This is a genomic window from Chromobacterium sp. W521, from assembly GCF_052805975.1.
Genome location: NZ_JBRBAF010000003.1, coordinates 56,860 through 169,631 on the forward strand (window position 1 = coordinate 56,860; position 112,772 = coordinate 169,631).

Sequence of the window (112,772 nt, forward strand, 5' to 3'; positions counted from 1 at the left end):
CGGCAAGGGACGCCGCGCTTGCGGCCGCTGAGCCGGAACCCGTTGGTATAGAGATTCCGGGTGCGGTGGCGCCAACCGCCGAGCCGCCCGCGCCGACGCCTTTCACTTCCATTTCCTTGGATAGCTTGCCCACCGGCGTGCTGGGCGGCGGAGTCGGACCGGAAACCCAGGTGGACAGCTTGCTGCCGAGTTGGCCGGAGAGCGCGGCGCAAGAACCCGTGCCTGTCTGGCCGGAATCCGCCGAGGCCCCATCCGTCGGCGCGCCGGAAGCGGCGGCGGAAGGCCCAGAGCCATTTGCGCCGCCTATGGGCGATAACGCCGCCGACCCCTTCCTGGCGCCGCCCGAGGCGGATGAACTGGCCGCGTTGGCGCTGGAACCCGCGCCGGCGTTTGATGATGCGCCGGCCGTAGCGCCCGAGGCGGTGTTTGAATCGGCGATGGCGTTTCCCGATGTGATGATTTCGCCGGAGTCCTCCGCCGTCCCTGAGCTTGACGTGCCGGGAGAGGAGCCCTTGCTGGCCGAGATCGACCAGGCACTGGCGGGGGGGCGGACGGAGCCCGTCATGGCGATGCCGGAAGCCGTTGAGGCGGATGCGCCGATGATGGATTCCGCGTTTTCCGCACCGGTGGCCGAACCTGTGTTGGACGAGACGCTGGAGCTACAAGCCGCAGATCTGGACGTCCCGCAGATGGATACAGCGTTTGCCGAGCCGGCGAAAGCCGAAGCGGTGCCTGAGCCTGTGTTGAACGAGGCGTTGGAACCACAAGTTGCTGAACTGGACGTTCCGCAACTGGATGCCGCATTTGCGGAACCAGCGAAAGAAGCGGTGCCTGAGCCTGTGCTGGACGAGCCGCTGGGGCCGCAAGCTGCAGATCTGGAGGTTCCGCATCTGGACGCTGCGTTTGCGGAACCGGCGGAAGCCGATGCGGTGGCAGAGTCTGTGCTGAACGAGTCGTTGGAACCACAAGTTACTGAACTGGACGTTCCGCAGCTGGACGATGCGTTTGCCGAGCAGACGGCGGCCGAAGCGGCGGCAGAGTCTGTGCCGGAAGAAGTGCTGGAACCGAAAGTCGTCGAATCAGTGGTTCCGCATCTGGACGCTGCGTTTGCGGAACCGGCGGAAGCCGATGCGGTGGCAGAGTCTGTGCTGAACGAGTCGTTGGAACCACAAGTTACTGAACTGGACGTTCCGCAGCTGGACGATGCGTTTGCCGAGCAGACGGAGGCCGAAGTGGCGGCAGAGTCTGTGCGGGACGAGGCGTTGGAGCCACAAGTTGCTGAACTGGATGTTCCGCAGCTGGACGCTGTGTTTGCCGAGCCGCCGGTAGCCGAAGCGGCTGCCGAGCCTTTGCTAGAGGACGTGCTGGGGCAGCAAACCACCGAAACGGCGGCCATGCTGGAGCCGGTAGCGGCCGAGCCGGAAATGTTCTTGGAGGATGTCGAGCCCGAGTCGCTGGCTCCGGCTATGGCCGAGGGCGAGATACCCGAACTGACGGTGTTTGAGTCCGAGTCCGAGATGGGTGGAATGGGGGCCGCGGAGTTGGCGGCGGGAGCCGGGGCGCTGGCAGCCGCAGGCTTGGCGCTTGCCGTCGGCGCGGAGTCGTCGGCGGGCGAGGCGGAACAGGGGCCGGCCTCCGAGGGGCCGACGGCGCGCGGCGTAGAGGTCTTGAAGGTGTCCGAGGTGGCTTCGGCCGCCGCGGCCGCCGCGATGATGGCGCCTCAGGCGGTGAATGCGCCGCCGGGCACGGTGGCGGTGATAGACGAACAGGCCTTGCTGCAGTCCATGTATGAAAAAATGCTGCCGCGGATGAAGGTGGAACTGTCGCTGTGGTTGCAGGACGCTTTGGAGCTGCAGGCCAAGCAGATGCTGTCGGGCGTAATGCATCAGCTCAAGGAGGATTACGAGATGCTGTTTGGCGAAGCCTTGAAGGAGAGCCTGCGTCAGACAATCAACTCTTTGGGCAAGATTGAAAAGGATGGGAAACGCGATGAGTGATCGATTGTCGCATATCGTCACCAGAACCGGCGACGACGGCAGCACGGGTCTGGGGGACGGCAGCCGGGTGGGTAAGGACAGCTTGCGCATCCGCGCGTTGGGCGAGGTGGATGAATTGAACTCGGTGCTGGGAGTGTTGCTGGCGGAAACGCTGCCGGACGAGGCCAGAGCCTGGCTGTCCGAGACCCAGCACGATTTGTTCGATCTGGGCTCGGAGCTGGCGGTGCCCGGCTACAGCGCTTTGGGCGCCGAGCACGTGCAGGCGCTGGAGGCTGTCGTGGCCTTCCTCAACGAGGATTTGCCGCCGCTGAAAGAGTTCATCCTGCCCGGGGGCTGCAGGGTGGCCGCACTGTCGCACCAAGCCCGATCGGTGTGTCGTCGCGCCGAGCGCGCAGTGGTGGCGTTGGCGCAGCAGGAGACGGTGTCAGACGCGGCGCGCCGCTATCTGAACCGCCTGTCCGACCTGCTGTTTGTGCTGTCGCGTTATCTGAACCGGCAGGCAGGGGAACCGGACGTGTTGTGGCGGCCGGGGCGCAAAACCGGCGAAGTCTAAAAACCTGTTCACGATCTGCCGCGCGTTGCGGAGCGTTACACGCTGAGTACGCGTTCGGCAAAAAAAACGGCAATCCTTTGGGATTGCCGTTTTTTGTGAGGGTGGCGTCAGGCCACTTCCGAGACCCGCGGCCGGTAAGGGCTATTCTGCAGCAGGGACTGGGTGGTCTGGTACTGAGTGACCGCTAATTGGCCGCTGGCGTTCTGTTGCTGGGAACGGGCCACCGCATTGCTGTTGGTCTGGTTGATCTGCTGTTCCGCTTGATTGTTGGCGGCTTGCTGCTCATTGGCCGCCGGCACCGTGGTCGGACGCGGAGGCGTCGCCGGCGGCGCGCTGGCGGCGCGATTGGCGCTTGCCGTTTCCGCGGTGCGCTGTTGAGCCCGCGGGGTGTCGTTGGCCGCGGCGGCCGGAACGGCTGAGCTGGCCAGGGCGGCGGTTTGGGCCTGTTCCTGGCTAACCCGTTGCTGGTCGCCGTTGCGGGTTTGCGCGGCATTGGCCTGCGCGGTGTTCAACTGACGTTGCAGTTGCTGCTCGACGCGGGCTGTGTCGGGGTTTTGCCGGACCGCGGTCTGGCTGACGTTTTGCTGTGAAACCGCAGGGGTGGCGGACCGCGGTTCTTCCAGCGTCTTTTGCTCAGGCCGCGTGTTCTGCAGCGATTGCAATTGCTGCAGAGAGTTGAGGCTGCCTATGCTGCCGGTGCTTGCCATATCGCTCTCTCCAAACCGTGGTTGCCGTTGCCGTCGCCCAGGACGGTATAGAGCCCAGTTGCCCTATATCGCTGATTCTAGAATCTTTTTCGGTGGATTGCCGAATTTTTTCTGGTCCAATGGTCAGGTTTGTGGCAGTAATACCAAATCCAACATGCGTTCGGCCAGCTGATCCACGCTCAGCGGGCCTTCGGAGCGGTACCACTGCACCGACCAATGCAGGCTGCCCAGCAAGGTGCGGCGCAGCAGCGCGGTGTCGGGTTTGACCAGTCCGGCGGCTGCGGCCTCGTCCAGCGCTTGTTGCCAAAGCGCTTCGTAGCGGTCACGCAGCACGATCAGGCCGGGCCTGGCGGCAGCGGACACGCTGCGCCATTCGTACAGCATCACTTCCAGCGCCGCCTGATTGTCCCCCAGCAGAGAATTGAGATGGACGCGGAACAGCGCGGCCAGCTTGGCTCGCGGCGATCCGGCTTCGTCCAGGGCGCGCTTTAATTGCTCGGTGGTGCTGGTGATGCCCAGGGCCATCACCGCGACCAGGATTTCTTCCTTGGTGCGGAAGTGGTAGAACAGGCTGCCGGATTGCATGCCGACCGCGTTGCCCAGGTCGCGCACTGTGGTGCGTTCGTAGCCCTGGTCGCGGAACAGTATCGCCGCGGCGCGGATCAGTTCCATGCGGCGGCTGTTTTCTTCGACGGGTGCGGTGTTGTCTGTGCTCATTATTGTGTTTTTTCTTGGGGGTGGACGGGCAGCAGCGGAAGCGCGGCTTGCCAGACCCGATCCGGCTCCATTTTTTCCAGGCAATCGGTATGACCGTAAGGACAGGTCCGCTCGAAACAGGGGCTGCAGTCCAGGTTGAGGGAGACGATGGCGGCCCGCGTCGACAACGGCGGCGTGAAATCGGGGCTGGAGGAGCCGTACAGCGCCACCAGCGGTTTGTCCAGCGCCGCAGCAACATGCATCAGGCCGGAATCGTTGCAGACGGCGAGCCGGGTCAGGCCGATCAGGTCTATCGCTTCTTCCAGGCCGGTGGCGCCGCAGAGGTTGACGGCCAGCCCGCCGGAAAGGCGGCTGATGTCGTCGCCCACTTCGCGGTCCTTGCCGGAGCCGAACAACCATACCGCGTAGCCGGCGGCGTCGAAGCGGCGCGCCAGCTGGGCGAAGTGTCGGGCCGGCCAGCGTTTGGCCGGGCCGTATTCGGCGCCGGGGCAGAAGGCGACCGCAGGGCGGCTGGCGTCGAGCTTCAGTTTGTCCAGCGCCGCTTGCTGGCTGGCATTGGTCAGCGCCAGCCGAGGATGGCTGAGCGGTCGCGGCAGCGCCGCGCCCTTGTCTTCGGCCAGCGCGCAAAAGCGTTCCACCATCATCGGCAGCGCTTGTTCGTCCAGTTCGCGCGCGTCGTTGAGAATCCAGTAGCGCGATTCGCCTAGGAAGCCGGTGCGCAAGGGGATGCCGGCGAACAGAGGGATCAAGGCGGATTTCAGCGAGTTGGGCAGCACGATGGCTTGGTCGAAGCGTTCGGCCGCCAGCTGGCGGGCCACCTTCCAGCGTTCGCCCAGGCGCAGGGCGCCGTGGCCGAAGGGGTTGAGGTGGGCCTTGGCCACTTCCGGCATCCGCGCCAGCAGCGGCAGGGTCCAGGCCGGCGCGAATACGTGCAACTCTAGATTGGGGTGGCGTTGGTGCAGCCTTTGGTACAGCGGTTGCGCCATGACGCTGTCGCCGACCCAAGAGGGGCCGATGACGAGGATTTTCTTCTTCATTGCAGATGTTCCGATTGCAAACCGAAACCGGGTCGCGGCGGCCCGGCTTGGGTTTGCGGACGGAGGCGGCCGGGCAAGCAAAAAAGGTGCGGCTCGCGCCACACCTTAGCTGCGTTGCCGGCGCGGGGCCAGGCTCAGTGGTGGCCGCCTGCCGGACCGTTCAGTTTGTAGCGGGTGCCGCAATAGGGGCACAGCGCTTCGCCGGTCTTGTGCACGGGCAGGAACACGCGCGGGTGGGAGTTCCAGGACACCATGTCCGGCATCGGGCAATGCAGCGGCAGGTCGTGCTGGGTGACTTCGATCACGCGTTGAGTGTTTTCTTTCTGTTCAGCCATTCTGTATTCCTTGCGGAGCCGCCGCGCGGGCGGCTCGTCTTGCTTAGTTGACGTAGGTCAGCCAGTGCTGGTGTTCGGCATCCAGTCCTTTGACGATGTCGAAGTAGCGCTTCTGGATTTCGGCGGTGATGGTACCACGATTGCCGTCGCCGATCGCGCGTCTGTCGAGCTCGCGGATCGGGGTGACTTCGGCGGCGGTGCCGGTGAAGAAGGCTTCGTCCGCGCTGTAGACTTCATCGCGGGTGATGCGCTTTTCTATCAGTTCCAGTCCCATTTCCTTGGAGATCTGCACCACGGTGTCGCGGGTGATGCCTTCCAACGCGCTGGTCAGGTCAGGAGTGTACAGTTTGCCCTTGCGGATGATGAAGATGTTTTCGCCGGAACCTTCCGCCACGAAACCGTCCACATCCAGCAACAAGGCCTCGTCGTAGCCGTCGGCGGTGGCTTCGTTGTTGGCCAGGATGGAGTTCATGTAGTTGCCGTTGGCCTTGGCCTTGCACATGGTGATGTTGACGTGGTGGCGGGTGAAGGAGGAGGTCTTCACGCGGATGCCTTTTTCCAGGCCTTCGTCGCCCAGGTAGGCGCCCCAGGGCCAGGCGGCCACGATTACGCGGACATCGTTCTTTAGCGGCGCCACGCCCAGTTTTCCGGAACCGTAGAAGGCCATGGGGCGGAAATAGCAGGACTTGAGGCCGTTGGCTTTGACCACGTCCAGGTGAGCCTGGCTGATCTGTTCCGGCGTGAACGGCAGCGCCATGCCCAGGATCTTGGCGGAGCGGAACAGTCGCGCGGTGTGGTCTTCCAAACGGAAGATGGCCGGACCCCTGGGGGTTTCGTAAGCGCGCACGCCTTCGAACACGCCCATGCCGTAATGCAGGGTGTGGGTCAGAACGTGGGTGGTGGCGTCGCGCCAGTCCACCAGTTCGCCGTCATACCAGATTTTTCCGTCACGATCAGCCATCGACATCTTGGTGTTCTCCAATATTGTGTTTTCGCTTTGCGGATAGGGTCGGATCTTGTCCGACCGTATCCAATGAGTTTATCTCGCCCTTATGACGCTGTGAACCGTTTGTCAGGAAAAATTGAGCGCTTGCTCGAATACGAGCCGCCACAGCGATCGGCATAGGCTGTAGTCCTGCTGCAAAGCCGCGTCCGGCGTGACCGTCTGTTTTTCGTTGAGCCGGGCGGCGTGCTGGAGCCGGCGATAGTGACGATAGGCGTTGCGCGCCGCTTCGGCGTCGGCGGCGGGGATCAGTCCGGCCTCGGCTGCTGTGGCCAGCAAGGCGATATTGCCGGCGTTGGCGGTCAGCGCCGGGAGCGCGTGGGCATGGGCCAGGATCAGGTATTGGACGATGAATTCGATGTCTATGATGCCGCCGCGCGCGTTTTTCGGGTCTTCGTCGCGGGCGGGGTGGCTGTCCAGCATGCGTTGGCGCATCGCCAGCACTTCGTCGCGTAGCACGCTAAGCTCGCGTCGGCGGGTGAGGATGGCATGGCGTTCCTGTTCGAATTGGGCGCCGACGTCTGCGTCGCCTGCCACGTAGCGGGCGCGGGTCAGCGCCTGGTGTTCCCAGACCCATGCCTGCTGTTCCTGGTATTGGCGGAAGGCGTTGACCGAGCTGACCAGCAGGCCGCTGGCGCCGTTGGGGCGTAGCCGCAGGTCGATGTCGTAGAGCACGCCGGCGGCGGTGGCGCTGGTCAGCCAGGTGGACATTTTGCGCGCCAGCCGCGAGTACAGTTCGGCGGCGTCCGGGTGCTCGTCGTCGTAGAGGAAGATCAGGTCCAGGTCCGAAGCGTAGCCCAGCTCTTTGCCGCCCAGCTTGCCGTAGCCGATGATGGCGAAACGCGGCGTGTCGCAGTGGCGGCTGGGGATGTCCAGCCAGGCGTGGCGCAGCGTGGCGGCCAGCACGATGTCGGCCAGCAGCGAAAGCTGGTCGGACAGCGCCTCCACCGTCCACATGCCGGCCAAATCCTGCGCCACCAGGCGGAAGGATTGCGCGTGCTGGAAGTGGCGCAGCGCATCCATCTTGGCTTCCACATCGCCGTCGGCCTGGCGCAGCTGTTGTTCCAACTGTTCCGCCAGTTGTGGCCAGTCCGGCGTGGCGTAGAGCACGCGCGCGTCCAGCAGTTCGTCCAGCAGGATGGGATGGCGGGTCAGGTAGCCGGAGACCCAGGCGCTGGACGAATAAAGCGAGGCGAGCCGTTGCAGGGTTTGCGGGTATTCGGTCAGCAGCGCCAGGTAGGATGCGCGGCGGCTGATCGCCTCCATCAAGGCGATGATGCGCGTCAGCGTGGCATCGGCGTTGTCGAAGCGGGAGGCGACCTCGATCAAGGCGGGCATCAGCTGGTCGAACTGCTTGCGGCCGTTTAACGGCATCTGCTGGTAGCGCTGTCCTTGGGCCAGGCTTTGCAACTGGCGCGCCACTTGTTCCGGTTCGGCGAAGCTCATCCGCCGCAGCCGCTCCACCGGCAACTCGTCTGCGATGTCGCGCCACAGATCGGCCAGGGGGTGGTCGGTAGCGCCCTCGGTGGGCAGGATGAACACTTGCTCGAAGTGGCGGGTGACTTTGCGGCGCTGCTGGTTAAGCTGGTTCATGAACTGGTCCCAGTCGGCGCAGCCCATGCTTGCGGCGATGCGGGCGCGGTTGTCGGCGCCGGCGGGCAGGGTTTGGGTTTGCTGGTCGTCCAGGTATTGCAGCCGATGTTCCAGATTGCGCAGGAAGGCGTAAGCCTGCAGGAGTTCGTCGACGGCGGCGGGCTCCAACAGCCGCAGCTCGCCCAGCCGGCGCAAGGTTTCGCGGGTGCCGCGCAGTTGCAGGCTGCGGTCGCGGCCGCCGCGTATCAGCTGGAATACTTGTGCGATGAATTCGACTTCGCGGATGCCGCCCGGTCCCAGTTTGATGTTTTCGGCCCTATCGCGGCGGGCCACTTCGCGGCGGATTTGCGCGTGCAGGTCGCGCATCGCGCCGTAGGCGCTGTAATCCAGGTATTTGCGGTAAACGAAGGGGCGCGCCGTATCGGCCAGCGCCGCCGCGTCGCCGCTGAGCGGCCTGGCCTTGATCCAGGCGTAGCGTTCCCATTCCCGGCCCTGGCTCAGCAGATAGTTTTCCAGGGCGGCGAAGCTCATCGCCAGCGGGCCGGAATCGCCGTAGGGCCGCAGCCGCATGTCGACGCGGAATACCTGGCCATCGGCGGTGACGTCGTTGAGCAGGGCGATCAGTCGCTTGCCCACCTGGGTGAAGTATTCGTGGTTGCTGATGGAGCGGCCGCCGCGGGAGGCGCCGTCGGTGTCGCCGCTTTCCGGATAGATGAAGATCAGATCGATGTCGGAACTGACGTTGAGCTCGCCTCCGCCCAGTTTGCCCATGCCGATGACGATCAGTTGCTGAACCTCGCCGCTGTCCTCGCCTATTGGCTCCCCGTAGTGGGCGAGGCCGGCGCGCGCGGAGGCCAGGGCCCGTTGGACGGCGAAATCGGCCAGCGCGCTAATGGTGGATACCACCTCGTCCAGATCCGCCAGACCGTTGAGGTCGCGGCAGATCAGCCGCGCCACTACGGCCTGCCGCAGCCGCCGCAGCGCCGGGGCCAGTCTTTCGGCATCGGTCAGCGCTTCCCAATCGGCGAAGGCTTTCATCTCCGCGGCGTAGAAGCGGTGGCTCAGCCGGCTTTCCAGCCTGGCCAGCTCGGCGGGCTGGGCGGTCAGCAAACGTTGCAGATAGTGAGAGAACTCGCGGCTGCGGGCAATGGCAGCGGCCGTGTTTGCTGGCATAATAGGCCCCTACGGCATGTCAATTCTTGATGGCCACATTGTAACGGTTTGCCGCATTTGGAAAAGCTATTCTCCGTTCTGTCCCATATCCATGTGGTCAAGGTCCTGAAACGGACCTGTGCGCTGTTGGGAATGGCCGTCGCCACCGCCTTGACGCTGCTGCTGGCGGCTTTTTGCGCGTTCACTTTCTGGGTATTGCCCAATCTGAACCAGTTTCGCCAGCCGCTGGAGCGTTATCTGAGTCAGTCGCTGGGACGGCCGGTGCAGGTGGCGGCCCTGTCCGGCGAGTGGCTGACCGTTGGTCCGCGCTTTGAACTGGGCGGTGTCACCATCGCCAATCCGCAGGACGGCAAGGCGCTGACCTTGCGCCAGGTATCGCTGGAACCGTCGTGGCGTTCACTGCTGGCGCTGGAGCCGCGCTTGTCCAGCGTGGTGGTCAAGGGGCCGGCGGTAGAACTGCTGCGTTCGCGCCAGGGCGTGATCTATCTCAACGGCTTCGACCTGAGTTCCGGCCCCGCGGGCAGCGGCCTTGGCAATTGGCTGCTGCGCCAGTCCAGCCTGGAGATCATCGATGCGCTGCTGAGCTGGCAGGATGAACTGCTGGGGCTGCCGAGGCTGGACCTGAGTCAGGGCCAGCTCAAACTGAGCGCGGGTCTGTTCGGCCACGGACTGAAGCTCTCCGGCCAGCCGGCGGCGTCACTGGGCAAGGGTTTCGATCTGACCGCTTCCTGGCGCGGCGACGACATCGCCGCCTGGCAGCAGTGGTCGGGCTCGATCAAAGTGGCGCTGGACGGCGCCCGGGCGGGTTCGTGGACGCGCTATTTGCAGCAGCTGGGCATGCTGCGCAGCGGAGAGGGCAGCGGCACGGTGGAAATGTCCTTCTCCGACGGCGCCATCGACGCCTTGAAAGCCAGCGTCAACGTCCACGACGCCGCCTACACGCCCCCGGATTCGCACGAACTGGTGTTGCCGCGTCTGCAAGGCGAGTTGCAACTGACGCGTCAGCTCAGCGGCAGCTATAAGGTCAAGGCCAGCCGGCTGAGCCTGGCCAGCGCCAGCGGGCTGGCTTTCGACAACTCCAATATCGACGGCGAGTGGCGCTACGGCGAGCAGGGCTTCGGACAACTGACGCTGGACAACGTCGACCTCAGCCATCTAACGCCCTTCATCCATGCGCTGGGCGCCGATCGCAACCCGCTGTTCGCGCGCTTTTCGCCCAGCGGCGCCTTGCGCGACCTGACCGTCAGCTGGAAAGGCGCGCTGGAAGCGCCCAGGGCCTTCAAACTCAAGTCCCGTTTTGAAAAGCTGGCTTGGCAGCCGTTTGATGAACTTCCTGGCGTGGCCGGGGTCAGCGGCGCGATCAGCTTTGATGAAAAGGGCGGCCGCTTGCAGTTGGATACCGGGAAGTCCCAGGTCAGCTATCCGTCGGTGTTCGTCTCGCCGCTGGCTTTCGACAAACTGACCGCCGATGTGGGCTGGCAGCGGCAGGGGCAAGCGGTGGCTTTGGACTTCCGTCAGGTCGCCTTTTCCAACGCGGATCTATCCGGCAGCCTGCAAGGCAGCTATCGGCATCAGGGCGGAGGCGCAGGCATCGCGGATCTGCGCGCCAGCATCGCCGGGGTGCCGGCGGCCAGGGTGGCGGAATACCTGCCGCATGAAGTGGGCGAGCACACTTTGCGCTGGCTGCGCCAGGCCTTGCAAGGCGGGCAGCTGCGTCAGGCTACGATGAAGCTGCGCGGCGATCTGGACCAGTTCCCTTTTGCTGGCGGCAAGGGCGGCGAGTTTCTGGTGGAGGCCGAGGTGGAACGGGCGCGTCTCAGTTACCAGCCCGGCTGGCCTCGTATCGACGACATCGACGCCCAACTGCTGTTCCGCAACGAGCGGATGGAAGTGAACGCGCGCCGCGCCACGACGGTGGGCGTGCCGCTGAGCGGCGTCAAGGCGGTGATAAACAATCTGGGCGCCGACGTGCCGATGCTGGCGGTGGAGGGCCGCGCGGCCGACCGCCTGCAGCGCATGCTGGCCTTCACCACGCAAAGCCCGGTAGACGGCTGGCTGGACGGTTTTACCGGCCAGATCGAAGCCGGCGGGAATGCCAGCCTGGACCTGAAGCTGGCGATACCGCTGGCGGGCGAGCAGGGCGTGGGGGTGCGTGGCGATCTTCATTTTGCCGACAACGCCCTGCAATTCAAATCCTTGCCGATTCCTCCGCTGAGCAAGGCCCGCGGCCGGTTGACCTTCACCGAGCGCGGCGTGGACAGCCCCGGCCTGCAGTTCAGCGGCTTCGGCGGCGCGTTCCAGTTGAAGGCCAGCACCGGAGCCGACAAGCGCATGCGTTTTGAACTGGCAGGCCAGGCTGATTCTCGCCAAGTATTGAAGCAATATCTGCCAGCCCTGGCGGAGCAAGCGGCGGGCAAGTCCGGCTATCGCGCGCAGTTCGTCGTCAAGCAAGGTCTTGAGAGCCTGACGGTGGCCTCGGACCTGCAGGGCACCGCCTTCGACTTGCCGCCGCCCTTGGCCAAGGCCTCGGCGACGGCTTTGCCGCTGCAACTACAGTTGCGGCCGCAGCAGATGCGCGGCGCGCAGACCCTGCGGCTGGATTTCAGCCTGGACGGCATGCTAGGCGGACGCTTGCGTTTGAACGAGCACGGCGACTTGCAGGCCGGCGCCTTGGGCGTGGGACGCGCGCCGGGCGAGCCGGCGGCGTCCGGGCTGACGGTGCGGGTGGCGCAGCCCAGGGTGGTGTTGGATGATTGGTTGAAACTGGCGGACGGCGCAGCGCAATCCAGCGGAGGCGGCGGGCCGGGAGCCTTGTCGGCTTTGCCTGCCTTGCAGCTGGAGTTGGAAACGCCGGAGTTGGCATTGCCGGGCCTGAGCCTGCACAAGGTCAATGCCCGGCTGGGCAACCGTGAATTGTCCAAGGCTTGGACCATACAGCTACGCTCCAACGAGATGAGCGGCGACGCCAGCTATCGGCCGGAAGGCAACGGTTTGTTGCAAGCCAATCTGAGCCGACTGGCCTTGACGTTGCCGGCGGACAAGAAGGAGGGCGCGACCGAGGCCAAGTCCGGCGGCGAGACCTCAATGCTGAACCGCAAGCTGCCAGAGATGAAGGTGCGCGTTGGCGAACTGGTGTTGCAGGGACGCTCGGTGGGGCGGCTGGAACTGGAAGCGCGTCGCGACGGCAGCGTCTGGCAGATGGCGCCGTTGCGGCTAACGACTAACGACGGCACGCTGAAAGCCACGGTGCGTTCGGATGCGCGCGGCGCCGGCAATGTCGACGCCCGTTTTGAATTGAATGTCAGCGACGCCGGCAAGCTGCTGGCGCGGCTGGGCCAGGGCGAGATTTTCCGCAACGGCCAAGGCTCGCTCAGCGGCCGCTTGAATTGGCCCGGGGGCTTGGGCGATCTGGATTTGGCCAAGGTGTCCGGCGAATTGGCGCTAGACTTCAAGGATGGGCGCTTCGCCAAAGTGGACCCGGGTGTGGTCAAGCTGTTGGGCGCGCTCAGTTTGCAATCGCTGCCGCGTCGCATCCGTTTGGACTTCACCGATGTGTTCAGCGACGGTTTCGCCTTTGATAGCCTGAAAGGCGAGGCGCAGGCGCGGAACGGCCTGTTCACGTCTCCCAAGGTGGAAATGAAGGGGCCGGGCGCCGACGTGGCGATTTCCGGAGAGCTGGATCTGGGCAAGGAAACCCAGACGTTGAAAGTTCATGTGATGCCGCGCTTGGCGGAAAGCGTGGCGTTGGCGGCGGGCGCGGCCTTGCTCAATCCGGTGGTGGGCATCGCCACGCTGGCGGCGCAGAAAGTGCTGCGCGATCCGGTGGGACGCATCTTGTCGGTGGATTACGAAGTGAGTGGTTCGCTGCGGGATCCTAAAGTGGTGCGCACGGCGATCGGTCCGATACATCAGAACAAAGGGGGAAAACCATGAAGCAAAAATTCCTGGCGGCGGCGGTGCAGATGGTGTCCGGCTCCGACGTGACGGCCAATTTGCAGCGCGCCGCGCATTGGGTGGCGGAAGCCGCCGCCAAAGGCGCGCGGCTGGTGGTCTTGCCCGAGTACTTTTGCCTGATGGGAAAACAGGAAACCGACAAGGTGGCTGTGTGCGAGGCCTACGGCGACGGCCCCATCCAGCGGGCGCTGGCGCGGATGGCGAGCGAGAACGGCGTGTGGCTGGCGGCCGGCACCGTGCCCTTGCGCAGCCCGGAGCCGCAGAGGGTGCTGAACACCACCTTGCTGTTCGACCCGAATGGCGAGGTACGGGCCCGCTACGACAAGATCCATCTGTTCGGCTTTTCCGGCCTGGGAGAGACGTATTGCGAATCCAATACCATCCGGCCGGGCGAGCAGCCGGTGAAGGCGGACCTCGGCTTTGCCGAGATGGCCTTCGGTATCTGCTACGATCTGCGTTTCCCCGAGCTGTTCCGCCAGCTGTCGCCCTATGATCTGATGATTCTGCCGGCAGCCTTCACCGCCACCACCGGCGAGGCGCATTGGGAGCCGCTGCTGCGCGCGCGCGCGATCGAGAACCAGAGCTATGTGCTGGCCTCCGCGCAGGGCGGAGAACACGACAACGGCCGCAAGACCCACGGCCATTCGATGATTATCGATCCGTGGGGGCGCGTGCTGGCGGAAATAGACAAGGGCGAGGGCGTGATCCTCGCCGAAATAGACCCGACATTGATCCAGTCGGTGCGCACCCGCCTGCCGGCGCTGGCGCACCGCGTACTCGCGTGAAAGAACCCGACATTATGCAAGATGCTTTCTCCGCGGCAGACAGCCTGCTGCTCAAGCCTTACGGCCTGGACGAGGCGGCTTTGGAGGCCACGCTGGCGCGCATGCGCCACCACGCCATCGATTACGCCGACCTCTATTTTCAATACACCCGCAGCGAGGCCTGGAGCCTGGAAGAGGGTATCGTCAAGTCCGGCAGTTTCAGCATTGATCAAGGCGTGGGCGTGCGCGCCGTGGCTGGCGACAAGACCGCCTTCGCGTATTCCGACGCCATCAGCCTGGAAGCGCTGAGCCGTTCCGCCGACGCGGTGCGCGCCATCGGCCAGGCGGGCGGCGACGGTTCCGCCGGACGGCAAACGCCGCGAGCGCCTAAACCGCTGTATCCGGCGCTGGACCCTTGTCACAGTCTGGAGGCGGCGGCCAAGGTGGCCTTGCTGGAAAAGGTGGAACGGATGGCCCGGGCGCTGGACCCGCGGGTGATCCAGGTGATGGCCGGCATGGCCAGCGAATACGATGTGGTTTACGTGGCGCGCCACGACGGCGTGCGCGCGGCTGATGTGCGGCCGCTGGTGCGGGTGTCGGTGATGGTGATCGCCGAGCAAAACGGCCGCCGCGAGCAGGGCTCCAGCGGCGGCGGCGGTCGCTTCGACCTGGCCTACTTCGACGACGAGGTGTTGGAGCGCTACGCGCGCCAGGCGGTGCATCAGGCCTTGACCAACATGGACTCGCGTCCGGCGCCGGCGGGGCAGATGACCGTGGTGTTGGGCCCGGGCTGGCCCGGCGTGCTGTTGCACGAGGCGATAGGCCATGGTCTGGAAGGCGACTTCAACCGCAAGGGCACTTCCGCCTTCTCCGGCAAGATCGGCCAGCGTGTGGCGGCGCCGGGCGTCACGGTGGTTGATGACGGGGTCATGGAGGAGCGCCGCGGCTCGCTGGCGATAGACGACGAGGGCAACCCCACCCAGCGCACCGTGCTGATAGAGGACGGCGTGCTTAAGGGCTATATGCAGGACGCGATGAATTCGCGGCTGATGCAGGTGGGCGCCACCGGCAATGGCCGCCGCGAGTCCTACGCCCATATTCCGATGCCGCGGATGACCAACACCTATATGTTGGCCGGCCAGCACGATCCGCAGGAAATCATCGCCTCGGTCAAGGATGGCCTGTACGCGGTCAACTTTGGCGGCGGTCAGGTGGACATCACCAGCGGCAAGTTCGTGTTCTCGGCGTCGGAAGCCTGGCGCATCGAAAACGGCAAGCTTAGCTACCCGGTCAAGGGCGCTACCCTGATAGGCAACGGTCCCGACGTGCTCAACTACGTCAGCATGATAGGCAGCGATCTGCAGCTGGATCAGGGCGTGGGCGTTTGCGGCAAGGAAGGGCAGAGCGTGCCGGTGGGCGTGGGCCAGCCCACGCTGCGCATAGACGGCGGGCTGACCGTGGGCGGCACCGGCGGCTAAGAACCTGCGTAAACAGCTTCTTTGAGAAAGGCGAAGCGCTGGAGCTTCGCCTTTTTTTACGCCTATTTTCAAATTTAACAAGCAGATCATACAAATATAGAGCCAATTATCAAATCCCATGGCCGGCGACACAATGTGCTGGTCCGGTGTCGCTGTGTTGGCGACGCCGCAATCGGGAGACGATGATGAAAGCTTTGACCTTGGCGCTGGGCTTCGGCCTGGCCTTGTCCGCGGCCTTCGCCGGCGCGGCGGAAAACCTGCCGCAGCCCGCGAGAGTGTGGGCTGACCGCCCGGCCGGCAGCGCGGCGGCGATGAAACTGGCCGCGCTGCGCTACGCGGCGTTCTGGAACAGCGGCGATCCGCGCTACGCCGAGCTGGCGTTGGACCCCGACTTTGTCGACCGCACCTTGCCCGCTGGCCGCCAGCAGGGCGTGGCCGGCCCCTTGCAGGCTTCGCGCCAGTTCCGCGCCGCGGTGCCGGATTTGAAGGTGGACGTTACCGATATGGTGCTGGCCGGCGACCGCGTCGCGTTGCGCCTGCATTTCCAGGGCCATTTCAGCGGCCGCTTCGGCGACGTGCAAGGCCAGGGCCAGCCGGTGGAATTCCAGGCTTTTGACCTCTACCGGGTCAAGAACGGCCGCATCGCCGAGAACTGGCACCTGGAAGACAATCTGACCCTGATGCAGCAATTGGGCGTGGTGAAGCCATGAACGCGGCGGCCTTTTCTTTCCACGGGCAGACCGTGGCGGTGCTGGGCGGCGGCTCCGGCATCGGCCGGGCGGTGGCGGACGCGGCCGTGGCGGCCGGCGCTCGGGTCTATGTGCTGGGGCGTACCGTCCAATCCGAGGAGGACCGCGAGGGGATTCAGGCGGACATGACCGACAGTCTGACATTGGCCCGGGCCTTCGCAGACATCGGCCGCATCGATCACTTGGTGCTGACCGCCGGCGCGCGGGTTGGCGCGCCGGCGCTGGCCGAGCTGAGCGAGGAAGCGTTGCGGCAGACTTTCGACGTCAAGCTGTTCGGCAGCCTGCTGGCGGTACGGGAAGCCTTGCCTTATCTGACGGAGCGGGCGTCGGTGACCTTCACCTCCGGCTTGTTGGCGCGCAAGTATTCCAGCGGCGGCTTGCTGAAGAGCACGGTCAACGCCGCGCTGGAGGCGGCGGCCAAGAATCTGGCCAAGGAACTGGCGCCGCGCCGCGTCAACGTGGTCAGCCCCGGCGTGGTGGACACCGAGTTATGGGGCGAAGCCGGCTCCGCCGCGCGCCAGGCGACGCTGGCGCGCATCGGGCAGGGCCTGCCCGTCGGCCGCGTCGGCCAGCCGCCGGAACTGGCGCAAGCCTATCTGTTGGCGATGGCCAATGGTTTCATCTCCGGCTCGGTGCTGGACGTGGAGGGCGGGGCCTTGTTGTAGGCCGCGCCGAAGAGAACAAGAGGACTTGAGATGTCCGATACCCTACCCATCAATCGTCGCCAGTTCCTGGCCGGCGCGGCCGCGGGCGGCACCGCGCTGATGCTGGCGCACGGCGCGGCGCTGGCGGCGACTGGAGCAAGCAAGATGACGGCAAACACAGCAAGCGGCGGCGCCTTCTGGCCGAACGGCGCGCGCCTGGCGATTTCGATTTCCATGCAGTTCGAGGCCGGCGCTCAGCCGGAGCGCGGCGCCAGCGGGCCGTTTCCACCGCTGGACCCCAAGTACGCGGACTTGCCGATGCAAAGTTGGTACGACTACGGCGTCAAGGAGGGCATTCCGCGGTTGTTGGACCTGTGGGATCGCACCGGCGTGAAGGTGACTTCGCACATGGTGGGGCAGGCGGTGGATCGCAGCCCGCAGCTGGCGCGCGAGATCGTGGCGCGAGGCCATGAAGCGGCGGCGCACGGCCAGACCTGGGAACCGCAGTACTCGATGACGCCGGAGCAGGAAGAGGCGGCCTATCGCGCCAATATCGCCAGCATAGAGCGCGCCACCGGCGCGCGTCCGGTGGGCTTCAACGCCTTCTGGCTGCGCGGCACGCGCAATACCCTGGGCATTCTGCAGCAACTGGGCTTTCTCTATCACATCGACAACGTCAGCCGAGACGAGCCGTTCACGGTGCCGGTCAAGGGCAAGCCCTTCGTGGTGGTGCCTTATACCTTGCGCAACAACGACATCGTGCGTTTTGATTCGCCGGCTTTGAGCAACGAGGCTTACCTGTCCGATTTGAAGGCTGAGTTTGACGTGCTGTATGCAGAGGCCGGTTCGCGGCGGCGGATGATGTCGATCAGCACCCACGACCGCATTTCCGGCTCGCCGGCGCGGGTCAAGGCCTTGGAGCAATTCATCCGCTACGCGCAGAGCCATGCCGGCGTCGCCTTCATGCGCAAGGACGAGATCGCGCGCTTCGCGCTGCAGGCGGACAAGGTGCCGGCGGACTGAGCCGCCGAACCATGAGACGCACCCTAAAACCGCGGAACGGCCATTGGCCGCGCCGCGGTTTTTTTACAATTGGGCGCCGGCCTCCGGCAGCAGGGCGGTAGCCGGCAGCGCCGACAGCCGCTCGCGCAGGAAGTCGATCAGCCGGCGGATGCGCAGCGGTTGGCCGCGCTGGACGGGGTAAAGCAGGTGCAGCGGCGCGCTGTCGGTGAAGTACTCGTCCAGCACCGTGAGCAGGCGGCCTTGGCGCAGATCGTCGGCGATGTCCAGCAGCGATTTGTAGGCGAAGCCCTGGCCTTGCAGCGCCCAGCGGCGGATCACCTCGCCGTCGTTGCTCTGCTGCGCGCGTTCCAGCCGCAGCGCGCGGCGCTGTCCGTGCTCGCGGTAAGGCCATTCATGCATCGGCCCGTCGCCGGTGACCAGGGTCAGCGTCGGCAGTTCGGCCAGCTGCCGCGGATGGCGGGGCGTGCCGGTGCGCGCGAGCAGCGCCGGCGCGGCGCAGACCACGCGGCGGCTGGCGGCCAGTTCGCGCGCGATCAGGCTGCTGTCCGCCGGTTGGCCGTAGCGGATGGCGATGTCGATGTCTTCGCCGATCAAATCGGCCGGGGTGTCGTCCAGTTGCAAGGCGAAATGCACCGCCGGATGCAGGCGGCGGAATTCGTCCAGGCAGTCCAGCAAGGCGTGTCGGCCCAGATCCGACGGCGCTGACAGCCGGATCAGGCCGCTGAGTTCGCTTTGTTCCCGCTGCAGCCTGTCCTGGCCTTGCTGCAGGGTGTCCAGCGCGCGCTGGCAGTGGTCGCGGAAGATTTCTCCTGCCTCGGTCAGCCGCAGTTGGCGAGTGGTGCGTTGGAACAAGCGGCTGCCCAGCGCCGCTTCCAGCCGCTGGATGCAGGCGCTGGCGGCGGCGGGGGATAGGCCCTGCTTGCGGCCGGCGGCGGAGAAACTGCCCAGTTGGGCGGCGTCAAGGAAGAGGCGTAGGTCGTTGAGTCGATCAAGCATGTGAATGGCCCAGGCGCGGGAGCGCCCGGGCAGCGAGGGGTCTAGATGGTTTCAGTATTGGCCAGCAGCCATTCGCGCGCCGCGCCGTCCACCAGCGGCAGCAAGCGCGCGCGCACCTCGGCATGGTACTGGTTCAGCCAGTCCACCTCGGCGCGGGACAGCAGGTTGAAGTCCAGGCAGCGGGTGTCGATAGGGCATAGGGTCAGGGTTTCGAAGCGCAGGAAGTCGCCGAATTCATTTTGCGACGAGGCCACGTTCAGCACCAGGTTCTCTATGCGCACGCCCCAGCGGCCGGGCCGGTAGACGCCGGGTTCGATCGAGGTGACCATGCCTTCCTGCATCGCCATATTGGCGTCCGGCACCGCGCGGGAAATGCTCTGCGGGCCTTCGTGAACATTGAGGAAGTAGCCGACTCCGTGGCCGGTGCCGTGGCCGAAGTCGATGTCGTGCTGCCATAGCGGCGCGCGCGCCAGAGCGTCCAGCATCGGCGATAGGGTGCCGCGCGGGAAATGCGCCATGGACAGGCCTATGGTGCCTTTCAGAACCAGGGTGAAGTCGCGCTTTTGCTCGGCGGACGGCGTGCCGACCGCCAGCACCCGGGTGATGTCGGTGGTGCCGCCCAGGTATTGACCGCCGGAGTCGATCAGCAGCAGGCCGTCGCCCTTGATTTCGCTGTGGGCGGCCTCGGTGGCGTGGTAGTGCGGCAGCGCGCCGTTGGCGTTGAAGCCGGCGATGGTGCCGAAACTGGGCGACACGAAGCCGGGGCGACGCGCGCGCGCGGCGGTGATTTCCGCGTCTATGGTCAGCTCGGTGACGCGGCTGCGGTTAACTTCGCTTTCGAACCAGGCGAAGAACTCGCACAGCGCCGCGCCGTCCTGCTCCATCGCACCGCGGATGTGAGCGGCTTCTTCCGGCGTTTTGCAGGATTTGAACAAGGTGCTGGGATTGATAGCCTCGATCACGCGGGCTGCCGGATTAACCGCCTGGCGCAAGCCCAGGGTGACGCGGCGCGGGTCCAGCAGCAGGCTGGCGCCGGCCGGCAGCGCGCCGAGCGCCGGCTTGGCCTGGGCGTAGGGCTGGACTTCGACGCCGTCGGCCGCCAGTTGGGCGCGCAGTTCGGCGGAAACCTTGCCTTCGCCGACGAAGAGGATGGCCTGTTGCCGGCCCAGCAGCGCATGGCTGATGAACACCGGGTTGTAGTTGACGTCGCTGCCGCGCAGATTGAAGCTCCAGGCGATGTCGTCCAGCGTGGACAGGAAGTGCCAATCGGCGCCGGCTTCGGCCATGGCGGCGCGCAAGCGCGCCAGCTTGTCCGCGCGGCTTTGCGGCGCGAACGCCGCCTCATGTTGATACACCGGCGCGTCCGGCAGCGGCGGGCGCTGCGGGTTGATGACGTCTATCAGATCCAGGTCGGTGCGCAAGCGAGCGCCAGCCTGTTCCAGCGCGGCTTGCAGCGCTTTGGCAGCGGCCAGGCCCAGCGAATCGCCATCCACCGCCAGCGTCTGGCCGGCGCTCAGCGTCTTGGAGATCCAGCCAAGGTGGTCGGCGCTGGCCGCGCTGACGATCTTGACCAGCTGAATGCCGCTGCCGGCCAGTTCGGCCTCGGCTTGCACCCAGTACCGGCTGTCGGCCCAGACGCCTGCGAAGTTGTGGGTGACGATTAGCGTGCCCATGGAGCCGGTGAAGCCGGACAGCCATTGGCGGGCTTGCCAGCGCGCCGGCAGATACTCCGACAGGTGGGGATCGGACGAGGGCACCAGACAGGCGTCGACTCCGGCGTTCTTCATGGCGGCGCGCAGGGAGGCGATGCGTTGCGGAATGGTGTCCAGTTGAGGGGTTGCGAGGGTGTTCATGCCGGCTCCGGGGGATGTATGCCATGCATTCTGTGGCTAATGAAACCGAGGCGCAAGAGTATGAGCATAGCTGATGATTGCCATGTCATTTTAGGCGGGGCGGGCGTGGGGCGCCCGCCTTCGCTCAAGACTCGCTGTTGTCGAATTGAACCGTGGGCACGGCTTTGCGCAGGCCGCGCGTCAGGCACAGCAAATACGCCATGCCCGCGGCGAGCCAGCCCAGGCCGATTTGCAAGGTGAGCGCGGACAGGCTGGTCCACAGCCAGAGCGTCAAGGCAAATCCAATCGCCGCGGGCGAGCCATAACGCATCCAGGCGCTAAACGGATGCGGCTTGCCATCCAGCAGATAGGTTTTGATCACCGCCAGGTTGACCACCGAGAACGCCACCAGAGCCCCGAAACTGATCAGGGAGGCCAGGGTGGCCAAATCGATCACCAGCGCCAGCGTGGAACAGAGGGATACCACGAGTATCGACCAGATCGGGGTGTTGAAGCGTTGTGACAGGCCGGCAAAAACCCGGTGCGGCAAGACACGATCCCTGCCCATGCTGTACAAAATGCGCGAGACCGAGGCCTGGGAGGCCAGTGCCGATCCAAAGGCGCCGGCCACATAGCTGGCGGTGAAAAAACTGACGAAATAGGGGCCGGCGATGCGCTGCATCACCTCATTGGCGGCTGAGTCCACATGCTGGAACCTGCTGCCGGGGAAAGCCAGCTGGCTGATGGCCGCCAGCAGGATGAACAGCAGTCCAGCTCCTATTGTCGTCATGATGATGGCCCGCGGGATGTCGCGGCGAGGTTCCCGCGCTTCTTCCGCCAAAGTGGACACCGCGTCGAAGCCTAGAAAGGACAAACACAGAATGGCCGCGCCGGCCAGCACCGGCGCCATCCCGATGGCGCTGCCGTCCCCCTGCCAGGGCGCCAGCAGATCTACGCTGGTCTGAGTCATGATCTGCCGGGCCGCCAGCCCGACAAACACCAGAACAAAGACTAGCTGCGCGACTATCAGCACATTGCCGAAACGCGACACTGATTGAATGCCCAGCACATTCAACAGCGTGACCAGCGCGATCATCGTCACGATAAAGCCCCAGGCCGGCACTTGAGGAAAGCTTTGATGCAGGTAGATGCCGATCATCAGGTAATTGATCATGGGTAAAAACAGGTAATCGAGCAATAAAGACCAGCCGGCCAGAAAGCCCGCCATCGGACCAAAGCTTTTACGGGCATAAGAATAGGCCGAGCCCGCAACCGGGTAGCGGTCGACCATGCGGCTATAAGACAGCGCGGTGAAAAAAATGGACAGCAAGGTGAGCAGATAAGCCAAGGCGGTGCGGCCGCCGGTGACTTGAGTGACCACGCCATAGGTGGTGAATACGGTCAAGGGCACCATATAGACCAGGCCAAACAAAGTCAGCGCCGGCAGCGATAACACTCGGCGTAGCGATCCGGCGTAGGGAAGGGGCTGCGCGGGCTCCGTTACGGGGAACGGGGGATATCCTGCCATCATGATTCTCCTTTAGCGCCGCAAACAAAACCGCGCAGCGTACCTGGGCCAAGGCGCGCCGACGCCGGCAGTACCAGGCGTACGACAAGTCGGCGCAACTCAGGATCAGGGGTTTTGTCAGCGGGTCTTATTGCCGGCAAGTTCTTTGAGCCTGCAGGGAGTCTGCTGCGCGTCGTTAACAGGCTCTTGGGGCCGGCTATTGTTGTCTATGCAAGCCGCTTGATCTCCATGCGGGTTACCGTAGCAAGGCTTTCTCCGCGGCTTCGATGGCTTGCTCGAAGGTATTCGCGATGAGCTCGGCCTGCTCCATGCTCAGCGTCAAGGGCGGAGAAATGATGAAAGTGTCCGCCAGATTGCGTATCAACACCCCGTGTCGACGGCAGTAATCGGAGATATACGCGCCGAAGCCCAGGTCCAGATCAAAAGGCTGTTTGCCGACGGGGTCGGCCACCAGTTCCACGCCTATCATCAGGCCCAAGCCGCGGACATCGCCCATATAGGGATGCTTGCCCTTTATGCTTTTCAGGCGCTCCAATAAATGACCGCCTACCTTGGCCGCGTTTTCCGTCAGGTTTTCCCTTTCGATGATCTCCAGATTGGCCAGCGCCGCCGCGCAGGCCAGCGGATGGCCGGCATAAGTGTTGCCGTGATAGAAGGCCGCTGGGCTGAACTGGCGGGCGTCGCTGGAGTGAAATGCCGACTCCACTCTTTGATTCATCAAGGTGGCCCCCAGCGGGATGTAGCCGCTGTTGATTCCCTTGGCGAATACCATGATGTCCGGCTTCACCCCCCAATGCCGGCTGCCGAACAGGTTTCCAATGCGGCCGAAACCGGTGACCACTTCGTCCGCGATCAGGAGCACGCGATAGCGGTCGCACACCTCGCGCACCAAGGGCCAATAATTGGGGGGCGGGACAATGACGCCGCCGGCGCCTTGCACCGGCTCGGCAATGAAGGCCGCCACGGTGCCGGGGCCCTGATGGAGGATTTCCCGCTCCAGCAATTGCGCGCATAAGCGGCCTAGGGTTTCTGAATCGTCGGTGTAGGGGTTGCGGTATAGATGGGGGGTGTCCACTTGGCTGAAGCCCGCCAGCAAGGGTTCGTAAGCCTGGCGATAAGCGGTGCTGCCGTTCGCCGACAAGGCTCCCAGGGTGACGCCGTGGTAAGCCTGCTTCAGCGAGATGATTTTATGGCGCTCAGGCTCGCCGCATTGCCGCCAGTACTGGCGGGTCAGTTTAAACGCCGCTTCATTGGCTTCCGAGCCGCCGGAAGAGAAAAAGGCGGCGCTCATGCCTTCGGGCTCGGTCATCCGGCATAAACGCTCAGCCAGCGCCATGGCTGGCTGCGTGGTGGTGCCGCCAAAAATCGAATAAAAACCCAGCTGGTTTAATTGTTGGGTGATGGCCTCCTTGATTTCTGGATGGTCGTGCCCGACGTTGACATTCCACAAGCCGCCTTGCCCATCTAGATAGCGTTTCCCGGCTTGATCGAAGACATGGCAACCCGAAGCGCGATCGATCCGCAGCGGCGGATGCGCGGCAATATGGCTGGCATTGGCGAAGGGATACAAAAGATGGCCGGTAGGATGGCGATTTGCCGTGCTGGTCATGATGGTTTCTCCTCGGTTTTACGTTGCGGCGCCGGCTTGTTCCGATGGTCGGCGTTCTGTTGTCCTATTGCTCCTGGTTCAGCGTCATCCACACCCCCTTGGTCTGGGTGTAGGCCAGCAAGGCGTCAAAGCATTTGTCGCGGCCATTGCCGGACTCTTTCCAGCCGCCGAACGGCAGTTGCATATCGCCGTCCATATAGCTGTTGACGTAGACCATGCCGGCTTCTACCTCGCGCGCGAAGCGATGCGCATGGTTGAGGTTTTGGGTCCAGATGCCCGCCGCCAGGCCAAAGGGGCTGTCATTGGCGATGGCGATGGCCTGGTCCAAGCCGGATACCGGCATCACGCAGGCCACTGGGCCGAAAATCTCTTCTCGCGCTATGCGCATGCCGTTGTTCACGCCGGCGAACACGGTGGGGTTGACGTAGGCGCCGTGGTCCAGATGGCGCGGGGTGTCGCCGCCCAGCAGGCATTGCGCACCGGCCTGCCGGCCCAGCTCAATGTAATCCAGCACGCGCCGCTGCTGGCCGCGGCTCACCAGCGGGCCCATGCTGGTGGCGGGGTCCAGCGGGTCTCCCGGGATGTGATGCGCGCGCGCGGCGTTTAGGAAGGCTTCGAGAAAATCGGGAAGAATGCTTTGTTCCACCAGCAGGCGGGAGCCGGCGCAGCAGATCTGGCCTTGATTGCCGAATACGCCCATGGCCGCCCAACGCGCGGCGGCCTCCAGGTCCTGGACATCGGCCAAAATCACATGGGGGGATTTGCCGCCGCACTCCAAGGACAGTTGCTTCATATTGGACTGGCCCGCGTAGCACAGCATCAGCTTGCCCACTTCCGCCGAACCGGTGAAGGCGATCTTGTCGACATCCTGATGCAAGGCCAACGGCCGGCCGCAGCCAGGTCCATCGCCAGTCAGCACATTGAGTACCCCGGGCGGGGCGCCCGCCTCAATGAAGAGCTTGGCCAGCCATAAAGCGCTGAGCGGAGACTCTTCCGCCGGCTTGAGCACCACGGAGTTGCCGGCCGCCAGCGCGGGCGCGATCTTCCAGCAGCTCATCAGCAAGGGGTAATTCCAGGGCACCACGCAAGCCACCACGCCCAAGGGTTGGCGCAGCACAAAGCTATGGATGTGGCTGGCGGTTGCTCCCACCGTGCCCTGGACCTTGTCGATGGATTCCGCGGTAAAGCGCAGGCATTGCACGCTCAGGGGCAAGTCCACCGTCAGCATCTCGCTAATTGGCTTGCCCATGTCCAGGCAGTCCAGCAAAGCGAAAGTGCGTTGATGTTGTTCGATCAAATCGGCAAGCCGATTGAGGACGGCCATACGCTCCCGCGGCGGTCGTCTGGACCAGACGCCGGACTGAAAAGCGCGCCGCGCGGAATTGACGGCGATATCCACGTCCTGGCCATCGGCGCTGGGCAGCTCGGCCAGGGTCTCGCCATTGCTTGGATTGACGCTGGCGAAGCGCCGGCCGGAACGCGCCTGACGAAAGTCCCCGTCAATGAACAGCCCCTGTTCCAAGGGCAGTGCCTTGGCCAGGGCGCGCCAGTCGTCGGCTAGGAGAGGTTCAGCGGACATATTCGGCTCCTGAGTCTAATAAGTGGGGAAAGGCGCCCAGCGATTCAAACTGACCGGCCAGCGACAGCAATTGCCGGTCCGCCCCGCGCGCGCCGATGAATTGCAGCCCAACCGGCTTGCCTTCCGAGCTCAGGCCGCAGGGGACGACGCAGGCGGGATGCTGGCTTAGATTGAGCGGGAAGCTGAAACCCGCCCACTCTGTCCAGGCAGCGCCATCGCCGGCCGGCTGTCGCGAGGCGATGGGGAAGGCCGTCAAGGGGGTGGCCGGCGCTAGCAGCAGATCGAACCGGCTCATCGTCTGGTCCATGAAGGCGCCAAATTCGGCGCGCCGGGTTTGAGCCGCAACCAAGTCCGCCGCGCTCAGGGCCAGGCCGCGCTCGGCTATTGCGACAAAGCCAGGGTCCAGTTGCCCGCGCAGAGCCGGCTCCACCATGGACAGCCGGTTGGCCGCGCCGCTGAACCAGTGCTTTTGGAAAACATCGAGCAGATCGATATCGGGAAGTTCGAATGGCTGGATCTCCACTCCCAATGAGCGCACCAGATCCAAGGCCCGTTCTATGACCGCGGCCACTTCCGCTTGCAGCTGGCCGCAGGCCGGGGTGGACCAGTAAGCCACTTTGGCCCGGCTTAGCGCCAAGGGAGGGAAAGAGGGCTCGCCGCCGATGGGCTGATGCCAGTCACGCAAGTCGCGGCCGCTCATCGCGTCCAGCATGGCGCTGACATCGCCGACGCAGCGCGCAATCGGCCCGATATGCGCCAAGGTGCCGAAGGCGCTGCCGGGATAGGCCGGCACCCGGCCAAAGCTGGGTTTGTGTCCAACCAGACCGCAGAAGGCCGCCGGGATGCGAATGGACCCGCCGCCATCCGTCCCTAGGTGCAATACGCCCGCTCCGGCCGCGGCGGCCACGGCCGCGCCGCCGGAAGAGCCCCCCGGCGTCAGTTCAGGACCCCACGGATTGCGCGTAATCCCGTGAAGCGGATTATCGGTGACGGCTTTCCAGCCGAATTCCGGCATGGTCGTCATGCCCAGCAAGATGGCGCCGGCGGCGCGCAAGCGAGCAACCGACGGAGCGTCGCTGCCGCAAACCGCCGCGCTGCTGCTGCGGCTGCCATAGCGCACGCTCCAGCCTTGCACTTGAACGATGTCCTTGATCGTGGCGGGCACGCCATCGATGGGAGACAAGGGACGCCCCCGCCGCCAACGCTCATCGGCCGCGGCGGCGGCGTCGAGCGCGCCGGCGCTGTCGATAAAAGCGAAGGCGTTGTAACGGTCTTGGACCGCCGACGCCCTGGCCAGCGCCGCTTCCGCGACTTCAAGCGGAGAAAGGCTTGCCGCGGCGTAGCGGCTGGTCATGTTTTGCACGTTCAGCCGGCAGAGCGGCGACGCGTCCGACAGCGGGAGTGTGTGGATGGATGACATACTAAGCCCCCAAGGTAAGGTGCGGCGTGGCCGCTATGGCATGACTGGGCGGTGGTGTTGTTTTGTGATGATGGTAAGCAAACGAGGTGGCGCGGAAAAACGCATTTTTCGCGGCAAGTTGCGCTGTTTTTATGTGTAAGAGCCTGTTACGCCGCTGAAGCACGGCAGACTTTCAACAGGCTCCCAAATGCCAGCTTAGGGGAGGGGACATGAATATTTCGATTAGACAAATACGTTATGTCTATGAAGTGGCATTGACGGGAAGCATCGCGGCGGCGGCGGAGGCGATACCGATTTCCAAATCCGCCTTGCTGAGCGCCATCATTCATGTGGAAAACCAAATAGGGTTTCGGATTTTTGAACGCCGCCCGGCGCGTGGCGTAAAAATCACTCCGGCGGGCAAGCAGTTCATGCTGGCGGCGCAGGATATGTTGGAAGCGAAGTCGGCGTTTAATCGTTGCATCGCCAATCTGACGCGGCCGGGGACTGTTCAATTGCGGATTGGCTGTTTTGAGCCGTTTGGCGCCTTGTTCATGCCGGATGTGCTGAAGCGTTATATACAGGGTCAAGGCGAAGTCGATATCCAGCTGCGGGAAGGAGACCAGTCGCAACTGCGCAGCTGGCTGACGGCCGACGAGGTGGATTTGATCGTAACCTACGATATCGGCTTTCATTTGGACGAGGAGGTCAGCCGTATCTGCAAGGTGCCCTGTCATGCCTTGCTGTCGATACAAGACCCGCTGGCGGAGCAAGAAGCGGTCTCGTTGGCGGATTTGGCGCTTCGGCCGCTGGTGTTGCTGGATTTGCCGCAGACGGCGGCGTATTTGTTGGCCTTGTTCGAAATATCGCCTTGTCAGCCTCATGTGCGCTTCAGGACGCGTTCGTATGAAACCGTGCGCGCGGCGGTTTCCGCGGGATTTGGCTGTTCCATCCTGAATATGTGCCCGTCCGGCAGCGCCACTCGGGACGGGCCGGAGTTGATACGACGGCCGTTTGCCGATTTCAGCTCCGCGCCCACGCTGATTGTGCAAGATAAACATGGCCGGGAAAAACCCGCTTTCATCCAGGACTTTATTACCGCGACGCAGCAGCATTTTCGCCAATTGGGGCCGGAGGGTTTCGCCGTGGCGACCCCGGCTTTGGCGGCGACTCTTTTTCAGGTTTGAAGTATTCATTCAACCATTTAGAGCCGCTGACAAAACCTTGCGGAGAACCTGAGCCAAGGCGTGCCGACGCTGGCATTACTTGGGTACGGCAAACCGGCGCACCGCGGCATCAGAGGTTTGTTAGCCGCTCTAAAAAGCGATTGGAAACCGTCGCCCATGCGCAGAGCTTGACGCCCGGATGGGTATTTTATCTCCATGGCAAGCTCGGATGAGGGCTATACTGGAGCCGGCATCGGCACCGCCGATGCATGCCAAGGAGCTGATCATGAGTAAATCAAGACACAGCAGCAAGGAAGCCAAGAAGCAGCCATTGATGACCCCCAAGGAAAAGCGGGCGGCCAAACATCAGAAGAAACACGGGCCCGACGGGGCGCCCATTATTGTCCCCCACTAAGACGAGCGCTGCGGCGATGCGGCTGGCTTGATGTGCTGAGCGCCTCGCTGGTTTTGATCCATGCGCTGTTTTCCTTCACGGTGGTCCATCCGACCGTCTACGCCGGCCAGCGGGCCGGCCAATCGTCCAGACCTCCTGCCATCGCGGCCAGGAGGTTTTTGTTTGGCGGGGACGGTTTCAGGGCGTGGACATGTGTCCGGGTCGGAATATGCCGTCTTGATTTTTTGCGGCGGGAACGATAGCTTTACAGGCTTTGTTCGGGTCCAGTCGCCGTGAGCGCGGACTTAGCACCTGTTTACGATCTCGCGAGCAATGGCGAGGCAAGGCGAAAACGGCTGAAAAAGCGGAGTGTACACACGGCACATGAGCATTTTGAAGCCGCTTTCAACGCCGTATCACCGATGCGTAGCAGATCGTAAACAGGTTCTTAGAGCACGGGAGCAAACGATGCAGCAGGCATTCGAGGTGACGGGCTATCACGCCCATGTCTATTACGACGCAAAGCAGCAGCCGGCGGCGCGGCGGCTGCGCGAGGCAGTGGCGCAGCGCTTCGAGGTGGAGTTGGGGCGCTGGCGCGAGCAGGCTTACGGGCCGCACCCGGTGGGCGCTTACCAGATCGCTTTTGCGCCGGCTTTGTTTGGCCAAATCGTGCCGTGGCTGATGTTGAACCGGGAGGGGCTGAGCGTGCTGCTGCACCCGCTGACTGGCGACGATGTAGAGGATCACAGCGATTTCGCCATGTGGCTGGGCGCGCCGCTGGAACTGAATATGGCATTCCTGCTCCAGCATGGCGACAATGCGCGCTCAGGCTGAACCTGCCCGCGAGTACAAAAAAACCCACCGGCTCCGGTGGGTTTTTTGTTTGCGCGAAACGGCTTAGCGACGTTCCACCGCCAGCGCCACGCCCATGCCGCCGCCGATGCACAGCGTGGCCAGGCCCTTCTTGGCGTCGCGGCGCTGCATTTCATGCAGCAGGGTGACCAGCACGCGGCAGCCGGAAGCGCCGATCGGATGGCCCAGCGCGATGGCGCCGCCGTTGACGTTGACCTTGTCCGGGCCCCAGCCCAGTTCGCGCGCCACGCCCAGCGCCTGAGCGGCGAAGGCTTCGTTGGCTTCCACCAGGTCCAGTTCCTCCACCTTCCAGCCGGCTTTGTCCAGCGCCTTGCGGGTGGCGGCCACCGGGCCTATGCCCATGATTTCCGGCGCGCAGCCGGTCAGCGCGTAAGCCTTGATCGCGGCCAGCGGCTTCAGGCCCAGCTGGTCGGCCTTCTGCGCCGACATCAGCAGCACCGCGGCGGCGCCGTCATTGATGCCGGAAGCGTTGCCGGCGGTGACGGTGCCTTCTTTCTTGAAGGCGGCGCGCAGTTTGGCCAAGCCTTCGGCGCTGGCGTCGTGCTTGATGAACTCGTCGTTGTCGAAAGCGACCGGATCGCCTTTGCGCTGCGGCACCAGTACCGGGGTGATCTCGTCCTTGAACTTGCCGGCTTTCTGCGCGGCGGCGGCGCGTTGCTGCGAGGCCAGCGCCAGCGCGTCCTGCTCTTCGCGGCCGATGCCGTACTTCTCCGCCACGTTTTCGGCGGTGATGCCCATGTGATAGGCGTTGTAGGCGTCGGTCAGGCCGTCGTTGACCATGGTGTCGATCAGTTGAGCGTTGCCCATGCGGAAACCATCGCGCGAGCCGGGCAGGATGTGCGGCGACAAGGACATGTTTTCCTGACCGCCGGCGATGACGATGTCGGCGTCGCCGTTGGCGATGGCTTGAGCGCCCAAGTGAACGGCGCGCAGACCGGAGCCGCAGACTACGTTGAGAGTGGTGGCCGGAGTGGTGACGGGCAGGCCGGCCTTGATCAAGGCCTGGCGAGCCGGGTTCTGGCCGCTGCCGGCGGTCAGCACTTGTCCGAGAATGACTTCGCTGACGTCTTCCGGTTTCAGGCCGGTTTGAGCCAGCAGCGATTTGATGACGGTGGCGCCCAGTTCCGGGGCCGGGATCTTGGCCAGCGCGCCGCCAAAGCTGCCGATGGCGGTGCGGGTTGCTGCGACAATCACGACTTCCATGTTTTTCTCCGTCTCTCTTCAATGTGACCGCGAAGGTCGGTGTGTCGGCCAACGCGCCGCCGGCGTTGGAAGCGGTCGGCGGCGCGTCTTTGGAATGACTGACAAAACTCGGTTTTACGGCTGTGGCAAGGCGCGTCGGCTTGGGCGGTGTTCTAGTTTCTTGACCCTATCCCGCCGACGCGTTGCCGATCGTAAACAAGCGTTTACTGCAGGCTGGCCACCACGCTGGGCATGGCCTTGGCCAGCACATAGCTGCCCGGCGCCGCTTGCAGCGGCGGGAAGTCTTTGCTGCCCAGGCTCTTGGGCGCGGCGACTTTCTTGCCGGATTGCGGAGCCAGCCAGGCGTCCCAGTCCTTCCACCAGCTGCCGGGGCGGCTTTCCGCGGTTTCCAGCCAGGCGTCCGAGTGTTCCGGCAGCTTGTCGTTGACCCAGTAATTGCGCTTGTCCTTGGTCACCGGGTTGATCGAGCCGGCGATATGGCCGGAGGCGCCCAGCACGAAGCGCCGGGACGGCGCGCCGGTCAAGTAGTGAATGCCGGAGTAGGCGGAACTCCACAGCACGATGTGGTCTTCGCGCGCGGCGAAAATGTAGACCGGGATGTCGATCTTGGAAACGTCGATGGGCACGCCGCACAAGGTGATGGAGCCTGGTTTGGTCAGCGCGTTGTTCATGTAGAACTGGCGCAGCATGAAGGTGTGCATCGGCAGCGGCAGGTCCACCGCGTCGTTGTTCCAGTATAGGAGGTCGAACGGCGCCGGCGTTTTGCCCAGCAGGTAGTTGTTGACCACGTAGTTCCACACCAGGTCGTTGGCGCGCAGGCTGGCGAAGGTGCGGCCAATCTCCTTGCCGCTGATGATGCCGCCGGCGGCGATTTTGGCTTCGCGGCTGGCAACCAGGTTCTCGTCGATGAAGTAGGAGATCTCGCCCGGCTCGGCGTGGTCTATCAGCGAAGTCATAAAGGTGGTGGAGTCGAAATACTTGAGCCCGCGGGCCTGCAGCACGCACTGGGTGGTGGTCAGGATGACGCCGCCGACACAGAAGCCCAGCGCGTTCATGCTGTCCTGCTTGCTGATCTTGCGCACGGTTTCCGCCGCGGCGATCACGCCTTTCTCGATATAGCTTTCCCAGGTGAAATGCTTCATCTCCGGTTCCGCCGAGCGCCAGCTGATCAGGAACACGCGGTAACCCTGGGCCACGAAGTGGCGCACCATGGAGTTGTCCGGCTGCAGGTCCATCAGGTAGTACTTGTTGATGCAGGGCGGCACGATCAGCAGCGGCTTTTCGTAGACTTGGCCGGTGGTGGGGGTGTACTGGATCAGTTCGATCAATTCATTGCGGAACACCACTTGGCCCGGGGTGACCACGATGTTCTTGCCGATCTCGAACTGACTTTCGTCCGACATCGAGATGTGCCCCTTCTGGAAGTCCTCCAGCATGTTCTTCATGCCGTCGACCAGGCTTTCACCCTTGGTCTCTATCGCCCGTTTCATTACGTCCGGGTTGGTCAGCATGAAGTTGCTGGGGGAGACCGCGTCCAGGTATTGGCGGGTGGCGAAGGCCAGCTTGTCCTTGGCCTCTTCCTCCAGCTGGGCGTTGTCCACCAGCTCGGTCATCCACTTGCTGGTGAGCAGATAGCCCTGCTTGAGGAAGTGATAGAACGGGTGTTCGTCCCATTCCGGAGAGGCGAAGCGGCGGTCGCCCTTTTTCGCCGAGGCGTCGCCGTTGGCGGCGGGCGCCTGGCCCAGGAACTGAGACCACAGATTCATCTGCTGCTGATACAGGCTGCTTTGCCAGGCGAACAACTGACCGGCGTTGCTGAGCATGGCGCCCCAGGCGTTGGCCAGCGGCAATTCAGCATTTCCAGGTTGCGGGGGCAGCGGCATGTTGTTGACGAACTGCTGCATCCATTGTTGGTTGGCCTCGGATAGGCTGGCGAAGAAACTATCCAGCGGGTTTGTACTTTCTTGGGTCAAAGCTGTCTCCTGAAACGTGCCGAAGCGTTATCGAAGCTTTCCTGCATTGGACCGTGTAACAAAGTGTGCGGTCGCAAGGTACGCCATGACTGTAACAGGGTTGCATGACATTTTCACCGGGAGGAGGACGATAAGGCGCGTCGAAAGTCGCATCTTGTTGCCGCAGTGCACAATCTGCCTAGCTGTCCTTTCGGCCTGGCATGCCGGGAGGATGGAAATTATGGGATAATCGCGAAGATTAAATTGACGTTGGACTGAACGGGAAAGGATGGTCATGTCGGCATTCAAGGCGCGCTTGGGCGAAGAGGACGTCGCGGTGGGCAACATCTTCTGCATTGGGCGCAATTACGCCGCGCACGCGGCGGAGTTGAACAACCCGCTGGAAGACGAGCCGCTGGTGTTCTTGAAACCCACTTCGGCGCTGGCCGGCGAGGGCGAGCCGTTGCGTCTGCCCGACTATTCCAGCGATGTGCACCACGAGTGCGAACTGGTGTTGCTGATAGGCAAGGGCGGCCGCGATATTGCGGAATCGGAAGCGCTGGATCATGTGGCCGGCTACGGCATCGGTCTGGACATGACGGCGCGCGATGTGCAATCGGCGGCCAAGAGCAAGGGCCATCCCTGGACCAAGGCCAAGGGCTTTCCCACCGCCGCCTGCCTGTCCCGGCTGACACCGGCGGCTCAGGTGGCCAACCCGCAGCGGCTGAGCTTCGAGTTGCGCGTTAACGGGGCGCTGCGTCAGCAAGGCGATACCGGGCTGATGTTGTTCCCGGTGGCGGCCATCATCGCCTATCTGTCGCGGATCTACGGCCTGCAAGCCGGCGATCTGATCTATACCGGCACGCCGGAGGGCGTGGCGGCGGTGCGTTCCGGCGACAAGCTTAGTTTGAAGCTGGATGGATTGGCCTCCGCCGAATGGAGCGTGCTCTAGATGGCGGCCTCGGGCGAGGACGCTGGCAAGGTCCGTCTCGACAAATGGTTGTGGGCGGCTCGTTTCTTCAAGACGCGGCAACTCGCGCACGAAGCGCTGGAATTGGGGCGGGTGCAGGTCAACGGCGACAGAGTCAAGGCGTCGCGGGTGGTCAAGGAGGGCGACCAACTGGTGATGCGCATCAATCAGCTGGAGTACCGAGTCGAGGTGCTGGCGCTGAGCACCCAGCGCCGCCCGGCGCAGGAGGCGCGGCTGCTCTACCGCGAGGACGAGGCTTCGCAACGCGCGCGCGAGGAGCAGCAGTTGCTGTTGAAAGCGGAGCGCGCCAGTTTCCCGCACGGCGATGGGCGTCCCACCAAGAAGGCGCGGCGGGAGATCGGCAAGTTCAAAGGGCAGTTCTGAGAGCCTGTTCAAAGTCCGCTGCGCTATTCCGCGCGCCGTTTTACGTTTTCAACCAGGAGTCCGCTTAAGGGCCGAGCTTCACATCATGCCGTCTTCCGCGTCACCCGTTGTATCCCTGTTGCCGTTCAGCCTGTTCTATTTCAGCTATTTCGCCTTTCAGGGCCTGTTCAGCCCGTTCTGGGGGCTGTATCTGGAGTCGCTGTCCTTCTCTGCCTGGCAGATCTCGGTGTTGATGGCCTTGTCCACGTTGGCGCGTATTGTCGCGCCGGGCTTTTGGGGCTGGTTGGCGGATCGGCGCGGACGCCGGCGCGCCATCATCTTGACGACTTCTCTGTTGTCGGCGGCGGCCTTTCTGCTGGTAGGGCTGGACCGCGCCTTCTGGTGGGTGTTCGTCAGCCTGGCCGTGTCGCATTTTTTCTGGGCGGCGGCGCTGCCCCTGGTGGAGGCCAGTACAGCCCACCTGACGCGCGCGCAGCCGGGGCGTTACAGCCGGGTGCGGGTCTGGGGCTCGATAGGTTTTGTTTGTTTGGCGATGAGCGGCGGCTTGCTGCTGGACCTCATCGGCATCGGCAATCTGCCGTGGGCGCTCTGCGCGTTGTTGGGGCTGGTGGCGGCGGCGGCCTGGCGGGTGCCGGAGGTGGCCGCTGAACGCAAGAACGGGCAGTCGACATCAATGGCCGCTACGCTGCGGCGGCCTGAGGTAATGGCCCTGTTTGGCTGTTGTTTCCTGATGGCCTTCGCTCACGGGCCTTACTACACCTTTTTTTCCATCGGCTTGAAACAGGCGGGCTACGAGCAAGGCGCGATCGGCATGCTGTGGGGCCTGGGCGTGGTCAGCGAGGTGGCGGTATTCCTGCTGATGCCCAAGATCATGGGGCGCGCCCGCCTGGAAACGCTGATGCTGTTGTCGCTAGCGGCGGCGGTGCTGCGTTTCGCGCTGATCGCCGCCGCCGCGCAGCTGGCGTGGGTGGCGATCAGCGCGCAGTTGCTGCACGCGCTGACTTTCGGCCTGCACCACGCGGCCTCGGTGGGGCTGATCCATCGTATGTTCGACCCACATCATCACGGTCGCGCTCAAGGCTTTTACATCATCGCCTCGTTTGGCGTCGGCGGCAGCGCCGGCGGTCTGATCGGCGGGCTGGTGTGGCCGCATGGCGGCATGGCGACGACGTTCGCGATGTCGGCCGTTGCCGCCGCGCTGGGCGTGTTGCTGTGCCGGCGCTGGTTGCGGCCGGCGGCGTTTCAGGCCGGCTGATCCAATATGGGCACGATCTGCTGCGCGTTGGCGATACGGTGTTGAACACGGTTTCGAATTTCTCAGCCGTTTTCGTCTTGTCTCGCCTTAGCTAGCCAGATCGCGAGCGGGCTTTAAGAGCCCAGGCGGCACGAAATAGCAGCTGTCGCCGTCAATGCCGGGCAGTTCGATCCGGCCCTGATAACGCAGGCCGATTTTCTCCAGCACGCGGATGGACGCCTGATTGTGCGGCGCGGTGATGCCGACCACCACTTCGTGCCCCAACTGCTCGCGGCCATGTTCTATGGCGGCCTGCGCGGCTTCGCTGGCGTAGCCGCTGCCCCAGAATTGTTCCAGAAAGGCGTAGCCGATGTCCGGATAGGCCAGGCCTTCGCGCTTGACCAGACCGCAGATGCCGACTGGAACGCCGTCCTCTAGCCGCTCCACCAGCAACAGGCCGTGGCCGTGCTTGCGGTAGCTGGCTTGCGGGCCCTCCTCGATATAGCGCAGCGCGCCGAGCAGGTCGTGGGCGTTTTTGTCGCCGATATTGGCGATGAAGGCCGGCTCGTTCAGCAGCTTGAGCATGAAAGGGGCGTCGCTGGCGTGCAGCGGGCGCAGTTGCAGTCTGGCGGTGACGATGTGATGCATGGCGGGTTCGTGTTTCACGGGATGAGGTCGTAAAAAAAGCCGACGGCGCGCAAGCGCCATCGGCTTTGATGCTAACAGGCCAGCGGCTCAGCACTCAACAATATTCACCGGCACTTCGATGACGTTGATGGCCAGGCCGCCGCGAGCGGTTTCCTTGTACTTGGTGCTCATATCCATGCCGGTGTCGCGCATGGTCTTGATAACCCGGTCCAGCGACACGAAATGCTGGCCGTCGCCGCGCAGCGCCATGCGCGCCGCGTTGATGGCCTTGACCGAGGCCATCGCGTTGCGCTCGATGCAGGGCACTTGCACCAGGCCGCCCACCGGGTCGCAGGTCAGACCCAGATTGTGTTCCATGCCAATCTCGGCGGCGTTTTCCACCTGTTCCGGGGTGCCGCCCAGCACTTCGGCCAAGGCGCCGGCGGCCATCGAGCAGGCCGAGCCCACCTCGCCTTGGCAGCCTACTTCGGCGCCGGAGATGGAGGCGTTGAGTTTGAAGAGCACGCCGATGGCGCCGGCGGTGAGCAGGAAACGCACGATGCCGTCGTCGCTGGCGCCGGGCACGAAGCGGGCGTAATAGTGCATCACCGCCGGGATGATGCCGGCCGCGCCGTTGGTGGGCGCGGTCACCACGCGGCCGCCGCCTGCGTTTTCCTCATTGACCGCCAGCGCGTACAGATTGACCCAGTCCATGACCGTCAGCGGGTCGCGCAGCGCTGCTTCCGGCGAGGCCAGCAGTTTGCGGTGCATGTCGGCGGCGCGGCGTTTGACTTTCATGCCGCCGGGCAGGATGCCTTCGCGCTCGCAGCCGCGCTTGACGCAGTCCTGCATCACTTGCCAGATTTTCAGCAGCTCGGCGCGCACTTGTTCCTCGCTGCGCCAGGCCAGCTCGTTCTCCAGCATGATCTGGCTGATGGATTTGCTGTGGCGCTGGCACAAGGCCAGCAATTCCGCCGCGCTCTTGAACGGGTGCTTGAGCTCGGTGACCCCCGGCGGGGTAAAGCCGGCGTCGATGGCGGCCTCGTCGACCACGAAGCCGCCGCCCACAGAATAATAAGCGCGCTTGGACAGGCTGGCGCCGGCGGCGTCGAAGGCTTCGAAAATCATGCCGTTGGGGTGGTAAGGCAGGGTTTTCTTCTTGTGCAGGATCAGGTGCTCGCCCTCGACGAAGGGCACGGTGTGCTTGCCCAGCAGCGCGATGGCCTTGCTTGCGCGAATGGCGGCCAGCATGCCGTCCACCGCGTCGGTGTCTACCAGGTCGGGTTGCTCGCCCTGCAGGCCCAGCAACACCGCAACGTCGGTGCCGTGGCCCTTGCCGGTCGCGCCCAGCGAGCCGAACATTTCGGCGCGCACACTGGCGGTTTGTGTGAGCAACTCGTCTTTTTCCAGCCGGGCGATGAATTGGCGCGCGGCGCGCATCGGTCCAACTGTGTGGGAGCTGGATGGGCCGATGCCTATCTTGAACAAATCAAAAACACTGATGGCCATAATGCTTCTCTTTAAGGGCTGTGTCCCGGTAACCGGGTTGTTGTGAGGATGGCCTGGGCCGTCCTTATTATTGTCGTTGTCATGGTTTCACATGGCTGGGGCGCCGGGCGTGCCTGCGCACCGCCATCTTGCGGCAGCCGGGCAATCTAGACAAGCTGGAGGCCGCTGTCAATTTAGAATTATAGAGTCAGGACTAAGTTGCGTTGGGGGTTCGGCGAGTTGAAACCGCTTCGCATTCGGACGGCATGGGCCGGGCGGGCGGGAGGCCCTTTGCGCAAGGCGAGGAGGGGGCGGGGCATGAAAAAGCCCGGGCGAGCCGGGCTTGGGGTTTAGACTGCGGCGGCGGTGAAGCGGCGGCGCAGATGCTGTGGTTTTTCCAGCTCGTCGACGATGGCCACGGCCAGGTCTTCCACGCTGATGTCAGCCGGCTTGTCGCCGTTGAACAGCAATTGATCGCCGCCCAGCCGGTATTTGCCGGTGCGCTCGCCGGGATGGAGGAAGGCCGGCGGCGAGACGAAGGTCCAGTCCAGCGTGCTTTCCTCGCGCAGGCGACGCAATGCTTCGCGCACGCCCAGCGCGCCTTCTTTCCATTCCGCCGGAAATTCCGGAGTGTCTACCAGTTGCACGCCGGGCGCCACTTCCAGGCTGCCGGCGCCGCCCACTTCCAGGAAGCGCTTGACGCCGGCTTGCTTGACGCCGGCGACGATGGCGTCGTGGCCCTTCACCGCCAGCGCCTGGATATCGGCCTTGTCCCAGCCGGGGTTGAAGGCGCTGACCACGGCGTCGTGGCCGGCTACGGCGGCGGCGATCTGGCCGGCTTGGTAGGCGTCAGCGGCGACGCCGCTCAACTGCGGGTGTTGCGGCAGTTTGGACAGATTGCTGACGATGGCGCTGACTTGATGGTTGCGGGACAGCAGTTCTTGCAGGATGGCCGAGCCGACAAAGCCGCTGGCGCCGATCAGTGCGATTTTCATGGGATTCCTTTTCGCGATAAACAGGGGGCCGAAAACCCTGACGTAATGGTTTTACGAGGGCCCCAAACATAATGAAGTTTGATGGCGTTCAGAATAGCAGCTTGATTATAGGGCGATAATCCAGCAAAAATGGCATTGATAGTTTAGTTGGGCTTAATAAATGGATGCATTACGACGCATGGCGGTTTTCGCCATGGTGGTGGATAAGGGGTCGATGAACGGCGCGGCCCGCGAGCTGGGCATGACGCCATCGGCGGTGAGCCAGCATATCAGCAAGCTGGAGCAGCAGCATGGCGTCAGTCTGCTGCACCGGACTACCCGCAAGTTGACGTTGACCGAGGCGGGCAGCCTGTTCTATCAGGGCTGCGCCGACATGCTGGCGGCGGCGCAGCTGGCCGAGCAGCGGCTGCTGGAGCTGCGAGACGCGCCGGTGGGCGAGCTGCGCATCGCCGCGCCCACAGGCTTTGCCGGCGCCTTATTGAGCGAGGCGCTGACGCCTTTATTGAGCGCGCACTCGGGTCTGAAGCTGCGGCTGTTTTTCCACGATGAGATGATAGATCTGGTGGACAACCGCATCGATCTGGCGCTGCGCGCCGGGGTGCTCAAGGACTCCAGCCTGGTGGCGCGCCATCTGGCGGACTGGCCCAATGTGCTGTGCGCGTCGCCGGCTTATCTTGCCCGCCAGCCGGCGATCACGCGGCCGGAGCAATTGTCCTCGTTGCAATGGGTGGCTTTATCGGATCGCAAACTGGGTTGGTTGGCGTTCGAGCATGCGGATGGAAGCCGCTTTACCCTCGAGCCGGACGCGAGGCTGGTCAGTAACAACATCGTCGCCGCACGCCAGTTCGTGCTGGCCGGCATGGGCGTGGCGGTGCAGCCGGAACCCGAGATACGGCAAGAGTTGGCCGACGGTCGTCTGCTGCGGGTATTGCCGGAGTGGAGCCTGCCGCCGCTGGCGATCTACGCGGTGACGCCGCGCCGCGACATCCAGCCTGCGAAAGTACGCTATGCGATTGAGGCGTTGCGCGCCAGCCTGTGCAAATGAAAAACGCCGCCGGCAATGCCGGCGGCGTGATTGGAACGCAAGTTGTTCAGGATCAGAAAGCGATCTTGAAGCCCACGCCGAAGGCTTGCGGGTCGTTGCCGGCGGTCAGAGCCGCATCGCTGGTGCCCAAACCGGTATCGTATACCGGGTTGTTGGCGAAGTTGGCCTTGGCTTTGGCGTTGTTGCTGATCTTGGTGTAGTAAGCCAGCACTTGGGTGGTTTTGGACAGATTGTAAGTGCCGCCCAGAGTCCATTGCTTGGCCTTGAAATCGTCGCCGTTGACGCCGGCGCCGACATTTTTCAAGGTGCCCAGCTGGCCGTAGGACAGCTTGAGCGAAGCTGCGCCAAAGTCCTGGCCCAACGCGATCAGCCAGTTGTCCTGCTTCAGCTGACCACCGCCGACTTGGTCGAAGGTGCCCCATTCGTAGTTGCCGCCGACGAAGGTGCCGAAGTCGAACTTGTAGCTGGCTGCCAGGCTGTAGAAGGTGACGTTCTTGCCGGAGTTCAGCGACAACACCGCCGGGCTGTTGCTGCTGGAGGTGTTGTAGGAGTTGGTGTTGGCTTTCACCGCCGTATCGTACTGGCGATCCCAGCCAGCGGCCAGGTTCAGGCCTTGCCAGGTGTAGCCCAAGCCCAGGGAGATGCGCTTGGAGTCGTTGCCGGACACGCGGTTTTCATCCACGCCCCAGGACGCGCCCAGCTTGAAGCCGGCCCAGCTCGGGGAGAAGTAGTGAACCGAGTTGGCCAAGCGGGCTTCGCCGCGGCTGTTGACCGAGCTGCTGCCGAAGTTGTCGGCGGTGGTGTTGACCAGCAGGTCGGTACCCAGCGCGCTGTTGCCGCTGCCGGTGAACATCTTGTAAGCGGAGTCGTGTTGGCCCAGCAGTACGCGGCCGAAGTCGCCGTTGTCGATGCCGATGAAGGAGTTGCGGGTGGCGAAGGACGCGGTTTGTCCCTTGTCGTTGGTGCCGCCTTGTTCGAAGTTGCGCAGGCTGTTTTCCACCTGCCAGATTGCCTTGGTGCCGCCGCCGATGTCTTCAAAACCCTTGAAGCCGATGCGGGAGTTGTGGTCGACGATGCGGGTGCGGCTGCTGTACTCGGAACCGCCGGAGCCGGTGGCTTTGGACGATTCGATGCCGCCGCTCAGGAAACCGTAGATGGTCACGTCAGCGTGGGCGACAACGGGCAAGGCGAACATCGCGGCAACCAGAGCTGCCAGATTTTTCTTTTGCATCATGAATACTCCAAGTCTGTTTTGCTTTAATTAATCCGGGTGTCGGCTCCATGTCGCGCAAGGTTTCTTAACAAACCAAACTGCGGTGTCGCCACAACACTTGTCTTAGTTTAGCCACAAAATATGACGTGGATGTTGCTAATCTGTTGCTTAAAGATAAATCGGACAGGTGTGGTGTTGTAATTACGCCAAGAATTGGTTCGGGTAGACCTCGTCCAGCAGGGTGCGGCAATCGACGATGCGCAGGTCGTTGTCCTTGGCGAAATCCATTAGAAAGCAAAACACCTGGGGGCTGATTTTTTCCAGTTTCTTATCCACCGCCACACAGCGCACGCCATCCAGCATCATCGGGCGGACATGGGCGTGGTAGTGCAGCTTTTGATCGTCGAAGGAGGCTAGGATGCCGGCCAGGCGTTCGGCCCAGTCGCTGGGGCGAAAGGTGCGCCCTTCGGAAGTGATGCCCTGGATGACTATTTCGTATGGATTGCAGATCATGGCGGTGGACCGGAGTGTTTGCTTTTGGTTTAGCCTGTTTTTTATCGTCTGCTAAGCGATTTGCGCTTGGCGTTTTATGTTCAGGCGTTTTGTTTGTTGCTGAATATTTAGTATTTTACCCGAAAATCAGATGCGCTTGAATGGCGGCAGCGAGGCGAGCAGCCGCTTGCCGTAGCTTTGTTTTTGCAGCCGGTTGTCCAAAATGGTGACGCGGCCGTAATCGCGCTCGGTGCGAATCAGGCGGCCGACGGCCTGCACCAGCTTGATCGAGGCTTCCGGCACCGTCAGTTCGATGAAGGGGTTGCCGCCGCGCTTCTCTATCCAGCGAGACAGGGTTTTGCCCACCGGGTCGTCCGGCATGGCGAACGGCAGCTTGGCAATAATCACGTGCACGCAGCTTTCGCCGGGCAGGTCCAGCCCTTCGGAGAAGGAGTCCAGGCCGAAAATCACGCTGGGCTCGCTCTGTTTCAGTCGTTGATGGTGTTGTTCGATCAGCAGGCTCTTGGGGATTTCGCCCTGAATCAGCAGCCGCTCGCGCAGCGCGGCCGGCAGGCCGGCGGCGACGTCTTGCATTTGTTTGCGGGAAGAGAACAGCACCAGGGTGCCGACCGGCTCCTTGAGGTCGATCAGTTTGGGCAGCCATTCGACGATTTCGCGGGTATGACCGCCGGCGTCCTTGGGGCTGGCCAGCATGGGGGGCAGATAAAGCTCGCCCTGTTCTCCGAAGTTGAACGGGGAATCCAGCGCCACACAGCTGACTTCCGGCATCCACTTGAGGCCGGTTTGCGACAGCAGCAGTTCGAATTCGCCTAGCGAACGCAGCGTGGCCGAAGTCAGGATGGCGCCGGCGGCGCGGCGCCACAGGTTGGCGGCCAGGCTGGCGGCGGCGCTGACAGGCGATGCGGAGAACAGGTAGTCCCCCTTGCCTTCGGCGCGGCGGGTGATCCATTTGGCGATGGGCGGGCTGGTGGGCTCGGTTTCCTTCTCGAACAACTCCCACACCGCCAGCAACTGCTCGGCGCGCGCGGTGAGAAAGCCTAGGTCGGAAGCGGTCTTGTCGACTTGCGCCGCCTCGCCGCCCTTGTCCTTGCGCGCTTCGCCCAGCGCGTCGGTGAGCTGGCTCAGTTGCTTGAACAGGGAGCGCGCCGAGGTGGCCATATTGGCGGTGGGGCCCTGGAAGCGTTCCGGGAGCACGCCGTCTTCTATCAGCCAGGTGGGTTCCAGATTGTCGCTGGAGGCGGCCAGCGCGTCTTCGCCTTCCAGCAGCCACAGCCATTCGGTCAAGGTTTCGCTGCAGGCGCTGGCGGCTTCAATCGCCTGACTGACGATGTCCACCTTGTTGGTCAGCGCTTCCACGCGGATGGCGGCGGCGGCCACTTTGTCCAGCCAGGACATGGCTTGAGCCAAGGAGTGTTCGGCGGAAAACTGGTTGACCGCCTTTTTGGCCAGGTGGTGCGCCTCGTCGATACAGTAGTAACTTTCTTCCGGCGCGGGCAGGATCACGCCGCCGCCCATGGACACGTCGGCCAACATCAGGTCGTGATTGGCCACCACCACGTCCACGTTTTCCAGCACGTCGCGCGCCAGGTAGAACGGGCATTCCGGCCGGTTCGGACAGGCGGCCTTGAGGCAGCCGTGGCGGTCGTTGGTGACGCGGGACCACAAACTGTCGTCTATCACGCTGTCCCAGGCGTCGCGGTCGCCGTTCCAGCGGCGGTAGTAGAAGGCGTCGGCCAGCTGGCGCAGGGTTTCGATTTCGCCGGCCTCCGGCTTGCGGTCCCACAGCGCCAGCGTCGGGTCCAGGTCCAACAGCTGGCCCTGGGCGTTTTCAGCGGTTAGCGCGTAGATGCGTTGCGGGCACAGGTAGCGGCCGCGGCCCTTGGCCAGCGCGAAGGTGAGCGGCAGGCCGCTGTTCTCGACGACGAAGGGCAGGTCGCGGTTGACCAGCTGTTCCTGCAAGGCGACGGTGGCGCTGGTGACCACCAGTTTTTTGGCGCGGGATTTGGCCATCACGCCCCCGGCCAGCAGATAGGCCAGGCTTTTGCCAACCCCGGTGGGGCCTTCGATTACGGTGATGCTTTCGCCGGCGCGTTCCGGCCAGTCGTCGCCTTCCTTATCCTTGCTGCGCGACAGGGCGTTGGCGATTTCCGCCAGCATGCGGCGTTGCGCGGCGCGCGGGCGAAAGCCCGGCAGGTTGTCGGCTATGGTCCGGTAATGGTCGCGAATGGCGTCTTTTTCAGCAGGGGTCAGCATGGCGGCGATTGTACCGCAAGGGGGGCGGCCTTGTCTGGCCGCGCCGAGCTTGCGTTGAATATGGGGAAACCCTGATGTGCGACTGCAAAATGACGCCGACGCACGGATGTGGATAGGATAGGCAAATATAAAAACAAGCGAAATTGCGCGAGCGACTTAGGCAGACAAATCCATTAATAACAGCGCAAAGCAACATCAACAGGAGAAACCCAATCATGACACCCGTTAGCCGAGTGCTGGTGGTCAGCGACGACGCCAAATGGCAGGCCGATGTGCTGGCCGGACTGGGCGCCGCCGCGGTCCGGCTGGAAAACCCTTACGGTCTGACCTTCGTCGGCGTTGCGCGCAGTCAGGACGCGCTGGATTTGATCGCCCGCGATGGCGACGTTCAGGTCGTGCTGGTGGACAAGCAGTTGCAGGAAAAGGGCGTCAGCCAGCCGGCGGCCCAATTGGCCAACCGCATCAGCGCCTTCCGTCCGGAAATTTCACTCTACGTTTTGTTGTTCGACGATGACGAGCGCGCGTTGGTGGAGGACTTGGCCAGCCACGCGGTGGACGGTTATTTCTATCGCGACGAGCTGGATTTTCACGGCTGGTTTCGCATTCTGTCCGCGGAGCTGGCGGAGAAGTCGGCGACGCCGTTCTACGACAAACTCAAGCAATACGTGCGCATGGCCAAGGATTCCTGGCACACGCCCGGGCATTCCGGCGGCGATTCCTTGAAAGGCAGCCCCTGGGTGGGCGATTTTCATGATTTCGTCGGTGAAAGCATGCTGCGCGCCGATCTGTCGGTGTCGGTGCCGATGCTGGATTCGCTGCTGCACCCGACCGGCGTGATCGAGGAGGCGCAGATGCTGGCGGCCAAGGCCTTCGGCGCCAAGCGCACTTACTTCGCCACTAACGGCACCTCCACCTCCAACAAGGTGATCTTTCAGACACTGCTGGCGCCCGGCGACAAGTTGCTGTTGGACCGAAACTGTCACAAATCGGTGCACCACGGCGTGATCCTGTCCGGCGCGCTGCCGGTGTATCTGGATTCCTCCATCAACAAGCAGTTCGGCATTTTCGGCCCGGTGCCCAAGGAAACCATCTTCGCCGCCATCGACGCCAATCCCGACGCGAGGGTGCTGATTCTGACTTCCTGCACCTACGACGGCCTGCGCTACGACCTGAAGCCCATCATCGAGGCCGCGCACGAGCAGGGTATCAAGGTCATCGTCGACGAAGCCTGGTACGGCTTCGCCCGCTTTCATCCGGCGTTTCGGCCTACGGCGCTGGAATCCGGAGCCGACTATGTGACCCAGAGTACGCATAAGGTGCTGTCCGCGTTCTCACAGGCCAGCATGATTCACGTCAACGATCCCGGCTTCGACGCCCACCTGTTCCGGGAAAACTTCAATATGCATGCGTCAACCAGCCCGCAGTACAACCTGATCGCCAGCCTGGACGTGGCGCGCAAGCAGGCGGTGATGGAAGGTTACCGGCTGCTGGATCGCACGCTGAAGCTGGCGCAGGAGTTGCGCGACAAGATCAACTCCACCGGCGCCTTCCGGGTGCTGGAGCTGTCGGATTTGTTGCCGGAGGAGGTGCGCGAGGACGGCATCCAACTGGACCCCACCAAGCTGACCGTGGACATCACTCAGTCCGGCTTCACGGCCGACGAGCTGCAGCAGGCGCTGTTCGAGCGCTACAACATCCAAGTGGAGAAATCCACGTTCAGCACCATCACGCTGCTGCTGACCCTGGGCACCACCCGCAGCAAGGTATCGCGGCTATATGACGCGATGCTGCGCCTGGCCAAGGAAAAGCGCCCGCCGCGGCCGCTGGGGCGGATGCCGGAGATACCGCGGTTTTCCCGGCTGGCCAGCTTGCCGCGCGACGCTTTCTACGAGGCCGGCGAGCGACTGCCGCTGCTGGACGACGACGGCCGTCCCAACGCGGCGCTGGTTGGGCGCGTCTGCTGCGACCAGATTGTGCCGTATCCTCCCGGCATTCCGGTGTTGGTGCCCGGTCAGGTGATAGACGACACCATCCTCGCCTATTTGGCGCGACTGCAAAAAACCCAGAAATCCATAGAAATGCACGGTTTGGCCGAAGACGGCGGGGAGTTTTTGCTGCGGGTGCTCAAAGAAGGGGAGCTGGCGCAACTGCCGGGACGCGCCTTGTTCAAATGAATGCTTGTCAGACAGGCTGATTTCCGATAAATATAACTCTTGTCGCAATTATGTAAATCATGCGCTTTGCGTAGACATGTTTGCGACGCCTGTGAATGACTTGAGACCAGCGTGTAGTAATGTGCCATCGCGCATGAAGGACACTGAAACGGTGTCGAACGCGCGGTGGCTTTTTTTTTGAAATGGAGCACCATGACGTCCCCTAGGCATTACCTGCAATTCAGCGACCTGACCCACGAGGAATATCGCCACCTCTTTGAGCGCAGCAAGGTCCTGAAGCGACGACGTAGCGACGGCCAGTTGTACCAGCCGCTCGTCGGCAAGGTGATGTCCATGGTGTTCGAGAAGAATTCCACCCGTACCCGCGTGTCTTTCGAGGCGGGCATGGCGCAACTGGGCGGCCACGCGATGTTCCTGGACTCGCAAAGCTCGCAGATGGGCCGCGGCGAGCCCATCGAGGATACCGCCCGCGTGCTGTCCCGGATGAGCGACATCATCATGATCCGCACCTACGAGCAGGCGCTGGTGCAGCGTCTGGCCGCGCACTCCAAGGTGCCGGTGATCAATGGCCTGACCAACGAGTACCACCCGTGCCAGATCCTGGCTGACATTTTTACCTTCATCGAGCAGCGCGGCTCGATAAAGGGAAAAACCGTGGCCTGGATAGGCGACGGCAACAATGTCTGCCGCACTTGGCTGCAGGCGGCCAAAATCCTGGGTTTCAAACTCAAGGTGGCCACGCCGGTGGGCTTCGAACTCAAGGCTTTGGATGGTCAGCACTACGGCCCCGAGCATTTCGAACCCAGCCATAGCGCCAGCCACGCGGCGTCCGGCGCGGATTTGGTGACCACCGATGTGTTCACCAGCATGGGTTTCGAGGCGGAGAAAGAGGCGCGCCTGGAGGCCTTCCGCGACTATCAGGTGACGCCGGAGCTGATGAAGCTGGCCAAGCCGGACGCGTTGTTCATGCACTGTTTGCCGGCGCATCGCGGCGAGGAAGTGGCCGCGGCGGTGATAGACGGGCCGCAGAGCGTGGTTTGGGACGAGGCGGAAAACCGCATGCACGTGCAGAAGGCGCTGATCGAGTTCCTGCTGCTGGGCCAGCGTTACGACTGAACTCATGATGCGGGCGAGCGCCCGCCGTTCGAACGATTCGGCGAGACCGCGCAGCGCGGGCCGAATCCGGTAATCAATGGATTTGAAAGAATACAAAATGTCTGACATCAAGAAAGTGGTATTGGCGTACTCCGGCGGTCTGGATACTTCGGTGATTCTCAAGTGGCTGCAAGACACCTATCAGTGCGAGGTGGTGACTTTCACCGCCGACATCGGCCAGGGCGAAGAGGTGGAGCCGGCGCGTAAAAAGGCGGTGTCGCTGGGCATCAAGCCGGAAAACATCTTCATCGACGATCTGCGCGAGGAGTTCGTCCGTGACTTCGTGTTCCCGATGTTCCGCGCCAACGCCATCTACGAAGGCGAATACCTGCTGGGCACTTCGATTGCGCGGCCGCTGATCGCCAAGCGCCAGATTGAGATCGCCAATCAGGTGGGTGCCGATGCGGTGTCGCACGGCGCCACCGGCAAGGGCAATGACCAAGTGCGTTTCGAACTGGGTTATTACGCGCTGAAGCCGGACGTCAAGGTGATCGCGCCGTGGCGCGAATGGGACTTGCTCTCGCGCGAAAAACTGCTGACTTACGCCGAAACCCACGGCATCGACATCAGCAAGAAGAAGGGCGGCGGCAGCCCGTACTCGATGGACGCCAACTTGCTGCACATCTCCTACGAAGGCACGGTGCTGGAAGATCCGGCGGCGGAGCCGGAAGAAGATATGTGGCTGTGGACGGTGAGCCCGGAGAACGCTCCGGATCAGGCCGAATACATCGAGCTCAGCTATGAAAAGGGCGACATCACCGCCATCAACGGGGTGGCGATGAGCCCGGCCCAGGTGCTGACCGAGCTGAACCGCCTGGGCGGCAAGCACGGCATCGGCCGGCTCGACATCGTGGAAAATCGTTACGTGGGCATGAAGTCGCGCGGTTGCTACGAAACTCCGGGCGGCAGCATCATGCTCAAGGCGCACCGCGCGATCGAGTCCATCACTTTGGACCGCGAAGTGGCGCATCTGAAGGACGAATTGATGCCCAAGTACGCCCAGCTGGTCTACACCGGCTACTGGTGGAGCCCGGAGCGTCAGATGCTGCAAGGCATGATCGACGCCTCCCAGGCCACGGTCAACGGCTGGGTGCGGCTGAAACTATATAAGGGCAATGTGATCGTGGTGGGCCGCGAATCCAAGACCGATTCCTTGTTCGATCCCACCATCGCCACCTTCGATGAAGACGGTGGCGCCTACAACCACGCCGATGCGGCAGGCTTCATCCGCCTGAACGCGCTGCGGATGCGGATTGCCGGCAACGCCAAACTGAAACGCGGCTAAAGCTCCGCGCTTGGTCCGAAAAGCCCCCGCTGGGGGCTTTTTTTAATGAAAACTCGATATGGAAACCAATAGTCGATCCAACGCCTGGATTCCCTGGGTCTTTGTGCTGTTGTGGAGTACCGGCTTCATCGGCGCCAAGTTAGGCCTGCCTTTCATCGGCCCGTTCACCTTTTTGGCGATACGGATGGGGCTGACCCTGCTGTGCTTCGGCGCGCTGATCGCCTGCTTCCGTCCCGCCTGGCCCGGTCTGGCAGCGGCCAAGCACCAATGGGCATGTGGCGCCATGCTGCACGGCCTCTATCTGGGTGCCAGCTTCGCCGGCATCAAGCTGGCGGTGCCGGCCGGCATCACCGCGCTCATCGTCGGCCTGCAACCAATACTGACCGCGGTGTTGAGCTGGTTGATGGGCGAGCAGCGGCTGAGCCGGATGCAGTGGCTTGGTCTGGCGATAGGCTTTGGCGGCGCGCTGCTGGTGGTGTTGGGAGGCAAAGGCTTGCAGCTAGGCGCCAATCCGGGTCTGTGGCTGACAGCGCTGGCCTTGTGCGCAATCACCGCCGGCACCCTTTACCAGAAGCGTTTTGGCCAGGGTGTGCATCCGCTGACCGGCGCCTTCCATCAATACCTGGCGGCCTTCCTGATCACCGGCGCGTTGGCCCTGAGCCTGGAACGCGGCGCGGCCATCCATTGGAACGCGCAGCTAGCGCTGGCCTTGGGCTGGAGCGTGTTGGCGCTGTCTGTGCTGGCCATCCTGCTACTGATGCGGATGCTGAAGGACGGCGAAGTCAGCAAGGTGGCCAGTTACTTTTATCTGACGCCGGGCCTGGCTGCGGTGCAGGCATGGTGGCTGTTTGATGAACAGCTGAGCGCGTTGGCGGTGGGCGGCATGTTGTTGGCCGCGCTGGGCGTCGCCCTTGTGTTGCAGCGGCTGCGCTGGCGTCGATAACCGTGCGCGGGCATTGAGCGGGCATTGAGCCAGCGGGCGATGGCGAGTATCTTATTACGGTTAGGCGGAGCTGAGATTCAAAGCCTCCGCCGGCTCGTTATCGGCTGTGGACGCAAAGGACAACAAGTGTCGGAAGAACAATTCACCAATATCTCGATGATCGTGTGCTTGGGCGGCCTGATCATTTTCATGGGCTTCATCATCTGGGACCTGGGCAAGAAGGCTCAGGCCGGCAAGATGGGCATGTTCATCCTGTTTCTGGTGCTGGGTTTCGGCGTGTCCGGCTTCCTGTTCAAGAACGTGCTGGTGGAGTTTCTGATCCAGAAGTAAGAACCTGTTCACGATCTGCTGCGCTTCGTGAAACTTGGCACGGTGAGTACCACTTCGAAATGCTCATGTACCATCTATGCATTCCGCTTTCTCAGCCGTTTTCGCCTTGTCTCGCCCTTGCTCGCGAGATCGTAAACACGTTCTAAGGCTCGCGATACCGCGAACAGCCGGCAAGCAGGCTTGCCGGCTTTTTTATGGCATCCGGAGAACCCCCTGGCTTCTAGTGGCCGCGGCCCAGAATCAGCTTCAAGCCCAGCAGAATGAATACGCTGCCGGCGGCGCGGTCCAGCCACTGACTGGCGCGGCGGCTCTTGGCCAGCCATTGGCCGATGGCGCCGGAGAAATAGCCGAGGCAGCCGAAAATCAACGCGCCTTGCAGCGTGAAGACCAGGCCGAGCACGGCGATTTGCAGCCCGGCAGGGCCTTGAGCCGGGTTGACGAATTGTGGCAGGAAGGCGAGGAAGAACAACACCACCTTGGGGTTGATCGCATTGGCGATCAGGCCTTTGCGGAAGGTGGCGGTCAAGGGTGTGGCGTCCTGATTGGCGGAGGCCCGGAAGTGGGCGCCGGGGCTGCGCAGGGCCTGCCAGCCCAGATAGATCAAGTAGCCGCCGCCGGCAAACTTCAGCAGGGTGAAGGCCAGCGGCGAGGCGGCGATCAGCGCGCTGACGCCAAGCGCGGCCAGCACCGTGTGGTTCAGGCAGCCCAGCGCGCAGCCCAGGCCGAAAGCCACGCCTTGGCGGCGGCCGCGGGCAATGCCCTGGCTCAGCACCATCAGATTGTCCGGGCCCGGCGACAGCGTGATCAGCATGGCGGCGGCGGTGAAGGCGAGCAATTGTTCCGGGGTGACGAGCATGGGCTTCTCTGGCGGTGGTTCGTGTCCGGATGATTCCGTATTTGCCGTCGGGAGACAAGCGCTTTGTCCTGCCGCGCCGGTCTCCCGTTTGGACTTGGCGTTCAGCCGGCCTCGTCCAGCGCGCTTTCGATTTCGCGGATATGCGCCTGATGGCCTTGGATACGCTGGCCGGTGGGCGGCCCCTTGAATTGTTTGCGCACGCCCAGCGCGAACCAGAACAACGCCAGCATCAGCAGCAGCGCGATGGTCAGGTAGAGCACTTTCTCGTTGGGCGGCTGCATGCCGACGAAGACCAGCACCGCGCCGCCCAGCGTGGCCAGCGCGGCGATGGGTTTGGAGGCTCTGCCCAGATTGAACGGCCCCTTATGGGTCCAACTGCGGCCTTCGGCGAATAGCCCGGCGGCGGAGGGCAGGATGTAGGAGATGTACAGGAACACCGCCGCGCCGGTGGACAATACCAGGAAGGCGTCGCCGTACAGGGTAACGGCGATGGCCAGCACGGCGCTGACCCAGATCGCCGGGCCCGGAGTGCGGTGCTGCGGGTGCACCTGGCGCAGCCAACGCGAGGCCGGCAGGCCGCCGTCGCGGGCGAAGGCGTACATCATGCGCGAGGTTGAGGTCAGGCAGGCCAGGCCGCACAGATAGTTGACCAGGAAGATGCCTACGCCCAGCGCCGCTTTCAAGGCCGGCGGCAGCGCGTTCAGCAGCAAGTCGAAAAAGCCCATTCCGGCTTTGACCCCGGCGCTCAGGTCCGGCAGCACCAGCACGAAGGCGCAGATCATCAGATAGCCGAATACGCCGGACCACAGCACGGAGCGCAAAATGCCCTTGGGCACGTTGCGCGCCGCCTCGCGGGTTTCCTCCGAGGTGTGAGCGGAGGCGTCGTAGCCGGTCAGGGTATAGACGGTGAGCAACAAGCCGGCCAGGAATACCATCACGGTGTTGTCCATCCGTGGCCAGGCGCCGCCGTCGGCGCCGCTGAAGTTGTGGAAGGTCCACAGTCGGGAGAAGTCCAGCGGTCCGGGCGCATAGATCAGCAGCGAGACTACCAGCGCCAGGGTGACGATGAAAATCAGATAGCCGGACAGATCGGTCAGCCTGGTGGTGAGTTTGATGCCCAGGTGATTGAGCCAGGCCTGGCTCAGCGCCACCACGGCGAGGAATGCGGTCTGATGGCCCCAGCCCAGGTGTTCCGGATTGAGGCCCAGCAGCGGCGCGACCAGAGTTTTGAAGAAGGGATCGTAAACGCCGAAGTTGACAGCGGCGGTGACGAAGATCAGCCCCAGCAGATTGATCCAGGCGGTGGTCCAGCCCAGGCCCTTGCCGCCCAGGATGGACGCCCAGTGGTAGAGCCCGCCGGCGGTAGGGTAGGCGGAGGCGATCTGCGCCATCGCCGCGGCGACGATGGCGGCGAACAAGGTACCCACCGGCCAGCCTATGCCGATGGCCGCGCCGCCGCCGGCGCTGAGCCCGGCCGGGAAGGCGGTAATGCCGCCGGCCAGCACGCAGATGATGGAAAAGGAGATGGCGAAGTTGGAAAAGCCGCTCATGCGCCGGGACAACTCCTGAGCGTAACCCATGCTGTGCAACAGTTTTTCGTCCTCGCCGACGGGCGCGGACTCATGCCGGACTGGTTCCATGATGTTCCTCTCTCATTGTGTATGTCTGTGGTTTTCCGCCTGGGCGCGCGTACGCGCCGGCGCCCGAACGGCGGCGGAGGCCGGCCGGGTCCTGGCCCGGTGATCCGGGCTTCGTGTCTATGTCTGGGGCGAGGTGCGGCTACGCTCAGCCGGGCGGCGGACCGCCGCTCATGGTGACTAGCGCGTCGAACAGTCTTTGCTGTCCGTCGTCGCGCTCGGCGGAGAGTTCGGGGTGCCATTGCACCGCGATCAACTGGGGGAAACCGGCGATTTCTATCGCCTCGATCACGCCGTCAGGCGCCCAGGCCACCGGCACCACTCCCTGGCCGGGGCGGTCTATCGCCTGGTGGTGCCAGGACTGGGTGAGGACTTCGGTGCCGATCAGGCCAGCCAGGCAGGAGCCGGCGGCGACGCGCACCGGGTGAGGGGTTGGCGCGCGCGGCGGCGCGCGATGGGGCACGGCCTCGCCCACCACGTCCGGCAGGTGCAGGTGCAGGCTGCCGCCCAGCACGGTGTTGAGGATTTGCAGGCCGCGGCAGATTGCCAGCGTCGGCAGTTTGCGTTGTAGCAGCGCGCGCGCCAGCGCGGTTTCAGTGGCGTCGCGTTCCGGGCTGAGGTTGTAAATGGTGGGATGGCCGCCGCCGTCGAAGCGGGCGGGGTCGATGTCGCCGCCGCCGATCAGCACCACGCCGTCCAGCTTGTCCAGCCAGCTGTCCACCATGTCGGGGCCCAGCGCCGGCAACTGCACCGGCGCGCCGCCGGCGCGCGCCACCGCCGCCACGTATTCCTGCGGCGTGTGGTAGCCGTGCTCGGGCGCCGCCGGATAGGTGGTCAGGCCGATCAGCGGGCGCCTCATCACAGCCTGCCTTGCTGCGCGGCGAGGAAGATCGCGCGGTAGTCGTCGGCGGACAGCGGAAGCGGGTTGCCGCCGTCGCTGGGGTCGGCCTTGGCCATGCGGCCGATGTCGGCGGCGGCGTCCGCGCCGATGCCGATCTCCGCCAGGGTGTGGGGAATGCCCAGGCTGGCGCGCAATTGCAGCACCCAAGCCAGGAAACCGTCGAAGCCGGCGTCGGCCAGGCCCAGGTAGCGGGCGGCGGCGGCTAGCCGTTCGGCTATCGCCGGCCGGTTGCGCACCAGCACATAGGGCAGCAGCACGGCGTTGGCCAGGCCGTGATGGGTATCGAACACCGCGCCTATGGGGTGCGCCAGCGCGTGCACGCCTCCCAGGCCTTTCTGGAAGGCGGTGGCGCCCATGATGGAACAGGACAGCATTTGAGCGCGTGCCTCCAGATTGCCGCCATCGGCGTGGGCCGCAGGCAGCCAGTCGTGCGCCAGCCGCATCCCTTCCAGCGCCACGCCCTGGGCGATGGGGTGGTAGAACGGGGAGCAGAAGGCTTCCAGATTGTGCACCAGCGCGTCGACGCCGGTGGCGGCGGTCAGGGCCGGCGGCAGGCCGGCGGTCAGTTCCGGGTCCGCCAGCACCAGCTTGGGCAGCATGGCCGGGTGGAAGATGATGACCTTGCGGTGCGCGGCCTCGTCGATGATCAGGGACGCGCGGCCCACCTCGGAGCCTGTGCCGGCGGTGGTGGGCACCGCCAGCGTGGGCGCGACGCCGGCGGGGTCCACGCGCAGCCAGTTGTCACCCACGTCCTCGAAGTCCCACAGCGGGCGTTTTTGTCCGGACATCAGCGCGATGGCTTTGCCCACGTCCAGCGCGCTGCCGCCGCCGACGGCGACCACCCCGTCGTGGCGGCCGTCGCGGAAGGCGGCGACGCCGGCGTCTACGTCGCGGCCCACCGGGTTGGGGCGCATATCGCTGAACAAGGCCGTCTCCAGGCCGGCGCCGCTCAGCAGGGACTGCAGCCGCGCCAGCATCGGCAGCCTGGCGAGGCCGGGATCGGTGACCAGCAGCGGGCGGCGCATGCCCAGTTCGCGGCACAACGCCGGCAGTTCGGCGGCGCGGCCTGCGCCGAAGCGGATGCTGGTCGGATAGTTCCAGTTGCCTTGCAGTTGCATCGCCTTACCCCTTGAGATGGAAAGATTTGACCCGGGTCAGTTGCTGGTAGCCCAGCGTGGACAGGGACACGCCGCGGCCGGTGTCTTTGACTCCGGTCCAGGCCAGCGCCGGGTCAAGGTAGTCGCAGCGGTTCATGAACACGGTGCCGGTTTCCAGTTGTTGACCGAGATGGACGGCGGCGTCGCGGTCCGCGGTCCAGATCGAGGCGGTCAGGCCGTAGGCGCTGTCGTTCATCAGCCGCAGCGCCTCCTCGTCGGAGTCCACCGCCATGATGCCGATGACCGGGCCGAAGCTCTCCTCGCGCATCACGCTCATGGAGTGGTCCACGTCCACCAGCACCTGCGGGGCCAGATAGGCGCTGCCGGGCGCGTCGGCGGCGAAATGACCGGCCGGAATCAAGGCGCGCGCGCCAGCGGCCAGCGCCGCCTGGATCTGTCCGCGGACGAAGTCGGCGGCGCCGGCGCGCACCATCGGTCCCAGATTGGTGTCCGGGTCCAGCGGATGGCCGAAGCGATAGGTGCGGGTCAGTTCGACGAAGCCATCGACGAAGTCGCGGTAGCGCCCGCGTTGCACATAGATGCGTTCGATGCCGCAGCAGGACTGGCCGGAGTTGAAAAAGGCGCCGTCCACCAGGTTTTCTATCGCTGCCGGCAGGTCGGCGTCGGCGCGCACATAGGCCGGATCCTTCCCGCCCAGTTCCAGGCCGACGCCGATGAAGCGCTCGGCGGCCGCCCGCTGCACCGCGCGGCCGCCGCTCACCGAACCGGTAAAGGCGACGAAGTCGATTTCGGGCGCCGCGGTTAGTTTCAAGGTGGCGGCATGGTCCAGCTCCAGGGTCTGGAACACGCCGATGGGCAGACCGGCGGCGGAGCAGGCCTGGCGGAATAGGTCGGCGATCAGCGGGGTTTGCGAGGAGTGTTTGAGCAGCACGCAGTTGCCGGCGGCCAGCGCCGGCGCGATGGTGTTGACGGCGGTGAGGAAGGGGTAGTTCCATGGCGCCAGCACCAGCACGGTGCCCAGCGGTTCGCGGCGCAGCCAACGCTCAAAGCCGGGCTTGGGCGCGGGGTGGAGATCGGCCAACGCTTCCTCGGCGATATCCAGCATATGGCGGGCGCGCTCGGTCAGGCCGCCGATTTCGCCAGGGGACTGGCGGATGGGGCGGCCGATCTGGCGAGTGATGGCGTCGGCGCAGTCGCTCTTGTGGGCGATCAGCCAGTCCACCGCCCGGTTGATCAAGGCCTTGCGTTCGGCTAGCGGGGTGGCGCGCCAGCCCGCCTGGGCGGCGCGGGCGGCGTCCAGCGCGGCCTGGGTCTGGACCGGGCTGGTATAGCTGCGCTGTAACAGCACGGAGCCGTCCAGCGGGGTGATGACGGAGTAGTTTGCGCTCATTTAAATGATCTCGAAGTAGCGTTTCAATTCCCAGTCGGTGACGTGGCGCTGGAACTCGCGTTCTTCCCACTCGCGGGTGGCGGCGAAGTGGTCGACGAAATCGTCGCCGAACCAGTCGCGGGCCGCGGCGGAGGCGCGCAGCGCCTGAGCCGCTTCCCATAAGGTGCGGTGCAGTTTCAGGTGGGGCGGGGCATCCAGCAGATAGCCGTTGGCGCTGACAGGTTCTTCAGGCTCAATACGGTGTTCGATGCCGTAGAGGCCGGCGGCCAGGCCGCTGGCCAGCGCCAGATAGGGGTTGCTGTCGGCGCCCGGCAGCCGGTATTCGACGCGTTGCGACTTGGCGCTGCCGGGAATCGCCCGGATGGCCACAGTGCGGTTGTCCACGCCCCACAGCGAGCTGGTGGGCGCCCAGTAACCGGGCACCAGCCGGCGGAAACTATTGACCGTGGGCGCGGCCAGACTCATGAACTCCGGCATCAGCCGCTGGATGCCGCCGATGAAATGACGCATCGCGTCGCTGATCGCGTGTTCGCGTCCCGGCTGGTGGAAGGCGCTGTCGCCGCCGTCGCGGCGGCGCAGCGAGATGTGGATGTGGCCGCCCTGGCCGGATTGCTCCTGGTGCCACTTGGCCATATAGCAGAGCATGCGGCCCTGTTTTTCCGCCAGCACCTTGGAGAAGGTCTTGAAACAGACGGCGTTGTCGGCGGCGCGCAGAGCGTTGTCCACGCACAGCGCGGCTTCCAGCGCGCCGGGGCCGGTTTCCTCGTGCAGGCCTTCGATGGGCATCTGCATTCGCTCGCACAGATCCAGCAAGGCGCGGTAGAAGTCGGTGTTCACCGAGCTGCGCAGGATAGAGTAGCCGAAGGCGCCGCTGCCCAGCGGCTTGGGGTGTTGATAGAGGCGCTGCTGCAACGCATCGTTGTCTTCGTCCACCGCCAGAAACTCGTACTCGAAACCGGCCAGCACGTCGAAACCCATGCCGCGGGCGCGTTCCAGCACCCGGCGCAGCAGGCCGCGTGGACAGAGGCTTTCCAGCCGGCCCACCACCTCGCCCTGGACGAAGATCATATCGCCTTCCAGCGGCAGGTCGCGGCAGGATTCGGGGATCAGCCGCACCTCGGCGTCGCCGTAGCCGCGGCCCCAGCCGGTGAGCAGGGTGTTGTCGTACAGCTTGTCGCCCACGTCCCAGCCGAACACCACGTCGCAGAAACCGAAGCCGCCTTCTAGCGCGCACAGGAATTTGTCGCGCGACATGTATTTGCCGCACATCACCCCGTCCATGTCCACCAGGCCCACCTTGATCTGACTCAGGCGGCGTTCTTCGATCAAAACCTTCAAATCCGCGATTGTCTTTACGTCGCGTGCTTCCATCGCTGTCTCTCCCTGATTGCCGCGGTCTAATGTCCCCGATACCGGCCGAGCGTTCATCGTCTGGCTTGCAACTATCTGTTTTGATAGCGGTTTGTGGCTGCCTTTTGGGCCGTCCCTGGTCGCTATCATGTTGTTTGGATAGTATTATTCGTTAAAAAAAAATGAATCAAGCCAAATTTGTAATAAATATTAGAATCTGGGGCGCAGTGTGGGCGCAATGACACAATGCCGTTTTTACACTGGCGCTGTTATGCTGCGCGGCACGATGTCAGTCGTGCATTGCCAAAGGGGCAACAGAATGAGCCAAAGCCGCTCGATCGCGGAACAAGTCCGCGCGCTGTTCGAAGCGCTGACCCCCACCGAACGCAAGGTGGGACGGGCGCTGCTGGCCAATTATCCGGTGGCCGGCTTGGAAACCATCGCGCAATGGGCGCAGCGCGCCGATGTCAGCGGGCCGACGGTGCTGCGCCTGATCGGTAAGCTGGGCTTCGACAATTACGCCGCTTTTCAGGGGGCCTTGCGCGCCGAACTGGAGCTGCGGCTGCAATCGCCGTTAATGCGGCACGACCCGGGGCAACTGCAGGGCGATCACGATTTTCTGGCCAGTCACGCGGAGCGCATCGCCGATTTGATGCGCCAGACTGCGGCTCAAGTGCCGCGTGCCGAGTTCGACGGCGCGGTGGACTTGCTGGGCGAACGCAAGCACCGGATCTGGCTGCTGGGCGGGCGGCTGACCGACCCGCTGGCGGCTTATCTTTGTCACCATCTGAAAGTGGTGCGGCCGGACGTGGTGCATTTGCGCGGCGTGCCGGCGAGTTGGGCGGATTCGCTGGTGGACATGGGGCGACAGGACGTACTGGTGATCTTCGACATCCGCCGTTATTGGGACGACGCGCTGCGCATCGCGGAAATGGCGGCGCAGCGCAAGACCAGCGTGCTGCTGTTCACCGACCAATGGCTGTCGCCGGTGGCGCGGGTGGCGCGCTACACCCTGGCGGCGCACACGGCCGGCCCGGCCGGCTGGGACAGCAACACACCGTTGATGATGTTGGTGGACGCGGTGATCGCCGCCTTGAACGCGCGGCATTGGGATCGCATCAGCGGCCGGCTCAAGGAGGTGGAAGCGATGCGGGCGCGGCTGGGCGAAGGCGAGGAGGGGGCGGTCGAGTGACAAGGGCGGGGCCAGCCTCTAAAATGGCGGCATCAAGCATTATTAGGAATATTTCATGCCGTCTTTCGATATCGTGTCCGAAGTGAACAAGGTGGAAGTGCGCAACGCCGTGGAGCAAGCCAATAAAGAAGTGTCCACGCGTTACGACTTCAAGGGCAGCGACGCCCGTATAGAGATCGGCGACAAGGAGTTGACCTTGTACGCCGACGCCGAATTCCAACTGGATCAGGTCAACGATATTCTGGTCAACAAGCTGTCCAAGCGCGGCGTGGATGTGCGCTGCATGGAGTACGGCAAACTGGAAAAGGTCAGCGGCAACAAGGTGAAGAAAGTGCTGACGGTGAAGGAAGGGCTGGAGTCCGATCTGGCCAAGAAAATCGTCAAGCTGATCAAGGACGCCAAGCTCAAGGTGCAGGCCAGCATCCAGGGCGAAGCGGTGCGCGTGTCCGGCGCCAAGCGCGACGTACTGCAGGAGTGCATCGCGCTGATGCGCAAGGAAATCGCCGACGACAAGGAAAACGGCTTTCCGCTGCAATTCAACAACTTCCGCGACTGAACGCCGTTGTTAGATGTGAAAAAGGAGCCTGTCGGCTCCTTTTTTCATGGGCTGCGCCTAATAGGCGGCGGCGCGACGCAATTGCAGCCGCTCCCATACCAGCCGCGCCTGTTCCTCCTCGGCGGCGCCGGTGGGAGGCAACGGCAGCCGGCATTGCCCTACCGGCAGGCCCTGCACCCGCAGCATGGCTTTCACCGACATCGAAAACACCGAGGCGTCGGTGTTGGAGAAGGCGAAGGACTCCTGCAAGCCGGCGTTGACGCGCCGCGCCAGCGCCGTGTCGCCCTGTTCAAAAGCGGCGATCATGCGCGCGAACTCCGGCCCGGTCCAGTGGGTGGAGGTGCCGACCACACCCACAGCGCCCACGGCCAGCAAGGGCAGGGTCAGGGCGTCGTCGCCGGAATAGAGCGTGAAATGCTCGCCGGCCGCGGCTATTAGCGCGGCGGCCGCGGCCGGGTCGCCGGTGGCGTCCTTGAAGGCGACGATATTGTCCACTTCGCGGAACAGCCGCAGCAGCACGTCGGCGGCGATGCGGCGGCCGGTGCGGCCCGGCACGTCGTAGACCATCAGCGGCAGCCGGGTGGCCGCGGCCACCGCGCGGAAATGAGCCTCGATGCCGGCTTGCGGCGGGCGGTTGTAATAGGGGCCGACCACGAAGACGCCGGCGGCGCCCAGGTCGGAGGCTTCGCGCGTCAGCGCGATCGCGTGTTCGGTATGGCTGCTGCCGGTGCCGGCCAGCACGGGGATGGTCACGGCTTCGCTGACCGCGCGAACCAAGTCGCGCCGTTCCTGGTCGCTCAGCGTCGGCGCTTCGCCGGTTGTGGCCGCCACCACCAGGCCGTCGCTGCCGTTGGCCGCCAGATGTCTGGCCAGTTCCCGCGCCGCGTCCAGGTTTAGCCGGCCGGCCTCGTCGAAGGGCGTGACCATGGCGGTCAACACCTTGCCCCAATGTTCTGTCATTTTGCTTCCTTTGTTCTTCTTGGCCGCCTTGACGGCGGCTGAGGCCGATTCTACTCCTTCTCGCGCAGCCTTTCCCGCGGTTTCAGCCCAGGCAGGCGTTGAGCGCCGCCTCCAACTCCAGGCGCAAGGCCGGCAGGTCGGCGGCGGAGCCCTGGCTCAGCAAGGCTTGGGAGATTGCGCCGTAACAGAGGCAGTGGGCCATGCGCGCCGCGGCGTCCAGCCGCGGCGGCGGCTCCACGGCGCCGGCCAACGCGGCGCGCCAGATGTCCACGTATTGCTGGTAGTGGCGGCGGTAGGCTTCCAGCGAGGACACTCTCCGCTCCAACTGGAACAAAGCGCTCCAGGCCGCCGCCTGGCGTTGCACCGTGTCCAGTTGCAAGGTCAGCAGCGCGGCGGCGATCTCGCGGCGGTCCGTGCCGCGGCAGGCGGCGGCTTTGCGACGCAAAGCGTCGGCCAGGGCATGCACATGCTGGTGGATGCTCAGCGCGGCCAGGCCGTCCATATTGCGCACGTACTGATAAAAGGTGCCGACCGCCACGCCGGCGACGGCGGCCACTTCGCGTACCGTGGTCTTGGCGTAGCCGCGTTCCAGCAAAACCTGAACAAAGGCCTGTTGCAGCGCGATCAGGCTGGCGCGCGAGCGCGACTGGCGCGGCCGCCGGCGCGTGGCCGGCGGGGCCTGCTCGGCTTGCTGCGCCGCGGTAAGGGAAACCCGAACATGTCGCATCGCCGCTTTCCTTATACTTTCGTCATGGCCGCTGAGCGGCGCGAGGGAGACGGAACGATGATCTGGCAAACCCATGAAGTGAGCAACCAGTACGAAGAACTGGCTGATTATTCGCTGTACGACAGCGATCCGGCCTTGCGCGAGGTTCTGCTGCGCGCCGACGCCGGCTGGGCCGAGGCCGGGCTGCGCGCTTACGGCGAGCGCCTGGGGAGGGCGGATAGTTTCGAACTGGCGGAGCAGGCCAACCGCCATGTGCCGGAGCTGCGCGCTTTCGACCGCCGCGGCCGCCGCGTCGACCAAGTGAACTCCCACCCGGCCTGGCACCAGTTGTTGACGCTGTATCGCGAGCAGGGCCTGGTGAGCATGCCTTTCGACAGCGAACGGACAGGCCGCTGGAGCGCGATGATGGCCGGAATCTATCTGCATGGCCAGGTGGAGGCCGGCAGCCTGTGCCCGGCCACGATGACCCAGGCCGGCATCCCCTTGCTGCGGCGCGAGCCGGGGTTGTGGGCGTCGTTGGGCGACAAGCTGTTCAGCCGCGTTCACGACAGCCGCGATTTGCCGCTGGAACGCAAGACGTCGGCGTGGATAGGCATGGGCATGACCGAGAAGCAGGGCGGTTCCGACGTGCGCGCCAACACCACGCAGGCGACGCCGCTGGGGGGCGGAGGCCGAGGCGGCGAATACCTGCTGCGCGGCCACAAATGGTTCTGGTCCGCGCCCATGTGCGATGCTCACCTGGTGGTGGCCAAAACCGTCGACGGCGCGCCGTGCTGCTTTTACGTGCCGCGCTGGCGGCCCGACGGCGAGCGCAACGCGGTGCGGATCCAGCGTCTGAAGGATAAGGTGGGCAACCGCAGCAACGCTGGCTGCGAGGTGGAGTTTCAGGACGCCTGGGGCGTGTTGATTGGCGAGGAGGGGCGCGGTATTCCCACCATCATCGAGATGGCCGGCTACACCCGGCTCAACTGCGTGATCGGCAGCGCCGCGCTGTTGCGCCAGGGCGTGGTGCAGTCCTTGGCCTACGCGCGGCGGCGCATGGCCTTCGGCAAGCGCTTGGCCGAGCAGCCGCTGATGCGAGCGGTGCTGGCGGATTTGGCCTTGGAGAGCGAGGCGGCGCTGCAGGTGGCGGCGCGTCTGTCTGAAGCCTTCGAGCGCGATGACGCGCCGGCGCAGCGGGGGTGGAAACGCATCGTCACGCCTGCGGCCAAGTTCTGGGTGTGCAAGCGGGCGGTGGAGTTCAGCGGCGAGGCGATGGAGGTGTTTGGCGGCAACGGCTATGTCGATGGGCCGATGGCGCGCGCGTATCGCGAAGCGCCGCTGAATTCGATCTGGGAGGGCTCGGGCAATGTGATGTGTCTGGATGTGATCCGGGCGCTGCAGCGCGAGCCACAAGCCTGGCAGGCGTTATTGGAGGATTTGGCGGTTCTGTCCGGCGGCGATCCGGCGCTGGCCGCGGCGCTGGCGCAATTGCGAGAGCTGGCCGCCAGGCCGGCCGAGCTGGAGCCCCTGGGCCGGCGCTTTGCACAATTGCTGGCGCTGACCGCGCAGGGCTGCCTGCTGACGCGTCATGCGCCGGCGGCCTTGGCGCAGGGTTTCGTCGCCAGCCGTTTGAGCGATGGGCAGTGGGGGCGGGTGGCCGGCGCGTTGGATGCGAATCGCTTGCAGGTCGACGCGATCTTGCAGCGCGCCTTGCCGGCCTGAGCCGGTCTCAGAACGTGTTTGCGATCCGCGAGCAAGGGCGACGCAATCTCAGAGCGCGTCGCCCGGCACCCGCACCCAGCCTTCCATCAACACCCGAGCGCTGCGGCTCATGACTGCCTTGGTTACCGTCCAGGCCCCGTCTGCCTGGCGGGCTTCTGCGCCGACGCGCAAGGTGCCGGACGGGTGGCCAAAGCGCACCATCCGACGTTTGCCGCCGCCGGCGGCCAGATTGACCAGGGTGCCGGGAATCGCCGCCGCGGTGCCGATGGCCACCGCGGCGGTGCCCATCATTGCGTGGTGCAGTTTGCCCATGGACATTGCTCGCGCCAGGAGGTCGATGTCGGCGGCGCGCACTGGTTTGCCGCTGGAGGAGAGGTAGTCGGCCGGAGGCGCGACGAAGGCGATCTTGGGCGTGTGCTGGCGGCTGGCGATGTCGTCCAGCGTCTTGATCAGGCCCATCTTCAGCGCGCCGTGGGCGCGTATGGTTTCGAAGCGCGCCAGCGCCGCCGGATCGGCATTGATCGCGTCCTGTAGTTCAGTGCCGCTGTAGCCGATGTCGGCGGCGTTGACGAAGATGGTGGGAATGCCGGCATTGATCAATGTGGCCTGGAAGACGCCGACGCCGGGCACGTCCAGCGTGTCCACCAGGCGTCCGGTGGGGAACATCGCGCCGCCGTCGCCGTCGCCCTCATCGGCCGGATCCAGGAACTCCAACGGCACCTCGGCGGCGGGGAAGGTGACGCCGTCCAGTTCGAAGCCGCCGGTCTCCTGCACTTGGCCGTTGACGATGGGGACATGGGCGACGATGGTCTTGCCGATATTGGCCTGCCAGATGCGCACCGCGCACACGCCGTCGGCGGGAATGCGCGCTGGATCGATCAGGCCGCCGGCAATGGCGAAGGGGCCGACCGCGGCGGACAGATTGCCGCAGTTGCCGCTCCAGTCTACGAAGGCCTTGTCTATGCCGACCTGGCCGAACAGGTAGTCGACGTCGTGGCCGGGACGCGAGGAGGAGGACACGATCACGGTCTTGCTGGTGCTGGACGTGGCGCCGCCCATGCCGTCTATCTGCTTGCCGTAAGGGTCCGGACTGCCAATCACCCGCAGCAGCAGCGCGTCGCGCGCCGCGCCCGGCTGGCGCGCGGCCTCCGGCAGGTCCTGCAGCCGGAAGAACACGCCCTTGCTGGTGCCGCCGCGCATATAGGTGGCGGGGATGCGGATCTGGGCTGGGTGGTTCATGTGCTTGTTTTCCTGTGTTTGTGGCGGCTCTGTTATCGGTGCGCCGCTGTGTTCATTGTGTCCGGGCGCTTAGAACCTGTTCAAAGTCTGCGGCGCTTCGTGAAGCCTTGCACGGTGAGTACAAGCTCAAAATGCTCATGTACCCCTCGCACATTCCGCTTTTTCGCTAGTTTTCGCCTTGTCTCGCTCTTGCTCGCGAGGCTTTGAATCGGCGCTTAGCGCTTGCCAGGTCGCTTCTAGGACGGCGTCCTGGTTATACAGAATATCGTTGTTCCAGAAACGCATGACTCTGAAGCCTTGCGCCTGCTGCCAAGCGTCGCGCGCGGCGTCGCTGCGGCTTTCGTGATGCTGGCTGCCGTCCGCCTCTATGATCAGCCGCGAGCCGAAGTGGACGAAATCGACGATGTAGGGGCCGATCGGCTGTTGGCGGCGGAATTTCTCGCCGTTCAGCCGGTGGGCGCGGAGCTGCTTCCAGAGTCGCTGTTCGGCGTGGGTCATATTGCGCCGTAAGGACTTGGCGAAATCGAGCTGGCGCATACCCCTCTCCCGCAGGGGGAGAGGGGTTCAGCCTCCCGCGCCTTCCAAAAAGTCCTGAGCGAAACGCTGCAACACGCCGCCGGCTTCGTAGATCGACACTTCTTCCGCGGTGTCCAGCCTACAGGTCACCGGCACCTGCGCGGTATCGCCGTTCCGGCGGTGGATCAGCAGCGTCAGTTCGGCGAGCGGCTGGCGTCGGCCTACCACGTCGTAGGTCTCGGTGCCGTCCAGCGCGAGCGTCTTGCGGTTGACGCCGGGCTTGAATTCCAGCGGCAGCACGCCCATGCCGATCAGGTTGGTGCGGTGGATGCGCTCGAAGCCCTCTGCGACGATGGCCTCGACGCCGGCCAGCCGCACGCCCTTGGCCGCCCAGTCGCGCGAGCTGCCCTGGCCGTAGTCGGCGCCGGCGACGATGATCAGCGGCTGCTTGCGCTCCATATAGGTTTCTATCGCCTCCCACATCCGCATGGTCTTGCCTTCCGGCTCGACGCGGGCCAGCGAGCCCTGTCTCACCGAGCCGTCTTCGTTCAACACCATTTCATTGAACAGCTTGGGGTTGGCGAAGGTGGCGCGCTGCGCGGTCAGGTGGTCGCCGCGGTGGGTGGCGTAAGAATTGAAGTCTTCCTCCGGCAGGCCCATCTTCGCCAGATATTCGCCGGCGGCAGAGTCCGGCAGGATGGCGTTGGACGGCGACAAGTGGTCGGTGGTGATGTTGTCGGGCAGCAGGGCCAGAGGGCGCATGCCGCGCAGCGTGCGCTCGCCGGCCAGCGCGCCCTCCCAGTAAGGCGGGCGACGGATATAGGTGGACTGCGGCCGCCAGGCGTACAGCGGGCTGGCCTTGGCGGCGGTGTCGCGGCGGATGGCGAACATCGGTTCGTACACCTGTCGGAAATGCTCTGGCTTGACCGCCTGGCGCAGCACCGCGTCTATCTCCGCGTCGTCCGGCCAGATGTCCTTGAGCCGGATCTCCTTGCCGTCGGCGACGCCGAGCACGTCTTTTTCGATGTCGAAGCGCATGGTGCCGGCGATGGCGTAGGCGATCACCAGCGGTGGCGAAGCCAGGAAGGCTTGCTTGGCGTAGGGGTGGATGCGGCCGTCGAAGTTGCGGTTGCCGGACAGTACCGCCGTCGTGTACAGGTCGCGCTCCACGATTTCCTGCTGGATCTTGGGTTCCAGCGCGCCGGACATGCCGTTGCAGGTGGTGCAGGCGAAAGCGACGATGCCGAAGCCCAATTGTTCCAGCTCGGACAACAGACCGGCTTCCTTCAAATAGAGTTCGACTGCCTTGGAACCCGGCGCCAGCGAGGACTTCACCCACGGTTTGCGAATCAGGCCCAGGCGGTTGGCATTGCGCGCCAGCAGGCCGGCGGCGATCACATTGCGGGGGTTGGAGGTATTGGTGCAACTGGTGATGGCGGCGATGATCACCGCGCCGTCCGGCATCAGGCCCTGGGCCTCTTCTGCGCGCGCCTGCGCCAGGTTCACGGCGATGCCGCGTTCGGCGAGAGCCGATACCGGCAGCCGCTTGTGCGGATTGGACGGGCCGGCCAGATTGCGGCTCACGCTGGACAGGTCGAAGCGCAGCACCCGTTCATACGCGACGTTTTGCAGCGTGTCGGCCCATAGGCCGGCGGTCTTGGCGTAGGTTTCCACTAAGCGCACCTGCTCGTCGCTGCGGCCAGTCAGCTTCAGATAGGCGATGGTCTGTTCGTCGATGAAGAATAGCGCCGCGGTGGCGCCGTACTCCGGGGCCATATTGGAAATGGTGGCGCGGTCGCCCAAGGTCAGCGCCGCCGCGCCCGCGCCGTAGAATTCCAGATATGCGCCCACCACCTTTTGCTGGCGCAGAAATTCGGTCAGCGCCAGCACCACGTCGGTGGCGGTAATGCCTGGGCCGGGTTTGCCGGACAGTTCCACGCCGACGATGTCCGGCAGCCGCATCCACGATGCGCGGCCCAGCATCACGTTTTCGGCTTCCAGGCCGCCGACGCCGACGGCGATCACACCCAGCGCATCCACGTGGGGGGTGTGGCTGTCGGTGCCTACGCAGGTGTCCGGGTAGGCCACGCCGTTGTCGGCGTGGATGACCGGCGACATCTTCTCCAGATTGATCTGATGCATGATGCCGTTGCCGGCCGGGATCACGTCGACATTGTCGAATGCGTTCTTGGTCCATTCGATGAAATGGAAGCGGTCCTCGTTGCGCCGGTCTTCGATCGCTCGGTTCTTTTCGAAAGCCTTCGGGTCGAAGCCGCCGCATTCCACCGCCAGCGAGTGGTCGACGATCAATTGCACCGGCACCACCGGGTTGACCTGGGCCGGATCGCCGCCCTGGTCTGCGATGGCGTCGCGCAGGCCGGCAAGATCCACCAGCGCGGTCTGGCCCAGGATGTCGTGGCAGACCACGCGCGCCGGAAACCAGGGGAAGTCGCGCTCGCGCTTGCGATGGGCGATCTGTTCCAGGCATTCGCCCAGCAGCGCCGGTTCGCAGCGGCGCACCAGGTTTTCGGCGTGGATGCGGCCGGTATAGGGCAATTGCTCCCAGGCGCCGGGGAGGATGGCGTTAACGGCGGCGCGGGCGTCGAAGTAGTCGAGTCCGGTGCCGGGCAGGGGAATGCGGTAAGCGGTATTCATCATGTCTTGACCAATTTGAAAATCAGGGCGGGAGCGCGGCGGCCCCCGGTCCGGTCAGCGCTGTTCCAGCGGCACGAATATCTGGTCTTCAGGGCCAATGTAATTGGCGCTGGGCCGGATGATTTTGCCGTCCTGACGTTGCTCGATCACGTGCGCGCTCCAGCCGCTGGTGCGGGCGATCACGAACAAGGGGGTGAACATGGCGGTGGGCACGCCCATCATGTGGTAGCTGACCGCGGAAAACCAGTCCAGATTGGGGAACATTTTCTTGATGTCCCACATCACGGTTTCCAGCCGTTCGGCGATGTCGAACATCTTGCTGTTGCCGGCGGACTTGGACAGTTCGCGCGCCACATCCTTGATCACCTTGTTGCGTGGATCGGAAAGGGTGTAGACCGGGTGGCCGAAGCCAATGACCACTTCCTTGCGTTCCACGCGCGCGCGGATGTCCGCCTCGGCTTCGGCCGGGGTTTCGTAGCGCTGCTGAATGTCGAAGGCCACTTCATTGGCCCCGCCGTGTTTGGGGCCGCGCAGCGCGCCGATGGCGCCGGTGACGGCGCTGTACAGGTCCGAGCCGGTGCCGGCGATGACGCGGGCGGCGAAGGTGGAGGCGTTGAACTCATGTTCGGCGTACAGATTGAGCGAGGTGTGCATTGCGCGGACCCATTCCTGCGGCGGCTTTTCGCCGTGCAGCAGGTGCAGAAAGTGCCCGCCTATGCTGTCGTCGTCGGTTTCCACTTCGATGCGCTTGCCGTTGTGGCTGAAGTGGTGCCAGTACAACAGCATGGAGCCCAGGCTGGCCATCAGCCGGTCGGCGATATCGCGCGCGCCGGCCTGGTTGTGGTCGTCTTTCTCCGGCAGGGCGCAGCCCAAGGCGGACACGCCGCTGCGCATCACATCCATCGGGTGGGCGCTGGCCGGAATCGCTTCCAGCACCGCCTTCACCGCCGCCGGCAGGCCGCGCAGCGATTTCAGCTTTTTCTTGTAGCCAACCAGCTCGGCCTTGTTCGGCAGCTTGCCGTGCACCAGCAGGTGGGCTACTTCTTCGAACTCGCAGCGTCCTGCGAGGTCGAGGATGTCGTAGCCGCGGTAGTGCAGATCATTGCCGCTGCGGCCTACTGTGCACAGCGCGGTGTTGCCGGCGGCCACGCCGGACAGAGCCACGGATTTCTTGGGTTTGATGCCAACAACGGTTTCGCTCATGCTTTTCTCCTTATCGCAGACCTGCGGAATAATTATTTTTCGTAGAAAACAGCCAGCCAGACGCTGTCCTGCCCCGGCGCGGTCCAGGCCACGCGGTGGCGGCGGCGCGCCGCGATGGACACGCAATCGCCCGGCGTCAGCCTGAGACGCTGGGGCGGGTCCTGGCATTCCAGTTCGGCCGCTCCGGACAGCAACAGCACCCATTCTTCTTCGTCCTGCTCATACCAGAACCCGTCCGGCGAATAATGGCCGCGCGAGACGATGCGTTCGACGCGGAATCCTTTCGCGCCGCTGAATAAAGTCTGCAGCAACTCTTCCGGCAACTGGGCCGGAATGTCGTCGAACAGATTATTCGGCACCATGGCCTTCCTGGCGGAACAGCGCGTCCAGCTTTTGTTCGTAGGCGTGATAATCCAGGTGGCTGTAAAGCTCGGCTCGCGTTTGCATTGCGTCCAGCACCGCTTGCTGGCCGCCGTCGCGGCGAATCGCGCCGTAGACGCCGAGCGCGGCCTGGCTCATCGCGCGGAAAGCGGACAAGGGATAGAGCACCAGCCCGACGCCGTGTTCGCCCAGCTCGTGGGTGTTGAACAGCGGGGTGGCGCCGAACTCGGTGATATTGGCCAATACGGGTACCTTCACCGCTTCGGCGAAGCGACGGTACATCGCCAGCTCAGTCATCGCTTCCGGAAAGATCATGTCTGCGCCGGCCTCGACGCAGGCGACGGCGCGCTCGATGGCGGCGTCCAGCCCCTCGACCGCCAGCGCGTCGGTGCGCGCCATGATCACGAAGTCGTCGTCGCGACGCGCATCCACCGCGGCCTTGACGCGGTCCACCATCTCCGCCTGGCTGACGATGGCTTTGTTGGGGCGGTGGCCGCAGCGCTTCTGCTGTACCTGGTCCTCTATGTGCACCGCGGCGGCGCCGGCTTTTTCCAGGCTGCGGACCGCGCGGGCGATGTTGAAGGCGCCGCCCCAGCCGGTGTCAATGTCCACCAGGAGCGGCAGTTCGGTCACGTCGGTGATGCGGCGCGCGTCGATCAGCACGTCTTCCAGCGTGGTGATGCCCAGGTCCGGAATGCCGCAGGAGCAAGCGGCCACGCCGCCTCCGGACAGATACAGGGCTTTGAAGCCGGAGTGCTCGGCCAGCCGGGCGGCGTAGGCGTTGACCGCGCCCACTACCTGCAAGGGCTGTTCTTGTGCTACCGCCAGACGGAAGCGTTGGCCGGGTGTGCTCATCGCGTTGGATTCCTTTATTGCGGGCAAAGCCAAGGCCCGGAAGGGCTTGCGCCGGAAGCGAGAAGACGATTCCGGGAACTATTGGCTTTGATTGTTATCTCTATGTCATTCAAGCAAGTGCTTGGTAGGAGTGTAAGGGCTGGTTTGCGCGCTGGCAATACGGTTAAAACAAATGTTCAAGTTTTGTTCGAGGTCTGTTATGTTTCGCAGCTGAATCGCGTGGGGGAACTCATCGCAAGCGCGGTGGTCTAGTCACAGTCCACATAAACGACCACAAACACGACCAGTGGGCAAATCAGGGAGCATAACAACGACATGAGTGATCGGGATCTCGATCAACAGTTGGTGGAGCGTGCCCAGCGAGGTGAAAAAAGAGCTTTCGATCTGCTTGTTGCCAAGTATCAGCGACGTCTCGCCAGGTTGTTGTCGCGGTTTATCCGCGACGGCGCTGACATCGAGGATGTGACGCAAGAAGCGTTTGTCAAAGCGTATCGTGCCTTGCCGTCGTTTCGTGGCGAGAGCGCGTTTTACACATGGCTGTACAGAATCGGCATCAATACTGCCAAGAATTTCCTTAGCGCCTCCGGACGTCGTCCGGTGGTCAACAGCGAGATAGAGGACGAGGACGGTGAAAGCTTCGACATGGCGTCGCAGCTGCCTGACCTGAACACGCCCGAAACCGAGCTGATGAACAAGGAGATTCTGGCAACGGTCAATGCCGCCGTGGAGGCTTTGCCGGAGGAACTAAGAACCGCAATTTCGCTCAGGGAAATGGACGGTCTATCCTACGATGAAATCGCCAAGGTGATGGATTGCCCGATAGGCACCGTGCGCTCGCGGATTTTCCGGGCGCGCGAGGCGATTGCTGCCGAGCTCAGGCCTTTGCTGGATACGGCCAAGAACAGAAGGTGGTAGGTATGAAAGAAACGATATCCGCGATGATGGATGGCGAACTGGACGACACTGACATAGCCAGAGCCATCGCTTCCATTTCATCTGACAAGCAACTGGATGCAGCCTGGGGCGAGTATCACTTGATTGGCGACGCGATGCGCGCCAACCGCATGGTTGCGCTCAATGTGCGAGAGCAGGTCGCCAGCCGGCTGGCGGACGAGCCCACGGTGCTTGCGCCGCGGCGCTGGTTGCGCCCGGCTCGCGCCCGCACCGCCGGCGCGGTGGCGCTGGCCGCCAGCGTCAGCTTTGCCGCCGTGGTGGGCTGGCAGCAGCTGACGCATCGCGGCGAGCCGGCCTCGTTGGTGGCGGACAAGGGCGTTCCGGTGCAAGTGGTTCAGCCGGCGCAAGCCAGCCAGCCCGAGCGCGACGATCCCTATCTGCTGGCTCATCAGGAAGTCACCTCCGATCAAGGCAATATGAAAGTATCCTACGGAAACGGAGCTCGCCGTTAAATGCGTGTAATTCCTCTGATCAGCTTGATGGTTGTGGCGGCGGCGCCTGCCGCCCATGCAGAGGATGACTGGCAGCTGCTGCGCAATGTGGCGGCTGCCGGACGCCAGCAGGCGCTGAACGGCACCTATCTGCACCAGATGAACGGCACGCTGGAAACCTTCCATATCGTCAGGGAAGGGCAAGGCGACGCCATGCGGGAAAAGCGGACCTCGTTGGACGGGCCTTCCCGCGAAATTGTCCGCAAAGGCAATGAGCTGGCCTGTTTCGCGCCGGACAAGAAAGCCTTGAACGCGGCCAAAATCAGCGCGATGCGCTTGTTTCCGGCCTTGCTGCCGGAAGACATGAGCGAGATCAATCAGTCGTATTCGCTCAAGCATGTCGGCAGCGACCGTGTGGCTCAGCGCGATTGCAATCTGCTGGAACTGCGGCCCAAGGACAGGCAGCGTTACAGCCTGCGCATGTGCGTGGAGCCGCTGACCTCCTTGCCGTTGAAAATGGTGACCCTGTCGCCCAAGGGCGAAGCGGTGGAGCAGTTTACTTTCACCGACTTAGACCTGACCGGCCCCAAGGATAAGCGCGCCTATCGGCCCAAGTTCGCGCAGAAATTCCTGTTGCGTTCGGGCGGCGCCTCCATGCCGCAGGCCGGCGCGCAGGTGGACAACGATGTGTCCGGCCTGCCCAATGGCTTCCACCTGCTGCGTTCGGTACAGCGCAGCTTGCCGGGTCAGGCGGGCAAGTCCGTGCGCCACATGGTGTATTCCGACGGCCTGGTGATGTTGTCGCTGTTTGTCGAGACGCAGCCGGAAGGCGCGCGTCTGGAGCGCAGCAGCAACCTGCACGGCGCCATCAATATGGCTACCGGCCCGCAGGGCAGCTATCAGCTGACCGCGGTGGGCGACATGCCCGAGCCGGCGATGATGGGGCTGTTGAAAGGGTTGAAGGTCAGCCTTAAGCCATGATGGCCAACCCCGTCGACGTTTCCGCAAGCCCGTCCGGAGGCCTGGTCTCCGGCGGCGCGCTTGCGCGGAGCGGCCCGGACGGGGCTCGAGCCGGCGTCTTGTCGCCGGCTCGCCTGTTTTTTCTGGCGGCGAATCTCGCGGCTGCGTGCCTGGCGCGCGGTCGATTCGACGCCGAAATCCGTCAGCCGGCATTCGCCGGCACGTCTTAAACCACAACACATCAAGATGGAGCGCTCATGCCGGTTAAAAAACTGATTGTTTCCGCCATGCTGGCGGCCTCTATTATGGCGGGCTCGGCGCCCGCTGCAATGGCCGCGGAACTGCCTGACTTCAGTCAGATCGTCTCTAACGAGGGCAAGGCGGTGGTCAATATCAGCACCAAGTCCACGGTGCGAGAGGTCAGCAACGATTTGCCCGAGGGCATGAGCGGCGACCCGTTCTTTGAGTTTTTCCGCCGTTTCGCGCCGCCGCGCGCCCAGGAGCGGCAAGAGTCGTCGCTGGGTTCCGGCTTCATTATTTCCGCCGACGGCTACGTGTTGACCAATGCCCATGTGGTGGCCCGCGCCGATGAAATTACCGTCAAGCTGACGGACAAGCGAGAGTACAAGGCCAAGGTGATAGGCTCCGACGCCCGCACCGACGTGGCTTTGTTGAAAATTGAAGCCGACAAGCTGCCGGTGGTGCGCCGCGGCGACGCCAATACGCTGAAAGTGGGCGAGTGGGTGCTGGCCATCGGCTCGCCGTTCGGTTTCGAGAATACCGCTACTTCCGGCATCGTCTCCGGCAAGAATCGCATGTTGCCGGATGAGACTTTCGTGCCCTTCATTCAGACCGACGCCGCGATTAATCCCGGCAACTCCGGCGGCCCGCTGTTCAACGCCAGGGGCGAGGTGGTGGGCATCAATTCCCAGATATTCAGCCGTTCCGGCGGCTTCATGGGTATTTCCTTCGCCATCCCCATCGACGTGGCGATGGATGTGGTTGGCCAGCTGAAAGCCAAGGGCCATGTCAGCCGCGGCAAGATCGGCGTGGTGATTCAGGAGCTGAGCCAGGACTTGGCCGCCTCCTTTGGCCTGGCCAAACCGGCCGGCGCCTTGATCAACGCGGTGGAACCCAACGGTCCGGCGGCCAAGGCCGGCGTCAAACCGGGCGACATCATTCAGCAGGTGGACGGCAAGCCGGTGGAGTCCGGTTCCGATCTGCAGCGGCTGATCGGCAGCATCCCTCCCGGCAAGCCGGTGACCTTGGGGTTGTGGCGCACTCGAGCGGCCCTCTCCGTCAAGGTGGTGCCGGTGGAGCAGCAGGACCAGGATCCAAGGCTGGCGCAGCGCGAATACCGCGGTTCGCAGCAGGAGCGGCCGGCCGAGCAGAGTTTCTCCCAGATCGGCCTGCGGCTGCAGGTGTTGAACCCGGCTCAGTTGCAGCGCGCCGGCATCAAGTACGGCTTGCTGGTGCGCGGCGCCAATAATGTGGCGATGCGCGCCGGCATTCAACCGGGCGACGTGATCGTGGGCATCGGCAGCGAACCGCTGGCCAATGTCGAGCAGCTGAAGTCCGCGCTGTCCGCGGCCAAGAAGGGGTCGTCGATCGCGTTGCAAGTGCTGCGTCAGGGGGTTACCCAGTTCATCCCGTTGCCGGTGGGCGACGGTAAGTGAAGCTGACGCTGTATTTTCGCGAGTACTGCAGCTTGTGCCATCAGATGCTGGCCGAGCTGCAGCCTTGGCGCGAACGTTACGGCTTTGAGCTGGATGTGGTCGATGTCGACGCCGACCCGGAGCTTGAGCGGCGCTTTAACGAGCTGGTACCGGTGCTGATGGAGGATGAGACCGAAATCTGCCATTGGCGTCTGGATCAAGCCGCATTGGCTGCACATTTGGGCGAAATCGGCTAAAATCCGCGCCAGTGTGAGTTTATGTCGGGGGCACTTGGGTGCCCCCGCTTGCTGGATGGGCTGTTAACGGCTTTAGAGGTCGCAATCCTGATGATGAGCCGCTTTCATCAGGCCCGCGGCTTCCATCGGCAGTTCCGGGCACGCTAGCGTGCCCTTATCTTTTGCTGGATATCATGAAAAACATTCGAAATTTCTCGATCATTGCCCATATCGACCATGGCAAATCGACCCTGGCCGACCGCTTCATTCAATTCTGTGGCGGCCTGGAAATGCGCGAAATGAGCGCCCAGGTGCTGGACTCGATGGACATCGAGAAAGAGCGCGGCATCACCATCAAGGCGCAGACCGCGGCCTTGAGCTATAAGGCTCGCGACGGCCAGGTCTATAACCTGAACCTGATCGACACCCCGGGGCACGTGGACTTTTCCTATGAAGTGTCGCGCTCGCTGTCCGCCTGCGAGGGCGCCCTGTTGGTGGTGGACGCCTCGCAAGGCGTGGAAGCCCAAACCGTGGCCAACTGCTACACCGCCATTGATCTGGGCGTGGAAGTGGTGCCGGTGCTGAACAAGATCGACCTGCCGGCGGCCGAGCCGGAGCGCGTCAGCCAGGAAATCGAAGACATTATCGGCATCGAGGCGGCGGACGCGGTGCGCGCTTCGGCCAAGTCCGGCATCGGCATCGAGGACATTCTGGAAACCATCGTGACCAAGGTGCCGCCCCCGGTGGGCAAGGCCGACGGTCCGCTCAAGGCGCTGATCATCGACTCCTGGTTCGACAACTACGTCGGCGTGGTGATGCTGGTGCGCGTGATCGACGGCTCGCTGAAGCCCAAGGACAAGATCAAGTTCATGGCCACCGGCGCTGAACATTTGTGCGAGCAGGTGGGGGTGTTCACGCCTAAATCCGTTCAGCGTCAGAGTCTGAACGCGGGCGAGGTGGGCTTCGTCATCGCCGGCATCAAGGAATTGAAATCGGCCAAGGTCGGCGACACCATCACCCTGGTGTCCAAGCCGGCCACCGAGGCGCTGCCGGGCTTCAAGGAAGTGCAGTCCCAGGTGTTCGCCGGGCTGTATCCGGTGGAAAGTCATGACTACGAATCGCTGCGCGACGCGCTGGAAAAGCTGCAACTGAACGATGCTTCGTTGAAGTACGAGCCGGAAGTGTCGCAGGCGTTGGGCTTTGGCTTCCGCTGCGGCTTCCTCGGTCTCCTGCATCTGGAGATCGTGCAGGAGCGTCTGGAGCGCGAGTTCGACATGGACCTGATCACCACCGCGCCCACGGTGAACTACGAAGTGGTGATGAAGGACGGCACGGTGGAAGTGGTGTCCAACCCGTCGCGGATGCCGGAAGCCGGCAAGTACGACGAGTTGCGCGAACCCATCATCACCTCCACCATCCTGGTGCCTCAAGATTATGTCGGCGCGGTGATGACGCTGTGCAACCAGAAGCGCGGGGTGCAGCGTAATATGCAGTACATGGGCCGCCAGGTGATGCTCACCTACGATCTGCCGATGAACGAAGTGGTGATGGATTTCTTCGACAAACTGAAGTCCACCAGCCGCGGCTACGCCTCGCTGGATTACGAGTTCAAGGAATTCCAGAGCGCTGATCTGGTCAAGCTGGACGTGCTGGTCAATGGCGAGAAGGTCGACGCGCTGTCGCTGATCGTGCACCGCGCCTCCAGCGTTTACCGCGGCCGCGAACTGGTGTCCAAGATGCGCGAACTGATTCCGCGCCAGATGTTCGACATTGCGGTGCAGGCGGCCATCGGCGGCCACATCATCGCCCGCGAGACGGTCAAGGCCTTGCGCAAGAACGTGTTGGCCAAGTGCTACGGCGGCGACATCACCCGTAAGAAAAAGCTGCTGGAGAAGCAGAAAGCGGGCAAGAAGCGCATGAAGCAGGTGGGCAACGTGGAAATTCCGCAGGAAGCATTCCTGGCAATTCTTCAAGTAGGGGACAAATAAGTGGGCGGAAATCTGTTCTGGGTGTTTGTCGTGGCGGTGGCGATCGGCGGCATGCTGATCGCTTTTGGCGGCAAGAAGCAAGAGGGCGCCAAGGATTGGCCGCAGGCGGTGCAGTGGGGCTACCTGGCGGTGCTGATCGGCGGTTTTGGCTTGCTGTCCAACTACATGAGCTTCACCGCGGTGATGCTGGTCTTTGTGCTGATCACCGGCGCGGTATGGCTGGCGGACAAGCTGGTGTTGGCCAAGCGCCGCGCCGCCGAGACCCCGGCCGGTCATTTCGTCGATTATTCGCGCGGTTTCTTTCCCGTGATTCTGGTGGTGTTCCTGCTGCGCTCTTTCATTGCCGAGCCGTTCCAGATCCCCAGTAGTTCGATGCGTCCGGGCCTGGTGGTGGGCGATTTCATTCTGGTGAACAAATTCACCTACGGCCTGCGCGTGCCGGTGTTGAACACGGTGTTCGCCTCGGTAAACAAGGTGGAGCGCGGCGACGTGGTCGTGTTCAATTTCCCGCCCAATCCCAAGGTCAACTACATCAAGCGCGCCATCGGCCTGCCGGGCGACGTGGTCGAGTATCGCGACAAGCGTCTGACCGTCAACGGCAAGCCGCTGCCGGACGCAGACGACGGCAACTACGAGTATCTGGAGCAGGGCCTGATGATGGTCAACGCCAAGCGCTACAAGGAAACCATGGGTCAGCGCACTTACTCGGTGCTGAACAACGAAGGTTCGCCTACAGTAGCCTTGAGCCAAGTGCAGGACTTCCCGTTCCGCGACAACTGCCGCTATGATGACAATGGTTTTGTCTGCAAGGTGCCGGCCGGCCATTACTTCATGCTGGGCGACAACCGCGACAACAGCCTGGACGGCCGCTACTGGGGCTTTGTCGACGACAAGCTGATGGTGGGCAAGGCCTTCATGATTTGGATGAACTTTGGCGACCTGTCGCGCATTGGCAAAACCATTCACTGATAAACGCAAGATCGCAAGCTCGGAGCGCATTATGCATTTCAGCCGTGAGAAGGGCCTGTCGCTGTTTTCCGTGTTGCTGGTGATGATCGTGCTGGGCGCGGTCCTCGTACTGGGCATGAAGGTGATGCCGGTGTACTCGGAGTATGCCGAGGTGCGCCAGGCTATCACCGCCTTGTCCGCACAGAGCAATGTCGGCGAGTCTTCGATTCGCCGAGATTTCAACCAGCGGGCCGGCGTGGCCGGCATCGCCTCGATCAAGGGTGAAAACCTGGTGGTGGTGGCCGGCGGTAATTTTGTGTACATCCGCGCCACTTATCAGCGCGAAGTGCCTTTGTTCTCCAATATCAGTCTGCTGTTCAAATTCGACACCCAAGCGGGCCAGCCCCCGCAATAAGCCAAGTGATACCAACCGACAATAGATTCCGGCGCCTGTGTCAGGCGCTGGATTACGCATTTCAGAAGCCGGAGTTGCTGCGTCAAGCCTTGACGCACCGCAGCTACGGCGCCGGCAACAACGAGCGTTTTGAATTCGTGGGCGACAGCATTCTCAACTACACGGTCGCCCGCATGCTGTTTGATCAATTTCCCAAACTGACCGAGGGCGAGCTGTCGCGGCTGCGCGCCAATCTGGTCAACCAGAACACCCTGGCCGAGATCGCCCACGAGCTCAAGCTGGGCGATTACCTCTACTTGGGCGAGGGCGAGCTGAAGAGCGGCGGTTTCAACCGGCCATCCATTCTCGCCGACGCGCTGGAAGCCACCTTCGCCGCTGTCAGCTTCGACTCCGATTTCCTGCGCGCGGAGCAGGTTGTGCGCCGGCTCTACGCTGAACGCGTATCGTCCATCGACACCACCCGTCAGGCCAAGGACGCCAAGACCCGCTTGCAGGAAGCGCTGCAGGCGCGCAAGCTGGCCTTGCCCAAATACCGGATACTGTTGCAAAGCGGCGAAGCCCATGAGCAATGGTTTCGCGTGGAGTGCGACTTGGGCGAACTGGCGATAGGCTCCACAGGCGAAGGCGGCAGCCGCCGCGCCGCCGAACAGCAGGCCGCCGAAGCGGCGCTGATCCTGCTGGAACAAAAACTCGCTGCGAGTAAGAAACGTATATGACTGAGATCCAATACCACTGCGGCTTTGTCGCCATCGTCGGCCGTCCCAACGTCGGCAAATCCACGCTGATGAACCATCTGATCGGTCAGAAAGTCAGCATCACCTCGAAAAAGGCGCAAACCACGCGCCACCGCGTCACCGGCATTCACACCGAGAACAATGCCCAGTTCATCTTCGTAGACACCCCTGGCTTCCAGACCTTTCACAAGGGCGCGCTCAACGAGACCTTGAACAAGAGCGTCAAGGATTCGCTGGGCAACGTCGATTGCGTGCTGTTTGTGCTGGAGGCGATGCGTTTCACCGGCGCCGACCGCGAAGTGATGGCCTTGCTGCCCAAGCGCAAACCGGTGATCTTGGTGGTGAACAAGCTGGACAAGGCCAAGGACCGCGACGCGTTGCAGGCCTTCATCGCCGAGGTACAGGCGGAATTCGCCTTTGCCGGCGTTGAGGTGGTCAGCGCCAAACACGGCCAGCGTTTGAGCGAGCTGCTGGAACAGGTGCGTCCGCACCTGCCGGAATCGATGCCGCTGTATCCGGAGGACATGGTTACCGACAAGAGCGAACGCTTCTTGGCCGCCGAGATCGTGCGCGAGAAGCTGTTCCGCTATCTGGGCGAAGAGCTGCCCTATGAAATGAACGTGGAAGTGGAGATGTTCGAGATGGACGGCGACTTGCGCCGCATCCATATCGGCGTGCTGGTGGACAAGGAGAACCAGAAGCCCATCGTTATCGGCCGCGGTGGAGAGAAGCTGAAGAAGATCTCCACCGAGGCGCGGATGGACATGGAAAAGCTGTTCGACGGCAAGGTTTTCCTGCAAGTCTGGGTCAAGGTCAAGTCCGGCTGGGCCGACGACGTTCGTTTCCTGCGGGAATTCGGCCTGGACTGAAGCTCTCATGCACTATCATTTGGCGCCGTCCTGTTGGACGGTGATTTTTTCTCTGCAGCAAGGCCAGGAGATGCCCGGCAGCCGCGAGCTGCTGGAACGCATCGCCCGACTGGCGGCTTGCCAGGCCGGCTTTCTTGGCCTGGAACGCGGCGAGCCGGGGCGGGACACCGTGTCCTACTGGGACAGTGTCGAGGCCATCGCCGCCTGGCGTCAGTGCGCGGAGCGCCTGATCGCGCAGCGTTACGGGCCGGAAGCCTGGTATCGGGTGTTCGCCTTCAACGTGAGCGCGGCCGCCGCATGTCCGCGGCCGTCGGCCGGGGGCGCCTGATGAGTCAGCCGGGCAGGGTAGATCGCCAACCGGCCTATGTGCTGCACGCGCAGCCCTACCGGGAAACCAGCTTGCTGGTGGAGGTCCTCAGCCGCGACCATGGCCGTTTCTCAGTGGTGGCGCGCGGGGCGCGGCGACCTCGGGCCGATCTGCGCGGCCTGCTGCTTCCGTTCCAGCCCCTGACCCTGTCTTGGTTCGGCAAGGGCGAGCTGCGCACACTGCACAGCGCGGACTGGGACGGCGGCGTGCCGCAGCTGTCCGGCCTGCCGCTGATCTGCGGCTTTTACCTGAACGAATTGATGATGAAGCTGACCGCGCGCGACGACCCCGAACCGCGCGCCTTCGCCGTCTACGACGCCGCGGTGCGCGGCCTGGCGCGCCAAAGCGGCCTGGCGGCGGTGTTGCGCCGTTATGAGCTGAGGCTGACCCAGGTGTTGGGCTACGCGCCCAGCCTGCTGCGCGACGGCGACGGCGCGGAGGTGGACGCGAGCGTCAGCTACTGGTGTCGGGGCAACGCCGCGCCGGAGCGCGACGCCGGCCAGAGCCTGGAGCGCGGGCTGCGGCTCAGCGGCGCCAGCCTGTTGGCGATAGAGGCCGACGACTACGCGGAGGCGTCCACCCGGCTTGAAGCGCGGGCGCTGATGCGGGTATGGTTGACCGCTTTATTGGGCGAGGAGCCGCTGGCTTCGCGCGAGCTATTGCAAGCCGTCAATTCCTTGTCGGATTGAGGCGAACCTAATCGGGAGTGAATATGATTCTGTTGGGCGTAAACATCGATCACGTCGCCACCTTGCGTCAGGCGCGCGGCACCCGTTATCCCAGCCCGGTGGAGGCTGCGCTGGTGGCGGAAACCGCCGGCGCCGACCTGATCACCCTGCATCTGCGCGAAGATCGCCGCCACATCCAGGACGCCGACGTAGTGGCGATGCGCCAGACGGTCAAGACCCGGGTCAACCTGGAAATGGCGATGACCGAGGAAATGCTGGCCAATGCGTTGGCGGTGAAACCGGAGGATGTGTGCCTGGTGCCGGAAAAGCGCGAGGAAGTCACCACTGAGGGCGGCCTGGACGCCATCGGCCACTTTGCCGATGTGAGCCGTTATACCCGCAGCTTGCAGGAAGCCGGCATTCGCGTGTCCATCTTCATCGACCCGGACCGCGCGCAGATTCAACGCGCTTGGGACGCCGGCGCGCGCGTGGTGGAGTTGCACACCGGCGCTTACGCCGACGCCCATGACGCCGCGGCGCGCGACGCCGAACTGGCGCGCATCCGCGATGCCGCCGTTTTCGCCGCCGAGCTGGGCATGGTGGTCAACGCCGGGCACGGTCTCAACTACCATAATGTGCAGCCGATCGCCGCGATTCCGCAGATCGCCGAATTGAACATCGGCCACGCCATCGTCGCTCAGGCGCTGTTTGTCGGCTTCGCCGAGGCGGTGAAGGAGATGAAGGCGCTGATGGCGGCCGCTCGCGGTTAAGCGCTGTGCCCACCGTCGTTACCCACGCCTTGGCCGGCGCCACGCTGGCCGGTCTGTGCGCGCCGCGGCCGCTGCGCGCGCCCGGCATGGCCGGGTGGCTGTTGCTGTGCGGCGCGGCGGCGATGCTGCCGGACCTGGACGTGATCACTTTCAAGCTGGGCATTCCCTACGCCAGCCCCTGGGGGCATCGAGGCATCTCTCATTCGCTGACGCTGGCCTTGATCGCCGGCGGCCTGCTTGCCGCCTTCGGGCGACCTTGGTGGCAGCGGCTGGAACTGGGGCCGCTGCGCGCCTTCGCGGTGTTGTGCCTGGCGGTGTCGTCCCATGCGCTGTTGGATATGTGGACCGACGCCACCCATGGCCCGGCGTTGGCGATGCCCTGGCACCAGGGGCGTTTCTTGTTCGACTGGCGGCCGATCGAGGGCTCGCCGTTGACGCCCAGCCGTTGGCTGGGCGCTAAGGGTCTTCGGGTGTTGAGCTCGGAGTTGCTGTACGTCTGGCTGCCTTGTCTGCTGCTGTGGATGGCCCGCGCGGTTTGGTTGCGAGGACGCGGGGAGGGCGGGCGATGATTTACGGCATTGGCACTGATCTGGTGGAAATCGAGCGCATGCGCGCGATGTTCCAGCGCTGGGGCTTCAAGCTGGGGCGGCGGATGCTGGCGCCGGCAGAGCAAGGGCCTTTTGCCGACAGCGCCGATCCGGCGCGCTTCCTGGCCAAGCGTTTCGCGGTGAAGGAGGCCTTGGCCAAGGCCTTGGGCATCGGCGTGCGCGCTCCGGCGCTGCTGACGGCGATCTGGGTCGAGCATGATGAATGGGGTAAGCCGCTGTTGGCGCTTAGCCCCGAATTGGAAGATTTTTTAAGCCAGCGCGGCGTGGGCGCGCGTCATCTGTCTATCAGCGACGAGCGTGGTCACGCGCTGGCTTTTGTGGTGCTGGAGCGCTCCGCGCCCGGCTAGATAGAAAGCAAACCGATGCAGCAGACTCAACAGAGCGCGGCCTTGCCGCGCGGGCCGGTGATGGCGGGCGTGGCCGGCCTGCGGCTGACGGACGAAGAGAAGCGGCGCTTATCGCATCCGCTGGTGGGCGGGGTGATCCTGTTCCGCCGCAATTTCCAGGACATTGAACAACTGAAGGCGTTGACTGCGGAAATCCGCGCGCTGCGCAGCCCGCACCTGTTGATTGCGGTAGATCACGAAGGCGGCCGGGTGCAGCGCTTCCTCGACGGTTTCACCCGCTTGCCGCCGATGCAAGTCTTGGGCCGGATGTGGGAGCAAGACCGTCCGGCAGCGCTGGCGCAGGCGGAGAATGTCGGCTACGTACTGGCGGTCGAGTTGTCCGCCTGCGGCGTCGACTTGTCCTTCACTCCGGTGCTGGACCTGGATTGGGGGCGCTGCGCGGTGATTGGCAACCGCAGCTTCCACCGTGATCCGGCCATCGTGGCCGAGCTGGCCGAAGCGCTGCAGCGCGGTCTGGCGCGCGGGGGCATGTCCACCTGCGGCAAGCATTTCCCCGGCCATGGCTTTGTCGAGGGCGACAGCCACCACGTGATGCCGGAAGACGGCCGCAGCCTGGCCGAACTGGAAGCGGACGACTTGGTGCCTTTTGGCCGCTTGGCGGCGGCGGGCATGGGCTCGGTGATGCCCGCCCATGTGTTGTACCCGGCGGTGGATGCGCAGCCAGCCGGTTTCTCGCGGGTCTGGCTGCAGGATGTGCTGCGCGGCCGGCTGGGTTTCGACGGCGTGATCTTCTCCGACGCTTTGGACATGGAGGGGGCGGCCGGCGCCGGCGGCTTCGTGCAGCGCGCCGACGCGGCGCTGGCCGCCGGTTGCGATATGGTGCTGGTTTGCAATGATCCCCGGCAGACCGATCTGATTCTGGCCAATCTGCGGGCGCCGGCGCAGCCGGACTTGGCGCGGCGGCTGGAGCGCATGGCCGGCAAGGCGGCGGATTGGGCGGCGGAACTGGCCTGCCCGGCTTTCGCCGCGGCGCGCGTCCAGGTGGAGCGTTTGAACATGCCGGCGGACGCGATGCGCGGGCCGGATGTGGGCGAGGCGAATTAGAGCCGTCGACAATGATCGGCGGAAAGACGGCCCGGACGCATGGACGCCCGGGCCGTTGTCGTTTGGAAAGGGCGTTTAAACAAACTGCACAGGCACGTAGAAGTCGCGTCCCGGACGGCTGACCAGCACTTGCGGCTGGCCCTGGATCACCGCGCGGAAGGCGCGCGGCAGCCGGCGCCAATCCATGAACTTCATCTTGATGCTGTCGTATTGCGCTTGAGTGTGTTCCATGGTGTTCTCCCGAAGGTTCAGTCCACTTTGTGGATGACGTTGGTGACGACGCCCCAGATATGGAAGGCGGCGTCTTCCGGCACCGGAATCGGCTGAAATTCCGGGTTTTCCGGCAACAGGCGGATGCCCTTGGCGGTTTTTTCCAGCCGCTTCACCGTGAGTTCGCCGTTGAGCGCCGCTACGACAACCTTGCCGTTGCGCGCTTCCGCCGCGCGGTCCACCACCAGCAGGTCGCCGTCGTGAATGCCGGCGCCCAGCATGGACTCCCCCTTGACCGTGACGAGGAAGGTGCTGCCCGGCCGCGGCGCCAGCCGGGCGTTGAGGTCCACGTCGTCTTCCTTGAGGTCGTCCGCCGCCACCGGCGAACCGGCCGGCACGCTGTTGGCGAACAGCGGCAGCGATAGTTCGCTGAGGTGGCGCGCCAGCGTGCGCACGTCGTCGGCTTGGGCGTTGTGGGCGGTGCGCCAGCTGCGGTAATCGTGCAGCCAGTCTTCCAGCACCGGCTTTAGCGGTTCCGGCACGCGGATGGCTACGGTCTTGTCGCCGCCGTAACTGGACTTGCGGCCGGCGCCGCTGCGTTTGCCCCCGTGGCTCATGGCTAATCCTCTGTAATGCAAGCAGATTTGATTGTGTACATTATCAAACGACAGGGCAAGTTTTTTTTTGCGAATGGCGGCGGCGAGCGCAAAAAAAGCCCGCTGACGCGGGCGGGTTTCGGCGAGCGGACGGAGCCTTCAGAGCCGGTAGAAGCAACGGGCGCAAACCGCGCGGTAGCGGGCGTTGCCACCGATTTCCACCTGAGGGCCTTCCTTGACGCGGCGGCCGTCGGCGTCGATGCGGATGTGCATGGTGGCTTTTTTGCCACATTCGCAAATGGTCTTGATCTCTTCGATTTCGTCGGCCAGGGCCAGCAGCATGCCGGAGCCGGGGAAGGGTTCGCCGCGGAAGTCGGTGCGCAGGCCAAAGCAGATCACCGGAATGTTGCGGGTGTGAGCCAGCTCGTGCAGCTGATGCACTTGTTCCGGCGTGATGAACTGGGCTTCGTCTATCAAGATGCAGGCGGTCTGTCCGAAGTCCTCGGCCAGGAAGTTCAGTTCCGGCGAGAAGGTGCGGGCGTCGCGCTGCAGATTAAGGCGCGAGGTGATTTTGCCGAAGCCGTAACGGTCGTCCATGGCGCTGGTGAACAGCGCCACGGTCTTGCCCATGGATTCGTAGTTGTTGGCGATTTGCAGCAACTGGGTGCTTTTGCCGCTGTTCATCGCGGCGTAGCGGAAAAAGAGTTTTGCCATCGATGGGTTCTCGGTGGGGCTTAAAGGTCGCCGCCGGTTTCCAGCACATAGCTGGCGCCGGCGTCTTGCGCCAGATGCTGGGCGAGGTAGGGCAGCACTTCGCGCAGCGTCTGCGGCAGCGTCCACGGCGCGTTGAGGATGAACATGCCGCTGCCGTGCATGCCGAAGCCGTCGCTGGACGGCTTTTGCACATGCAATTCGGCGCGCAGCCAGTTCTTGGCGCCCAGCTTCTTCATTTCCTTGGGCAGTTCCTTCATCTCCGCGCGCTGCAGGCAGGGATACCAGACGGCGTAGACCCCGGTGGCGAAGCGCTTCAGGCTTTCTTTCAGAGCGGTGATTACGTGCTGGTAGTCGCGTTTGTCCTCGTAGGGCGGGTCGATCAGCACCAGCGCGCGGCGCGGCGGTGGCGGCAGAATCGCCTTGATCGCCTCGAAGCCGTTGGCCTGCTGGATTTGCACGCGGCGGCCGGCGTCGGCGAAGGTGTCGGCCAGCAACTGGTGATCGGTGGGGTGCAGTTCGAACAGGCGCAGCTTGTCGCTGGCCGGCATCACTTCCGCCGCGCACCACGGCGAGCCGGGGTAGAGCTTGAGTTCGCCGTCGGCGTTCAGCGTGCGCACTACCTCGACGTAGTTGGCGACCGCTTCCGGCAGATCGTCGCGCCGCCACAGCCGGGCGATGCCGGATTCGAATTCGGCGTTCTTGGTGGCGTAGCCTTCCACCAGCGAGTAAGCGCCGGCGCCGGCATGGGTGTCGATATACCAATAGGGCTTGGCTTTCTGGCCCAGGTAGTTCAGGAGTTCGATCTGGATCAGATGCTTGAGCACATCGGCGTGGTTGCCGGCGTGAAAGGCGTGGCGGTAACTGAGCATGGCTGCGGGATATGGCGTTTGTCAGCCGCGGATTGTACCGGATTCGGCGTGGCCGCGCAGCGCGTCCTCCAGCGCGGCGCGCCAGCCCAGCTGTTCCGCCAGCCGCATGAAGTCGTCCGCCGGCGGCGCTTGCAGCAAGAGCGGCTGGCCGCTGTCCGGGTGGCTCAGTTGCATGGCGACGCAGGCCAGCAGCAGGCGCCGGCTGCCGAAATGTTCGGCGAACATGCGGTTGTGCCGGCCCTTGCCGTGGGTGGCGTCGCCGATGATGGGGTGGGCGATGTGCTTCAGGTGGCGGCGCAACTGGTGGCGGCGGCCAGTGTGCGGCGTCAACTCCAGCAGGCTGTAACGGCTGCTGGGGTAGCGTTCCACTTCTATCGGCAGTTCGATGCGCGCCAGCGTGCGGTAGTCGGTGACGGCGGCCTGCGGCGCGGTGTCCACGGTCTCGCCTATCCATTCCAGGTCGTCCGGGCGCCGGCTGAGCGGGTAGTCGATATGGCCGGCGTCGTCGGTGTGGCCGCGGACCACGGCGATATAGCGCTTGTCCACCTGCTGGCGTTCGAATTGCCAGCTCATCTCGCGGCACATGTCCTTGTCCAGCGCGAACAGCAGCACGCCGGAAGTCCCCTTGTCCAGCCTGTGCACCGGGTAGACGCGCTGGCCGATCTGGTCGCGCAGCAACTGCACGGCGAAGCGAGTTTCGTTGCGGTCCAGCGCGGTGCGGTGCACCAGCAGGCCGGAGGGCTTATGGATGGCGATCAGGCGGTCGTCGCGGTAGAGAATGGGCAGCATGGAGCGGGTGTAAACGGGTGGGGAGGCCGGCATTGTAGGCGCTGGCGGGCCGCTTTGGAAGGCGGGCGATGCCGCTGTGCTGTAGTTTTATGTCTTGCGCTTCGATTACGCGAAAACAACAAGGTTTTGGCATGCTATTGGCGTTTTTGTGCGCGGGCTCGGGCTTTGCCGGCTTTCGTTGCGACATGATATTTCAAAGTAGAGAGGAAGTTGTTTACAGTCCATGGGTGCGTCATTACAATTCGGCGCGCTCAAACAAGAATGACAGGGCGGCGTCTGTGCCGATTGCGATCCCGTTTGCCACGGGATTGCGGCAGGACCGCATCCGCGCAACCTGGCGTGTAGTTGCGACGCTACATGACGAGGGGCTGGCGGACGCTTTGCTTCGCTGCACGGCACGGGAACCACAGGGGGTGATCGGCGTGCGGGTTGACCAACAAACTCCATAGAGTCATAGAGATGAAAATCCAGCTGAAACGAATGAGCTTTGCCGTAGCGGCAGCGGTGCTGTCCACCTCCGCCTTCGCCAAAGAGTTCTCGCCCGCCGTGGTTTACGACATGGCAGGCAAGTTTGACAAGAGCTTCAACGAATCCGCGTACAACGGCGCCGAGCGTTTCAAGAAGGAATTCAAGATCAACTACCGCGACGGTCAGATCGCGTCCGAAGCCCAGAAAGAGCAGCTGCTGCGCAATATGGCGCGCCGCGACGCCGACATCGTGGTGGCGATCGGCTTCTCCTTCACCCAGGCGGTGGAAACCGTTGCCAAGGAATTCCCCAAGGTCAAGTTCACTCTGATCGACGCGGTGGCCAAAGGTTCCAACGTGCAGAGCATTGTGTTCAAGGAACAGGAAGGCGCCTTCCTGACCGGCGTGGCCGCGGCGATGGCGTCCAAGAGCGGCAAGGTGGGCTTTGTCGGCGGCATGGACGTGCCGCTGATCCGCGCCTTCGGCTGTGGCTATGTGCAGGGCGTCAAGTTCACCAACAAGAACGCCAGCGTGATCCAGAACATGACCGGCACCACTCCGCAGGCCTTTAACGACCCGGCGCGCGGCACTGAGCTGGCCAAGAGCCAGTTCGACCGCGGCGTGGACGTGGTGTTCGCCGCGGCCGGCGGCACCGGTCTGGGCGTGCTGCAAGCCGCCAAGGCCGCCGGCAAGTACTCCATCGGTGTGGACAGCAACCAGAACCACCTGTACCCGGGTTCGGTGCTGACTTCCATGGTCAAGCGCGTGGACGTGGCGGTGTTCAACACCTTCAAGGACGCCAAGAACGGCTCCTGGAAGCCGGAAGTCAAGATTCTGGGCCTGAAGGAAGCCGGCGTGGATTGGGCGCTGGACGCCAACAACCGCAAAGTGATCACTCCGGCGATGGAGAAGAAGATCAACGCGGCCAAGGCCGACATCATCGGCGGCAAGATCAAGGTGGTGGATTACCGCTCCAACAACAGCTGCCCGGTGCAATAAGCTGAGTTGAGTTTTCCCTGATCCGTTTCGGGGACGCAGGCACGATGAACTTCATCGTGCCTGTTTGTTCATGCCGGAGCGGAATCAGACTGACCCTAACCAGGGAATATGAATAAGCATGACCGAGTTTGCCATTGAGCTGGCGGGCATCAACAAGAGTTTTGGTGCCGTCAAAGCCAACCGCGACGTCTCGATGAAAATCGCCAAGGGCACTGTCCATGGCGTCATCGGCGAAAACGGGGCCGGTAAATCCACGTTGATGAGCATTCTGTACGGCTATTACCAGGCCGACAGCGGCGCCATCCGGGTGAACGGCAAGGAAGCGCCGATCCGCAACAGCCAGGAAGCCATTGAGCTGGGAATCGGCATGGTGCATCAGCATTTCATGCTGGTGGACACCTTTACCGTGCTGGAGAACATCGTGCTGGGCGCCGAAGGCGGCCTGGTGCTGAAAAAAGGGCTGGACGAGGCCCGCGAGCATCTGAAAGAGCTCAACCGCAATTACTCGCTGGAGGTGGATCCGGACGCGCTGGTGGGCGATCTGGGCGTGGGCCTGCAGCAAAGGGTGGAAATCCTCAAGGCTTTGTACCGCGGCGCCGACGTGCTGATCCTGGACGAGCCCACCGCGGTGCTGACGCCGCAGGAGGCGGACCACCTGTTCCACATCCTGCGTTCGCTGAAGGCGCAGGGCAAGACCGTGATCCTGATCACCCACAAGCTGCGGGAGGTGATGGACATCACCGACGGCGTCAGCGTGATGCGCGCCGGCACCGTGGTGGCCAACGTCGCCACCTGTGACGTGGACAAGGAAAAGCTGGCGGACCTGATGGTGGGCCGCAAGGTCAGCCTGAAAGTGGACAAGGCCGAGCGCGAGCCGGGCGCGGCGGTGCTCAGCGTCAAGAATCTGTGCCTGACCGACGCGCGCGGGGTCAAGCTGCTGGATCAACTGAATTTCGAAGTGCGAGCCGGAGAGATCGTCGGCATTGCCGGCGTGTCCGGCAACGGCCAATCCGAGCTATTGGAAGTGCTGGCCGGCATGCAGGAGCCTAGCGCCGGCGAGATGGCCTACAAGGGCGAGGATTTGCTGCGCCGCCGTTGCGGGGCTCAGCCGCGCGCCGCGCTTTACCGCAAGCTGGGCATTGCCCACGTGCCGGAAGACCGCTCGCGCGAAGGCCTGGTCAAGGCTTTCTCCAGTTATGAAAACGCCATCCTAGGCTATCACGGCGAAACCGGCCTGGGCCGCGGGCCGTGGTACTCGCGCAAGCGGCTGTTGGCGCGCACCCGGGACTTCATTCAGCAATTCGATATTCGTCCGGGCAACCCGCTGCTGCGCGTGGGCCTGCTTTCCGGCGGCAACCAGCAGAAAGTGGTGCTGGCGCGTGAAATCCACGCCAACCCCGACCTGCTGCTGATCGGCCAGCCGACGCGCGGCGTGGACATCGGCGCGATTGAATTCATTCACAAGCGGCTGGTGGAACTGCGAGACGAGGGCAAGGCCATTTTGCTGGTCTCGGTTGAACTAGAAGAAATCCTGGCGCTGGCCGACCGCATCCTGGTCATGGCCGGCGGACAGATCACCGGCGAAGTGGCGGCCAAGGACGCCGACACCATTTCGCTGGGCCTGCTGATGGGGGGGCACAAGCATTGAAATTCGGACAACCTTCCACCTTGCCGCGCTGGGCGCAGCTGACGGTGCTGCCGGCGCTTAATCTATTGGCGGCCTTGCTGGTAACGGGCCTGGTCACCTGGTTGATAGGCGAAGACCCTTGGGAATGCCTGAAGCTGCTGATCAACGGTGCTTTCGGCTACGGCGAGGGCATAGGCTACACCCTGTTCTACACCACCGGCTTCATCTTCACCGGCCTGGCGGTGGCCACCGCCTTCCACGCCGGTCTGTTCAATATCGGCGGCGAGGGCCAGACCTACCTGGCCGGCCTGGGCGTCACTCTGGTGGTGCTGGGCTTCGACCACAGCCTGCCGCCGGCGGTGCTGGTGCCGCTGGCCATTCTGGCGGCGATGGGCTTCGGCGCGGCCTGGGCATTTGTGCCGGGCTGGCTGCAGGCCAAGCGGGGCAGCCACATCGTGGTGACCACCATCATGTTCAACTTCATTGCTTACTCCTTGATGTTGTACCTGATCAGCCATCATTTGATCGAAGCCGGTTCCCAGAACCCGACCACGCGCGAATTCGGCCAGGCGGCCTGGATTCCCGCCATCCATGAATTGGCGGCGCGCTTTGGCGTGGAGATTCCCACCTCGCCGCTGAACCTGACTTTCGTGATGTCCTTGCTGGCCGCCGCGCTGTTCTACCTGGTGGTGTGGCATAGCCGCTGGGGCTTCGAACTGCGCACCGTGGGCACCAGCGAACCGGCCGCCCGCTACGCCGGCATGAGCGTCAGCCGCGTCATCATTATCGCCATGTGCGTGTCCGGCGCGCTGTCCGGTCTGGCCGCGGTCAACGAGCTGATGGGCTCCGCCCACCGGATGAACGTGATGTTCACCAACGGCGTCGGTTTCGTCGGCATCGCCGTGGCGCTGATGGGCCGAAACCACCCGGTGGGCATTATCTTGTCCGCGCTGTTGTTTGGCGCCTTGACCCAGGGCGGCTCCGATCTGTCCTTCGAGAAGCCGATGATCACCCGCGAGATGATCATCTTCATTCAGGGTCTGATCATCCTGTTCTGCGGCGCGTTGGAAAACCTGTTCGAGCCGTTCATCGCCGGCCTGTTCAAGCGCAAGGACGACAAATAATGGAAATCTTCTTCAGTCTGCTCGATTCCACGCTGCGCGTGGCCACACCGTTGATCCTGGCCGCGATGGCCGGCATGTTCTCCGAGCGCTCCGGCGTGGTGGATATCAGCCTGGAAGGCAAGATGCTGGTGGCGGCTTTCGCCGCCGCCGCGGCGGCTTTCGCCACCCACAACCCGTGGATAGGCATGGCCTGCGGCATTGCCGCCTCGGTGGCGATGGCGATGATCCACGCTTTTGTGTCGGTCACGTATAACGGCAACCAGCTGATTTCCGGCATGGCGCTCAACACCGTCGCCTCCGGCATCACCCCGGTGTTGGGCCTGGCCTGGTTCCAGCAGGGCGGCAACACCCCGCAGCTGCCGGACGAGGGGCGTTTCCACGAGATCGCGCTGCCGTTCGCCCATGAGCTACGCGACGTGCCGCTGCTGGGCCAGCTGTACAGCAAGCTGCTGTCCGGCCATAGCATCCTGGTGTATCTGACCTTATTCTTGATTGTGCCGCTGGTGACCTGGGTGCTGTACAAGAGCCGCTTTGGTCTGCGTCTGCGCGCGGTGGGGGAGAACCCGCACGCGGCGGACACCGCCGGCATCTCGGTGGCCAAGGTGCGCTACACCGCCTTGTTCTGGGGCGGCGTGCTGTGCGGCATTGCCGGCACCTATCTGTCCGTGTACCAGACCGGCAGCTTCATCAAGGAAATGACCGCGGGCAAGGGCTTCCTGGCGCTGGCCGCGCTGATCTTCGGCAAGTGGAAACCGCTGCCGGCGGTGCTGGGCTGCCTGGTGTTCGCTTTTGCCGACGCCATCCAGATCCGCCTGGAAGGCGTGGCGCTGCCAGGTATCGGCCAGATCCCGTCGCAAGCGATCGCGGTCATCCCCTATGTGCTGACTGTGTTGCTGCTGGCGGGCTTCGTTGGCCGGGCGGTGGCGCCCAAAGCGATAGGCATACCTTTCGTCAAGAGCCGTTAACCGGCTTTTGAGACAGGCTAGAAACCGCCAGCGGGCTTTGCCCCTGGCGGTTTTTTGTTTTATATCGCATACGGGAACCTTGCCGTCGTTTGTTATTCATAGTGATTCCCAATATCAATTGCCCATTGTGTTGCCTGGCAGTTGTTCAGAAAATTTGAATCTTTTGCGCTAATAATTTCGCTATGACGGCAATGGCCGCGCTTTTATGATTAACGGGCATGACAGGTTTTAATTTGCCGCTCATTTGTAATAAGGAATTCGATGCAACGCTACAGTCCCACACAGATTGCCTTGCACTGGCTGATTGCGCTGTTGATCATTGCCGCCCTGATCATGGGCTGGTACTTCAACAGCATGCAGATTACATCGCCGGCCAGCTTCAAACTGAAAGCCTCTTTGATCGCCTGGCACAAATGGGTGGGTATCAGCGTGCTGGCGCTGGCTGTGCTGCGCCTGATCTGGCGCGCCCGTCGCGGCGCGCCGGTGCCTTTGCCGGGGCAGCCGGCCTGGCAGCTTAAAGCCGCCGGGCTGATTCATTTGTTGTTGTACGCCTTGATGCTGGCGATGCCGCTGGTGGGCTGGCTGATGAGCTCCGCCAAAGGCTACCCGGTCGTGTGGTTCAACCTGGTGCAATTGCCGGACCTGGTGGAAAAGAACGAGGCGCTGGGCCATGTGCTGGGCTGGAGCCACGCGCTGATGGCGTACGCCATCGTCGCCATCGTCGGCCTGCACGCGCTGGCGGCCTTGAAACATCACTTTATCGATCGCGACGCCACGCTGGCGCGGATGCTGCCGTCCTGTCGCAAAGGAGATCCTCAAGCATGAAATTTCTGACTTCTCTCGCCCTGAGCGCCGCCGTGGCGCTGGCCATGGCGCCTGCTCAGGCCGCGCAAACCCTGAACGCGGCCAAGAGCACGCTGGGCTTTACCTTCAAGCAAATGAACGTGCCGACCGAAGGCCGCTTCAAGAGTTTCGCCGCCAACGTCAGTTTCGACGCGGCCAAGCCGGAGGCCACCAAGGCGGTGTTCACCGTGGACCTGGGCAGCGTGGACGTGGGCAGCGCCGACGGCAATACCACCGTGCGCGGCGCGTCCTTCTTCAATATCGCCAGCCTGCCCAAGGCGACTTTCACCGCAAAATCGGTCAAGGCCTTGGGCGGCGGCAAGTTCGAAACCCGAGGCACCTTGAGCCTGAAGGGCATTAGCCGCGAGGTGGTGTCCACCTTCACCGCCGCCAGCGCAGGGAATGAGACCACGCTGCAAGGTAGCTTCCCGCTGAACCGTCTGCAATTCAAAGTGGGCGACGGCGCTTGGGACGACACCGAAGCGATCGCCGACCTGGTGACCGTCAAATACAAATTCGTTCTGACCGGCAAGTGATCTTGCCTTTCCTTACCCTGGAGAAAACCGACGTGACGACCAAAATGAAAACTCTGTTTGCCGCCGTGATGACGTTGGGTGTGCTGGGCAGCGCGCAAGCCGCCCCGGTCACTTACGAAGTGGACAGCTCGCACACCCATGCCGGCTACTCGCTGAGCCACCTGGGCTTCTCTACGCTGAGCGGCCGCTTCAACGACACCAAGGGCACCGTGGTGCTGGACCAGGCCAAGAAAACCGGCTCGGTGGACATCGTGATCAAGACCGCCAGCCACGACAGCGGCTGGGCGGCGCGCGACAAGCACATCGCCAGCCCGGATTTCCTGGACGTTGAAAAGTACCCCACCATCACGTTCAAATCCGACAAGTTCACCTTCAACGGCGACAAGCTGGCGGCGGTGGACGGCCAACTGAGCCTGCACGGCGTGACCAAGCCGGTGACGCTGACCGTGACCAACTTCAAGTGCGTGGATTCCCATCCGATGGCCAAGAAGCCGTGGTGCGGTGCTGACGCTACCGCCACCATCAAGCGCAGCGAGTTCGGCGTTGGTGCTTATGTGCCGGCGGTGGGCGACGATCTGCAATTGACCATTGCCATCGAAGCCGGCAAGAAGTAAGCGGATTCGATAAAGCGCCGGAACCCGTGTCCGGCGTCAAAAAAACCCGAGTCGAAGGACTCGGGTTTTTTCATGCCGGCGACACCGTTCAGGTCAGGCTTAGCACGATGGGGGCCAGCCAGTCGGACAGCCACATCACCAACAAGGGGCTGATCACGGTCATGCCGCCGAACACCGTCCAGGGCAGGCGCGCTTCCGGCTGACGGCGCATCACGAACAACAGCGCGCGGTAACCGGCGTAGCTGACGACCATGATCAGAGGCGGGGCCATCAGGTAGGACAGCAGCGGCCGCCAATCCAGCAGCCGCGAAAAAGCGACGATGCCAAGATGCAGGCTGAGCTGGCTGGCCATCAGCGCCGCCAGCTGCGGCTGGCGTTCGGGGAAGGCCAGGCCAAGCCGGCTGACTTTCAGGCTGCTGGCGGACCATAGCACGGCCGCGATGCCCAGCCAGGCGTAGGCGTAGCAGAAGGGCAGCAGCACCGGCGACAAGGCGGTGAGGAAAGGGTCCGCGCGGAAGATCAGCGCCAGGATGAAGAAAGACGACGCGAAGCACAGCTGGGCGATGCCGTCGCGGCTGGCGATCAGCCGCCACAGAATGTGCAGATAGAACAGCGCGACCAGGGAGAGCAGAAACCAACCAGTGGGCGTTGCCGTCATTGAACCTCCAACACGCGAGTCAGCGCGGCGGACACTTGCTCGCCTATCTGGGCCAGGTAGTGGGTGTGCATGTCGAAGGTGAAGCGTTGCGGATCGTCCGACGCCAGGGCCAGCAGGCCGAAGGCCTGGCCCTGGCCGTCGCGCAGCGCCAGTTGAGCGAAGGACTGCAGCACGGGCGCGGCGGGGAACCAGGCCAGCACGTCGTCGTTGACGTAGGGGCCGCAATAGGGCGCGGAGAGATTGCGCGCCAACGCGGCCACCTCGCTGCGGGCGTCGTAGGCCGGGCCGGCGGATTCCGCCGCCGGATGCCATAGCCGCAACGCCACGCGCTTCAGCTTGAAATGCTCGGCGAAGCAGGCGGGCAGCGCGTTCAGCACGTCTTGCAGACTCCGGCAGGCCTGAAGCGTCAGCCCCAGTTGATGAGCGCTGGCGATGATGCGGTCGTTGGCTTCGCTGTGGCGGATCAATTGCTGCAAGCGGGACTCCAACTGCCGGTTGCGGTCCTTCAGGTCCAGCATTTGGCGTTCCGCCAGCGAGACCACCACGCGGTCTTGCGGCGCGCCGCCCGGCTTCAGGCCAAGCCTTTCGGCGTGATGGGCGAGAAAGTCCGGGTGTTGGTCCAAAAACGCCAGCACATCATCTGTCTGCATAATTCATAACCCCTTACGGCTGTGTTGTTGTTGCGAGCCCGCTGCCGCTCTGAGCCGAGCGGGCCGTTAAATCTCGATTTCGCCCTGGAACACTGTGACGGCGGGGCCGGTCATGGTTACCGCGGCGTCGTCGGCCGGCCATTCCACCGTCAGCTCGCCGCCCCGGGTGTGCACCCGCACGCGCCGGTCCAGCAGGCCGCGGCGGATGCCGGCCACCACCGCCGCGCAGGCGCCGGTGCCGCAGGCCAGCGTTTCGCCGGCGCCGCGTTCGAACACGCGCAGGCGGATTTCATCGCGCGCCACCACCTGCATGAAGCCGGCGTTGACCCGTTCCGGAAAGCGGGGATGGTTTTCGATGGCCGCGCCGAGGCGCGTCACGGGAGCCAGGGCTACATCTGCGACTACTTGCACCGCGTGGGGGTTCCCCATCGACACGACGCTGACCGACAAGGTCGCATCCTCGACTTGCAAATCGTGGCACACCGCCTCGCGCTCGGCCTGGAACGGAATCTCGTCCGGAGCGAATCGCGGCCGGCCCATGTCCACCCGCGCTTGTCCGTCTCCCAGGTATTCCGGCGCGATCACGCCCTTGGCGGTTTCCACCTGGATTCGTGATTTGGCGGTCAGGCCGCGGTCGGACACGAACTTGGCGAAGCAGCGCGCGCCGTTGCCGCATTGTTCCACCTCGCCGCCGTCGTTATTGAAGATGCGGTAGCGAAAATCGTTGTCCGGAGAGTGTGGAGGCTCCACCAGCAACAACTGATCGAAGCCGATGCCGAAGTGGCGATCGCCCAACTGACGGATACGTTCCGCGTTCAAGGGGACGGTTTGACTCACGCCGTCGACAACCATGAAGTCGTTGCCGAGGCCGTGCATTTTGGTGAAGTGCAATTTCATTGGCGCGCCAGATTCTGCGTGAACAATCGGCCCGTTGCCGGGCCGGCGGTCGGGCGGGGAGCCGTGCGCGCCAAAGCGCGGACGGGGCTCCGCCGCCAATAAGGCAGGTTAGCACAGTGGCGTAGATAGAGGTACAGGCGCGCGCTCAGGCGCTGGCCAGCGGCTTGCCGGGTGCGGCTTCGGTACCGGCGTAGGCCTGCAGGGCCGCGCTGGACGCGGCGGTTTGCGGCATGGCCTCGTCGCCGGTCAGGACGGCGGCGGCTTGCGCGTCGGAGGCGGCGGTCTGGCTGATATCGTCGATCAGCGAGCCGGACGAGGACGCTAGCGCATCTTGTCCGGTGGCCAGCTTGAGGGTGTCTTCGGCGGCGTCGCCGGGCTGGCTGAGCTTGAGCTGCATTTGCATCAGCAGCAGCCGTACCAGCGTGGCCATGTCCAGGCGGGGGCGGTCAGCCTGCGCCGGCTGTTGAGCCGGCTCAGGAGTGGCCGGCGCGGTCGCGGAGGGAGTGAAGGCTGTATCTGCTGGCGCTGTCGTCGCTTGAGCGGGGATGGGCGGCTGGAAGGAAGTGGAGTGAACTTTCATATCAGTGTGCGCAAGAGTCAATGAAACAGGCCCGGCGCAGGGCCGGGCCTGGGAAGATGGCGGGCTCAGCAAGCGCTGCTATTAGCCTGGTAGGCATTCAGCGCAGCCTGAACCTGGCCGCCGCCATGATGATGGTGGTGGCGATGATGAGCGGGCTGGCTCTGTTGCGAGTTGGCCTGCAAGTCCTGCTGCAATTGCTGGTAATCCTGCCGCGCCTGGTTGAGGTTGCTGCTGCTCAGGTCCTGACCCAGATTGCTGAACAGCGCGCTGGGCGAAGTGGCCGCCGAGGCGCCGGTCAGCGCGCTCAGCGCGTCGTCGGTATCGCCGTCGCTGGCGCCGCCGAGGCTGCTCATCTGCAACTGGCTCAGCATCTGATTGAACAGCAGGGTCATGTCGTTGCCGGCGCTGGCGGAGCTAGTGCTTGAACTGCTGCCGTCGCTGGCGACGCTGCCGTCGGTCTGCATGGAATTGATCAGGCTGGCGAAATCCTGGGCGCTGCCGCTGCTTGCGCCGGTGCCGCTGACTGCGCTCGCTTTGGGCAAGTTGGACTGCAGGCTGGCGAGCGCCTGCTGCGCGCCGCTGAGATTGCCTTGCCGCACATCGTTGATCATGGCCAGGAAATCTTGGTGGCGCTGCTGGTGAACGGCCCGCCGTTGTTGCCAGGCGTTGCCGCTGGCGTCGATGCCGCTTGTGTTGCTGACTGACATGGAGAATCTCCCGCAAAGTCTATGGTGGAGTGTCGGTCGTGAGCTTCACGGAGCAGCTCGACTCCCATTCGCCGCCCCGGTTTCGACGTTTGCCGGCACGGGCGGCAATCCATGCCGCTGTGGCGGACAGGATTGCCGCAAAGCGGCGGGTTTAGCCTGTTATCGCGTCAAAACAAGGGTTTGGCTAGCGGGTAGATGCAAGCGGCGTGCCAGCGGGCAGGCGAGATTCTGTTAATTTCCATTAGGTGTCCTGCTGGGAATGGATGGTCTTGATATAAACAAATCAGCCCTCTAAATCGCCGGGATGCCGCCATGCGTTTTGCCATTACCTTGTCCGACCGCTTCAAGCCGGTGCTGGACGTCTTCCTGCATGCCGGCTGGCAGCCGTTGAAGCTGTTCTGCACCCCGGTGGACCATCGCATGCATCACCACAAGGAGTCATTGGAGGCGGCGGAGCGCTTGGGCGTGCCGGTGCAATTGTCGCGGATGCGCGAACGCGATTTGCTGGAGCTGGCCGAGCAGGACTGCGAAGCCTTGCTGGTGGCCAGTTACAACTGGCGGGTGCCGGACTGGGAGCCTTATCTGAATTACGCGGTCAACTTCCATCCGTCGCCGCTGCCCATCGGCCGCGGGCCTTACCCCATGGTGAGGGCGATTCTGGACGGTCATCGGCAATGGGGCTGCAGCTGCCACCAATTGACTCGGGAAATGGACGCCGGCGATGTGCTGGCGCAGGAACAGTTCGCGCTGAGGCCGGACGAAACCCATGAATCGCTGGACGCGAAACTGCAACTGGCGCTGTACCGGCTGGCCGGGCGGGTGGCCGGCGACTTCGCTTCTTTGTGGGAGCAGGCGCAGCCGCAAGGAGAGGGCAGCAGCTACTGGCCGCTGTGGAGGGACGAAGAGAGGATGCTGGATTTCAATCTGTCGGTGGAAGACATCATGCGCCGCGTCCGGGCCTTTGGCGATTTCGAATGCATGGCCACGGTCAACGGCGTCACCGTGCACGTGCACCGCGCCCAAGGCTGGCGCGAGAGCCACGCCTACCCGCCGGGGTCCTTGATTTTGTCCAATGCGCTGAGCCTCTTGGTGGCCGCCGCCGACGGCATGGTGCTGATCAGCGAATGGAGCTTGAACCCGCCCGGCGGCGTTAGCGGCCGCTTGCGTGGGTGAGGCGCGGCCCTTCGGCCGCGCCTGTTCCCATCTTATTTCTTCACGTTAAAGGCTTCCAGCGCCGCCCGCGCCGCGGCGGCGATCACTTCGTCGCTGTGCTTGGCTTCTTTCTTGGCGTGCTTGGTGTAGACCGCCAGCACGATGGGCGCGCGCTTGGGCGGCCAGATCACCGCGAAGTCGTTGGCGGTGCCGTAAACGCCGCAAGTGCCGGTTTTGTCCCCCACTTCCCAGCCGGCCGGCACCGCGGCGCGGATTCTGGCGTTGCCGGTGGTGTTGCCCTTCAGCCAGTCCGCCAGCTGTTGGCGTTGCGGTTCAGGCAGCGCCTTGCCCAGCGCCAGTTTTTGCGCGCTTTCCGCCACCGCTTTGGGCGTGGAGGTGTCGCGCGGGTCGCCGGGGATGGCGGAGTTCAGTTCCGGCTCCAGACGATCCAGGCGGAAGCTGGCGTCGCCGATGGAGCGCATGAAGGCGGTCAGCGCGGCGGGGCCGTTGATTTCCTTGAGCAGCAGATTGGCCGCGCCGTTGTCGCTGTATTGCACGGAGGCGGCGTTGAGCTCGGCCACGGTCATGCCGCTTGCTTGGTGTTTGCTGGTAATCGGGGACCAATTAGGCAGAGCCGTCTTGCTGTAGCGGATGCGTTTGTCCAGCAGGCCGGGTTTTTCTTGGCTTTGCGCCAGCACTCCCGCCGCCAGAAAGCCTTTGAAAGAGCTGCACAGGGGAAAGCGTTCGTTGGGACGGTTGGCCACGGTGGCGCCGGAGCCGGTGTCGATGGCGTAGACGCCGATGCTGCCGCCAAAGTCGCGTTCCAGTTTGGCCAGCTTGTCGGCGGCGACGGCGAGCGGATCGGCGGCCACGGCCTGGGTCAGCGGTGCGGCCAGCGATGCGAATAAAATCAGATGCTTGAACATGGTTTTGCTCCTTTTGCCTGGTTGGAAAGTGTGGCGCTATCCTGATGGCGAAGGGGTGGGCTGTAAATCGCGAAAACTGTAACTTGTGTAACTGTATGAGGCGGACCGGGGATTGAGGCGGGGGCATTAGAACCTGTTTTCAACGCTGTATCGGCGACGCGTAACGGATCGTAAACAGGTTTTGGAGGCGGCGAGTTCATTGCCGGCTTGAGCCGCTTGCGCGTTGGGCGATGGAGGACTAGCCCGGCGTGCTGGACAATGTTCGCGAGAAGGCGGCCACGGCCTTGAACCATGCCGTGTGAGAGGGAGGGCGCGGGCTGATCTTGCAATCTCGCGACCCACGGTGAAACGGCGCGCTGCTGGAACAGGCGAAGCCCAGAAACCGCTGGGGGGTATCGCCTACGGCTCCTCCCGCCCTGGGTGCGGCCGCGTGCTACGGGGCGGGCGTCGTCTCTTGCCAGCCGCCGCCCAGCGCGGCGATTAGCGCCACGCTGCTGGCGTATTGCCGGTTTTTCACGTTCCACAGCGTGGTTTCCGCGTTGATGCGGCCGCTTTGCGCGCTCAGCACATTGAGGTAGCTGACGGTGCCGGCGCGGTATTGATTCAGCGCGATGGTTTCCGCGCGCCGGGCGGCGTCCAGCGCGGCTTGTTGGGAGGCTGCTTCCTCGCCCAGCAATCTTTGAGCGGCCAGATTGTCTTCCACGCTCTGGAAGGCGGACAGCACGGCCAGGCGGTAGCCGGCCACGCTGGCGTCGTAGGCGGCGATGGCTTGTTCTTTCTGGGCGCTGCGCAGGCCGGCGTCGAACAGGCTGAGCGCCAGCGCCGGGCCCAGCGACCAGACTCGGTTGGGCAGGCTGACCCAGTCGGCGAAGCTGGCGCCGCGGTAGCCGCCGCTGGCGGACAGGGTGAGGGTGGGGAAGAAGGCGGCCTGAGCCACGCCGATTTGGGCGTTGGCCTGCGCCACCGCGCGTTCCGCGGCGGCGATGTCCGGGCGGCGCTCCAGCAGTTGCGAGGGCAGGCCGGCGGGGATGCTGGGCAAGCGCGGTTCGGCGCCGGCCGCCGGCAGGCTGAAGCTGGCCGGTGTCTGGCCCAGCGCGGCGGCGATGGCGTGTTCCAGCTGGGCGCGGGTCAGCTGCTTGTCCGCCCGCTGCGCCTGAGCGCTTTGCCATTGGCTTTCGGCCTGGGCCACGTTGGCGTCGGAAACGATGCCGGCCTGATATTGATTGCGGGTCAGCTTCAGCGTTTCCGCCAGCGCTTGTTCATTGGCCTGTAGTTGCCGCAGTTGCAGGTCGGCGACGCTGATCTGCAGATAAGCTGTGGCCAGCTGCGCCTGGGTGCTGAGGCGTATCGCCGCCAGTTGCGCGGCGCTGGCTTGGGCTTTGGCGGAACCGGCTTCCACCGAACGGCGCAGGCCGCCCCACAGGTCCAGTTCCCAACTGGCGTTGGCGCTCAGATTGTAGCTGGTGGAAGCGGATTGGCCGGGGGCGTTGACGCCGCGGCTTTGGCCTGCGTTGAGCCCCAGGCTGGGGAACAGCCCGGCTTCGGCCTGTTTCAGTAGCGCCTGGGCCTGACGGTATTGCGCTTCGGCCTGGGCGATGCTGGGGTTTTGCCGGTTCAGAGTGTCCATCAGCTGGTCTAGCCGCGGGTCTTGATAGATGCGCCACCAGTCGCCGCGGGGCAGGGCATCCTGCGGTTGGGCGCTTTTCCAGCGGCCATCCTCTTTATAGGCCGCCGGCAGGTCCAGCTTGGGCTTGGCGTAGTCCGGGCCCAGCGCGCAGCCGGCCAACAGCAGCGCGCAGGCCAGCGTAAGGCTTAGTGTTTTCATGGGTTTCATTCCTCGGCTCCGCGGTTCAGCGCGGCGCGCGCGGGCCGCCAGCGGCGGCACCACAGCCGGAAGCGGTCCAGATACAGGTAAACGACGGGTGTGGTGTACAGGGTCAGCAGTTGGCTGAGCAGCAGGCCGCCAACGATGGAGATGCCCAGCGGCGTGCGCAGCTCGGCGCCGTCGCCGCGGCCCAGAGCAAGCGGCAGCGCGCCGAACAGCGCGGCCAGCGTGGTCATCATGATGGGGCGGAAGCGCAGCAGGCAGGCCTGGCGTATCGCCTGTTCCGGCGTTTGTCCCTGTTCGCGCTCGGCGCTGAGCGCGAAGTCTATCATCATGATGGCGTTCTTTTTGACGATGCCGATCAGGAGCAGCACGCCTATCAGCGCGATGACATTGAATTCGCCGCCGGTGGCGATGATGGCGAGCAGGGCGCCGACGCCGGCCGAGGGCAGGGTGGAGAGAATGGTGACGGGATGCACCACGCTTTCGTAGAGTATGCCCAGCACGATGTAGACGGCGATCAGCGCGGCCAGGATCAGCAGCGGCTGGCTGTCCAGCGAGGCCTGGAAGGTTTTGGCGCTGCCCTGGAAGCTGCCGTGGATGCTGCTGGGCAGGCCGACGCCGGCCAGCGCCTGGTTGATGGCGTCGGTGGCGTCGGACAGCGCGGCGCCCGGCGGCAGGTTGAAGGAGACGGTGGCGGCGGCGAACTGGCTTTGGTGGTTGACCGACAGCGCGGTGTTGCCGGGCGCCCAGCGGGCGACGGCGGACAGCGGGGTGGGCTGGCCTCCCGGCGTTTGCAGGAAGATGCTGTCCAACCCGTCCGGCCCTTGCCAGTATTGCGGAGCCACTTCCATCACCACGCGGTATTGGTTGAGCGCGTTGTAGATGGTGGAGACCTGGCGCTGGCCGAAGGCGTCGTTGAGCGCGGCGTCCACCTGGGCTTGGGTCAGGCCCAGCCGCGCCATGGCGTCGCGGTCGAAGACCAGCGTGGTTTGCAGGCCTTTGACTTCCTGGTCGGTGTTGACGTCGGCCAACATGGGCAGCTTCATCAGCGCTTGCTGGACTTTGGGCGTCCATTCGCGCAATTGGGTCAGATCGTCGCCTTGCAGGGTGTATTGGTACTGGGCGTTGCTGGCGCGGCCGCCGATGCGGATGTCCTGCACCGCCTGCAGGAAGAGCTGGGCGCCGGGTTCGCGCGCCAGGGTTTTGCGCAGGCGGGCGATGACTTGGTCCGAGCTTTCCTTGCGTTGGCTCAGCGGCTTGAGGCTGACGAACATATTGGCGCTGTTGCGCTGGCCGCCGCCGGTGAAGCCGAGCACGGTGTCCACCGCCGGGTCACGGCCCACCACGGTGATGAAGCGCTGCAGCTTTTGCTGCATGGCCTGGAAGGAGATGTTCTGGTCCGCGCGTATCATGCCGTTGAGCCGCCCGGTGTCCTGCTGCGGGAAGAAACCCTTGGGTACCGCCAGGTAGAGGTAGACGTTGAGGCCTATGGTGGCGGCCAGGATCAGCATCATCAGCGGGCCGTGGCGCAAGGCCCAGTCCAGGCTGCGGCGGTAGCCGTCCAGCATGGCGTCGAAGACGCGCTCGCTCCATTGAAACAGCCGGCCGGGAGGCCGTTCTTCGCGTGGTTTGAGCCAGCGCGCGCAGAGCATGGGCGTGGTGGTCAGCGAGACCAGCAGGGACACCAGGATGGCCACGGACAGGGTGACGGCGAATTCGCGGAACAGCCGGCCGATGACGCCGCCCATCAGCAGGATGGGGAGGAAGACGGCGATCAGCGAGACGCTCATGGACAGCACGGTGAAGCCGACTTCGCGCGCGCCGCGCAAAGCGGCCTGCATCGGTTTCATGCCGTCTTCGATGTGGCGGGCGATGTTTTCCAGCACCACGATGGTGTCGTCGACGACGAAGCCGGTGGCGATGGTCAGCGCCATCAGGCTGAGGTTGTTGAGAGAGAAGCCGGCCAGGTACATCACGGCGAAGGCGCCCACTAGCGATACCGGCACGGTGATGGCGGGAATGGCGGTGGCGCGGCCGTTGCGCAGGAACAGGAAGACCACCAGGATCACCAGGGCCACCGAGATCAGCAGCGAACGCTCCACTTCCTGCAGCGAGGCGCGGATGGTGGGGCTGCGGTCCATCACCACTTGCATCTTGATGGCGGCGGGGATGGAGGCTTGCAGCTGCGGCAGCAGCGCCTTGACCCGGTCTATGGTTTCGATGATGTTGGCGCCGGGCTGGCGGAACAGCATCAGCATTACCGCCGGCTGCTGGCCCAGGAGGCCGGCGTTGCGCAGGTCCACTACGGAATCCTTGACCTCGGCCACGTCGGCGATGCGCACCGCGGCGCCGTGTTTGTAGCTGACGATCAACGGCAGGTAGTCGCTGGCCTTGGTGGCTTGGTCGTTGGCCTGCACCTGCCAGTGTCGTTCGTCGTTTTCCAGAAAGCCCTTGGGCCGGTTGGCGTTGGTGCCGGCGATGGCGGCGCGCACGGTTTCCATGCCGATGCCGTAATGATTGAGCTGGCGCGGGTTCAGCTCCACCCGCACCGCCGGCTGCGCGCCGCCGCCCACGTTGACGTCGCCTATGCCCTCCACCTGGGCCAGCTTCTGGCCGAGGATGGTGTCGGCTGCGTCGTACATTTGGCCGCGGCTCAGGCTGTCCGAGGTCAGCGCGATGATCATGATGGGCGCGTCGGCGGGGTTGACCTTGCGGTAGGTGGGGTTGGACGGCATGCCGGTGGGCAGCAGGGAGCGCGCGGCGTTGATGGCGGCCTGCACGTCGCGCGCGGCGCCGTCGATGTCGCGGTCCAGCTCAAACTGCAAGGTGACGCGGGTGGACCCCAGCGAGCTGGACGAGGTCATTTCCGTGACGCCGGCGATGCGGCCCAGCGCTCGTTCCAGTGGAGTGGCCACGGTGGCGGCCATGGTTTCCGGGCTGGCGCCGGGCAGGCGCGCGCTGACGGAGATGGTGGGGAAATCCACTTGCGGCAGCGGCGACACCGGCAGCAGCTTGAAGGCCAGCAAGCCGGCCAGCAGGATGGCCAGGGTCAGCAGGGTGGTGGCCACCGGGCGGCGGATGAAGGGGGCGGAGGGGATCATGCCTCGCCCTCGGCGCTCAGTGCCGGCTTGGCCTTGCGGCGGAGGCGGCGCGCCAGCCGGTCAAAGGCCAGGTAGATCACCGGGGTGGTGAACAGGGTGAGCACTTGGCTGAGCAGCAGGCCGCCCACCATGGCCACGCCCAGCGGCTGGCGCAGTTCTGAGCCCATGCCGCCGCCCAGCATCAGCGGCAACGCGCCCAGCAGCGCGGCCATGGTGGTCATCAGGATGGGGCGGAAGCGCAGCAGGCAGGCCTGGTAGATGGCGTCGCGCGGGCTCATGCCGTGTTCGCGTTCGGCTTCCAGCGCGAAATCTATCATCATGATGGCGTTTTTCTTGACGATGCCGATCAACAGAATGATGCCGATGATGGCGATCACCGACAGATCGTTGCCGGACAAGAGCAGAGCCAGCAACGCGCCGATGCCGGCCGAGGGCAGGGTGGAGAGAATCGTGATGGGATGAATATAGCTTTCGTACAGCACGCCCAGCACGATGTACATGGTGACGATGGCGGCCAGGATCAGCCACAGGGTGTTGGACAGCGAGGCCTGGAAGGCCAGTGCCGCGCCCTGGAACTTGGTGTCTATGCTGGCCGGCAGGCCCAGCTCGGCCTCGGCCTGGCGGATGGCGTCCACCGCCGCGCCCAGCGAGGCCCCGGGGGCCAGGTTGAAGGACACGGTGGCGGTGGGGAATTGCCCCAGGTGGTTGATGGCGAGCGCGGCGGGGCGCTCCTCTATACTGGCCACCGCGTCCAGCGGCACCGGGCCGCCGTTGGCGGTGGGCACGTACAGGCTTTTCAGCGACAGCGGGTCTTGCTGGTGCTGAGGGTCCACTTCCAGCACCACGCGGTATTGGTTGGTCTGGGTGAAGATGGTGGAGATCAGCCGTTGGCCGAAGGCGTCGTACAGCGCGTTGTCGATGGCGGCGGTGCTGACGCCCAGCCGCGCGGCGGTGTCGCGGTTGATGTTGACGTAGGCCTGCAGGCCCTTGTCCTGCAAGTCGCTGGCCACGTCGGCCAACTGCGGCAGCCGGCGTAGCTTTTCCACCAGTTTGGGCGTCCAGGCGGACAGATCCTCGGCGCTGGTGGCTTGCAGCGTGAACTGGTACTGGGTGCGGCTGACGCGGGAGTCGATGGTCAGGTCCTGCACCGGCTGCAGGTAGAGCGCCATGCCCGGCACCGCGTCGGCCTGGTGTTGCAGCCTGCTCAGCACGGTGCGGATATCGTCGCGCTGTTCCTTGGGTTTGAGGTTGATCAGCAGCCGGCCGTTGTTGAGCGCGGCGTTATTGCCGTCCACGCCGATGAAGGAGGACAGGCTGTCCACCGCCGGGTCTTTGAGCAGCTGCTGCGCCAGCGCTTCCTGCTTGCGCGCCATGGCGCTGAAGGAGATGGACTGCGAGGCCTCGCTGACGCCCTGGATGGCGCCGGTGTCTTGCAGCGGAAAGAAGCCTTTGGGCATGGCCAGATAGAGCGCGGCGGTGAGCGCCACGGTGGCCAGCGCCACCAGCAGGGTGAGCGTCTGCCGCTCCAGCACCCAGGTCAGCATGCGGCCGTAGCGGGCGATCACCCGGTCGAAGAAGCGGCCGCTGGCGTGGTAGAAGCGGCCTTGCTTGTCTTCCGGCACGTGTTTGAGCAGGCGCGCGCACATCATCGGCGTCAGCGTCAGCGAGATGAAAGCCGAGATCAGGATGGACACCGCCAGGGTGACGGCGAATTCGCGGAACAGCCGGCCCACCACGTCGCCCATGAACAGGAGCGGAATCAGCACGGCGATCAGCGAGATGGTCAGCGAGATGATGGTGAAGCCTATCTGCTTGGAGCCCTTTAGCGCCGCGGCCATCGGCGTTTCGCCGTCTTCGATGTAACGCGCGATGTTTTCTATCATCACGATGGCATCGTCCACGACGAAGCCGGTGGCGATGGTCAGCGCCATCAAGGTGAGGTTGTTGATGGAGAAACCGGCCAGGTACATCACGCCGAAGGTGCCCACCAGGGACAGCGGCACCGCCACCGCGGGGATGACAGTGGCCGGCACATTGCGCAAAAACAGGAAGATCACCATCACCACCAGGGCGATGGCCAGCATCAGTTCGAATTCCACGTCCGCCACCGAGGCGCGTATGGTCACGGTTCGGTCGCTCAGCACCTTGACGTCCACCGCGCCGGGCAGGGTGTCGCTTAGCTGCGGCAGCAGGCTCTTGATGCGGTCAGCCACCTGGATGACGTTGGCGCCGGGCTGGCGCTGCACATTGAGAATGATGGCGGGAGTGGCGCCGGCCCAGGCGGCCAGGCGGATGTTTTCCGCCGAATCCACCACTTGGGCCACGTCGGACAAGCGGATGGGCGCGCCGTTGCGGTAGGCGATGATGACGCCGCGGTATTCATCGGCGGATTTGAGCTGATCGTTGCCGTCTATGGTGGAGGCCTGGTGCGGGCCATCGAAGCTGCCCTTGGCCTGGTTGACGTTGGCGCTGGCGATGGCCGTGCGCACGTCTTCCAGCGTCAGGCCCAGCGAGGCCAGCTGGCGCGGATTGGTCTGGATGCGCACCGCCGGGCGCTGGCCGCCGCTGATGCTGACCAGGCCCACGCCGGGCACTTGCGACAGCTTCTGCGCCAGCCGGGTGTCGACCAGGTCTTCCAGCTTGGTCAGTTGCAGCGTGGGCGAGGTGACGGCAATGGTCATGATGGGGGTGTCCGCCGGATTGACCTTGCTGTACACCGGTGGATTGGGCAGGTCGGACGGCAACAGGTTGCCGGCGGCGTTGATGGCCGCCTGCACTTCTTGTTCGGCCACATCCAGGCTGAGTTCCAGGCCGAACTGCAGTGTGATCACCGAGGCCCCACCGGAACTGGTGGACGACATCTGCGACAAGCCGGGCATCTGGCCAAACTGGCGTTCCAGCGGAGCGGTGATGGAGGAGGTGATCACTTCCGGGCTGGCGCCTGGGTATTGGGTGACCACCTGGATGGTGGGGTAGTCCACCTCCGGCAGGGCGGACACCGCCAGCATGCGCCAGGCGGCTAGGCCGGTAAGCAGAATGGCCACCATCAGCAAGGTGGTGGCCACCGGCCGCAAAATGAACAGGCGCGAGGGATTCATGCCGTTTCTCCGCGCTTATTGCGCCGCCGAGGCGCGGCGTTTGCCGGCCGCGCCGCTGCCGTCGCGTTTGTGGCGTCCGTTTTTGCCAGCGGCCTGGGCTGCCTGGAGGTTTTGCGCGGCGCGGTCCACCACCGTGACCTTGGCGCCGTCGCGCAGTTTGTCCAGGCCGTCCACCACCACGCGCTGGCCGGGCTTCAGGCCTTGTTCGATGACGACGATGTCGCCGACGCGCGCGCCGGCGCTCACCTGGTTCAGGCTCACGCTGCTATCCGCGTTGACGGTATAGACATAGCTGCCCGCCTTGCCCAGCTGCACAGCGGCGGCGGGCACGGTGACGGCGTTTTCCTGTTCGCCCAGGCTCAGGCGCACATTGACGAATTGATTGGGGAACAGGGCCTCGTCGGCGTTGGCGAAGCGGGCCTTGAGGTTGACGGTGCCGGTGCTGGTGTTGAGCTGGTTGTCTATGGCCAGCAATTTGCCGTCGGCCAGCTTGTTGCGGTTGTCGCGGTCCCAGGCTTCCACCGCGAGGCCGGCTTGGGCGCGGCTGGCCCGCAATACCGGCCCCAGGCTGACTTCCGGCACGGAGAACAGCACGTTGATGGGCTGGGTTTGGGTAATCACCACCAAGCCGTTGGCGTCGCTGGCGTGGACGATGTTGCCCGGGTCCACCTGGCGTAGGCCGGCGCGGCCGGACACCGGCGCGGTGACGCGGCTGTAGCTGAGCTGCAGCCGGGCGTTGTCCACAGCGCCCTGGTCCAGCTTGACCGTGCCCTGGTACTGGCGCACCAGCGCCGCCTGGGTGTCCACTTGCTGTTTGGCGATGGAGTTCTGTTCCAGCAGTTGGCGGTAGCGGTTCAGATCCAACTGGGCGTTTTGCAGCAGCGCCTGGTCACGCAGCAACTGGCCTTCGGCCTGGGCCAGCGCGGCCTGGAATGGCCTCGGGTCCAATTCCGCCAGCAACTGGCCTTGTTTGACCGCCTGGCCTTCTTCGAAATGCAATTTGTCCAGCTGGCCGTCCACGCGGCTGCGCACGGTGACGGTGTAAGTGGAATTGACGGTGCCCAGCGCGCTAATCTGCAAGGGGACGTTCTGCCGCTGCGCGGCGGCCACGCCCACGGCCGCCGGCGGCGCGGCGCGGCGTTGGCCCGCGGGGTCCGCGGCCGTGTGTTGCCGCCACCACCAGCCGCCCAACGCGAGCGCGACGATAAGGCCCCAGCACAGCGGAGAGCGGTAAAAAGGGCGGCGAGGCGCGGCGGATTGGGTCACGGCGGGGCTCCAGGAGTGCGGCGTGGAGCGGCGAGGGCCGCTCCGGATCGTTCAAAGGCGACCGCCGGCATGGATGGGCGGTGAGGGGCGCCGCAGCAGGCCGAGGGTCGATGCTTACGGCATTATGCGCTCCTTGTTTGAACCGGGCTTTGCTTGCGCCGGCGATTGTATGTCGAATTGTTGCAAGACTTGTCGAAATGTAAGGTGCGGCCGGGTGGCGGCGAAATGCCAGGCCAGTTGTTGCGCGCGCTGGCGATAGGACGGTTTTGACAGCATGCGTCGCAACAGAGGCGGCAGCCGGCCGGTTTCGATATGGTGGCGGCGCAGCATGACGCCGGCGCCGTAGGCCTCGATATGCCGCATTGCCAGTAGTTGGTCCATATTGGACGGGATGCCGATCACCGGGCGGCCTTGTTGCAACGCCTGGTAACTGGTGGGGCTGCCGCCATTGCAAATCACCAGGTCCGCGCGGGCGGCGGCGGCCTCGCCGGGCAGGAAGTCGGCGCTGAACAGGCCGGAGCGCTGCGGCAGCCGCTGGCGGCGGCCGGTGCTGGCGATGACTTGCAGCCCTTCGCCCAGCAGTTGATCTATCAGGGTGGGCAGCAGGGCCAGATTGCCGGAGGAACCCAGCGACAGGTAGACGGTGGGGCGGTCTTGCAGTTGCGGCCACCAGTCCGGCAACGGGCCGCCCGGCGACCAGGTGACCGGGCCCAGATAGTGGTGGTGGGCGGGCAGCGGGCCCAGCGGCACCAGCTCCGGCGAATCGTAGTACAGCACTTGATCGCCGTAGCTCCAGGCTTCGAAGCAATTGGCGAACGGGGCCAGGCCGTAGTGGGCTCGGGCGCGGTTGAGCGAGCGCGCCAGCAAGCGGGTGGCCAGCGGGGTGATCCAGCGCATCAGTGGCGTCATCACGGGCAGGCGGTGCAGATTGATCTTGGCCAGCTCCGGCACCGGCAGCGGCTCCGGCCGGCGGTGGGGGCTCCAGTAAGCGTTGATCAGGTTGACCAGCGGTTTGCCGGAGAGCGCGGCGCTGATGCCCAGCGAGTGGCGGAAGTCCCCGACGATGATGTCCGGGTCCAGGCGTTCGATCAGGCGCAATTCTTCTTCGGCGTAGGCGATGATTTCCTCGCGGCGGTACAAGGCCTTGCCGTTGTCCACGGCGTGAAGAAAATCTTCGCAGCTCTTTGTGAGCAGCGGATGGTAATGGATGTCCTGGCGTTGGTAGAGGTAATCGAAGCGCGGCGCGGCGGCCAGATGGATATCGTAGTCCGAGGCGGGCAGCGCGGCGGCCAGGGTATAGGGGCGGGCGACATGGGCCAGGGTGACGGCCTCGCCGACGAAGAGGATTTTCTGCTTGCGTGGGTTCATGGCGGTTCTTGGGAGATGGGAGAGGGAGGCAAGGCCGTCCGGCGGGGCCGGACGGCGCGGGGCGGGCCTTAGAACGTGTTTACGATCTCGCCCTTACTCGCGAGTCTTTGAACCGGTTCTTGGCCTTTGTGGACCTGGACACGCCACAGCTCGCGTCCGCGCGAGGCGCGTGTCATCGCGCGGCGGCCGTGCAGGCTGTTGTAGTTGTCGATCAGCACTAGATCGCCGTCGTGCCAGTCGTGCTCAATCAGGTTTTCCGGCGCGTAAGCCCGTTCCAGCAATTCTTGGACCAGGTTGGGGTAGTCGTCGGCGCGTTCTTCCACGTCGACAAAGAACTTTTGCAGTTCGGAGTTGCTGTTCTCCTGGAAACGCAGCACCGCTTCGCCGGTGTCCGGGTGGGTTTCCACCAGTGGATAGACGCGGGCGTCGCCGCCGAAATAGGTGAACTTGGTGTGGTAACGGATTTGCAGCCGCTCCCATTCGGCCAGCGTGGCCGTCGGCACTTGGCGCAGGATGTTGCGCGCGTCCACCAGCGTGGTCTGGCCTTCGCCGTGTTGCGGCGCTGTCTTGCAATACAGCGCGAACAGGCTGGCGCTGAAGCGCGGGTTCTTGCGCACGAACTCATTGTCGGCCGGCAGCATGCTCAAATCCCAGTGCAGCGGCAGCTCCTCGAAGGAGTGGACGAAGCCGTCGGCGTCTTCCTCCGGCTTGACCTTGTGCACCGCGCCGAACTGCCAGATGTAAGGGGTGCCGAACTGGGCGCTGAAGTCGATCAGATTGTCCTCGTCCTCCACGGCGAAGCCGCGCAGCGCGACGAAGCCGAAGAGCTGAGCCAAGCGGGTCAAGGCCGGGCGCGGCAGCGACAGGCAGTTGGCGCCGGGGCGGCGGTTTTCGATCAGCAGGCCGAAGCGGCCGGCCAGCATGACCGATAGTTCGCAATCTTCCCATTCCGCGCCGGTTTGTTCCAGGTAGAGCCAGGGTTGGCCGTCGAAGCTCACCGCCTTGGCGCGGCGCGCGTCCAGCGCCTGGCGCTTGGAGACCAGCTCGCCGCGGCCGGCCAGGTTCAGCAGGTAGACGCGGTGCCAGGGCAAGGCCGCCTCGGCCTGGGCCGGAGACAGGCGGATGGGGAATTTGCCGCCGGGCGAGCCGGATGGGTGGATGGTCAACCGGATGGCTTCCGGGAAGTGTTCGGCCAGCATCGCGTCCAGCGCGATGCCGCGCCAGGCCAGACGCAGCGCGCGCCGCGGCCAGTCTTCGGCCTCGGCGATGCCGCGCGCCGCATTGTCTTCGCGCAGCAGGTTCAGCCATTGCGGCTGACGTCTAGCCTGGTTTTCCGGCAGCGGCTGGGAGAAGTCCGCGGCCGCGGCGGGCAGGTAGCGGCGCAGCACGCTTTCCGCGCGGTCGCGCTGGCGGTCGAAGCCGGGCTGGACGCTGGCGTAGTCATGCCAGCGCAGCACCGGGCTGGCGTAGAGCGCGCGCAGCCGGCGGTGGTAGTCGTTGGCCGTGTCGCGCGGGATGTCCAGCAGGTCGTGGAAGCTCAGGCCGTCGCTGAACAGCTCCAGCGCGCAACCGGCCGGGTAGACGCGGCCGACGGCGCGGCACAGTTGGTCCAGCTGTTCCAGCGCCGCGTATTCGGCGTAGTCGGGGCGGTCGGACGCGGTTTTGTCGCGGGTGTTGGGGGATTTCAGCGGAAAGCCCGGCAGCAGCAGTTGCAGCGGCTGTTGCCGGCGCACGAAGCGCTCCACTTGAGCGCTCAGCGCCTGGCGGTAGGACTCAAGCTGCGGGTGGTCCGGATCGCCCTGGAAGGCGTCGAGCAAAATGGAGACGATGGAAGCGACAAGGGGTTCGTTTTGCATGGCGATACTCGAAATGAACAATAAGGGGAGGGGCTTCAGGCGGCGGTGGCGATGAAGTGGCTTGGCCGGCCGTCGACAAAGACCAAGGCGGACTGGTTTTCGTCGATGTCGCTGCGCTTTTTCAACATCACGCCGTGCTCGTGCTTGATCGCGGCCGCGTGCCAGGGCGTCAGCCAGGCATCGACGCTGTCCACCAGCCGCACGCCGATCTTGGACGACACGCGAAATTGCGGATGGATGGACAGGCGCAAGCTGTCTGGAAACGCGCGTTCCAGCAGCCGGCTCCAGGCGTTGCTGCGCTGAATCACTCGATAGGCGTTGGCGCGCGCCATTTTCTGCAAACTGGTCTTGCTGTGGCCGGCAAAGCGCTCCATGCCTTGCGCGTCCTCGAACAGGAAGCGGGTAATGCCCTGGTACATCGCGCGCATCGCAGGTTCGTCCTGGCATTGGCGTTTGATCTGCTCGATGGAGTCGCTGTAAAGAATCAGCAATTCTTCGCGCTGCGAATCCAGGTCGCCGATATAGCTGAAGTGATCTTTCAAGTCGTAAAAGCGAAAGCTGTCTCCATGGCGCTGCCGCGCATAGCGAATCAATTCGTCCATATAGGCGGCGACTTCCGCGTCCGGGATATACACCACGTCGGAAAAACAATATCCGTCCGAACAAATGGCGACTTGAGCGCCCGGCGGGTAGATGCTCTGAATGTCTCTGCAAAGCTGATGCAGATTATCCATCGCGTGGCGCTCGGCCAAATCGGGCATCGCGCCCAGGGTTTTATTGCGATTGGGCGATTTGCCGGGGAAGGCCGGCAGAATCATTTGCAGCGGCTGGTGGCGGGTTACGGCGTCTTGAATTTTGGGAAGGTGAGGGGCCATTTCCGCGTCCAGATCTTCCGTTGCGGCTAGATCCTCCGGGTGAATGCGGCGCAGTTTGAAAACCAGCCCCAGTATTTGCCGGGCCAGATCCGCCGCGGAAACTCCAAATGGGTGAAAAACAGGGTCGACAATGGCGTTCATGGTTTATCTCAATTGGTTGTGGAATCAAAAGCGATGGAATTGCCACTTGCCCGCGTTCATGCGCGAGCGTTTTGCTTATCGTTATGTGGTAACCAAAATAATGGAAAGAACACGATTTGCTTTTAGTAAGCGTGGCCATTTTATGGCAGATGCCGAGAGTGGGCGAACAAATTAGCCGCTATAGAGTTATGAGCAATCGTTATATTGATATGGCGAAGGGATTGAACGAATAAGTCGGGGGCGGTTTTTTATTCGCTTGGATTAGTGTTTTATTCAGTGCGGGGGTGTGAAAATTGTAAATACGATTGTGACGGTGTGTGATGTTTTATTTGTTTTAATTTGGATTAAATTTAAATTTATCTTTGTATGACAAGGTTTTATTTGTCATTTTTGCAAATGAGATTCATTATTGTTTGTAAACGAAGCAAGACGGCTGTCGACTGTGAGTTTTCCCATGAAACCACGGTGCGACGACTCGGTCGCGCCGCGCTTTAAACCGCGTGCTGGAGCGGGCGGGACGGGTGAAAACTGTATGATTCCTGCGACAGATCCATCGCGAGGGGCTTGTGGGGGCGCGTCACAGGCTCTTGGTCGCAGTCCAACCGGGTGCGATATTCCTTTGCGAACATGACATTTTCGTTTTTTAAGCCCCAAAGTCATGTTTGACTAGTCAACAGTCGTGGTTGCTGTCATTCTTTTGCGTTTCGATTACGACTGCCTGTCGTTGCGACAACAGGCCGCCGGCTGGCCGCAGCGAGCCGAAAGCAATGTCGCCGAGCAGGCGCACTTGAGACAAAGAGATGGAAAAAAAACAAGAGAGCCAAGAGCTTAGGCGCACCTTGCAGGCGCGCCACCTGTCGATGATCGCCATCGGCGGCTCCATTGGCACCGGCCTGTTCCTGGCCTCCGGCGCCACCGTGGCGTCGGCCGGCGCCGGCGGCGCCTTGATCGCCTACGCCCTGATCGGCCTGATGGTTTACTTCCTGATGACCAGCTTGGGCGAAATGGCCGCCTTCATGCCGGAGTCCGGCTCCTTCCAGGTTTATGGTTCGCGCTTCGTCGATCCGGCCTTTGGTTTCGCCCAGGGTTGGAACTACTGGTACAACTGGGCCATCACCGTGGCGGTGGAGTTGGCCGCGGCCGCCATCATCATGCATTACTGGTATCCGGCGGTGCCCGGCATCGTCTGGAGCGCCGGCTTCCTGTTGATCATCTTCGTGCTCAACTATTTCTCGGTGAAGGGCTTTGGCGAGGCCGAGTTCTGGTGCTCGATGCTCAAGGTGGCCACCATCGTCGCCTTCATCATCATTGGCTTTTTGATGATCTTCGGCATCATGACCGACCCCAACCCGCAGCGCATCGCGCCGGGTTTGTCAGTGATGCAGCAGGGACAAGGCCCGTTTGTGGGCGGCCTGGCCGCTTTCGTGGGCGTGGCCATGATCGTGGGTTTCTCCTTCCAGGGCACGGAGTTGATCGGCGTCGCCGCCGGAGAATCCGCCAATCCGGGCAAGACCATCCCGCGCGCGGTGCGGCAGATTTTCTGGCGCATCCTGATGTTCTACATGCTGTCCATCCTGATCATCGGCCTGATCCTGCCGTACAACGATCCGCTGCTGCTGAAGAACGATATGAAGGACGTGGGGGCCAGCCCGTTCACTCTGGTGTTCAATCGCGCCGGCTTCGCCATGGCGGCCAGCCTGATGAACGCGGTGATCCTGTCCGCCATCCTGTCCGCCGGCAACTCCGGCATGTACGCGTCCACCCGCATGCTGTACACCATGGCGCGCAACAAGATGGCGCCCAAGCGCTTTGCCGAGCTGTCCAGCAACGGCGTGCCGCGCAATGCCTTGTACGCCACCAGCGTGATCGCCGCGCTGTGCTTCTTGACCTCGCTGTTTGAAACCAACGCGGTCTATCTGTGGCTGCTGAACTCCTCCGGCATGACCGGCTTCATCGCCTGGTTGGGCGTGGCCATCAGCCACTACCGCTTCCGTCGCGCCTATGTGAAGCAGGGCCATGATCTGGCCGACCTGCCTTACCAGGCCAAGTGGTTCCCGCTGGGGCCGCTGTTCGCCTTCGCCTTGTGCCTGCTGATCATGCTGGGCCAGAACTACGAGGCCTTCATAGGTGGGCATATCGACTGGAGCGCGGTGATCG

99 protein-coding genes and 1 pseudogene (2 of these 100 only partly in view) are annotated in these 112,772 nt (G+C 63.9%); 48 read left to right on the plus strand and 52 right to left on the minus strand.

Annotation, left to right across the window (positions count from 1 at the left end; all coding sequences use genetic code 11):
* On the plus strand, positions 1-1,997 hold the 3' portion of the coding sequence (locus tag ACUXV1_RS04965; RefSeq protein WP_446014951.1) for a hypothetical protein. Its footprint begins 544 nt before the window's first position; only the last 1,997 of its 2,541 coding nucleotides appear in the window; its start codon lies off the left edge, out of view; its stop codon occupies positions 1,995-1,997.
* A complete protein-coding gene (locus tag ACUXV1_RS04970; protein WP_446014953.1) occupies positions 1,990-2,550 on the plus strand; it encodes a cob(I)yrinic acid a,c-diamide adenosyltransferase in 561 nt (186 codons plus the stop codon). Before ACUXV1_RS04965 ends, ACUXV1_RS04970 begins: the two co-directional genes overlap by 8 nt.
* 107 nt (positions 2,551-2,657) lie before the next feature.
* Here the strand turns inward: ACUXV1_RS04970 and ACUXV1_RS04975 are convergent, their stop codons facing one another.
* From ACUXV1_RS04975 to glnE, 6 genes are all read right to left on the minus strand, one after another.
* Positions 2,658-3,257: a hypothetical protein gene (locus tag ACUXV1_RS04975; protein ID WP_446014954.1), complete on the minus strand. Its 600-nt coding sequence runs from the start codon at positions 3,255-3,257 to the stop codon at positions 2,658-2,660.
* A gap of 123 nt (positions 3,258-3,380) precedes the next feature.
* The gene (locus ACUXV1_RS04980; RefSeq protein ID WP_043641534.1) at positions 3,381-3,974 is read right to left on the minus strand and encodes a TetR/AcrR family transcriptional regulator; all 594 of its coding nucleotides are present in this window, start codon (positions 3,972-3,974) and stop codon (positions 3,381-3,383) included.
* Positions 3,974-5,011, minus strand: coding sequence for a lipopolysaccharide heptosyltransferase II (gene waaF / locus ACUXV1_RS04985; protein WP_446014956.1), 1,038 nt, complete (start codon positions 5,009-5,011; stop codon positions 3,974-3,976). Before waaF ends, ACUXV1_RS04980 begins: the two co-directional genes overlap by 1 nt.
* Before the next feature lie 134 nt (positions 5,012-5,145).
* Positions 5,146-5,346 carry a zinc-finger domain-containing protein gene (locus tag ACUXV1_RS04990; protein ID WP_019104039.1) on the minus strand — a complete coding sequence of 67 codons (201 nt, stop codon included), beginning with the start codon at positions 5,344-5,346 and terminating at the stop codon, positions 5,146-5,148.
* A 43-nt stretch (positions 5,347-5,389) separates the two neighbouring features.
* Positions 5,390-6,313, minus strand: a complete 924-nt coding sequence (locus tag ACUXV1_RS04995; protein WP_043641537.1) for a branched-chain amino acid transaminase — start codon at positions 6,311-6,313, stop codon at positions 5,390-5,392.
* Between the two features lie 105 nt (positions 6,314-6,418).
* Complete coding sequence (gene glnE, locus ACUXV1_RS05000) at positions 6,419-9,115, minus strand: bifunctional [glutamate--ammonia ligase]-adenylyl-L-tyrosine phosphorylase/[glutamate--ammonia-ligase] adenylyltransferase (protein WP_446014957.1); 2,697 nt, start codon at positions 9,113-9,115, stop codon at positions 6,419-6,421.
* A gap of 57 nt (positions 9,116-9,172) precedes the next feature.
* Between glnE and ACUXV1_RS05005 the strand changes: the two genes are divergently transcribed.
* The 6 genes from ACUXV1_RS05005 (at position 9,173) to ACUXV1_RS05030 (ending at position 17,727) form a co-directional block, all read left to right on the plus strand.
* The gene (locus tag ACUXV1_RS05005; RefSeq protein ID WP_446014958.1) at positions 9,173-13,048 is read left to right on the plus strand and encodes a YhdP family protein; all 3,876 of its coding nucleotides are present in this window, start codon (positions 9,173-9,175) and stop codon (positions 13,046-13,048) included.
* A complete protein-coding gene (locus ACUXV1_RS05010; RefSeq protein WP_081573986.1) occupies positions 13,045-13,854 on the plus strand; it encodes a carbon-nitrogen hydrolase family protein in 810 nt (269 codons plus the stop codon). The genes ACUXV1_RS05005 and ACUXV1_RS05010 overlap by 4 nt, the downstream gene beginning before the upstream one ends.
* A 14-nt stretch (positions 13,855-13,868) precedes the next feature.
* Positions 13,869-15,311, plus strand: coding sequence for a metalloprotease TldD (gene tldD, locus ACUXV1_RS05015; protein WP_446014959.1), 1,443 nt, complete (start codon positions 13,869-13,871; stop codon positions 15,309-15,311).
* 185 nt (positions 15,312-15,496) lie between these two features.
* Positions 15,497-16,021 (plus strand): ester cyclase, encoded by a 525-nt coding sequence (locus ACUXV1_RS05020; protein ID WP_043592127.1) that lies wholly within the window; start codon positions 15,497-15,499, stop codon positions 16,019-16,021.
* Positions 16,018-16,725, plus strand: a complete 708-nt coding sequence (locus ACUXV1_RS05025) for an SDR family oxidoreductase (RefSeq protein WP_446014960.1) — start codon at positions 16,018-16,020, stop codon at positions 16,723-16,725. The genes ACUXV1_RS05020 and ACUXV1_RS05025 overlap by 4 nt, the downstream gene beginning before the upstream one ends.
* Before the next feature lie 30 nt (positions 16,726-16,755).
* A complete protein-coding gene (locus tag ACUXV1_RS05030) occupies positions 16,756-17,727 on the plus strand; it encodes a polysaccharide deacetylase family protein (protein ID WP_446014961.1) in 972 nt (323 codons plus the stop codon).
* Between the two features lie 63 nt (positions 17,728-17,790).
* On the opposite strand, the gene ACUXV1_RS05035 is transcribed toward ACUXV1_RS05030, so the two are convergent.
* The 6 genes from ACUXV1_RS05035 to ACUXV1_RS05060 all read right to left on the minus strand — a co-directional run bounded on the left by ACUXV1_RS05035 (position 17,791) and on the right by ACUXV1_RS05060 (position 26,691).
* Positions 17,791-18,723: a LysR family transcriptional regulator gene (locus tag ACUXV1_RS05035; protein WP_445990226.1), complete on the minus strand. Its 933-nt coding sequence runs from the start codon at positions 18,721-18,723 to the stop codon at positions 17,791-17,793.
* A gap of 41 nt (positions 18,724-18,764) precedes the next feature.
* Complete coding sequence (locus ACUXV1_RS05040) at positions 18,765-20,552, minus strand: aminopeptidase P family protein (RefSeq protein ID WP_203391672.1); 1,788 nt, start codon at positions 20,550-20,552, stop codon at positions 18,765-18,767.
* A 148-nt stretch (positions 20,553-20,700) separates the two neighbouring features.
* Positions 20,701-22,083: an APC family permease gene (locus ACUXV1_RS05045; protein WP_446014962.1), complete on the minus strand. Its 1,383-nt coding sequence runs from the start codon at positions 22,081-22,083 to the stop codon at positions 20,701-20,703.
* Between the two features lie 235 nt (positions 22,084-22,318).
* A complete protein-coding gene (locus ACUXV1_RS05050) occupies positions 22,319-23,692 on the minus strand; it encodes an aminotransferase class III-fold pyridoxal phosphate-dependent enzyme (RefSeq protein ID WP_446014963.1) in 1,374 nt (457 codons plus the stop codon).
* 64 nt (positions 23,693-23,756) lie between these two features.
* On the minus strand, positions 23,757-25,271 hold the full coding sequence (locus ACUXV1_RS05055; protein WP_337883071.1) for an aldehyde dehydrogenase: 1,515 nt from the start codon (positions 25,269-25,271) through the stop codon (positions 23,757-23,759).
* A complete protein-coding gene (locus ACUXV1_RS05060; RefSeq protein ID WP_446014964.1) occupies positions 25,261-26,691 on the minus strand; it encodes an amidase family protein in 1,431 nt (476 codons plus the stop codon). Before ACUXV1_RS05060 ends, ACUXV1_RS05055 begins: the two co-directional genes overlap by 11 nt.
* Before the next feature lie 209 nt (positions 26,692-26,900).
* Here ACUXV1_RS05060 and ACUXV1_RS05065 point away from each other — a divergent pair, with 209 nt between their 5' ends.
* The 3 genes from ACUXV1_RS05065 to ACUXV1_RS05075 all read left to right on the plus strand — a co-directional run bounded on the left by ACUXV1_RS05065 (position 26,901) and on the right by ACUXV1_RS05075 (position 29,064).
* Positions 26,901-27,857, plus strand: coding sequence for a LysR substrate-binding domain-containing protein (locus ACUXV1_RS05065; protein WP_446014965.1), 957 nt, complete (start codon positions 26,901-26,903; stop codon positions 27,855-27,857).
* Between the two features lie 265 nt (positions 27,858-28,122).
* Complete coding sequence (locus tag ACUXV1_RS05070) at positions 28,123-28,251, plus strand: hypothetical protein (protein WP_254894653.1); 129 nt, start codon at positions 28,123-28,125, stop codon at positions 28,249-28,251.
* Between the two features lie 447 nt (positions 28,252-28,698).
* The gene (locus tag ACUXV1_RS05075) at positions 28,699-29,064 is read left to right on the plus strand and encodes a DOPA 4,5-dioxygenase family protein (protein ID WP_043641553.1); all 366 of its coding nucleotides are present in this window, start codon (positions 28,699-28,701) and stop codon (positions 29,062-29,064) included.
* 63 nt (positions 29,065-29,127) lie between these two features.
* Here ACUXV1_RS05075 and ACUXV1_RS05080 read toward each other — a convergent pair whose 3' ends face one another.
* Together ACUXV1_RS05080 and ACUXV1_RS05085 are read right to left on the minus strand one after the other, a co-directional pair.
* Positions 29,128-30,306, minus strand: a complete 1,179-nt coding sequence (locus ACUXV1_RS05080; RefSeq protein ID WP_081556193.1) for an acetyl-CoA C-acetyltransferase — start codon at positions 30,304-30,306, stop codon at positions 29,128-29,130.
* 203 nt (positions 30,307-30,509) lie between these two features.
* Positions 30,510-32,210 carry a PHA/PHB synthase family protein gene (locus ACUXV1_RS05085; RefSeq protein WP_446015133.1) on the minus strand — a complete coding sequence of 567 codons (1,701 nt, stop codon included), beginning with the start codon at positions 32,208-32,210 and terminating at the stop codon, positions 30,510-30,512.
* Between the two features lie 343 nt (positions 32,211-32,553).
* Between ACUXV1_RS05085 and ACUXV1_RS05090 the strand changes: the two genes are divergently transcribed.
* The 3 genes from ACUXV1_RS05090 (at position 32,554) to ACUXV1_RS05100 (ending at position 34,867) form a co-directional block, all read left to right on the plus strand.
* Positions 32,554-33,210 (plus strand): fumarylacetoacetate hydrolase family protein, encoded by a 657-nt coding sequence (locus ACUXV1_RS05090; RefSeq protein ID WP_446014966.1) that lies wholly within the window; start codon positions 32,554-32,556, stop codon positions 33,208-33,210.
* Positions 33,211-33,612 (plus strand): RNA-binding S4 domain-containing protein, encoded by a 402-nt coding sequence (locus tag ACUXV1_RS05095; protein WP_043641557.1) that lies wholly within the window; start codon positions 33,211-33,213, stop codon positions 33,610-33,612.
* A gap of 85 nt (positions 33,613-33,697) precedes the next feature.
* Positions 33,698-34,867, plus strand: a complete 1,170-nt coding sequence (locus tag ACUXV1_RS05100) for an MFS transporter (protein ID WP_446014967.1) — start codon at positions 33,698-33,700, stop codon at positions 34,865-34,867.
* Positions 34,868-34,954: 87 nt separating this feature from the next.
* Here ACUXV1_RS05100 and ACUXV1_RS05105 read toward each other — a convergent pair whose 3' ends face one another.
* From ACUXV1_RS05105 to ACUXV1_RS05115, 3 genes are all read right to left on the minus strand, one after another.
* A complete protein-coding gene (locus ACUXV1_RS05105; RefSeq protein ID WP_446014968.1) occupies positions 34,955-35,512 on the minus strand; it encodes a GNAT family N-acetyltransferase in 558 nt (185 codons plus the stop codon).
* 69 nt (positions 35,513-35,581) lie between these two features.
* Positions 35,582-36,982, minus strand: a complete 1,401-nt coding sequence (locus tag ACUXV1_RS05110; protein WP_446014970.1) for an L-serine ammonia-lyase — start codon at positions 36,980-36,982, stop codon at positions 35,582-35,584.
* 329 nt (positions 36,983-37,311) lie between these two features.
* Positions 37,312-37,956: an NAD(P)-dependent oxidoreductase gene (locus tag ACUXV1_RS05115; RefSeq protein WP_043641560.1), complete on the minus strand. Its 645-nt coding sequence runs from the start codon at positions 37,954-37,956 to the stop codon at positions 37,312-37,314.
* Positions 37,957-38,116: 160 nt separating this feature from the next.
* On the opposite strand from ACUXV1_RS05115, the gene ACUXV1_RS05120 reads away from it, so the two are divergent.
* Positions 38,117-39,001, plus strand: coding sequence for a LysR family transcriptional regulator (locus ACUXV1_RS05120; RefSeq protein WP_043641561.1), 885 nt, complete (start codon positions 38,117-38,119; stop codon positions 38,999-39,001).
* Positions 39,002-39,053: 52 nt separating this feature from the next.
* Here ACUXV1_RS05120 and ACUXV1_RS05125 read toward each other — a convergent pair whose 3' ends face one another.
* From ACUXV1_RS05125 to dinG, 3 genes and pseudogenes are all read right to left on the minus strand, one after another.
* A complete protein-coding gene (locus ACUXV1_RS05125) occupies positions 39,054-40,235 on the minus strand; it encodes a porin (protein WP_231138179.1) in 1,182 nt (393 codons plus the stop codon).
* Positions 40,236-40,442: 207 nt separating this feature from the next.
* Positions 40,443-40,727, minus strand: a pseudogene (locus ACUXV1_RS05130) (DUF3579 domain-containing protein); the annotation flags it as partial.
* A 126-nt stretch (positions 40,728-40,853) separates the two neighbouring features.
* Positions 40,854-42,980, minus strand: a complete 2,127-nt coding sequence (dinG, locus tag ACUXV1_RS05135; protein WP_446014973.1) for an ATP-dependent DNA helicase DinG — start codon at positions 42,978-42,980, stop codon at positions 40,854-40,856.
* 215 nt (positions 42,981-43,195) lie between these two features.
* Here dinG and ACUXV1_RS05140 point away from each other — a divergent pair, with 215 nt between their 5' ends.
* The 5 genes from ACUXV1_RS05140 (at position 43,196) to ACUXV1_RS05160 (ending at position 48,867) form a co-directional block, all read left to right on the plus strand.
* Positions 43,196-45,154: an aminotransferase class I/II-fold pyridoxal phosphate-dependent enzyme gene (locus ACUXV1_RS05140; protein ID WP_039755757.1), complete on the plus strand. Its 1,959-nt coding sequence runs from the start codon at positions 43,196-43,198 to the stop codon at positions 45,152-45,154.
* 192 nt (positions 45,155-45,346) lie between these two features.
* Complete coding sequence (gene argF, locus ACUXV1_RS05145) at positions 45,347-46,270, plus strand: ornithine carbamoyltransferase (RefSeq protein ID WP_043641563.1); 924 nt, start codon at positions 45,347-45,349, stop codon at positions 46,268-46,270.
* 97 nt (positions 46,271-46,367) lie between these two features.
* Positions 46,368-47,594 (plus strand): argininosuccinate synthase, encoded by a 1,227-nt coding sequence (locus tag ACUXV1_RS05150; RefSeq protein WP_081556203.1) that lies wholly within the window; start codon positions 46,368-46,370, stop codon positions 47,592-47,594.
* Between the two features lie 58 nt (positions 47,595-47,652).
* Positions 47,653-48,537 carry a DMT family transporter gene (locus tag ACUXV1_RS05155; protein ID WP_337883085.1) on the plus strand — a complete coding sequence of 295 codons (885 nt, stop codon included), beginning with the start codon at positions 47,653-47,655 and terminating at the stop codon, positions 48,535-48,537.
* Positions 48,538-48,663: 126 nt separating this feature from the next.
* Positions 48,664-48,867, plus strand: coding sequence for a DUF2788 domain-containing protein (locus ACUXV1_RS05160; RefSeq protein ID WP_019099892.1), 204 nt, complete (start codon positions 48,664-48,666; stop codon positions 48,865-48,867).
* A 220-nt stretch (positions 48,868-49,087) separates the two neighbouring features.
* Here ACUXV1_RS05160 and ACUXV1_RS05165 read toward each other — a convergent pair whose 3' ends face one another.
* The 6 genes from ACUXV1_RS05165 to ACUXV1_RS05190 all read right to left on the minus strand — a co-directional run bounded on the left by ACUXV1_RS05165 (position 49,088) and on the right by ACUXV1_RS05190 (position 56,140).
* Positions 49,088-49,723: a LysE family translocator gene (locus tag ACUXV1_RS05165; RefSeq protein ID WP_081556186.1), complete on the minus strand. Its 636-nt coding sequence runs from the start codon at positions 49,721-49,723 to the stop codon at positions 49,088-49,090.
* A 101-nt stretch (positions 49,724-49,824) separates the two neighbouring features.
* A complete protein-coding gene (locus tag ACUXV1_RS05170) occupies positions 49,825-51,363 on the minus strand; it encodes an amino acid permease (protein WP_203391622.1) in 1,539 nt (512 codons plus the stop codon).
* Between the two features lie 145 nt (positions 51,364-51,508).
* Complete coding sequence (locus ACUXV1_RS05175; RefSeq protein ID WP_043641568.1) at positions 51,509-52,219, minus strand: gamma-glutamyl-gamma-aminobutyrate hydrolase family protein; 711 nt, start codon at positions 52,217-52,219, stop codon at positions 51,509-51,511.
* Positions 52,219-53,379 carry an iron-containing alcohol dehydrogenase gene (locus ACUXV1_RS05180; protein ID WP_194426165.1) on the minus strand — a complete coding sequence of 387 codons (1,161 nt, stop codon included), beginning with the start codon at positions 53,377-53,379 and terminating at the stop codon, positions 52,219-52,221. The genes ACUXV1_RS05175 and ACUXV1_RS05180 overlap by 1 nt, the downstream gene beginning before the upstream one ends.
* Positions 53,380-53,383: 4 nt before the next feature.
* Positions 53,384-54,769, minus strand: coding sequence for an aldehyde dehydrogenase family protein (locus ACUXV1_RS05185; RefSeq protein ID WP_194426166.1), 1,386 nt, complete (start codon positions 54,767-54,769; stop codon positions 53,384-53,386).
* The gene (locus ACUXV1_RS05190) at positions 54,770-56,140 is read right to left on the minus strand and encodes a glutamine synthetase family protein (protein WP_043641573.1); all 1,371 of its coding nucleotides are present in this window, start codon (positions 56,138-56,140) and stop codon (positions 54,770-54,772) included. It lies immediately after the preceding gene.
* A gap of 298 nt (positions 56,141-56,438) precedes the next feature.
* On the opposite strand from ACUXV1_RS05190, the gene ACUXV1_RS05195 reads away from it, so the two are divergent.
* The gene (locus ACUXV1_RS05195) at positions 56,439-57,311 is read left to right on the plus strand and encodes a MurR/RpiR family transcriptional regulator (protein WP_043641574.1); all 873 of its coding nucleotides are present in this window, start codon (positions 56,439-56,441) and stop codon (positions 57,309-57,311) included.
* A gap of 55 nt (positions 57,312-57,366) precedes the next feature.
* Positions 57,367-57,867 (plus strand): YajQ family cyclic di-GMP-binding protein, encoded by a 501-nt coding sequence (locus ACUXV1_RS05200; protein ID WP_043641576.1) that lies wholly within the window; start codon positions 57,367-57,369, stop codon positions 57,865-57,867.
* Positions 57,868-57,924: 57 nt separating this feature from the next.
* On the opposite strand, the gene dapA is transcribed toward ACUXV1_RS05200, so the two are convergent.
* A complete protein-coding gene (gene dapA, locus ACUXV1_RS05205; RefSeq protein WP_446014976.1) occupies positions 57,925-58,827 on the minus strand; it encodes a 4-hydroxy-tetrahydrodipicolinate synthase in 903 nt (300 codons plus the stop codon).
* An 82-nt stretch (positions 58,828-58,909) separates the two neighbouring features.
* Positions 58,910-59,554 (minus strand): TetR/AcrR family transcriptional regulator, encoded by a 645-nt coding sequence (locus ACUXV1_RS05210; RefSeq protein WP_446014977.1) that lies wholly within the window; start codon positions 59,552-59,554, stop codon positions 58,910-58,912.
* A gap of 57 nt (positions 59,555-59,611) precedes the next feature.
* On the opposite strand from ACUXV1_RS05210, the gene ACUXV1_RS05215 reads away from it, so the two are divergent.
* On the plus strand, positions 59,612-61,258 hold the full coding sequence (locus ACUXV1_RS05215) for an acyl-CoA dehydrogenase family protein (protein WP_446014978.1): 1,647 nt from the start codon (positions 59,612-59,614) through the stop codon (positions 61,256-61,258).
* 48 nt (positions 61,259-61,306) lie between these two features.
* On the opposite strand, the gene prpF is transcribed toward ACUXV1_RS05215, so the two are convergent.
* From prpF to prpB, 6 genes are all read right to left on the minus strand, one after another.
* Positions 61,307-62,497 carry a 2-methylaconitate cis-trans isomerase PrpF gene (gene prpF / locus ACUXV1_RS05220; RefSeq protein ID WP_446014980.1) on the minus strand — a complete coding sequence of 397 codons (1,191 nt, stop codon included), beginning with the start codon at positions 62,495-62,497 and terminating at the stop codon, positions 61,307-61,309.
* Positions 62,498-62,632: 135 nt separating this feature from the next.
* Positions 62,633-63,034 carry an endonuclease domain-containing protein gene (locus ACUXV1_RS05225; protein WP_446014982.1) on the minus strand — a complete coding sequence of 134 codons (402 nt, stop codon included), beginning with the start codon at positions 63,032-63,034 and terminating at the stop codon, positions 62,633-62,635.
* A 27-nt stretch (positions 63,035-63,061) separates the two neighbouring features.
* Positions 63,062-65,668 (minus strand): Fe/S-dependent 2-methylisocitrate dehydratase AcnD, encoded by a 2,607-nt coding sequence (acnD, locus tag ACUXV1_RS05230; protein WP_446015134.1) that lies wholly within the window; start codon positions 65,666-65,668, stop codon positions 63,062-63,064.
* A gap of 54 nt (positions 65,669-65,722) precedes the next feature.
* Positions 65,723-66,871, minus strand: a complete 1,149-nt coding sequence (gene prpC, locus ACUXV1_RS05235) for a bifunctional 2-methylcitrate synthase/citrate synthase (protein ID WP_081556176.1) — start codon at positions 66,869-66,871, stop codon at positions 65,723-65,725.
* A 32-nt stretch (positions 66,872-66,903) separates the two neighbouring features.
* Positions 66,904-67,233: a cupin domain-containing protein gene (locus ACUXV1_RS05240; RefSeq protein ID WP_446014983.1), complete on the minus strand. Its 330-nt coding sequence runs from the start codon at positions 67,231-67,233 to the stop codon at positions 66,904-66,906.
* Positions 67,220-68,107 (minus strand): methylisocitrate lyase, encoded by an 888-nt coding sequence (gene prpB, locus ACUXV1_RS05245; protein ID WP_446014984.1) that lies wholly within the window; start codon positions 68,105-68,107, stop codon positions 67,220-67,222. Before prpB ends, ACUXV1_RS05240 begins: the two co-directional genes overlap by 14 nt.
* Before the next feature lie 315 nt (positions 68,108-68,422).
* On the opposite strand from prpB, the gene rpoE reads away from it, so the two are divergent.
* From rpoE to nagZ, 16 genes are all read left to right on the plus strand, one after another.
* Positions 68,423-69,022: an RNA polymerase sigma factor RpoE gene (gene rpoE, locus ACUXV1_RS05250; RefSeq protein ID WP_043641588.1), complete on the plus strand. Its 600-nt coding sequence runs from the start codon at positions 68,423-68,425 to the stop codon at positions 69,020-69,022.
* Positions 69,023-69,024: 2 nt separating this feature from the next.
* On the plus strand, positions 69,025-69,513 hold the full coding sequence (locus tag ACUXV1_RS05255; RefSeq protein ID WP_043641589.1) for a sigma-E factor negative regulatory protein: 489 nt from the start codon (positions 69,025-69,027) through the stop codon (positions 69,511-69,513).
* Entirely contained in the window at positions 69,514-70,473 is a 960-nt protein-coding gene (locus ACUXV1_RS05260) for a MucB/RseB C-terminal domain-containing protein (RefSeq protein WP_043641591.1), read from the plus strand.
* A gap of 236 nt (positions 70,474-70,709) precedes the next feature.
* Entirely contained in the window at positions 70,710-72,128 is a 1,419-nt protein-coding gene (locus ACUXV1_RS05265; protein WP_043641594.1) for a DegQ family serine endoprotease, read from the plus strand.
* The gene (locus tag ACUXV1_RS05270; RefSeq protein ID WP_043641595.1) at positions 72,125-72,364 is read left to right on the plus strand and encodes a glutaredoxin family protein; all 240 of its coding nucleotides are present in this window, start codon (positions 72,125-72,127) and stop codon (positions 72,362-72,364) included. The genes ACUXV1_RS05265 and ACUXV1_RS05270 overlap by 4 nt, the downstream gene beginning before the upstream one ends.
* Before the next feature lie 173 nt (positions 72,365-72,537).
* Positions 72,538-74,331: a translation elongation factor 4 gene (gene lepA / locus ACUXV1_RS05275; protein WP_081556173.1), complete on the plus strand. Its 1,794-nt coding sequence runs from the start codon at positions 72,538-72,540 to the stop codon at positions 74,329-74,331.
* Complete coding sequence (gene lepB, locus ACUXV1_RS05280) at positions 74,332-75,300, plus strand: signal peptidase I (RefSeq protein ID WP_043641598.1); 969 nt, start codon at positions 74,332-74,334, stop codon at positions 75,298-75,300.
* Positions 75,301-75,331: 31 nt separating this feature from the next.
* A complete protein-coding gene (locus ACUXV1_RS05285; protein WP_081556171.1) occupies positions 75,332-75,694 on the plus strand; it encodes a DUF4845 domain-containing protein in 363 nt (120 codons plus the stop codon).
* Positions 75,691-76,410 (plus strand): ribonuclease III, encoded by a 720-nt coding sequence (rnc, locus tag ACUXV1_RS05290; protein WP_370551764.1) that lies wholly within the window; start codon positions 75,691-75,693, stop codon positions 76,408-76,410. The genes ACUXV1_RS05285 and rnc overlap by 4 nt, the downstream gene beginning before the upstream one ends.
* On the plus strand, positions 76,407-77,297 hold the full coding sequence (gene era, locus ACUXV1_RS05295; protein WP_019103645.1) for a GTPase Era: 891 nt from the start codon (positions 76,407-76,409) through the stop codon (positions 77,295-77,297). Before rnc ends, era begins: the two co-directional genes overlap by 4 nt.
* A gap of 7 nt (positions 77,298-77,304) precedes the next feature.
* Complete coding sequence (locus ACUXV1_RS05300; protein WP_114153215.1) at positions 77,305-77,625, plus strand: antibiotic biosynthesis monooxygenase family protein; 321 nt, start codon at positions 77,305-77,307, stop codon at positions 77,623-77,625.
* Positions 77,625-78,353: a DNA repair protein RecO gene (gene recO / locus ACUXV1_RS05305; protein ID WP_446014985.1), complete on the plus strand. Its 729-nt coding sequence runs from the start codon at positions 77,625-77,627 to the stop codon at positions 78,351-78,353. The genes ACUXV1_RS05300 and recO overlap by 1 nt, the downstream gene beginning before the upstream one ends.
* Positions 78,354-78,376: 23 nt before the next feature.
* The gene (gene pdxJ / locus ACUXV1_RS05310; RefSeq protein WP_019103648.1) at positions 78,377-79,102 is read left to right on the plus strand and encodes a pyridoxine 5'-phosphate synthase; all 726 of its coding nucleotides are present in this window, start codon (positions 78,377-78,379) and stop codon (positions 79,100-79,102) included.
* A gap of 5 nt (positions 79,103-79,107) precedes the next feature.
* On the plus strand, positions 79,108-79,671 hold the full coding sequence (locus tag ACUXV1_RS05315) for a metal-dependent hydrolase (protein ID WP_179140790.1): 564 nt from the start codon (positions 79,108-79,110) through the stop codon (positions 79,669-79,671).
* Positions 79,668-80,057 carry a holo-ACP synthase gene (acpS, locus tag ACUXV1_RS05320; protein ID WP_081556167.1) on the plus strand — a complete coding sequence of 130 codons (390 nt, stop codon included), beginning with the start codon at positions 79,668-79,670 and terminating at the stop codon, positions 80,055-80,057. Before ACUXV1_RS05315 ends, acpS begins: the two co-directional genes overlap by 4 nt.
* A 15-nt stretch (positions 80,058-80,072) precedes the next feature.
* Entirely contained in the window at positions 80,073-81,161 is a 1,089-nt protein-coding gene (nagZ, locus tag ACUXV1_RS05325; RefSeq protein WP_446014987.1) for a beta-N-acetylhexosaminidase, read from the plus strand.
* A 75-nt stretch (positions 81,162-81,236) separates the two neighbouring features.
* On the opposite strand, the gene ACUXV1_RS05330 is transcribed toward nagZ, so the two are convergent.
* The 5 genes from ACUXV1_RS05330 to ACUXV1_RS05350 form a co-directional block, all read right to left on the minus strand.
* Positions 81,237-81,392: a hypothetical protein gene (locus ACUXV1_RS05330; RefSeq protein WP_167604380.1), complete on the minus strand. Its 156-nt coding sequence runs from the start codon at positions 81,390-81,392 to the stop codon at positions 81,237-81,239.
* A 17-nt stretch (positions 81,393-81,409) separates the two neighbouring features.
* Positions 81,410-81,988 (minus strand): LexA family protein, encoded by a 579-nt coding sequence (locus ACUXV1_RS05335; RefSeq protein ID WP_019102594.1) that lies wholly within the window; start codon positions 81,986-81,988, stop codon positions 81,410-81,412.
* A gap of 138 nt (positions 81,989-82,126) precedes the next feature.
* The gene (locus ACUXV1_RS05340) at positions 82,127-82,681 is read right to left on the minus strand and encodes a thymidine kinase (protein ID WP_043592251.1); all 555 of its coding nucleotides are present in this window, start codon (positions 82,679-82,681) and stop codon (positions 82,127-82,129) included.
* A gap of 20 nt (positions 82,682-82,701) precedes the next feature.
* The gene (locus ACUXV1_RS05345; RefSeq protein ID WP_043641603.1) at positions 82,702-83,550 is read right to left on the minus strand and encodes a 23S rRNA (adenine(2030)-N(6))-methyltransferase RlmJ; all 849 of its coding nucleotides are present in this window, start codon (positions 83,548-83,550) and stop codon (positions 82,702-82,704) included.
* A 21-nt stretch (positions 83,551-83,571) separates the two neighbouring features.
* The gene (locus tag ACUXV1_RS05350) at positions 83,572-84,339 is read right to left on the minus strand and encodes a tRNA pseudouridine(65) synthase TruC (protein ID WP_081556166.1); all 768 of its coding nucleotides are present in this window, start codon (positions 84,337-84,339) and stop codon (positions 83,572-83,574) included.
* Positions 84,340-84,798: 459 nt separating this feature from the next.
* Here ACUXV1_RS05350 and ACUXV1_RS05355 point away from each other — a divergent pair, with 459 nt between their 5' ends.
* The 7 genes from ACUXV1_RS05355 to ACUXV1_RS05385 all read left to right on the plus strand — a co-directional run bounded on the left by ACUXV1_RS05355 (position 84,799) and on the right by ACUXV1_RS05385 (position 91,512).
* Positions 84,799-85,803: a BMP family lipoprotein gene (locus ACUXV1_RS05355; RefSeq protein WP_107732355.1), complete on the plus strand. Its 1,005-nt coding sequence runs from the start codon at positions 84,799-84,801 to the stop codon at positions 85,801-85,803.
* 118 nt (positions 85,804-85,921) lie between these two features.
* On the plus strand, positions 85,922-87,451 hold the full coding sequence (locus ACUXV1_RS05360) for an ABC transporter ATP-binding protein (RefSeq protein WP_043641605.1): 1,530 nt from the start codon (positions 85,922-85,924) through the stop codon (positions 87,449-87,451).
* Complete coding sequence (locus ACUXV1_RS05365; protein ID WP_039755570.1) at positions 87,448-88,554, plus strand: ABC transporter permease; 1,107 nt, start codon at positions 87,448-87,450, stop codon at positions 88,552-88,554. The genes ACUXV1_RS05360 and ACUXV1_RS05365 overlap by 4 nt, the downstream gene beginning before the upstream one ends.
* Complete coding sequence (locus ACUXV1_RS05370) at positions 88,554-89,519, plus strand: ABC transporter permease (RefSeq protein WP_043641607.1); 966 nt, start codon at positions 88,554-88,556, stop codon at positions 89,517-89,519. The genes ACUXV1_RS05365 and ACUXV1_RS05370 overlap by 1 nt, the downstream gene beginning before the upstream one ends.
* Before the next feature lie 261 nt (positions 89,520-89,780).
* Positions 89,781-90,344: a cytochrome b gene (locus ACUXV1_RS05375; protein ID WP_446014990.1), complete on the plus strand. Its 564-nt coding sequence runs from the start codon at positions 89,781-89,783 to the stop codon at positions 90,342-90,344.
* A complete protein-coding gene (locus ACUXV1_RS05380; RefSeq protein WP_446014991.1) occupies positions 90,341-90,898 on the plus strand; it encodes a YceI family protein in 558 nt (185 codons plus the stop codon). The genes ACUXV1_RS05375 and ACUXV1_RS05380 overlap by 4 nt, the downstream gene beginning before the upstream one ends.
* Positions 90,899-90,942: 44 nt before the next feature.
* Positions 90,943-91,512 (plus strand): YceI family protein, encoded by a 570-nt coding sequence (locus ACUXV1_RS05385; RefSeq protein ID WP_043641610.1) that lies wholly within the window; start codon positions 90,943-90,945, stop codon positions 91,510-91,512.
* An 88-nt stretch (positions 91,513-91,600) separates the two neighbouring features.
* Here ACUXV1_RS05385 and ACUXV1_RS05390 read toward each other — a convergent pair whose 3' ends face one another.
* From ACUXV1_RS05390 to ACUXV1_RS05410, 5 genes are all read right to left on the minus strand, one after another.
* On the minus strand, positions 91,601-92,170 hold the full coding sequence (locus ACUXV1_RS05390) for a hypothetical protein (protein ID WP_446014992.1): 570 nt from the start codon (positions 92,168-92,170) through the stop codon (positions 91,601-91,603).
* Positions 92,167-92,820, minus strand: coding sequence for a DUF484 family protein (locus ACUXV1_RS05395; RefSeq protein ID WP_043641613.1), 654 nt, complete (start codon positions 92,818-92,820; stop codon positions 92,167-92,169). The genes ACUXV1_RS05390 and ACUXV1_RS05395 overlap by 4 nt, the downstream gene beginning before the upstream one ends.
* A gap of 66 nt (positions 92,821-92,886) precedes the next feature.
* The gene (gene dapF / locus ACUXV1_RS05400; RefSeq protein ID WP_081556163.1) at positions 92,887-93,717 is read right to left on the minus strand and encodes a diaminopimelate epimerase; all 831 of its coding nucleotides are present in this window, start codon (positions 93,715-93,717) and stop codon (positions 92,887-92,889) included.
* Positions 93,718-93,862: 145 nt separating this feature from the next.
* A complete protein-coding gene (locus tag ACUXV1_RS05405; protein WP_446014993.1) occupies positions 93,863-94,297 on the minus strand; it encodes a hypothetical protein in 435 nt (144 codons plus the stop codon).
* A gap of 65 nt (positions 94,298-94,362) precedes the next feature.
* Positions 94,363-95,004: a hypothetical protein gene (locus ACUXV1_RS05410; RefSeq protein ID WP_446014994.1), complete on the minus strand. Its 642-nt coding sequence runs from the start codon at positions 95,002-95,004 to the stop codon at positions 94,363-94,365.
* Between the two features lie 312 nt (positions 95,005-95,316).
* Between ACUXV1_RS05410 and ACUXV1_RS05415 the strand changes: the two genes are divergently transcribed.
* A complete protein-coding gene (locus tag ACUXV1_RS05415; protein WP_114153221.1) occupies positions 95,317-96,177 on the plus strand; it encodes a methionyl-tRNA formyltransferase in 861 nt (286 codons plus the stop codon).
* Between the two features lie 32 nt (positions 96,178-96,209).
* Here the strand turns inward: ACUXV1_RS05415 and blaCRH are convergent, their stop codons facing one another.
* The 8 genes from blaCRH to ACUXV1_RS05455 form a co-directional block, all read right to left on the minus strand.
* Positions 96,210-97,082, minus strand: a complete 873-nt coding sequence (gene blaCRH, locus ACUXV1_RS05420) for a CRH family carbapenem-hydrolyzing class A beta-lactamase (protein ID WP_446014996.1) — start codon at positions 97,080-97,082, stop codon at positions 96,210-96,212.
* Between the two features lie 433 nt (positions 97,083-97,515).
* Positions 97,516-98,907: an efflux transporter outer membrane subunit gene (locus tag ACUXV1_RS05425; RefSeq protein ID WP_446014998.1), complete on the minus strand. Its 1,392-nt coding sequence runs from the start codon at positions 98,905-98,907 to the stop codon at positions 97,516-97,518.
* A 5-nt stretch (positions 98,908-98,912) separates the two neighbouring features.
* Positions 98,913-102,011, minus strand: a complete 3,099-nt coding sequence (locus ACUXV1_RS05430; RefSeq protein ID WP_446014999.1) for a multidrug efflux RND transporter permease subunit — start codon at positions 102,009-102,011, stop codon at positions 98,913-98,915.
* Complete coding sequence (locus tag ACUXV1_RS05435; protein WP_446015000.1) at positions 102,008-105,109, minus strand: MdtB/MuxB family multidrug efflux RND transporter permease subunit; 3,102 nt, start codon at positions 105,107-105,109, stop codon at positions 102,008-102,010. The genes ACUXV1_RS05430 and ACUXV1_RS05435 overlap by 4 nt, the downstream gene beginning before the upstream one ends.
* A gap of 15 nt (positions 105,110-105,124) precedes the next feature.
* Positions 105,125-106,375 carry an MdtA/MuxA family multidrug efflux RND transporter periplasmic adaptor subunit gene (locus ACUXV1_RS05440; RefSeq protein ID WP_446015001.1) on the minus strand — a complete coding sequence of 417 codons (1,251 nt, stop codon included), beginning with the start codon at positions 106,373-106,375 and terminating at the stop codon, positions 105,125-105,127.
* A 114-nt stretch (positions 106,376-106,489) separates the two neighbouring features.
* Complete coding sequence (locus tag ACUXV1_RS05445) at positions 106,490-107,743, minus strand: glycosyltransferase (RefSeq protein WP_446015002.1); 1,254 nt, start codon at positions 107,741-107,743, stop codon at positions 106,490-106,492.
* Positions 107,744-107,811: 68 nt separating this feature from the next.
* Entirely contained in the window at positions 107,812-109,599 is a 1,788-nt protein-coding gene (locus ACUXV1_RS05450) for an isocyanide synthase family protein (protein WP_446015004.1), read from the minus strand.
* A gap of 35 nt (positions 109,600-109,634) precedes the next feature.
* Complete coding sequence (locus tag ACUXV1_RS05455; protein WP_446015005.1) at positions 109,635-110,615, minus strand: L-tyrosine/L-tryptophan isonitrile synthase family protein; 981 nt, start codon at positions 110,613-110,615, stop codon at positions 109,635-109,637.
* Positions 110,616-111,415: 800 nt separating this feature from the next.
* Between ACUXV1_RS05455 and ACUXV1_RS05460 the strand changes: the two genes are divergently transcribed.
* Positions 111,416-112,772, plus strand: partial view of an amino acid permease gene (locus ACUXV1_RS05460; RefSeq protein ID WP_043641628.1) — the 5' portion only. It continues 170 nt past the right edge of the window; the window shows 1,357 of its 1,527 coding nt (coding positions 1-1,357); the start codon lies at positions 111,416-111,418; the stop codon falls past the right edge of the window.

What these genes read in the sequence shown, in the direction of transcription:
- ACUXV1_RS04970 (WP_446014953.1), top strand. Translation starts at nt 1,990, where the DNA reads ATGAGTGATCGATTGTCGCATATCGTCACCAGAACCGGCGACGACGGC.
- ACUXV1_RS04975 (WP_446014954.1), bottom strand. Translation starts at nt 3,257, where the DNA reads ATGGCAAGCACCGGCAGCATAGGCAGCCTCAACTCTCTGCAGCAATTG.
- ACUXV1_RS04980 (WP_043641534.1), bottom strand. Translation starts at nt 3,974, where the DNA reads ATGAGCACAGACAACACCGCACCCGTCGAAGAAAACAGCCGCCGCATG.
- waaF (WP_446014956.1), bottom strand. Translation starts at nt 5,011, where the DNA reads ATGAAGAAGAAAATCCTCGTCATCGGCCCCTCTTGGGTCGGCGACAGC.
- ACUXV1_RS04990 (WP_019104039.1), bottom strand. Translation starts at nt 5,346, where the DNA reads ATGGCTGAACAGAAAGAAAACACTCAACGCGTGATCGAAGTCACCCAG.
- ACUXV1_RS04995 (WP_043641537.1), bottom strand. Translation starts at nt 6,313, where the DNA reads ATGTCGATGGCTGATCGTGACGGAAAAATCTGGTATGACGGCGAACTG.
- glnE (WP_446014957.1), bottom strand. Translation starts at nt 9,115, where the DNA reads ATGCCAGCAAACACGGCCGCTGCCATTGCCCGCAGCCGCGAGTTCTCT.
- ACUXV1_RS05010 (WP_081573986.1), top strand. Translation starts at nt 13,045, where the DNA reads ATGAAGCAAAAATTCCTGGCGGCGGCGGTGCAGATGGTGTCCGGCTCC.
- tldD (WP_446014959.1), top strand. Translation starts at nt 13,869, where the DNA reads ATGCAAGATGCTTTCTCCGCGGCAGACAGCCTGCTGCTCAAGCCTTAC.
- ACUXV1_RS05020 (WP_043592127.1), top strand. Translation starts at nt 15,497, where the DNA reads ATGAAAGCTTTGACCTTGGCGCTGGGCTTCGGCCTGGCCTTGTCCGCG.
- ACUXV1_RS05025 (WP_446014960.1), top strand. Translation starts at nt 16,018, where the DNA reads ATGAACGCGGCGGCCTTTTCTTTCCACGGGCAGACCGTGGCGGTGCTG.
- ACUXV1_RS05030 (WP_446014961.1), top strand. Translation starts at nt 16,756, where the DNA reads ATGTCCGATACCCTACCCATCAATCGTCGCCAGTTCCTGGCCGGCGCG.
- ACUXV1_RS05035 (WP_445990226.1), bottom strand. Translation starts at nt 18,723, where the DNA reads ATGCTTGATCGACTCAACGACCTACGCCTCTTCCTTGACGCCGCCCAA.
- ACUXV1_RS05045 (WP_446014962.1), bottom strand. Translation starts at nt 22,083, where the DNA reads ATGGCAGGATATCCCCCGTTCCCCGTAACGGAGCCCGCGCAGCCCCTT.
- ACUXV1_RS05050 (WP_446014963.1), bottom strand. Translation starts at nt 23,692, where the DNA reads ATGACCAGCACGGCAAATCGCCATCCTACCGGCCATCTTTTGTATCCC.
- ACUXV1_RS05055 (WP_337883071.1), bottom strand. Translation starts at nt 25,271, where the DNA reads ATGTCCGCTGAACCTCTCCTAGCCGACGACTGGCGCGCCCTGGCCAAG.
- ACUXV1_RS05060 (WP_446014964.1), bottom strand. Translation starts at nt 26,691, where the DNA reads ATGTCATCCATCCACACACTCCCGCTGTCGGACGCGTCGCCGCTCTGC.
- ACUXV1_RS05065 (WP_446014965.1), top strand. Translation starts at nt 26,901, where the DNA reads ATGAATATTTCGATTAGACAAATACGTTATGTCTATGAAGTGGCATTG.
- ACUXV1_RS05070 (WP_254894653.1), top strand. Translation starts at nt 28,123, where the DNA reads ATGAGTAAATCAAGACACAGCAGCAAGGAAGCCAAGAAGCAGCCATTG.
- ACUXV1_RS05075 (WP_043641553.1), top strand. Translation starts at nt 28,699, where the DNA reads ATGCAGCAGGCATTCGAGGTGACGGGCTATCACGCCCATGTCTATTAC.
- ACUXV1_RS05080 (WP_081556193.1), bottom strand. Translation starts at nt 30,306, where the DNA reads ATGGAAGTCGTGATTGTCGCAGCAACCCGCACCGCCATCGGCAGCTTT.
- ACUXV1_RS05085 (WP_446015133.1), bottom strand. Translation starts at nt 32,210, where the DNA reads ATGCAGCAGTTCGTCAACAACATGCCGCTGCCCCCGCAACCTGGAAAT.
- ACUXV1_RS05090 (WP_446014966.1), top strand. Translation starts at nt 32,554, where the DNA reads ATGTCGGCATTCAAGGCGCGCTTGGGCGAAGAGGACGTCGCGGTGGGC.
- ACUXV1_RS05095 (WP_043641557.1), top strand. Translation starts at nt 33,211, where the DNA reads ATGGCGGCCTCGGGCGAGGACGCTGGCAAGGTCCGTCTCGACAAATGG.
- ACUXV1_RS05100 (WP_446014967.1), top strand. Translation starts at nt 33,698, where the DNA reads ATGCCGTCTTCCGCGTCACCCGTTGTATCCCTGTTGCCGTTCAGCCTG.
- ACUXV1_RS05110 (WP_446014970.1), bottom strand. Translation starts at nt 36,982, where the DNA reads ATGGCCATCAGTGTTTTTGATTTGTTCAAGATAGGCATCGGCCCATCC.
- ACUXV1_RS05115 (WP_043641560.1), bottom strand. Translation starts at nt 37,956, where the DNA reads ATGAAAATCGCACTGATCGGCGCCAGCGGCTTTGTCGGCTCGGCCATC.
- ACUXV1_RS05120 (WP_043641561.1), top strand. Translation starts at nt 38,117, where the DNA reads ATGGATGCATTACGACGCATGGCGGTTTTCGCCATGGTGGTGGATAAG.
- ACUXV1_RS05125 (WP_231138179.1), bottom strand. Translation starts at nt 40,235, where the DNA reads ATGATGCAAAAGAAAAATCTGGCAGCTCTGGTTGCCGCGATGTTCGCC.
- dinG (WP_446014973.1), bottom strand. Translation starts at nt 42,980, where the DNA reads ATGCTGACCCCTGCTGAAAAAGACGCCATTCGCGACCATTACCGGACC.
- ACUXV1_RS05140 (WP_039755757.1), top strand. Translation starts at nt 43,196, where the DNA reads ATGACACCCGTTAGCCGAGTGCTGGTGGTCAGCGACGACGCCAAATGG.
- argF (WP_043641563.1), top strand. Translation starts at nt 45,347, where the DNA reads ATGACGTCCCCTAGGCATTACCTGCAATTCAGCGACCTGACCCACGAG.
- ACUXV1_RS05150 (WP_081556203.1), top strand. Translation starts at nt 46,368, where the DNA reads ATGTCTGACATCAAGAAAGTGGTATTGGCGTACTCCGGCGGTCTGGAT.
- ACUXV1_RS05155 (WP_337883085.1), top strand. Translation starts at nt 47,653, where the DNA reads ATGGAAACCAATAGTCGATCCAACGCCTGGATTCCCTGGGTCTTTGTG.
- ACUXV1_RS05165 (WP_081556186.1), bottom strand. Translation starts at nt 49,723, where the DNA reads ATGCTCGTCACCCCGGAACAATTGCTCGCCTTCACCGCCGCCGCCATG.
- ACUXV1_RS05170 (WP_203391622.1), bottom strand. Translation starts at nt 51,363, where the DNA reads ATGGAACCAGTCCGGCATGAGTCCGCGCCCGTCGGCGAGGACGAAAAA.
- ACUXV1_RS05175 (WP_043641568.1), bottom strand. Translation starts at nt 52,219, where the DNA reads ATGAGGCGCCCGCTGATCGGCCTGACCACCTATCCGGCGGCGCCCGAG.
- ACUXV1_RS05180 (WP_194426165.1), bottom strand. Translation starts at nt 53,379, where the DNA reads ATGCAACTGCAAGGCAACTGGAACTATCCGACCAGCATCCGCTTCGGC.
- ACUXV1_RS05185 (WP_194426166.1), bottom strand. Translation starts at nt 54,769, where the DNA reads ATGAGCGCAAACTACTCCGTCATCACCCCGCTGGACGGCTCCGTGCTG.
- ACUXV1_RS05190 (WP_043641573.1), bottom strand. Translation starts at nt 56,140, where the DNA reads ATGGAAGCACGCGACGTAAAGACAATCGCGGATTTGAAGGTTTTGATC.
- ACUXV1_RS05195 (WP_043641574.1), top strand. Translation starts at nt 56,439, where the DNA reads ATGAGCCAAAGCCGCTCGATCGCGGAACAAGTCCGCGCGCTGTTCGAA.
- ACUXV1_RS05200 (WP_043641576.1), top strand. Translation starts at nt 57,367, where the DNA reads ATGCCGTCTTTCGATATCGTGTCCGAAGTGAACAAGGTGGAAGTGCGC.
- dapA (WP_446014976.1), bottom strand. Translation starts at nt 58,827, where the DNA reads ATGACAGAACATTGGGGCAAGGTGTTGACCGCCATGGTCACGCCCTTC.
- ACUXV1_RS05210 (WP_446014977.1), bottom strand. Translation starts at nt 59,554, where the DNA reads ATGCGACATGTTCGGGTTTCCCTTACCGCGGCGCAGCAAGCCGAGCAG.
- ACUXV1_RS05215 (WP_446014978.1), top strand. Translation starts at nt 59,612, where the DNA reads ATGATCTGGCAAACCCATGAAGTGAGCAACCAGTACGAAGAACTGGCT.
- prpF (WP_446014980.1), bottom strand. Translation starts at nt 62,497, where the DNA reads ATGAACCACCCAGCCCAGATCCGCATCCCCGCCACCTATATGCGCGGC.
- ACUXV1_RS05225 (WP_446014982.1), bottom strand. Translation starts at nt 63,034, where the DNA reads ATGCGCCAGCTCGATTTCGCCAAGTCCTTACGGCGCAATATGACCCAC.
- acnD (WP_446015134.1), bottom strand. Translation starts at nt 65,668, where the DNA reads ATGAATACCGCTTACCGCATTCCCCTGCCCGGCACCGGACTCGACTAC.
- prpC (WP_081556176.1), bottom strand. Translation starts at nt 66,871, where the DNA reads ATGAGCGAAACCGTTGTTGGCATCAAACCCAAGAAATCCGTGGCTCTG.
- ACUXV1_RS05240 (WP_446014983.1), bottom strand. Translation starts at nt 67,233, where the DNA reads ATGGTGCCGAATAATCTGTTCGACGACATTCCGGCCCAGTTGCCGGAA.
- prpB (WP_446014984.1), bottom strand. Translation starts at nt 68,107, where the DNA reads ATGAGCACACCCGGCCAACGCTTCCGTCTGGCGGTAGCACAAGAACAG.
- rpoE (WP_043641588.1), top strand. Translation starts at nt 68,423, where the DNA reads ATGAGTGATCGGGATCTCGATCAACAGTTGGTGGAGCGTGCCCAGCGA.
- ACUXV1_RS05255 (WP_043641589.1), top strand. Translation starts at nt 69,025, where the DNA reads ATGAAAGAAACGATATCCGCGATGATGGATGGCGAACTGGACGACACT.
- ACUXV1_RS05260 (WP_043641591.1), top strand. Translation starts at nt 69,514, where the DNA reads ATGCGTGTAATTCCTCTGATCAGCTTGATGGTTGTGGCGGCGGCGCCT.
- ACUXV1_RS05265 (WP_043641594.1), top strand. Translation starts at nt 70,710, where the DNA reads ATGCCGGTTAAAAAACTGATTGTTTCCGCCATGCTGGCGGCCTCTATT.
- lepA (WP_081556173.1), top strand. Translation starts at nt 72,538, where the DNA reads ATGAAAAACATTCGAAATTTCTCGATCATTGCCCATATCGACCATGGC.
- ACUXV1_RS05285 (WP_081556171.1), top strand. Translation starts at nt 75,332, where the DNA reads ATGCATTTCAGCCGTGAGAAGGGCCTGTCGCTGTTTTCCGTGTTGCTG.
- era (WP_019103645.1), top strand. Translation starts at nt 76,407, where the DNA reads ATGACTGAGATCCAATACCACTGCGGCTTTGTCGCCATCGTCGGCCGT.
- ACUXV1_RS05300 (WP_114153215.1), top strand. Translation starts at nt 77,305, where the DNA reads ATGCACTATCATTTGGCGCCGTCCTGTTGGACGGTGATTTTTTCTCTG.
- recO (WP_446014985.1), top strand. Translation starts at nt 77,625, where the DNA reads ATGAGTCAGCCGGGCAGGGTAGATCGCCAACCGGCCTATGTGCTGCAC.
- pdxJ (WP_019103648.1), top strand. Translation starts at nt 78,377, where the DNA reads ATGATTCTGTTGGGCGTAAACATCGATCACGTCGCCACCTTGCGTCAG.
- acpS (WP_081556167.1), top strand. Translation starts at nt 79,668, where the DNA reads ATGATTTACGGCATTGGCACTGATCTGGTGGAAATCGAGCGCATGCGC.
- nagZ (WP_446014987.1), top strand. Translation starts at nt 80,073, where the DNA reads ATGCAGCAGACTCAACAGAGCGCGGCCTTGCCGCGCGGGCCGGTGATG.
- ACUXV1_RS05330 (WP_167604380.1), bottom strand. Translation starts at nt 81,392, where the DNA reads ATGGAACACACTCAAGCGCAATACGACAGCATCAAGATGAAGTTCATG.
- ACUXV1_RS05335 (WP_019102594.1), bottom strand. Translation starts at nt 81,988, where the DNA reads ATGAGCCACGGGGGCAAACGCAGCGGCGCCGGCCGCAAGTCCAGTTAC.
- ACUXV1_RS05340 (WP_043592251.1), bottom strand. Translation starts at nt 82,681, where the DNA reads ATGGCAAAACTCTTTTTCCGCTACGCCGCGATGAACAGCGGCAAAAGC.
- ACUXV1_RS05345 (WP_043641603.1), bottom strand. Translation starts at nt 83,550, where the DNA reads ATGCTCAGTTACCGCCACGCCTTTCACGCCGGCAACCACGCCGATGTG.
- ACUXV1_RS05350 (WP_081556166.1), bottom strand. Translation starts at nt 84,339, where the DNA reads ATGCTGCCCATTCTCTACCGCGACGACCGCCTGATCGCCATCCATAAG.
- ACUXV1_RS05355 (WP_107732355.1), top strand. Translation starts at nt 84,799, where the DNA reads ATGAAAATCCAGCTGAAACGAATGAGCTTTGCCGTAGCGGCAGCGGTG.
- ACUXV1_RS05360 (WP_043641605.1), top strand. Translation starts at nt 85,922, where the DNA reads ATGACCGAGTTTGCCATTGAGCTGGCGGGCATCAACAAGAGTTTTGGT.
- ACUXV1_RS05370 (WP_043641607.1), top strand. Translation starts at nt 88,554, where the DNA reads ATGGAAATCTTCTTCAGTCTGCTCGATTCCACGCTGCGCGTGGCCACA.
- ACUXV1_RS05375 (WP_446014990.1), top strand. Translation starts at nt 89,781, where the DNA reads ATGCAACGCTACAGTCCCACACAGATTGCCTTGCACTGGCTGATTGCG.
- ACUXV1_RS05380 (WP_446014991.1), top strand. Translation starts at nt 90,341, where the DNA reads ATGAAATTTCTGACTTCTCTCGCCCTGAGCGCCGCCGTGGCGCTGGCC.
- ACUXV1_RS05385 (WP_043641610.1), top strand. Translation starts at nt 90,943, where the DNA reads ATGAAAACTCTGTTTGCCGCCGTGATGACGTTGGGTGTGCTGGGCAGC.
- ACUXV1_RS05390 (WP_446014992.1), bottom strand. Translation starts at nt 92,170, where the DNA reads ATGACGGCAACGCCCACTGGTTGGTTTCTGCTCTCCCTGGTCGCGCTG.
- ACUXV1_RS05395 (WP_043641613.1), bottom strand. Translation starts at nt 92,820, where the DNA reads ATGCAGACAGATGATGTGCTGGCGTTTTTGGACCAACACCCGGACTTT.
- dapF (WP_081556163.1), bottom strand. Translation starts at nt 93,717, where the DNA reads ATGAAATTGCACTTCACCAAAATGCACGGCCTCGGCAACGACTTCATG.
- ACUXV1_RS05405 (WP_446014993.1), bottom strand. Translation starts at nt 94,297, where the DNA reads ATGAAAGTTCACTCCACTTCCTTCCAGCCGCCCATCCCCGCTCAAGCG.
- ACUXV1_RS05410 (WP_446014994.1), bottom strand. Translation starts at nt 95,004, where the DNA reads ATGTCAGTCAGCAACACAAGCGGCATCGACGCCAGCGGCAACGCCTGG.
- ACUXV1_RS05415 (WP_114153221.1), top strand. Translation starts at nt 95,317, where the DNA reads ATGCGTTTTGCCATTACCTTGTCCGACCGCTTCAAGCCGGTGCTGGAC.
- blaCRH (WP_446014996.1), bottom strand. Translation starts at nt 97,082, where the DNA reads ATGTTCAAGCATCTGATTTTATTCGCATCGCTGGCCGCACCGCTGACC.
- ACUXV1_RS05425 (WP_446014998.1), bottom strand. Translation starts at nt 98,907, where the DNA reads ATGAAAACACTAAGCCTTACGCTGGCCTGCGCGCTGCTGTTGGCCGGC.
- ACUXV1_RS05430 (WP_446014999.1), bottom strand. Translation starts at nt 102,011, where the DNA reads ATGATCCCCTCCGCCCCCTTCATCCGCCGCCCGGTGGCCACCACCCTG.
- ACUXV1_RS05435 (WP_446015000.1), bottom strand. Translation starts at nt 105,109, where the DNA reads ATGAATCCCTCGCGCCTGTTCATTTTGCGGCCGGTGGCCACCACCTTG.
- ACUXV1_RS05445 (WP_446015002.1), bottom strand. Translation starts at nt 107,743, where the DNA reads ATGAACCCACGCAAGCAGAAAATCCTCTTCGTCGGCGAGGCCGTCACC.
- ACUXV1_RS05450 (WP_446015004.1), bottom strand. Translation starts at nt 109,599, where the DNA reads ATGCAAAACGAACCCCTTGTCGCTTCCATCGTCTCCATTTTGCTCGAC.
- ACUXV1_RS05455 (WP_446015005.1), bottom strand. Translation starts at nt 110,615, where the DNA reads ATGAACGCCATTGTCGACCCTGTTTTTCACCCATTTGGAGTTTCCGCG.